Source organism: Escherichia sp. AM3 (genome assembly GCF_032029835.1).
GTDB classification, from domain to species: domain Bacteria; phylum Pseudomonadota; class Gammaproteobacteria; order Enterobacterales; family Enterobacteriaceae; genus Escherichia; species Escherichia coli.
Genome location: NZ_JAVUPQ010000010.1, coordinates 1 through 95789, shown reverse-complemented (window position 1 = coordinate 95789; position 95789 = coordinate 1). Strand labels below are relative to the sequence as shown.

85 protein-coding genes are annotated in these 95789 nt (G+C 52.4%); 58 read left to right on the top strand and 27 right to left on the bottom strand.

Annotation, left to right across the window (positions count from 1 at the left end):
* Positions 1-392 precede the first annotated feature (392 nt).
* Positions 393-1691 carry an alpha-ketoglutarate permease gene (gene kgtP, locus RTW80_RS06995; protein ID WP_000841103.1) on the top strand — a complete coding sequence of 433 codons (1299 nt, stop codon included), beginning with the start codon at positions 393-395 and terminating at the stop codon, positions 1689-1691.
* On the opposite strand, the gene RTW80_RS06990 is transcribed toward kgtP, so the two are convergent.
* The 5 genes from RTW80_RS06990 to trxC all read right to left on the bottom strand — a co-directional run bounded on the left by RTW80_RS06990 (position 1688) and on the right by trxC (position 7404).
* The gene (locus RTW80_RS06990; RefSeq protein WP_001295360.1) at positions 1688-2011 is read right to left on the bottom strand and encodes a YfiM family lipoprotein; all 324 of its coding nucleotides are present in this window, start codon (positions 2009-2011) and stop codon (positions 1688-1690) included. The two genes, kgtP and RTW80_RS06990, sit on opposite strands and share 4 nt — an antisense overlap.
* A gap of 45 nt (positions 2012-2056) precedes the next feature.
* The gene (gene pssA / locus RTW80_RS06985; RefSeq protein WP_000949265.1) at positions 2057-3412 is read right to left on the bottom strand and encodes a CDP-diacylglycerol--serine O-phosphatidyltransferase; all 1356 of its coding nucleotides are present in this window, start codon (positions 3410-3412) and stop codon (positions 2057-2059) included.
* 113 nt (positions 3413-3525) lie between these two features.
* Positions 3526-6186, bottom strand: coding sequence for a peptidyl-lysine N-acetyltransferase PatZ (gene patZ, locus RTW80_RS06975; RefSeq protein ID WP_000083005.1), 2661 nt, complete (start codon positions 6184-6186; stop codon positions 3526-3528).
* 31 nt (positions 6187-6217) lie between these two features.
* Positions 6218-6916 (bottom strand): tRNA-uridine aminocarboxypropyltransferase, encoded by a 699-nt coding sequence (gene tapT, locus RTW80_RS06970; RefSeq protein ID WP_001300438.1) that lies wholly within the window; start codon positions 6914-6916, stop codon positions 6218-6220.
* Between the two features lie 68 nt (positions 6917-6984).
* A complete protein-coding gene (trxC, locus tag RTW80_RS06965) occupies positions 6985-7404 on the bottom strand; it encodes a thioredoxin TrxC (protein ID WP_001098726.1) in 420 nt (139 codons plus the stop codon).
* A gap of 206 nt (positions 7405-7610) precedes the next feature.
* Here trxC and RTW80_RS06960 point away from each other — a divergent pair, with 206 nt between their 5' ends.
* The gene (locus tag RTW80_RS06960) at positions 7611-8648 is read left to right on the top strand and encodes a tRNA/rRNA methyltransferase (protein ID WP_000997403.1); all 1038 of its coding nucleotides are present in this window, start codon (positions 7611-7613) and stop codon (positions 8646-8648) included.
* A 47-nt stretch (positions 8649-8695) separates the two neighbouring features.
* Here the strand turns inward: RTW80_RS06960 and ung are convergent, their stop codons facing one another.
* The gene (ung, locus tag RTW80_RS06955; RefSeq protein ID WP_001262716.1) at positions 8696-9385 is read right to left on the bottom strand and encodes a uracil-DNA glycosylase; all 690 of its coding nucleotides are present in this window, start codon (positions 9383-9385) and stop codon (positions 8696-8698) included.
* A 304-nt stretch (positions 9386-9689) separates the two neighbouring features.
* On the opposite strand from ung, the gene grcA reads away from it, so the two are divergent.
* A complete protein-coding gene (gene grcA, locus RTW80_RS06950; protein ID WP_000627807.1) occupies positions 9690-10073 on the top strand; it encodes an autonomous glycyl radical cofactor GrcA in 384 nt (127 codons plus the stop codon).
* A gap of 55 nt (positions 10074-10128) precedes the next feature.
* Here the strand turns inward: grcA and eamB are convergent, their stop codons facing one another.
* The gene (gene eamB / locus RTW80_RS06945; RefSeq protein WP_000189207.1) at positions 10129-10716 is read right to left on the bottom strand and encodes a cysteine/O-acetylserine transporter; all 588 of its coding nucleotides are present in this window, start codon (positions 10714-10716) and stop codon (positions 10129-10131) included.
* Positions 10717-10818: 102 nt separating this feature from the next.
* Here eamB and RTW80_RS06940 point away from each other — a divergent pair, with 102 nt between their 5' ends.
* On the top strand, positions 10819-11700 hold the full coding sequence (locus RTW80_RS06940) for a LysR family transcriptional regulator (RefSeq protein ID WP_001300638.1): 882 nt from the start codon (positions 10819-10821) through the stop codon (positions 11698-11700).
* Between the two features lie 208 nt (positions 11701-11908).
* Here the strand turns inward: RTW80_RS06940 and srmB are convergent, their stop codons facing one another.
* Positions 11909-13243 carry an ATP-dependent RNA helicase SrmB gene (gene srmB, locus RTW80_RS06935; protein ID WP_000219193.1) on the bottom strand — a complete coding sequence of 445 codons (1335 nt, stop codon included), beginning with the start codon at positions 13241-13243 and terminating at the stop codon, positions 11909-11911.
* 131 nt (positions 13244-13374) lie between these two features.
* On the opposite strand from srmB, the gene trmN reads away from it, so the two are divergent.
* On the top strand, positions 13375-14112 hold the full coding sequence (trmN, locus tag RTW80_RS06930; RefSeq protein WP_001295363.1) for a tRNA(1)(Val) (adenine(37)-N(6))-methyltransferase TrmN: 738 nt from the start codon (positions 13375-13377) through the stop codon (positions 14110-14112).
* Here trmN and nadB read toward each other — a convergent pair.
* Positions 14097-15719, bottom strand: coding sequence for an L-aspartate oxidase (nadB, locus tag RTW80_RS06925; RefSeq protein ID WP_001094488.1), 1623 nt, complete (start codon positions 15717-15719; stop codon positions 14097-14099). The two genes, trmN and nadB, sit on opposite strands and share 16 nt — an antisense overlap.
* Before the next feature lie 255 nt (positions 15720-15974).
* Between nadB and rseD the strand changes: the two genes are divergently transcribed.
* The 13 genes from rseD to shoB all read left to right on the top strand — a co-directional run bounded on the left by rseD (position 15975) and on the right by shoB (position 26022).
* Positions 15975-16130 (top strand): rpoE leader peptide RseD, encoded by a 156-nt coding sequence (rseD, locus tag RTW80_RS06920; protein WP_001325470.1) that lies wholly within the window; start codon positions 15975-15977, stop codon positions 16128-16130.
* Entirely contained in the window at positions 16127-16702 is a 576-nt protein-coding gene (gene rpoE / locus RTW80_RS06915) for an RNA polymerase sigma factor RpoE (protein ID WP_001295364.1), read from the top strand. Before rseD ends, rpoE begins: the two co-directional genes overlap by 4 nt.
* Positions 16703-16734: 32 nt before the next feature.
* Positions 16735-17385: an anti-sigma-E factor RseA gene (gene rseA / locus RTW80_RS06910; protein WP_001168456.1), complete on the top strand. Its 651-nt coding sequence runs from the start codon at positions 16735-16737 to the stop codon at positions 17383-17385.
* Complete coding sequence (gene rseB, locus RTW80_RS06905; RefSeq protein ID WP_000812053.1) at positions 17385-18341, top strand: sigma-E factor regulatory protein RseB; 957 nt, start codon at positions 17385-17387, stop codon at positions 18339-18341. Before rseA ends, rseB begins: the two co-directional genes overlap by 1 nt.
* On the top strand, positions 18338-18817 hold the full coding sequence (gene rseC / locus RTW80_RS06900) for a SoxR-reducing system protein RseC (protein ID WP_000589068.1): 480 nt from the start codon (positions 18338-18340) through the stop codon (positions 18815-18817). The genes rseB and rseC overlap by 4 nt, the downstream gene beginning before the upstream one ends.
* 197 nt (positions 18818-19014) lie before the next feature.
* Positions 19015-20814: a translation elongation factor 4 gene (gene lepA / locus RTW80_RS06895; protein ID WP_000790168.1), complete on the top strand. Its 1800-nt coding sequence runs from the start codon at positions 19015-19017 to the stop codon at positions 20812-20814.
* Positions 20815-20829: 15 nt separating this feature from the next.
* Complete coding sequence (gene lepB / locus RTW80_RS06890) at positions 20830-21804, top strand: signal peptidase I (protein ID WP_000002541.1); 975 nt, start codon at positions 20830-20832, stop codon at positions 21802-21804.
* A gap of 271 nt (positions 21805-22075) precedes the next feature.
* Positions 22076-22756, top strand: a complete 681-nt coding sequence (gene rnc / locus RTW80_RS06885; protein ID WP_001068343.1) for a ribonuclease III — start codon at positions 22076-22078, stop codon at positions 22754-22756.
* On the top strand, positions 22753-23658 hold the full coding sequence (gene era / locus RTW80_RS06880) for a GTPase Era (RefSeq protein WP_000020749.1): 906 nt from the start codon (positions 22753-22755) through the stop codon (positions 23656-23658). Before rnc ends, era begins: the two co-directional genes overlap by 4 nt.
* An 11-nt stretch (positions 23659-23669) precedes the next feature.
* The gene (gene recO, locus RTW80_RS06875) at positions 23670-24398 is read left to right on the top strand and encodes a DNA repair protein RecO (RefSeq protein WP_000399393.1); all 729 of its coding nucleotides are present in this window, start codon (positions 23670-23672) and stop codon (positions 24396-24398) included.
* An 11-nt stretch (positions 24399-24409) separates the two neighbouring features.
* Positions 24410-25141 (top strand): pyridoxine 5'-phosphate synthase, encoded by a 732-nt coding sequence (gene pdxJ, locus RTW80_RS06870; RefSeq protein ID WP_001297412.1) that lies wholly within the window; start codon positions 24410-24412, stop codon positions 25139-25141.
* Entirely contained in the window at positions 25141-25521 is a 381-nt protein-coding gene (gene acpS, locus RTW80_RS06865) for a holo-ACP synthase (protein WP_000986037.1), read from the top strand. The genes pdxJ and acpS overlap by 1 nt, the downstream gene beginning before the upstream one ends.
* A 420-nt stretch (positions 25522-25941) precedes the next feature.
* Positions 25942-26022 carry a type I toxin-antitoxin system toxin ShoB gene (shoB, locus tag RTW80_RS06860; protein WP_000128773.1) on the top strand — a complete coding sequence of 27 codons (81 nt, stop codon included), beginning with the start codon at positions 25942-25944 and terminating at the stop codon, positions 26020-26022.
* 194 nt (positions 26023-26216) lie between these two features.
* Here the strand turns inward: shoB and yfhL are convergent, their stop codons facing one another.
* Positions 26217-26477, bottom strand: a complete 261-nt coding sequence (gene yfhL / locus RTW80_RS06855; protein ID WP_001196285.1) for a 4Fe-4S dicluster ferredoxin YfhL — start codon at positions 26475-26477, stop codon at positions 26217-26219.
* 55 nt (positions 26478-26532) lie between these two features.
* The gene (locus RTW80_RS06850; protein WP_001013779.1) at positions 26533-27381 is read right to left on the bottom strand and encodes a MurR/RpiR family transcriptional regulator; all 849 of its coding nucleotides are present in this window, start codon (positions 27379-27381) and stop codon (positions 26533-26535) included.
* Positions 27382-27589: 208 nt separating this feature from the next.
* Between RTW80_RS06850 and yfhb the strand changes: the two genes are divergently transcribed.
* Positions 27590-28225: a phosphatidylglycerophosphatase C gene (gene yfhb / locus RTW80_RS06845; RefSeq protein WP_000190655.1), complete on the top strand. Its 636-nt coding sequence runs from the start codon at positions 27590-27592 to the stop codon at positions 28223-28225.
* A 57-nt stretch (positions 28226-28282) separates the two neighbouring features.
* Complete coding sequence (tadA, locus tag RTW80_RS06840; RefSeq protein ID WP_001297409.1) at positions 28283-28786, top strand: tRNA adenosine(34) deaminase TadA; 504 nt, start codon at positions 28283-28285, stop codon at positions 28784-28786.
* Here tadA and mltF read toward each other — a convergent pair.
* On the bottom strand, positions 28783-30339 hold the full coding sequence (gene mltF, locus RTW80_RS06835; RefSeq protein ID WP_000734212.1) for a membrane-bound lytic murein transglycosylase MltF: 1557 nt from the start codon (positions 30337-30339) through the stop codon (positions 28783-28785). The genes tadA and mltF overlap by 4 nt on opposite strands.
* Before the next feature lie 258 nt (positions 30340-30597).
* Here mltF and purL point away from each other — a divergent pair, with 258 nt between their 5' ends.
* The 5 genes from purL (at position 30598) to glnB (ending at position 39071) form a co-directional block, all read left to right on the top strand.
* Positions 30598-34485: a phosphoribosylformylglycinamidine synthase gene (gene purL / locus RTW80_RS06830; RefSeq protein WP_032247415.1), complete on the top strand. Its 3888-nt coding sequence runs from the start codon at positions 30598-30600 to the stop codon at positions 34483-34485.
* Positions 34486-35042: 557 nt separating this feature from the next.
* A complete protein-coding gene (gene qseE / locus RTW80_RS06825; RefSeq protein ID WP_012135947.1) occupies positions 35043-36470 on the top strand; it encodes a two component system sensor histidine kinase QseE/GlrK in 1428 nt (475 codons plus the stop codon).
* A 164-nt stretch (positions 36471-36634) separates the two neighbouring features.
* Positions 36635-37348, top strand: a complete 714-nt coding sequence (gene qseG, locus RTW80_RS06820) for a two-component system QseEF-associated lipoprotein QseG (RefSeq protein ID WP_001215860.1) — start codon at positions 36635-36637, stop codon at positions 37346-37348.
* Positions 37338-38672, top strand: a complete 1335-nt coding sequence (gene glrR / locus RTW80_RS06815; RefSeq protein ID WP_001298983.1) for a two-component system response regulator GlrR — start codon at positions 37338-37340, stop codon at positions 38670-38672. The genes qseG and glrR overlap by 11 nt, the downstream gene beginning before the upstream one ends.
* A 60-nt stretch (positions 38673-38732) precedes the next feature.
* Positions 38733-39071 carry a nitrogen regulatory protein P-II gene (glnB, locus tag RTW80_RS06810; protein WP_000717694.1) on the top strand — a complete coding sequence of 113 codons (339 nt, stop codon included), beginning with the start codon at positions 38733-38735 and terminating at the stop codon, positions 39069-39071.
* A gap of 44 nt (positions 39072-39115) precedes the next feature.
* On the opposite strand, the gene hmpA is transcribed toward glnB, so the two are convergent.
* A complete protein-coding gene (hmpA, locus tag RTW80_RS06805) occupies positions 39116-40306 on the bottom strand; it encodes an NO-inducible flavohemoprotein (RefSeq protein WP_000883122.1) in 1191 nt (396 codons plus the stop codon).
* Between the two features lie 327 nt (positions 40307-40633).
* Between hmpA and glyA the strand changes: the two genes are divergently transcribed.
* Positions 40634-41887: a serine hydroxymethyltransferase gene (gene glyA, locus RTW80_RS06800; RefSeq protein ID WP_000919159.1), complete on the top strand. Its 1254-nt coding sequence runs from the start codon at positions 40634-40636 to the stop codon at positions 41885-41887.
* 197 nt (positions 41888-42084) lie between these two features.
* Here glyA and RTW80_RS06795 read toward each other — a convergent pair whose 3' ends face one another.
* The gene (locus RTW80_RS06795; RefSeq protein ID WP_001200790.1) at positions 42085-43278 is read right to left on the bottom strand and encodes an ROK family protein; all 1194 of its coding nucleotides are present in this window, start codon (positions 43276-43278) and stop codon (positions 42085-42087) included.
* Between the two features lie 117 nt (positions 43279-43395).
* On the opposite strand from RTW80_RS06795, the gene RTW80_RS06790 reads away from it, so the two are divergent.
* From RTW80_RS06790 to RTW80_RS06765, 6 genes are all read left to right on the top strand, one after another.
* On the top strand, positions 43396-46677 hold the full coding sequence (locus tag RTW80_RS06790; protein WP_032247413.1) for a DUF5107 domain-containing protein: 3282 nt from the start codon (positions 43396-43398) through the stop codon (positions 46675-46677).
* Positions 46678-46773: 96 nt separating this feature from the next.
* Positions 46774-47757, top strand: a complete 984-nt coding sequence (locus tag RTW80_RS06785) for a substrate-binding domain-containing protein (protein WP_001124889.1) — start codon at positions 46774-46776, stop codon at positions 47755-47757.
* A 22-nt stretch (positions 47758-47779) separates the two neighbouring features.
* Positions 47780-49291, top strand: coding sequence for a sugar ABC transporter ATP-binding protein (locus RTW80_RS06780; protein WP_000493471.1), 1512 nt, complete (start codon positions 47780-47782; stop codon positions 49289-49291).
* Between the two features lie 24 nt (positions 49292-49315).
* Positions 49316-50314 (top strand): ABC transporter permease, encoded by a 999-nt coding sequence (locus RTW80_RS06775; protein ID WP_032247412.1) that lies wholly within the window; start codon positions 49316-49318, stop codon positions 50312-50314.
* A 32-nt stretch (positions 50315-50346) separates the two neighbouring features.
* Positions 50347-51441, top strand: a complete 1095-nt coding sequence (locus RTW80_RS06770; protein ID WP_000700809.1) for a zinc-dependent alcohol dehydrogenase family protein — start codon at positions 50347-50349, stop codon at positions 51439-51441.
* Between the two features lie 11 nt (positions 51442-51452).
* Entirely contained in the window at positions 51453-52325 is an 873-nt protein-coding gene (locus RTW80_RS06765) for an aldose 1-epimerase (RefSeq protein WP_000158547.1), read from the top strand.
* Positions 52326-52372: 47 nt separating this feature from the next.
* Here RTW80_RS06765 and RTW80_RS06760 read toward each other — a convergent pair whose 3' ends face one another.
* The 6 genes from RTW80_RS06760 to hcaE all read right to left on the bottom strand — a co-directional run bounded on the left by RTW80_RS06760 (position 52373) and on the right by hcaE (position 57109).
* Positions 52373-52795, bottom strand: a complete 423-nt coding sequence (locus tag RTW80_RS06760) for a DoxX family protein (RefSeq protein ID WP_032180107.1) — start codon at positions 52793-52795, stop codon at positions 52373-52375.
* Positions 52796-52891: 96 nt separating this feature from the next.
* Entirely contained in the window at positions 52892-54094 is a 1203-nt protein-coding gene (hcaD, locus tag RTW80_RS06755; RefSeq protein WP_000660788.1) for a phenylpropionate dioxygenase ferredoxin reductase subunit, read from the bottom strand.
* A 9-nt stretch (positions 54095-54103) separates the two neighbouring features.
* Positions 54104-54916 carry a 3-phenylpropionate-dihydrodiol/cinnamic acid-dihydrodiol dehydrogenase gene (hcaB, locus tag RTW80_RS06750; RefSeq protein WP_001281377.1) on the bottom strand — a complete coding sequence of 271 codons (813 nt, stop codon included), beginning with the start codon at positions 54914-54916 and terminating at the stop codon, positions 54104-54106.
* Complete coding sequence (locus RTW80_RS06745; protein ID WP_001080102.1) at positions 54913-55233, bottom strand: bifunctional 3-phenylpropionate/cinnamic acid dioxygenase ferredoxin subunit; 321 nt, start codon at positions 55231-55233, stop codon at positions 54913-54915. Before RTW80_RS06745 ends, hcaB begins: the two co-directional genes overlap by 4 nt.
* Complete coding sequence (gene hcaF / locus RTW80_RS06740) at positions 55233-55751, bottom strand: 3-phenylpropionate/cinnamic acid dioxygenase subunit beta (RefSeq protein ID WP_001276076.1); 519 nt, start codon at positions 55749-55751, stop codon at positions 55233-55235. The genes RTW80_RS06745 and hcaF overlap by 1 nt, the downstream gene beginning before the upstream one ends.
* Positions 55748-57109, bottom strand: coding sequence for a 3-phenylpropionate/cinnamic acid dioxygenase subunit alpha (hcaE, locus tag RTW80_RS06735; RefSeq protein WP_000211172.1), 1362 nt, complete (start codon positions 57107-57109; stop codon positions 55748-55750). The genes hcaF and hcaE overlap by 4 nt, the downstream gene beginning before the upstream one ends.
* Positions 57110-57244: 135 nt before the next feature.
* Between hcaE and hcaR the strand changes: the two genes are divergently transcribed.
* Both hcaR and RTW80_RS06725 read left to right on the top strand, forming a co-directional pair.
* Positions 57245-58135: a DNA-binding transcriptional regulator HcaR gene (gene hcaR / locus RTW80_RS06730; RefSeq protein WP_000423257.1), complete on the top strand. Its 891-nt coding sequence runs from the start codon at positions 57245-57247 to the stop codon at positions 58133-58135.
* A 159-nt stretch (positions 58136-58294) separates the two neighbouring features.
* The gene (locus RTW80_RS06725; RefSeq protein WP_000244174.1) at positions 58295-59434 is read left to right on the top strand and encodes a 3-phenylpropionate MFS transporter; all 1140 of its coding nucleotides are present in this window, start codon (positions 58295-58297) and stop codon (positions 59432-59434) included.
* On the opposite strand, the gene csiE is transcribed toward RTW80_RS06725, so the two are convergent.
* The 3 genes from csiE to suhB all read right to left on the bottom strand — a co-directional run bounded on the left by csiE (position 59426) and on the right by suhB (position 62699).
* Complete coding sequence (gene csiE / locus RTW80_RS06720; protein ID WP_000982997.1) at positions 59426-60706, bottom strand: stationary phase inducible protein CsiE; 1281 nt, start codon at positions 60704-60706, stop codon at positions 59426-59428. The genes RTW80_RS06725 and csiE overlap by 9 nt on opposite strands.
* A 190-nt stretch (positions 60707-60896) precedes the next feature.
* The gene (locus RTW80_RS06715; protein ID WP_063119294.1) at positions 60897-61751 is read right to left on the bottom strand and encodes an alpha/beta hydrolase; all 855 of its coding nucleotides are present in this window, start codon (positions 61749-61751) and stop codon (positions 60897-60899) included.
* Positions 61752-61895: 144 nt separating this feature from the next.
* Entirely contained in the window at positions 61896-62699 is an 804-nt protein-coding gene (gene suhB / locus RTW80_RS06710) for an inositol-1-monophosphatase (protein WP_000553451.1), read from the bottom strand.
* A 118-nt stretch (positions 62700-62817) separates the two neighbouring features.
* Between suhB and trmJ the strand changes: the two genes are divergently transcribed.
* From trmJ to sseB, 11 genes are all read left to right on the top strand, one after another.
* Positions 62818-63558, top strand: a complete 741-nt coding sequence (gene trmJ, locus RTW80_RS06705; protein WP_000940019.1) for a tRNA (cytosine(32)/uridine(32)-2'-O)-methyltransferase TrmJ — start codon at positions 62818-62820, stop codon at positions 63556-63558.
* A gap of 360 nt (positions 63559-63918) precedes the next feature.
* The gene (iscR, locus tag RTW80_RS06700; RefSeq protein WP_001241356.1) at positions 63919-64407 is read left to right on the top strand and encodes a Fe-S cluster assembly transcriptional regulator IscR; all 489 of its coding nucleotides are present in this window, start codon (positions 63919-63921) and stop codon (positions 64405-64407) included.
* A 240-nt stretch (positions 64408-64647) separates the two neighbouring features.
* The gene (iscS, locus tag RTW80_RS06695; protein ID WP_001295373.1) at positions 64648-65862 is read left to right on the top strand and encodes a cysteine desulfurase; all 1215 of its coding nucleotides are present in this window, start codon (positions 64648-64650) and stop codon (positions 65860-65862) included.
* Between the two features lie 27 nt (positions 65863-65889).
* Entirely contained in the window at positions 65890-66276 is a 387-nt protein-coding gene (gene iscU, locus RTW80_RS06690; RefSeq protein ID WP_000331707.1) for a Fe-S cluster assembly scaffold IscU, read from the top strand.
* A 16-nt stretch (positions 66277-66292) separates the two neighbouring features.
* Entirely contained in the window at positions 66293-66616 is a 324-nt protein-coding gene (gene iscA / locus RTW80_RS06685) for an iron-sulfur cluster assembly protein IscA (protein WP_000028953.1), read from the top strand.
* Between the two features lie 95 nt (positions 66617-66711).
* Positions 66712-67227, top strand: a complete 516-nt coding sequence (gene hscB, locus RTW80_RS06680) for a co-chaperone HscB (RefSeq protein WP_000384413.1) — start codon at positions 66712-66714, stop codon at positions 67225-67227.
* Between the two features lie 16 nt (positions 67228-67243).
* Positions 67244-69094, top strand: coding sequence for a Fe-S protein assembly chaperone HscA (gene hscA, locus RTW80_RS06675; protein WP_001196613.1), 1851 nt, complete (start codon positions 67244-67246; stop codon positions 69092-69094).
* A gap of 1 nt (position 69095) precedes the next feature.
* Complete coding sequence (gene fdx, locus RTW80_RS06670) at positions 69096-69431, top strand: ISC system 2Fe-2S type ferredoxin (protein WP_001124469.1); 336 nt, start codon at positions 69096-69098, stop codon at positions 69429-69431.
* Between the two features lie 11 nt (positions 69432-69442).
* Complete coding sequence (iscX, locus tag RTW80_RS06665) at positions 69443-69643, top strand: Fe-S cluster assembly protein IscX (protein ID WP_000523616.1); 201 nt, start codon at positions 69443-69445, stop codon at positions 69641-69643.
* A 57-nt stretch (positions 69644-69700) separates the two neighbouring features.
* Positions 69701-70984 carry an aminopeptidase PepB gene (pepB, locus tag RTW80_RS06660; protein ID WP_032247411.1) on the top strand — a complete coding sequence of 428 codons (1284 nt, stop codon included), beginning with the start codon at positions 69701-69703 and terminating at the stop codon, positions 70982-70984.
* A gap of 141 nt (positions 70985-71125) precedes the next feature.
* Entirely contained in the window at positions 71126-71902 is a 777-nt protein-coding gene (gene sseB, locus RTW80_RS06655; RefSeq protein ID WP_001295479.1) for an enhanced serine sensitivity protein SseB, read from the top strand.
* 30 nt (positions 71903-71932) lie between these two features.
* Here sseB and timP read toward each other — a convergent pair whose 3' ends face one another.
* Both timP and sseA read right to left on the bottom strand, forming a co-directional pair.
* Positions 71933-72058, bottom strand: a complete 126-nt coding sequence (timP, locus tag RTW80_RS06650; RefSeq protein WP_001380605.1) for a small toxic inner membrane protein TimP — start codon at positions 72056-72058, stop codon at positions 71933-71935.
* Positions 72059-72719: 661 nt separating this feature from the next.
* Positions 72720-73565, bottom strand: a complete 846-nt coding sequence (gene sseA / locus RTW80_RS06645; protein ID WP_000108626.1) for a 3-mercaptopyruvate sulfurtransferase — start codon at positions 73563-73565, stop codon at positions 72720-72722.
* A 206-nt stretch (positions 73566-73771) separates the two neighbouring features.
* On the opposite strand from sseA, the gene yfhM reads away from it, so the two are divergent.
* The 11 genes from yfhM (at position 73772) to RTW80_RS06590 (ending at position 90459) form a co-directional block, all read left to right on the top strand.
* A complete protein-coding gene (gene yfhM, locus RTW80_RS06640; RefSeq protein WP_032247410.1) occupies positions 73772-78733 on the top strand; it encodes an alpha2-macroglobulin in 4962 nt (1653 codons plus the stop codon).
* Positions 78734-81046, top strand: coding sequence for a peptidoglycan glycosyltransferase PbpC (gene pbpC / locus RTW80_RS06635; protein WP_001137675.1), 2313 nt, complete (start codon positions 78734-78736; stop codon positions 81044-81046). It abuts the gene before it with no gap.
* A gap of 148 nt (positions 81047-81194) precedes the next feature.
* The gene (gene ndk / locus RTW80_RS06630; RefSeq protein WP_000963837.1) at positions 81195-81626 is read left to right on the top strand and encodes a nucleoside-diphosphate kinase; all 432 of its coding nucleotides are present in this window, start codon (positions 81195-81197) and stop codon (positions 81624-81626) included.
* A 149-nt stretch (positions 81627-81775) separates the two neighbouring features.
* Positions 81776-82930, top strand: coding sequence for a bifunctional tRNA (adenosine(37)-C2)-methyltransferase TrmG/ribosomal RNA large subunit methyltransferase RlmN (locus tag RTW80_RS06625; protein WP_000003317.1), 1155 nt, complete (start codon positions 81776-81778; stop codon positions 82928-82930).
* A gap of 284 nt (positions 82931-83214) precedes the next feature.
* Positions 83215-84228, top strand: a complete 1014-nt coding sequence (gene rodZ, locus RTW80_RS06620) for a cytoskeleton protein RodZ (RefSeq protein WP_001090844.1) — start codon at positions 83215-83217, stop codon at positions 84226-84228.
* Between the two features lie 26 nt (positions 84229-84254).
* Positions 84255-85373 (top strand): flavodoxin-dependent (E)-4-hydroxy-3-methylbut-2-enyl-diphosphate synthase, encoded by a 1119-nt coding sequence (ispG, locus tag RTW80_RS06615; protein ID WP_000551818.1) that lies wholly within the window; start codon positions 84255-84257, stop codon positions 85371-85373.
* 110 nt (positions 85374-85483) lie between these two features.
* Positions 85484-86758 (top strand): histidine--tRNA ligase, encoded by a 1275-nt coding sequence (gene hisS, locus RTW80_RS06610; protein ID WP_001107167.1) that lies wholly within the window; start codon positions 85484-85486, stop codon positions 86756-86758.
* A gap of 17 nt (positions 86759-86775) precedes the next feature.
* Positions 86776-87396, top strand: a complete 621-nt coding sequence (gene yfgM / locus RTW80_RS06605; RefSeq protein WP_000409205.1) for an ancillary SecYEG translocon subunit YfgM — start codon at positions 86776-86778, stop codon at positions 87394-87396.
* Between the two features lie 10 nt (positions 87397-87406).
* Positions 87407-88585: an outer membrane protein assembly factor BamB gene (gene bamB / locus RTW80_RS06600; RefSeq protein ID WP_001177048.1), complete on the top strand. Its 1179-nt coding sequence runs from the start codon at positions 87407-87409 to the stop codon at positions 88583-88585.
* A gap of 117 nt (positions 88586-88702) precedes the next feature.
* A complete protein-coding gene (gene der / locus RTW80_RS06595; RefSeq protein ID WP_000249410.1) occupies positions 88703-90175 on the top strand; it encodes a ribosome biogenesis GTPase Der in 1473 nt (490 codons plus the stop codon).
* Between the two features lie 68 nt (positions 90176-90243).
* A complete protein-coding gene (locus RTW80_RS06590) occupies positions 90244-90459 on the top strand; it encodes a zinc ribbon domain-containing protein (RefSeq protein WP_001300368.1) in 216 nt (71 codons plus the stop codon).
* On the opposite strand, the gene xseA is transcribed toward RTW80_RS06590, so the two are convergent.
* A complete protein-coding gene (gene xseA, locus RTW80_RS06585) occupies positions 90456-91826 on the bottom strand; it encodes an exodeoxyribonuclease VII large subunit (RefSeq protein WP_000937920.1) in 1371 nt (456 codons plus the stop codon). The genes RTW80_RS06590 and xseA overlap by 4 nt on opposite strands.
* Positions 91827-91987: 161 nt before the next feature.
* Between xseA and guaB the strand changes: the two genes are divergently transcribed.
* Together guaB and guaA are read left to right on the top strand one after the other, a co-directional pair.
* Positions 91988-93454: an IMP dehydrogenase gene (gene guaB / locus RTW80_RS06580; protein WP_001299507.1), complete on the top strand. Its 1467-nt coding sequence runs from the start codon at positions 91988-91990 to the stop codon at positions 93452-93454.
* 68 nt (positions 93455-93522) lie between these two features.
* The gene (guaA, locus tag RTW80_RS06575; protein WP_000138282.1) at positions 93523-95100 is read left to right on the top strand and encodes a glutamine-hydrolyzing GMP synthase; all 1578 of its coding nucleotides are present in this window, start codon (positions 93523-93525) and stop codon (positions 95098-95100) included.
* A 92-nt stretch (positions 95101-95192) separates the two neighbouring features.
* On the opposite strand, the gene RTW80_RS06570 is transcribed toward guaA, so the two are convergent.
* Entirely contained in the window at positions 95193-95720 is a 528-nt protein-coding gene (locus RTW80_RS06570; protein ID WP_032247407.1) for a DUF5384 family protein, read from the bottom strand.
* Positions 95721-95789 lie beyond the last annotated feature (69 nt).

Genomic DNA, 95789 nt, shown 5'->3' with positions numbered 1-95789 from the left:
CAGAAGTGAAACGCCGTAGCGCCGATGGTAGTGTGGGGTCTCCCCATGCGAGAGTAGGGAACTGCCAGGCATCAAATCAAGCGAAAGGCCATCCGTCAGGATGGCCTTTTTGCGTTGGTGAAAAAAATGCCTGATGCGACGCTGCGCGTCTTATACTCCCACATATGCCAGATTCAGCAACGGATGCGGTTTCCCCAACTTGCCTACTTCCATACGTGTCCTCCTTACCAGAAATTTATCCTTAAGCTCCTCAATAACCATTTTCCTGCTAACTAAATGCATGGTTAAGGTTGCATAATGATACGCAACAAATGTATAACATTTTCTTTACCAAAAGAAATAAACAAAAGCGACCAACAAAAGCATCGGATTACGGCAGGAGACATAATGGCATGGCTGAAAGTACTGTAACGGCAGACAGCAAACTGACAAGTAGTGATACTCGTCGCCGCATTTGGGCGATTGTGGGGGCCTCTTCAGGTAATCTGGTCGAGTGGTTCGATTTCTATGTCTACTCGTTCTGTTCACTCTACTTCGCCCACATTTTCTTCCCTTCCGGGAACACGACGACTCAACTACTACAAACAGCAGGTGTTTTTGCTGCGGGATTCCTGATGCGCCCAATAGGCGGTTGGCTATTTGGCCGCATAGCCGATAAACATGGTCGCAAAAAATCGATGCTGTTATCGGTGTGTATGATGTGTTTCGGATCGCTGGTTATCGCCTGCCTCCCAGGTTATGAAACTATAGGTACGTGGGCTCCGGCATTATTGCTTCTCGCTCGTTTATTTCAGGGATTATCCGTTGGCGGAGAATATGGCACCAGCGCCACCTATATGAGTGAAGTTGCCGTTGAAGGGCGCAAAGGTTTTTACGCATCATTTCAGTATGTGACGTTGATCGGCGGACAACTGCTAGCCCTACTGGTTGTCGTGGTTTTACAACACACCATGGAAGACGCTGCACTCAGAGAGTGGGGATGGCGTATTCCTTTCGCGTTAGGAGCTGTGTTAGCTGTTGTGGCGTTGTGGTTACGTCGTCAGTTAGATGAAACTTCGCAACAAGAAACGCGCGCTTTAAAAGAAGCTGGATCTCTGAAAGGATTATGGCGCAATCGCCGTGCATTCATCATGGTTCTCGGTTTTACCGCTGCGGGCTCCCTTTGTTTCTATACCTTCACTACTTATATGCAGAAGTATCTGGTAAATACTGCGGGAATGCATGCCAACGTGGCGAGTGGCATTATGACTGCCGCATTGTTTGTATTCATGCTTATTCAACCACTCATTGGCGCGCTGTCGGATAAGATTGGTCGCCGTACCTCAATGTTATGTTTCGGTTCGCTGGCAGCCATTTTTACCGTTCCTATTCTCTCAGCATTGCAAAACGTTTCCTCGCCTTATGCCGCTTTTGGTCTGGTGATGTGTGCCCTGCTGATAGTGAGTTTTTATACATCAATCAGTGGAATACTGAAGGCTGAGATGTTCCCGGCACAGGTTCGCGCATTAGGCGTTGGTCTGTCATATGCGGTCGCTAATGCTATATTTGGTGGTTCGGCGGAGTACGTAGCGTTGTCGCTGAAATCAATAGGAATGGAAACAGCCTTCTTCTGGTATGTGACCTTGATGGCCGTGGTGGCGTTTCTGGTTTCTTTGATGCTACATCGCAAAGGGAAGGGGATGCGTCTTTAGTGACGGGTCAGTTGCCAGACGGTATAGCCGGTGCTTGCACCGGCGACATCCCAGGCCAAATCCTTCCAGCTCCAGCCGCTCCCTTCGGGGCGGCTATCCCAAAGCTCTTTTGACGCCCCCAAACTGACAGAGAACATCAATCCAAACATGGCACTGTGATCCCGGCTCATCCCCTGATGCTGTGAATATTCATTTCCGGCGGCGGAAAGCATCGCCGAGGCGATAAAGTGTTGAGCTTTATCCTGCCCGCTCCAGCTATCGTTAGCCATATGGCTGCATCCAGAAAGTAACAATAGCGAACAGACAAAAAGAATACGCAAAACGTGGCCTCCAAAAAACAAACCCCGTACAGGACGGGGTTGTGATTACAGGATTCGGCTAATTAATCGGTCGATGCGGATACGGCGCAAACGGCGGATGAGTTTACGAACCTTCACCGGATAATCGGCAATACTTTGCAGATCGCGATAGTGCTTAACGATGGTGGTATGCTCGCGGATCAGCTCCAGTTCTTTCTCTCGCTGCGGCGCAAGCTCCAGTTGTGGATCGTGGATCAAAATGGCGTTTTCCAGATCCAGACGCCAGGCGCGCGGGTTCAGGTTATTACCGGTGATCAACATCCACTTATCATCAACCCACATCCCTTTCAGGTGATAGGTGTTGTCGTCATCTTTCCATAACCGAACCACTAACTGGTCAGTATTGACGTAATACTGCAAACGGCTCAGGAAACGACGCAGATTGATCTCATAGAGATAAGGCAATGCGCCAATTATCTTGAAAGGTTCATCTTCCGGAATGTAGAAGTCGTTCGCGGTTTTATCACCAACAATAATTTCGACCTTTTTCCCTTCGCGCAGCAACTGGATAATATTGCGCACAAGGATTGCTGGCAGGTTGAAGTATGGCGTACAGATGGTTAGTTTCTGCTCGGCACAAGGCATAAGATGGAAAATGGTCTTGTTCAACAGACTCGATTTCCCCAGCCCCACTAGCGGCGTTACGGAAAGCTGATCGTTGTCGGCATCGCCCTGGAAATGATAAGCGGCATCACGCAGCTCCTGGCGGAACAGACGAATATCGTTCTTGATTTCCGGGCTTTTTGGCCGATTAACATCATCCAGACGATTAACGCCGCGGCCATTCATAATATTCTGTGTAACCCATTCAAACATAATGTCTGACATCTTACGGTTACGGATAAGATGATAACGGTCGTAGCGATATTTATCGTGCTGATGCAGGTAAACATCGTTCAGGCTGGCACCGCTATAAAGTACGCTATCGTCGATGATAAAGCCTTTAAAGTGCAGAACACCAAGGGCTTCACGGGTATTGATTGGAACGCCATAAACCGGAACATCTACGCCCGGATTTTCCTGCGCCATGCGGCAGTACCAGTCAGCGTTAGTGTTAGATGCCGCAGCGCCAATGCGTCCACGTTGTGCACGATGCCAGTCGACCAGCACCCGCACATCCAGTTCCGGACGCTGCCTTTTAGCTTCATACAACGCGTTCAGAATGCCTTTGCCACCGTCATCCTGTTCGAGATACAGGGCGACAATGCAAATGCGCTGCTTCGCGCTGGCTATTTTTTCCAGCAGCGTCTCCCGGAAGTCGGCGGGAGCGTAAAAGAAATCGACATCATCAACTGATTGAGAAATCTTGGGTAGTTGGGCAAGGTGTTGTTGATGTTTATTACGCTTAAATTTTGACAACATCACAGTGCATTTCTTCTCTGTTCATTGAAGGGTCCTCTGTGCAATGCAGACGACATAAGCGGGCAATAATAACACCAGTCCCGATTAAGTGGTCAACATTTCCAGTACCTTACTCATGATTCCTCGCGCTGGGCAAGATTTAGCGTAAGCCCAACGATCCCCTCTTCGAGCTGGATATCAACGTTAAACCCGAGCTTGCGGGCTAGCGCCACCATGCCACGATTGTTTGGCATCGTAATACCATTCAGACGTTGTAGTCCGTGATCTCGCGTATAGGTAATCAACTTTTCCATTAAGCGTCGACCTAAGCCTAACCCTTTGAGATCCGAGCGAACCAGTACAGCAAATTCGGCATCGATGTTATCAGGATCGGAAATCGCACGCGTGACGCCGAGGATCTCTTCCGTTTGATCAATACGTCGTACCGCTACAAACGCCATTTCCCGATCGTAGTCGATCTGTGTCATGTTGGCTAAATCTTCATGGGTAAATTCGTTGATCTCGCTAAAGTAGCGGTAATAAAGATCTTCTTTGGTGACTCGCGAAATGAATTGCTGAAGTTGTGGCTCATCTTCTGGCAAAATCGGGCGGAACAAGCAGCGTTCACCGTTTTTCAATTCTACCCATTCTTCCAGCTGATGCGGATAAGGGCGCACTGCCAGCCGACTCTCGTTATCGCCTTCAAACGGCGAGATATCCAGCGTGACATCCAGCGCGGTAAATTCACTGCCAGAAGCCAGCAAAGGATGAATATCCAGACGCTGAATTTCCGGGCAATCGACAATCAAGTTGGAAACCTGCACCAGAAGCTGGCTCAAGCCTGCAACATCCAATGGGCGTAGCGCACTGCGCGCACGAATCTTTTTACTTTTGATCCCCTGAATAACCAGATAGCGGGCCAGGTTCATGTTCAGCGGCGGCAGTGCGACGACGGCTTGATCTTCAGGACGCCACTCCACACCGCCTTCACCCAGCATGATCAACGGCCCGAAAACCGGATCGTGCTCAACCACAACCCGCAACTCCTGAGCGCCAGCACGGTTAGCCATACTTTGCACCAACAGGCCGTGGACCCGCGCCTGTGGCCAGGCCATTTTTACGCGATCGAAAATAGCGTTCGCCGCTTGCTGGACTTCATTGGCTGTACGCAGGTAAAGCATGACGCCCTGAACTTCCGATTTATGTGGAATATCCGGCGAACGCAATTTCAGCGCCACCGGATAACCAATCTGTTCGGCAATATGCACCGCTTCGGTGCTATCGCTGGCAATCCAGGTAGGGAGCGTGTTCATGCCATACGCTTGCAGGATGGGCTGAACTTCATGGGTATCGAGCGACGTAGCCCCTTCGGCAATCGCCTGTTGCAACAGAAGATGCGCTTCTGCGGTATTGGAAGTCAGATTGCTGGGCAACGCCGGCGTTTCGCGTAGTTGCTTCTGATTACGCCGGTACTCCACCATATGCATAAAAGCAGTGATGGTTCCTTCCGGGGTACGGTAGGTCGGCAGCCCGGCTTCGCTGAATAAACGTCGTGCCTCTTGCGAGGAGTGCTCGCCGCACCAGTTCGTCAGCAAAGAGACATATTTGCTGCGGGGATGATGCTTTACCGCTTCAATTAATACTTGCGCGCTTTCTGTTGCGGGAGCAGCGGCGCTGGGCGAATGAATAACCATCAGCGCGTCAAAATCCTGGCTGTGGAGCAGAATATCCAGCGTTTTAATATAGTGCTCACTGCTGGCGTCATCGCGTAGATCGAGCGGGTTAGATATTGCCACATGTTCTGGCAGTGCATCGCGCAGTTTCTGGCAGGTTTCTTCGCTTAGCGTTGCCAGCTTGCCATTGCGTGACCATAAGGCATCCAGCGCCAGCGCGGCAGGCGCAGCACCGTTGCTGATAATCATCAGCCGGTCGCCACGTAGCGGGCGCATATGGCTAAGGGTTTCCACCGCCGAAAACAGCTCGTGGGTGTCCTGTACCCGCAACAAACCGGCACGCTGAATAGCCGCATCCCATGCCGGGTCCATTCCTGCCGTCGTGTTGAGCAGTCGCTGTGCCGCCGGGCTACGTCCGCTTTTAATCACCAGAATCGGTTTATTACGCGAGGCACTACGGGCCGCCGAAACAAAGCGTCGCGCGTCGCTTAACTGTTCGAGATAGAGCAGGATGGCGCTGGTTTTACTGTCGCGTGCCAGATAGTCAAGCAATTCATCAACGTCGATATCCAGGCTGTCGCCGAGCGCAATAAAGTAGGAAAAGCCCATCTTACGCTGTTGCGCCCAGTCGAGGATGGTGTTGGAGACGGCAGCCGATTGCGAAATAAACGCCAGCTTGCCGCGTTTAATCGGCACAGGCGAAAAGCTGGCATTCAGACCTTGCCAGGGAGCCAGTAAACCCAGACTGTTTGGTCCAAGCAGGCGCATGTTATGGCGCAGGGCGCAGGCGCGGAGATCTTCGTGTTGCGATGCCGGGGCGGAAAGAATAATGCAGGTTTTACAGCCTTTCTCGCCGAGCTCTTCCAGAAGAGCAAGATTACGGCTGGCATTGGTACATAAAACCGCAAGGTCGGGTGTAAAGGGCAAGCTGGCAATATCCGGCCAGGCCAACACACCCAACACCGCTTTCCAGGCTGGCGTCACCGGGAGTACCGGTCCGTTAAAGCCTCCCGCCAGCAGGTTACGCATCATCAGGTAACCTGCGCGATTGGGTTTCATCGACGCGCCAATTACCGCTATCGATTTTGGTCGCAGTAGTGCTTCCAGTCCTCGCTGACTCATACCGGTCTCCCGCAGAAGTGACCGAATGATTTTAAACGCTTTCTAACTGTTCTGCTGTGATGCTACCCAGATGTTGCGTTTTTCCTGCCAGATAGCGTGTTTTAAAGCGGGTAAAATGCTCGCCTAACCCTGCCGCCGCCCCGGTATCGCCGGCCATATCTAACAGTGCGATGGCTACCTCGGCAGTACAATATTGGCCTTCAGCCTGGGCTTCACGCAGGCGATAGGCAGAAAGCCGGGAAAGATCGACGGAAATGACGGGAAGATTATCCAGATACGGACTTTTACGAAACATCTTGCGAGCTTCCGGCCAGGTACCATCGAGCATGATAAACAGCGGTGGCTTACCGGCAGGTGGTGTGAAGATCACTTCCCGTTGCTCATCAGCATACGAAGCGGGAAAGACCACCATTGGCTGATAGTCCGGGTTTTGCACCAACTCCAGCAAATCCTGCGAGGGTTCGGTACGCGACCATTGAAACGCAACGGTATCAGGCAAAATATCAGCAATGAGACGCCCGGTATTACTGGGCTTCATTGGCTCGGTGTCGAACATCAGCAAACAGAAGCGACTTTTTGCTTGTGCTGGGGTAATTGTCGAACAGAGACATAATTTCTCTGGCAAAAGACAGCGTTGGCAGCGACGAACGCGATTACCGCGGGCAAGAAAAGGACGTGTTGCGCGCGCAATACGCTCGGCGCGTAACTGGAGAACAGCGTTTTCGGTCATAAGAGAGCGTCGAAAAAACGCCATTGTCGCAGAGGAGAAAACGGGGCACAAGATGCGCCCCGGTAAGATTAAAGAGATTCGTTCAGCCAGCTATCGAACGGCGCTTTCGGTACTGCGCCATTAAGCATGTCGACAACCTGACCGTTTTTGAAAATCATGATCGTCGGTATACTACGAATTCCAAAGCGACTGCTCAATTCACGTTCAGCTTCGGTATTCACTTTCACAAAGCGCACTTTACCGCTACGCTCTTGCGCGACATCTTCAAAAATTGGTGCGAAATTACGGCAGGGGCCGCACCACGGTGCCCAGAAGTCGATCACCACAGGTAGATCATCCTTCAGCAATTTGTCGAGTGTTTCACCGGTCGCATTAATCACCTCTCCGTCAAACAAGTCGTGACCGCAGCGTCCGCATTTTGCCGCATCTTCGATCCGATCGTCGGGAATGCGATTGATGGCCTGACAATGGGTACAAACGGTATTCATAACTAACCTCGGGATGAGTAAGGAGACTTATCGGCAACGACGCCGGTATGTTTCTAATATGTTACATATTATCGGGGACATTGTTCCAGACAACAATCTGTTTTATTCAATAGGTATGATAGTCGCAGGCTTTGGTACGAAATCATGGCGAACCGCGCGGACTTCGGGTAATCTGCGCGCTTCGCGCAGCGCTGGTGGAGAAAAGCATGAACGATGAAATGAAAGGTAAAAGCGGCAAGGTCAAAGTGATGTATGTCCGCAGTGATGATGATTCTGATAAACGTACCCACAACCCGCGTACCGGGAAAGGGGGCGGGCGTCCAGGAAAATCTCGTGCTGACGGTGGCCGTCGCCCCGCCCGCGATGACAAACAGAGTCAGCCCCGTGACCGCAAGTGGGAAGATTCGCCGTGGCGCACGGTTTCCCGCGCGCCGGGTGATGAGACGCCGGAAAAGGCCGATCACGGTGGCATCAGTGGTAAAAGTTTTATTGATCCGGAAGTGTTGCGTCGTCAGCGTGCGGAAGAAACCCGCGTCTACGGCGAAAATGCATGTCAGGCACTTTTCCAGAGCCGTCCGGAAGCGATTGTTCGCGCCTGGTTTATCCAGAGTGTAACGCCGCGTTTTAAAGAAGCTTTGCGCTGGATGGCAGCAAACCGCAAAGCGTACCATGTGGTGGATGAAGCGGAATTGACAAAAGCGTCAGGCACGGAACATCACGGCGGCGTTTGCTTCTTGATCAAAAAGCGTAACGGTACAACCGTGCAGCAGTGGGTAAGCCAGGCAGGCGCGCAGGATTGCGTTCTGGCACTGGAAAACGAATCTAACCCGCATAACCTGGGTGGCATGATGCGCAGCTGCGCGCACTTCGGCGTGAAAGGTGTCGTGGTGCAGGATGCGGCACTGCTGGAGTCGGGGGCGGCTATCCGTACCGCAGAAGGCGGCGCAGAGCACGTTCAGCCGATTACTGGCGACAACATTGTTAACGTGCTGGATGATTTCCGTCAGGCAGGTTACACCGTAGTGACCACTTCCAGCGAGCAGGGTAAACCGCTGTTCAAAACTAGTCTGCCAGCGAAAATGGTACTGGTGCTGGGTCAGGAATATGAAGGGTTACCGGATGCCGCACGCGATCCGAACGATCTGCGCGTGAAGATTGACGGTACGGGCAACGTTGCCGGGCTGAATATCTCTGTCGCAACCGGCGTTTTGCTTGGTGAATGGTGGCGTCAGAATAAAGCCTGATAAATCAGCCGGGTGGCAACTCTGCCATCCGGCATTTCCCCGCAAATTTACTCACTCTCTGCCGGTAATACTGGCATCCAGTCAATCGGCGTCTCGCCACGTTGTTCCAGCCACTGATTTGCCAGCACAAAATGGTTGCAGCCAAAGAATCCACGATGCGCCGAAAGCGGCGACGGATGCGGTGCTTTCAGTACATGATGGCGTTGCTTATCTATAATCGCCCCTTTCTTTTGCGCATGTGATCCCCACAACAAAAACACCACGCCTTCGCGGTGCTGGTTAATCAGGCTGATGACTTTATCAGTAAACGTCTCCCAACCGAGGCTGGCGTGGGAATGCGCCTGACCTGCGCGAACCGTCAACACAGTATTGAGCAGCAGAACGCCCTGACGCGCCCAGCTTTCGAGATAGCCATGATTAGGGCGGGTGAAGCCCGGAATAGTATTTTCCAGCTCTTTATACATATTCAATAATGACGGAGGAATGGCAATGCCGGGACGAACGGAAAATGCCAGACCATGCGCCTGTCCCGGTCCGTGATAAGGATCCTGGCCGAGAATCACCACTTTAACGTCACCCAACTCGGTAAAGCGGAACGCGTTAAAGACATCTTTTTGTGGTGGATAGATAGTGACGCCGGACTGCCGCTCGCTGGCGACGGTCTGAAGGGTATTAAGAAAATAAGGTTGTTGCTTCTCTTCAGCCAGCACGTCATGCCAGGTTAATTCGTTAGCCATCTCGCTCTCCTGCGAATCTTCAATCCGCCTAGCTTAACTGCTTCTTTCTACAGAACAAAATCATGCTCATTTTTTAGACTTAAACGAGTGCAAAAAAATGTAAATTGGTAAAATTTCACACCCGCATAAGTTGATGTAAAACAATAAAATCCATTTACGACCACAATCGATGTGTGGTTTTTATTGATTTAAATCAAAGAATCAAGGGTGGTTGAGGAGTATATATACACTCAAGCAACAATGGTTTTACCAATTGGCCGCGACAGGCTGAACAAATCAAATAATTTTGCCGGGGAGGCATCACATGATTACAGGTATCCAGATTACTAAAGCCGCTAACGACGATCTGCTGAACTCTTTCTGGCTGCTGGACAGCGAAAAAGGCGAAGCACGTTGCATCGTTGCAAAAGCAGGTTATGCAGAAGATGAAGTGGTTGCAGTAAGCAAACTGGGTGACATTGAATACCGTGAAGTTCCAGTAGAAGTGAAACCAGAAGTTCGCGTTGAAGGTGGTCAACACCTGAACGTTAACGTTCTGCGTCGTGAAACTCTGGAAGATGCAGTTAAGCATCCGGAAAAATATCCGCAGCTGACCATCCGTGTATCCGGTTATGCAGTTCGCTTTAACTCTCTGACTCCGGAACAGCAGCGCGACGTTATCGCTCGTACCTTTACTGAAAGCCTGTAAGGCTTAAGTAGCAAGTTACTAAGCGGAAGAGGGCGACCTCTTCCGCTTTTTTTCGTTAATAGAAAATGCGTACCGCGCAATAGACCAGCAACAGGGCAAGCACGATATTTAACTGGCGACCATACTGGCGAAACAATCGCTGAAACAGATGCCCCGCCAGCGCCCAGCACACATTGCCAAACGTCCCAATCATCGCCAGCAAAACGCTGACGCCAACTACCCAGCTTAACGCCTGTGTTTGCGGCAGAACAAACGTCGACAGTGCCGTAACACCGTACAAAATGATTTTGACGTTCACAAACTGCAAAGCAAAGCTGGCCCAAAAGCTGATTGGTTTTGCCTGAAGTCCGTCTTCCTTTGTTGGGCTGGTGGCGATTTTCCACGCCAGCCAGACAATATATGCCGCCCCCGCCCAACTCAAAAGGTGTACCGCTGCCGGGTCAATCACTGCCAGTGAAAATGAAATGCCCGCACACAGTAACATCACAATCAAAAATCCCAGACTCATCCCTGCCAGCACGCGGGTACTTTGACGAAATCCATGCGACGTAGCAGAGCTAAGGGCGAGAATATTGTTCGGTCCTGGCGTCATAGCGGTAATCAGGGTGTAAGTCCAAAAAGCACTTAAAAGGGTCGGTGTCACTTGTTATCTCCTCTGTTTTGGTAGACAGTACCCGACACGGAACATTTAAAAAAATGAATGTTTTTATATTCTAGATTCGATATTTTCGATAGGTTTGGGGTTATGGATCTGCGCCGTTTTATTACGCTTAAAACCGTGGTGGAAGAGGGTTCCTTTTTGCGAGCTTCGCAAAAATTGTGCTGTACACAATCGACGGTGACTTTTCATATTCAGCAGCTTGAGCAGGAGTTTTCAGTCCAGTTATTTGAGAAAATTGGCCGACGGATGTGCCTTACCCGCGAAGGAAAAAAGTTGCTGCCGCACATTTATGAACTTACCCGAGTGATGGATACGCTTCGTGAGGCTGCCAAAAAGGAGTCAGATCCGGACGGGGAACTACGCGTTGTTTCGGGCGAAACGTTGCTCTCTTACCGAATGCCGCAGGTGTTGCAGCGTTTTCGGCAACGCGCCCCAAAAGTGCGTTTATCGTTGCAGTCGCTGAACTGTTACGTGATCCGTGATGCGCTACTGAATGATGAGGCCGATGTTGGCGTCTTTTATCGTGTAGGGAATGATGATGCTCTGAATCGACGAGAGTTGGGTGAACAATCACTGGTGCTGGTGGCTTCACCGCAAATTGCAGATGTCGATTTTACTGAGCCGGGAAGACATAACGCCTGTAGCTTTATTATCAACGAACCGCAATGTGTCTTCCGGCAGATATTTGAGAGCACGCTGCGTCAGCGGCGGATCACGGTGGAAAACACCATTGAGCTTATAAGTATCGAAAGCATCAAGCGTTGTGTCGCGGCGAATATCGGGGTCAGCTACCTACCGCGCTTTGCGGTGGCAAAAGAGTTGGAGTGCGGAGAATTAATTGAATTGCCTTTTGGCGAACAGTCGCAGACCATTACGGCCATGTGCGCACATCATGCTGGAAAAGCGGTTAGCCCGGCGATGCACACTTTTATTCAGTGTGTTGAAGAGAGTTTTGTGGCTGGATAAAAATAATGTCGGGATTAAACCCGGCATTTAACTTGTCGACAAAGTGCGCTTTATTCATGCCGGATGCGGCGTGAACGCCTTATCCGGCCTACAAGATCGTGCAAATTCAATATATTGCATGAGCCACGTAGGCCTGATAAGCGTAGCGCATCAGGCAGTTTTGCGTTTGCCAGCACTTTTAATACCAGGCTTAAACCTGGCATTGAGATTACTCTTCTGTCGTTTGCGGTGGCACGCCCGTTCCGCTTGGTTTACGGCGCTTACCAATATTTTTGGTGTCGCGATGGCGTTTTTTCACCCGCGGCTTCTCTTTCTCTTTAGCTTTTTTCTTCTCAGCACGTTTAGCCAGTACTTTCTTCGATGGCTTGCCGGTCTGCTTTTCGCTTGGCGCACGCGTTTTCGGGCGTAACTCATCAATAACGCGAGCTTTAATTGGCTCTTCAATATAGCGGCCTACTTTACCCAGCAGCAGATGGTCATGGGCTTCCACCAGCGAAATTGCGGTGCCTTTACGACCGGCGCGCGCGGTACGTCCGATACGGTGCAAATAAGTATCGCCACTGCGCGGCATATCGAAGTTAAAGACGTGGCTGACGTCAGGAATGTCGATACCGCGCGCGGCAACATCGGTTGCGACCAGTACGTTTACGCGACCTTCGGTCAAACGCTTGATCGCTTCGTTACGCTTGCCCTGTACCATCTCACCTTCGAGATAGCAGTTGTTGATGCCCGCTTCGCGCAGCCAGTTTGCCAGCTCATGCACACGCTCACGCTTACGCACAAACACAATTGAGCGGGTCGCTTCCGGCTGTTTTAACAGATGCACCAGCAACGCGGTTTTATGCTCAAGATCATCGGCGCGGTAATACCACTGATGAATTTTTTTGCGCTCACGGGTGGAGGGATTGGCAGAAACTTCCACCGGATCTTCCAGCAGACGCTCGGCAAAGTCCTGAATCGCATCGCCTTCCAGCGTTGCCGAAAAGAGCAGGGTCTGTTTACGCCAGCGCGTTTCGCCAGCAATATGTTCGATATCCTGAGCGAAGCCCATATCCAGCATACGGTCTGCTTCGTCGAGGATCAGCGTTTCAACCGCGCGGCAATCGAAGTTCTCTTCTTTTATGTATTGCAGCAGACGTCCGGTCGTGGCGACCACGATGTCCTGATTTTCGCTGAACACTTCCGCGTGGTTCATATAGGCTACGCCGCCGGTGATGGTGGCGATATCCAGATGCGTATGTTTCGCCAGTTCGCGGGCATGATCGGCCACCTGCATCGCCAGCTCGCGAGTTGGGGTGAGGATCAAAATACGCGGCGGACCGGATTTCTTACGCGGGAAATCGAGCAGGTGCTGCAACGCTGGCAGCAGATACGCCGCCGTTTTACCGGTGCCTGTCGGCGCAGAACCGAGTACATCACGGCCATCGAGCGCAGGCGGAATGGCGGCAGCCTGAATGGCGGTCGGGCGAGTGAAACCTTTATCCTGGAGGGCTTCCAGCAGGCTTTCGTCGAGTTCAAGTTCGGAAAAAGTCGTTACAGTCATGTTCTACCTCTGTGTGGGGCGCTGATTATAGACGTTACGGCTGCAATCTTCATCTGTTTGTATGGATATCGCTTCTCGGGTATTGTTCTCACCCGGTGCTATCGCCGTTTTTCCTGCAAGGTTTTATTTTCATGTCACAGTCTACATCCGTGCTTCGTCGTAATGGATTTACTTTTAAACAGTTTTTTGTTGCTCACGATCGCTGTGCGATGAAAGTGGGAACGGATGGTATTTTATTGGGCGCATGGGCACCGGTGGCTGGGGTAAAACGTTGCCTTGATATCGGCGCGGGTAGCGGGTTGCTGGCATTAATGCTGGCGCAGCGAACCGATGACAGCGTGATGATTGATGCAGTTGAACTGGAAAGTGAAGCTGCCGCGCAGGCGCAGGAAAATATCAACCAGTCCCCGTGGGCAGAGCGGATTAACGTCCATACGGCGGATATTCAGCAGTGGATCACACAGCAGACAGTACGCTTCGATTTAATCATCAGTAACCCACCTTACTATCAGCAGGGAGTAGAGTGCTCGACACCTCAACGGGAACAGGCTCGCTATACCACTACGCTTGATCACCCATCGTTGCTGACCTGTGCGGCGGAGTGCATTACCGAAGAGGGATTTTTCTGCGTAGTGCTGCCAGAGCAGATTGGTAATGGTTTTACGGAGCTGGCATTAAGCATGGGCTGGCATTTACGTTTGCGGACGGATGTGGCGGAAAACGAAGCGCGACTGCCGCATCGGGTGCTGCTGGCATTCTCCCCGCAGGCGGGAGAATGCTTTAGCGATCGCTTAGTCATTCGTGGGCCAGACCAGAACTATTCCGAAGCGTATACGGCGCTGACCCAGGCTTTTTATCTGTTTATGTAATGATTGCCGGGGGAAAGGATCGACGGACCGGAATGCGTGAGCAGTTCCGGGTAATCCAGCGTAAAATGCAGGCCACGACTCTCCTTGCGCATCATCGCACAGCGAACAATCAACTCGGCAACCTGTACCAGATTACGCAGCTCCAGCAAATTATTTGAGACGCGGAAATGGGCGTAATATTCGTCTATTTCTTGTTGGAGCATGGTTATCCGCCGCAGGGCGCGTTCCAGGCGCTTCGTTGTGCGCACAATGCCAACGTAATCCCACATAAACAGACGTAGCTCGTGCCAGTTATGCTGAATTACTACCCGTTCGTCAGGGTTCTCAACGCGGCTTTCATCCCACGGCGGTAACGTACTGATGTCGTGGGCATAAGGCATACGTCTGGTGATATCTTCCGCCGCCGACCAGCCATAGACCAGACACTCCAGCAATGAATTCGAGGCCATGCGGTTAGCGCCGTGTAAGCCGGTATAACTCACCTCGCCAATGGCATACAAGCCCTCGACGTCCGTACGCCCATGATCATCAACCATTACACCACCGCAGGTATAGTGTGCAGCAGGCACAATCGGTACCGGTTCTTGTGTGAGATCAATCCCCAGCCCGAGCAATTTTTCATAAATCATCGGGAAATGCTGGCGAATAAAATCAGCGGGCTTATGGCTGATATCAAGGAACATACAATCCGCGCCGAGGCGTTTCATTTCATGGTCAATGGCGCGGGCGACAATATCGCGCGGGGCCAGTTCGCCGCGCACATCAAAATCGGGCATAAAACGCGTGCCATCCGGGCGCTTGAGATAAGCGCCTTCGCCGCGCAGTGCTTCTGTTAACAGGAAATTGCGTGCCTGTGGGTGATATAGCGCGGTAGGGTGGAACTGATTAAATTCGAGATTGGCAACCCGGCAGCCTGCGCGCCACGCCATAGCAATGCCATCGCCAGAAGAAATATCCGGATTGGTGGTGTACTGATAAACCTTCGACGCACCGCCAGTTGCCAGCACCACCGCTTTTGCGTGGCAGGTTTCCACCGTTTCTTTATTACGGTTCCATACCCACGCGCCAACAACCCGTCGCGTGCCCGGCAGGCCAATTTTGTCAGAAATAATCAGATCAACCGCGTTGCTGCGCTCCAGCACGCGAATATTCGGATGGTTCAGCGCCTTGCTCACCAGCGTGGTTTCTACTTCTCTACCAGTTGCGTCGGCGGCATGAAGAATACGACGGTGACTATGTCCACCTTCACGGGTCAGATGGTAGCTTTCTTCGCCATTCGGCTGAATGTGGGTATCAAATAACACCCCCTGGTCGATTAGCCATTGCACACAGGATCGTGCATTGCTGGCGACAAATTCAACTGCATGGCGATCGCAAATACCAGCCCCGGCAATCAATGTGTCTTCCACATGCGAGTCAATGCTGTCAGTTTCATCAAACACGGCGGCAATACCGCCCTGGGCATAAAATGTTGAACCTTCCGTTACCGGGCCTTTACTTAGAACGATGACCTGATGCTGGTCAGCCAGGCGTAGCGCCAGTGAAAGCCCGGCTGCGCCGCTACCGATAATCAACACGTCACATGAATGTTCAGGGAGAGTATTCATTTTCTTTGTTTAATTTACTAAACACGGTTTGGTCAGCATAGCATCATGTTGTGCGAATAAACACCTGCTATTTTAATATTTGTTACAGTGGCTAAACACGCTGATGCAGGGCGGCGAGAAAAAGAGAAGTTACTGGCTGGTGGAGGATTAGGTGGTGAAATAAAAAGGCCGTTGGGTTACTCTTCAGGCAGTTAAATGGGCATTTCTACACAGATAATGCGATGTTCAGATTCTGTAGACTTATAATGATAGATAATGATCCGTCTACAGCATGACAAACAAAAACAGATGCGTTACGGAACTTTACAAAAACGAGACACTCTAATCCTTTGCTTGCTCAAATTGCAGCTAATGGAGTGGCGTTTCGATAGCGCGTGGAAATTTGGTTTGGGGAGACTTTACCTCGGATGAGCGAGCAGTTAACGGACCAGGTCCTGGTTGAACGGGTCCAGAAGGGAGATCAGAAAGCCTTTAACTTACTGGTAGTGCGCTATCAGCATAAAGTGGCGAGTCTGGTTTCCCGCTATGTGCCGTCGGGTGATGTTCCCGATGTGGTACAAGAAGCTTTTATTAAAGCCTATCGTGCGCTGGATTCGTTCCGGGGAGATAGCGCTTTTTATACATGGCTGTATCGGATTGCTGTAAATACAGCGAAAAATTACCTGGTTGCTCAGGGGCGTCGTCCACCTTCCAGTGATGTGGATGCCATTGAAGCTGAAAACTTCGAAAGTGGCGGCGCGTTGAAAGAAATTTCGAACCCTGAGAACTTAATGTTGTCAGAAGAACTGAGACAGATAGTTTTCCGAACTATTGAGTCCCTCCCGGAAGATTTACGCATGGCAATAACCTTGCGGGAGCTGGATGGCCTGAGCTATGAAGAGATAGCCGCTATCATGGATTGTCCGGTAGGTACGGTGCGTTCACGTATCTTCCGAGCGAGGGAAGCTATTGATAACAAAGTTCAACCGCTTATCAGGCGTTGACGATAGCGGGATACTGGATAAGGGTATTAGGCATGCAGAAAGAACAACTTTCCGCTTTAATGGATGGCGAAACGCTGGATAGTGAGCTGCTTAACGAACTGGCTCATAACCCAGAAATGCAGAAAACCTGGGAAAGCTATCACTTAATCCGTGACTCAATGCGGGGTGATACTCCCGAGGTGCTCCATTTCGATATCTCTTCACGCGTGATGGCCGCCATTGAAGAAGAGCCAGTACGTCAACCGGCGACATTGATCCCGGAAGCCCAGCCTGCGCCGCATCAATGGCAGAAAATGCCATTCTGGCAGAAAGTACGTCCGTGGGCGGCACAGCTTACCCAAATGGGCGTAGCCGCATGCGTATCGCTTGCAGTTATCGTTGGCGTCCAGCACTATAATGGACAATCTGAAACGTCCCAGCAGCACGAAACGCCGGTATTTAATACACTGCCGATGATGGGTAAAGCCAGCCCGGTAAGCCTGGGAGTACCTTCTGAAGCGACCGCAAACAATGGTCAACAGCAGCAGGTACAGGAGCAGCGTCGTCGCATTAATGCAATGTTGCAGGATTACGAACTGCAACGCCGACTCCACTCTGAACAGCTTCAGTTTGAGCAGGCGCAAACCCAGCAAGCCGCTGTACAGGTGCCAGGAATTCAAACTTTAGGAACGCAATCGCAGTAATGAAGCAACTTTGGTTTGCCATGTCATTAGTGACAGGTAGCCTGTTATTCTCTGCTAACGCCTCGGCCACTCCCGCGTCCGGGGCGTTATTACAGCAGATGAACCTGGCCAGTCAGTCACTGAATTACGAGCTGTCATTCATCAGCATCAATAAACAGGGTGTTGAGTCTCTGCGTTATCGACATGCACGCCTCGATAACCGTCCTCTTGCACAATTGTTGCAAATGGATGGCCCGCGCCGGGAAGTGGTACAGCGCGGCAATGAAATCAGCTATTTTGAACCGGGACTTGAACCGTTCACGCTTAATGGCGATTACATTGTTGATTCTCTGCCATCGCTTATCTATACCGATTTCAAACGCCTTTCTCCTTACTACGACTTTATCTCCGTCGGGCGCACGCGTATTGCTGATCGTCTTTGCGAAGTCATTCGCGTGGTTGCCCGAGATGGTACACGCTACAGCTACATCGTGTGGATGGACACCGAATCGAAATTACCGATGCGGGTTGATCTCCTTGATCGCGATGGTGAAACGCTGGAACAATTTCGCGTGATTGCTTTTAACGTCAATCAGGATATCAGCAGCAGTATGCAGACGCTGGCGAAGGCAAATTTGCCGCCGTTGCTTTCTGTTCCTGTAGGTGAAAAAGCTAAATTCAGCTGGACGCCAACCTGGTTGCCACAGGGTTTTAGCGAAGTTTCCAGTAGTCGACGTCCGCTACCGACGATGGACAACATGCCTATCGAATCACGTCTCTATTCCGACGGATTATTCAGCTTCTCGGTAAACGTTAACCGCGCTACGCCATCGAGCACCGATCAGATGTTGCGCACCGGACGCAGAACCGTCAGTACAAGCGTACGTGATAACGCCGAAATCACCATTGTCGGTGAACTGCCGCCGCAAACGGCGAAACGCATTGCCGAGAATATTAAGTTCGGGGCAGCGCAATGATCAAAGAGTGGGCTACCGTCGTCTCCTGGCAAAACGGGCAGGCGCTGGTCAGTTGTGATGTTAAAGCTTCATGCAGCAGCTGCGCTTCACGCGCCGGTTGCGGTAGCCGCGTGTTAAATAAACTTGGCCCGCAAACCACGCATACCATTGTCGTACCCTGTGATGAGCCGTTAGTGCCGGGGCAAAAAGTGGAATTGGGGATCGCCGAAGGCAGCCTGCTTAGCTCCGCATTACTGGTTTATATGTCGCCGCTGGTGGGATTATTCCTTATCGCTTCGCTATTTCAGCTACTCTTTGCTTCTGACGTCGCAGCATTATGTGGTGCGATCCTCGGTGGTATTGGCGGGTTCCTGATTGCGCGCGGCTACTCGCGTAAGTTTGCTGCCCGGGCAGAATGGCAACCGATCATCTTAAGCGTGGCATTGCCGCCTGGCCTTGTGCGATTTGAAACATCTTCGGAAGACGCGAGCCAGTGATTTCACTGGCTTTGTTGCATTTTGCATAACAAATGCGAGGACGTTTCCAGATACCACAATCCATACGGTATGAACATTTCCTCGCCTCAATGTTGTAGTGTAGAATGCGGCGTTTCTATTAATACAGACGTTAAGCTCAGAACAGCGACTTCTAAAAGCCTGGTTAACCGGGCATTAAGGCACAATAATCATACTTTATGAAGAATATACGTAACTTTTCGATCATAGCTCACATTGACCACGGTAAATCGACGCTGTCTGACCGTATTATCCAGATCTGCGGTGGCCTGTCTGACCGTGAAATGGAGGCGCAGGTTCTCGATTCCATGGATCTTGAGCGTGAGCGTGGCATTACCATCAAAGCGCAAAGCGTGACGCTGGACTACAAAGCGTCTGACGGCGAAACCTATCAGCTTAACTTTATCGACACCCCGGGCCACGTAGACTTCTCCTATGAAGTTTCCCGTTCGCTGGCTGCCTGTGAAGGTGCATTGCTGGTGGTCGACGCCGGGCAGGGCGTAGAAGCGCAAACCCTGGCAAACTGCTACACCGCCATGGAAATGGATCTCGAAGTTGTGCCGGTACTGAACAAGATTGACCTGCCGGCAGCCGATCCTGAACGCGTGGCGGAAGAAATTGAAGATATCGTCGGCATCGACGCCACCGACGCGGTGCGCTGTTCAGCGAAAACCGGCGTTGGTGTGCAGGACGTTCTCGAACGTCTGGTGCGCGACATTCCGCCGCCGGAAGGCGATCCGGAAGGCCCGTTGCAGGCACTAATTATCGACTCATGGTTCGACAACTACCTGGGCGTTGTTTCACTTATCCGTATTAAAAACGGCACCCTGCGTAAGGGCGACAAAGTGAAAGTCATGAGTACCGGGCAGACCTATAACGCCGACCGTCTGGGCATCTTCACGCCGAAACAGGTTGACCGCACTGAACTGAAATGTGGCGAAGTAGGCTGGCTCGTATGTGCGATTAAAGATATCCACGGCGCTCCAGTCGGCGATACCTTAACGCTGGCGCGTAATCCGGCAGAAAAGGCGCTGCCTGGCTTTAAGAAAGTCAAACCGCAGGTATACGCCGGTCTGTTCCCGGTAAGTTCCGACGACTATGAAGCCTTCCGTGACGCGCTGGGTAAACTCAGCCTGAACGATGCCTCACTGTTCTATGAGCCGGAAAGCTCCAGCGCGCTGGGCTTTGGTTTCCGCTGCGGCTTCCTCGGCCTGCTGCACATGGAGATCATCCAGGAACGTCTGGAACGTGAATACGATCTGGATCTGATCACCACTGCGCCGACCGTAGTGTATGAAGTTGAAACCACGTCAAGAGAAGTTATCTACGTCGACAGCCCATCCAAGCTGCCTGCGGTAAATAACATCTACGAACTGCGCGAGCCGATTGCAGAGTGTCACATGCTGCTGCCGCAGGCATATCTCGGCAACGTTATTACGTTGTGCGTAGAAAAACGCGGCGTGCAGACCAATATGGTTTACCACGGTAATCAGGTGGCGCTGACGTACGAGATCCCGATGGCGGAAGTGGTGCTCGACTTCTTCGATCGCCTGAAATCTACCTCGCGTGGTTATGCGTCTCTGGATTACAACTTCAAGCGCTTCCAGGCGTCCGACATGGTACGTGTAGACGTATTAATCAACGGTGAACGTGTTGATGCGCTGGCGTTGATCACCCACCGTGATAATTCGCAAAACCGCGGTCGCGAGTTGGTGGAGAAGATGAAAGATCTGATCCCACGCCAGCAGTTTGATATCGCCATTCAGGCAGCGATTGGTACGCACATCATTGCGCGATCCACCGTGAAACAGCTGCGTAAAAACGTACTGGCTAAATGTTATGGCGGCGATATCAGCCGTAAGAAAAAGCTGCTGCAGAAGCAGAAAGAAGGTAAGAAACGCATGAAGCAGATCGGTAACGTCGAGCTGCCGCAGGAAGCGTTCCTCGCCATTCTGCACGTCGGCAAAGACAACAAATAACCCTTAGGAGTTGGCATGGCGAATATGTTTGCCCTGATTCTGGTGATTGCCACACTGGTGACGGGCATTTTATGGTGCGTGGATAAATTCTTTTTCGCACCTAAACGGCGGGAACGTCAGGCAGCGGCGCAGGCGGCTGCCGGGGACTCACTGGATAAAGCAACGTTGAAAAAGGTTGCGCCGAAGCCTGGCTGGCTGGAAACCGGTGCTTCTGTTTTTCCGGTACTGGCTATCGTATTGATTGTGCGTTCGTTTATTTATGAACCGTTCCAGATCCCGTCAGGTTCGATGATGCCGACTCTGTTAATTGGTGATTTTATTCTGGTAGAGAAGTTTGCTTATGGCATTAAAGATCCTATCTACCAGAAAACGCTGATCGAAACCGGTCATCCGAAACGCGGCGATATCGTGGTCTTTAAATATCCGGAAGATCCAAAGCTTGATTACATCAAGCGCGCGGTGGGTTTACCGGGCGATAAAGTCACTTACGATCCGGTCTCAAAAGAGCTGACGATTCAACCGGGATGCAGTTCCGGCCAGGCGTGTGAAAACGCGCTGCCGGTCACCTACTCAAACGTGGAACCGAGCGATTTCGTTCAGACCTTCTCACGCCGTAATGGTGGGGAAGCGACCAGCGGATTCTTTGAAGTGCCGAAAAACGAAACCAAAGAAAATGGAATTCGTCTTTCCGAGCGTAAAGAGACACTGGGTGATGTGACGCACCGCATTCTGACAGTGCCGATTGCGCAGGATCAGGTGGGGATGTATTACCAGCAGCCAGGGCAACAACTGGCAACCTGGATTGTTCCTCCGGGACAATACTTCATGATGGGCGACAACCGCGACAACAGCGCGGACAGCCGTTACTGGGGCTTTGTGCCGGAAGCGAATCTGGTCGGTCGGGCAACGGCTATCTGGATGAGCTTCGATAAGCAAGAAGGCGAATGGCCGACTGGTCTGCGCTTAAGTCGCATTGGCGGCATCCATTAATAGCCATCTTCGTTCACGTTGTCGCCGTTATGGCGACAACGTGAATTATTTATGAGATAAATCTCCCGTGGCTAACGACATCCCCCGTCGTTGTGTATAGAATATTCCCCCGAAGTTTAAGGTTGGCACCTCCAGGTTGCCACGGCACACGAAACAGCGTTGGTCCCCATATACCGGTAAACTGAAACTGCAGCGAAGCAGTTAGCAGAACCATGTATATCAGGTCTGTTTCGTGTGCTGAATTGTTGACGCATTTATTTATTGGTATCGCATGAACCCCATCGTAATTAATCGGCTTCAACGGAAGCTGGGCTACACTTTTAATCATCAGGAACTGTTGCAGCAGGCATTAACTCATCGTAGTGCCAGCAGTAAACATAACGAGCGTTTAGAATTTTTAGGCGACTCTATTCTGAGCTACGTTATCGCCAATGCGCTTTATCACCGTTTCCCTCGTGTGGATGAAGGCGATATGAGCCGGATGCGCGCCACGCTGGTCCGTGGCAATACGCTGGCGGAACTGGCGCGCGAATTTGAGTTAGGCGAGTGCTTACGTTTAGGGCCAGGTGAACTTAAAAGCGGTGGATTTCGTCGTGAGTCAATTCTCGCCGACACCGTCGAAGCATTAATTGGTGGCGTATTCCTCGACAGTGATATTCAAACCGTCGAGAAATTAATCCTCAACTGGTATCAAACTCGTTTGGACGAAATTAGCCCAGGCGATAAACAAAAAGATCCGAAAACGCGCTTGCAAGAATATTTGCAGGGTCGCCATCTGCCGCTGCCGACTTATCTGGTAGTCCAGGTACGTGGCGAAGCGCACGATCAGGAATTTACTATCCACTGCCAGGTCAGCGGCCTGAGTGAACCGGTGGTTGGCACAGGTTCAAGCCGTCGTAAGGCTGAGCAGGCTGCCGCCGAACAGGCGTTGAAAAAACTGGAGCTGGAATGAGCATCGATAAAAGTTACTGCGGATTTATTGCCATCGTCGGACGTCCGAACGTTGGCAAATCCACATTGTTGAACAAACTGCTGGGGCAGAAAATCTCCATCACTTCCCGCAAGGCGCAGACAACTCGTCACCGCATTGTGGGGATCCATACTGAAGGCGCGTATCAGGCGATCTACGTCGATACACCGGGCCTGCATATGGAAGAAAAACGCGCCATTAACCGCCTGATGAACAAAGCGGCGAGCAGCTCTATTGGCGATGTTGAGCTGGTGATTTTTGTCGTTGAAGGCACCCGCTGGACGCCGGACGACGAAATGGTGCTCAACAAACTGCGCGAAGGCAAAGCGCCGGTAATCCTCGCGGTGAACAAAGTGGACAACGTGCAGGAGAAAGCCGATCTGCTGCCGCACCTGCAGTTCCTGGCAAGCCAGATGAACTTCCTCGATATCGTGCCAATCTCTGCCGAAACCGGGCTGAATGTTGACACTATTGCGGCAATCGTGCGTAAGCATCTACCTGAAGCGACTCATCACTTCCCGGAAGATTACATCACCGATCGCTCACAGCGTTTTATGGCGTCTGAAATCATCCGCGAAAAACTGATGCGTTTCCTCGGCGCTGAACTGCCGTACTCCGTGACCGTGGAGATCGAACGTTTCGTCTCTAACGAACGCGGTGGTTATGACATCAACGGTTTGATTCTCGTTGAGCGTGAAGGGCAGAAGAAGATGGTCATTGGCAACAAAGGGGCCAAGATCAAAACCATCGGGATTGAAGCGCGTAAAGACATGCAGGAAATGTTCGAAGCGCCTGTTCACCTTGAACTGTGGGTAAAAGTGAAATCCGGTTGGGCCGACGACGAACGCGCACTGCGCAGTCTCGGTTACGTTGACGATCTTTAAGAGTAACTCCGATGGAAGGCTGGCAGCGCGCATTTGTCCTGCATAGTCGCCCGTGGAGCGAAACCAGCCTGATGCTGGACGTCTTCACGGAGGAATCGGGTCGCGTGCGTCTGGTTGCCAAAGGCGCACGCTCTAAACGCTCTACCCTGAAAGGTGCATTACAGCCTTTCACCCCTCTCTTGCTACGTTTCGGCGGGCGTGGCGAAGTCAAAACGTTGCGCAGTGCTGAAGCTGTCTCATTGGCGCTGCCATTAAGCGGTATCACGCTTTACAGCGGTCTGTACATCAACGAACTTCTCTCCCGCGTACTGGAATACGAGACGCGCTTCTCTGAACTCTTTTTCGATTACTTGCACTGCATTCAATCTCTTGCAGGTGCCACTGGTACGCCAGAACCCGCGCTGCGCCGCTTTGAACTGGCACTGCTCGGGCATCTGGGCTATGGCGTCAATTTTACCCATTGCGCAGGTAGCGGCGAGCCGGTAGATGACACCATGACGTATCGTTATCGCGAAGAAAAAGGGTTTATCGCAAGCGTCGTTATCGACAATAAAACGTTCACCGGAAGGCAGTTAAAAGCGTTAAACGCGCGGGAATTTCCTGACGCAGACACACTACGCGCCGCGAAACGCTTTACCCGCATGGCGCTTAAGCCGTATCTTGGCGGTAAACCATTAAAGAGCAGGGAACTGTTCCGGCAGTTTATGCCTAAGCGAACGGTGAAAACACATTATGAATGATGAGGGTTGTCATGGCTGAATTACTTTTAGGCGTCAACATTGACCATATTGCAACGCTGCGTAACGCACGCGGTACTGCTTACCCGGATCCGGTGCAGGCGGCGTTTATTGCCGAGCAGGCGGGAGCGGACGGCATTACCGTGCATTTACGTGAAGATCGCCGTCACATTACTGACCGCGACGTGCGCATCCTGCGTCAGACGCTGGATACCCGCATGAATCTGGAGATGGCGGTGACCGAAGAGATGCTGGCGATCGCCGTTGAGACGAAGCCACATTTTTGCTGCCTGGTACCGGAAAAGCGTCAGGAAGTAACAACCGAAGGCGGCCTGGATGTCGCAGGGCAGCGTGACAAAATGCGCGATGCCTGCAAACGTCTGGCAGATGCCGGGATTCAGGTTTCTCTGTTTATTGACGCCGATGAAGAGCAGATCAAAGCTGCGGCAGAGGTTGGCGCACCGTTTATCGAGATCCACACCGGTTGCTATGCTGATGCCAAAACTGACGCCGAACAGGCGCAAGAGCTGGCGCGTATCGCCAAAGCCGCGACCTTTGCCGCTAGTCTCGGTTTGAAAGTTAACGCCGGACACGGTCTGACCTATCACAACGTAAAAGCCATTGCCGCCATCCCTGAGATGCACGAACTGAATATCGGTCATGCCATTATTGGTCGTGCAGTGATGACCGGACTGAAAGATGCGGTGGCAGAAATGAAGCGCCTGATGCTGGAAGCGCGTGGCTAATGGCAATATTAGGTTTAGGCACGGATATCGTAGAGATCGCTCGCATAGAAGCAGTGATCGCCCGATCCGGTGAGCGCCTGGCACGCCGCGTATTAAGCGATAACGAATGGGAAATTTGGAAAACGCACCACCAGCCGGTGCGTTTTCTGGCGAAACGCTTTGCCGTAAAAGAAGCCGCAGCAAAAGCGTTTGGCACCGGGATCCGCAATGGTCTGGCGTTTAATCAGTTTGAAGTATTTAACGATGAGCTTGGTAAGCCACGGCTGCGACTGTGGGGCGAGGCATTAAAACTGGCGGAAAAGCTGGGCGTTGCAAATATGCATGTGACGCTGGCCGATGAGCGCCACTATGCTTGCGCCACGGTAATTATTGAAAGTTAAAAATAATACCGTTCTCTTTAAAAAGTAAAACCCCCGAACTGGTAAGGAACGGGGGTTTTACTTTGTAACTTTAATTTAGTGCAGCACGCACCCTCAACAACAGCGATTATGGATCAGGGTAGTTATCTTTTACAAGCAACTTGCAATCTTTATCATAAAAACTCGAGCCTTTACGAAGAAAGCGATATTGATGGCAAGATTAACGTGACCGCCAATTCGTAAGTACATTAAAATTGGTTTCGTTATTGGCGATTTTGCTGTGCTTTACACCATGCCACAGAATTCCCCCATTGAAACGAGTGGTGTCGTCAAAGCTCTGGTGTGGAGTGCAGCATGCACCCTCAATAACTCGCACGTTCAGTTTTGGGGAGATGTAAGGGCTAATCTGAACGGCTGCATTCCTTGTTTAAGGAAAAACGAATGACTGATTGCCGATACCTTATTAAACGGGCCATCAAAATCATCATTGCTGTTTTACAGCTGATCCTTCTGTTCTTATAACACAAGGAAACGTACTTAAGGTGCGTCCGGTGAACCAGTCGGACGCACCTTTAATAACTATAAATAAGTGTCTGGGCAGATACTATATAAATTAACTTAGTGAATGTTTGTGCTAATAATCATCAATTAAATAAATATAATAGCGTTAAGGTTTCCCTATAAAATAATTAATACTCTACTTCAGGAGCAGAATATTAAATTTTATCCGCGTGGTGCATCAGCACAAATTTATCCCACAACTGTTCTTCTGTCTCGACATGTTGCGGATCTTTCACAATAGTATTGGGGATCGGGCACACCTTCTGGCAGGTTGGTGTCTCGTAGTGCCCTACGCATTCGGTACACTTATCGCTGTTAATCTCGTAGATATGATCTCCCATTGAAATCGCCTCATTCGGGCATTCGGGTTCACACATATCACAATTGATGCATTTTTTAGTGATTAACAACGCCATAAGGAAACTCTCAAAACAACACAAACCGGGCGGGCATTATACGCGCATTCTTTACTCAGACCAGTTTTTTCACCAGCGCTTCACTATGACGAATACGTTCTGGTGCCAGTTCCAGATCCTGCTGAATCAGCGCAATGAACAGCAAATCCGTTAACATTCCCTGAGCGTGACAAGCAGAGATTGAAGCACTGTTTGTCGCTTGTTCTTCGGCAATGGTATACAGGCAATGAGAAGCACGCTGTTGCAGGGCATTCGGAGTAAAGCCGGTAATCGCCAGCACTTTTCCGCCCACTCGCAGCATCTCATCTGCCGCCAGGTTTAACTCGCGTCGTACACCGGTGTAGGAAATGGCTAATAACAGATCGTCAGGGGACGACGCCTGTACTGTTGCGAGTAGCGCATGCATATCGCGCACTGCGGCAGCATTGAAGCCAATCTTCATCAGCTTCCAGGCAAAGTTTTGCGCCACCAGACCCGAAGCGCCAATACCGGTCAGAATTATCCGCCGCGCAGAGCGCAACATTGTTACGCATTCATGCAGTTTCTCTTCACTATTAACGTTTAGCGTTGCGTACATAGCGGCAGTATTTTCTTTAATCAGTTTTTCGCCGACCAGCCGTAACGGATCATCACCGCGGATTTGGTTATGAATGGGCACGGAGGGTGATTCCGGCTGGCTTGCCAGCGCTTCACTCAACGCCAACTTAAGCGCCGGAAAACCTTTATAGCCGAGTTTTTGCGCGAACTTCACGACGCTGGACTGACTGACTCCGGCTTCGTTGGCCAGTTGCTGAGAGCTTAAATGGCGCGCCGTATCAGGTTGTAGCAGCAGATAATCCGCCAGTTTTTTATCACTCTGGGCAAGCCCCTGGTAACGCTGACGGATACGAAGTAAGCCGTTCATATCTTTCCTCGCGATGAAATAGTGGCGACAACAGGCAATATGAGACACACGCGAGTGAATTTTATATTCCATTGCCGCTAATTGCCATGAATTAAAAATTCCAGTTAGCCATGATGCGGTTGATTGTTGCCGGAAAAGTGATGATCTATCTGTTAGGCTATGTAGTAGCGAAAATTAATCAGGATGTTTCAGTCCAGAGGAGTATGGTTTGGCAACTCACGAGCGTCGTGTGGTGTTTTTTGACTTAGATGGAACATTGCATCAGCAGGATATGTTCGGCAGTTTTCTGCGCTATTTACTACGTCGCCAACCGCTGAATGCGTTACTTGTCCTGCCGTTGTTACCGATTATAGCCATTGCGTTATTGATAAAAGGTCGTGCGGCACGCTGGCCGATGAGTCTGCTTCTGTGGGGGTGCACTTTTGGTCACAGCGAAGCACGTTTACAGACGTTGCAGGCCGATTTCGTGCGCTGGTTTCGCGACAATGTTACCGCCTTTCCGCTGGTTCAGGAGCGATTAACCACCTACCTGTTAAGTTCCGATGCTGATATCTGGTTGATTACCGGCTCTCCGCAGCCGCTGGTTGAAGCGGTTTATTTCGATACGCCCTGGCTGCCGCGGGTTAATCTTATCGCCAGCCAAATTCAGCGTGGCTATGGTGGTTGGGTATTGACGATGCGTTGTCTGGGACATGAAAAGGTCGCACAACTTGAGCGCAAAATCGGCACTCCGCTGCGGCTGTACAGTGGCTATAGCGACAGTAATCAGGACAATCCGCTGCTTTATTTCTGTCAGCATCGTTGGCGAGTAACCCCGCGCGGTGAACTCCAGCAACTGGAATAGAGTAAAGCATAGCGTCCGTGTATAATGCGCCGCGCTTTTATAACCGGAGTTTTCTTTTTGTCTGAAGTCGAATTTAGCCACGAATACTGGATGCGTCACGCGCTGACGCTGGCGAAACGTGCCTGGGATGAGCGGGAAGTGCCGGTCGGCGCGGTATTAGTGCATAACAATCGGGTAATCGGCGAAGGCTGGAACCGCCCGATTGGTCGCCATGATCCCACCGCACATGCAGAAATCATGGCCCTGCGGCAGGGTGGTCTGGTGATGCAAAATTATCGTCTGATCGACGCCACGTTGTATGTCACGCTTGAACCATGTGTAATGTGTGCCGGAGCGATGATCCACAGTCGCATTGGTCGCGTGGTCTTTGGTGCGCGTGACGCGAAAACTGGCGCTGCGGGATCTTTAATGGATGTGCTGCATCATCCGGGTATGAATCACCGAGTGGAAATTACGGAAGGAATACTGGCGGATGAGTGCGCGGCGTTGCTCAGTGACTTCTTTCGCATGCGCCGCCAGGAAATTAAAGCGCAGAAAAAAGCGCAATCCTCGACGGATTAATTTTGTTTCTCTTCACTCCCTTTCCTGGAAAACAGCAGAGAGGGAGAATGGGTCAAATAGTTTGATGACGACTGGGAAAGAAACGAGAGAAAAGGAAATTTCTCTTTGCCCAACTCCGTAGGCGATACCGCCGGATAATCCTGCGCCAGTTGCATCGCCGCTTCTGTAGCCTGCTTCTCTTTCTCTTGCAGATAACCCACCAGGCTAATCTGATACTTACGAATATTTTCGACATAAGCGTAGGCTTCATGCCCACGAGCGTAGCCGTAAGTCAGCTTGCTGTAATAGGGTTTCTGGCTAAGTAAAGGCAGACGCTGTTTTACGTCAGCCCAACTGTCAGGATTCCCTTTGGTTTTTGCCGTCAGGGCGCGGGCATCCAGCATATGCGCATAGCCCATATTGTACGCAGCGAGGGCAAACCAGATCCGTTCGTTCTCCGGCACACTTTCCGGCACTTTACTCATCATATCCTGCAAATAACGCACGCCACCGCTAATGCTCTGTTCGGCATCGGTACGATCCGTAATGCCGAGGCTTTGCGCGGTATTTTTGGTTAACATCATCATGCCGCGCACACCCGTCGGTGAAGTGGCCTGTGCATCCCAGTGCGATTCCTGATAAGCAATAGCGGCCAGCAAACGCCAGTCAATTTCTTCGGCGTATTTCTCAAACAGGGGCTTTAACTGCGGCAGTACCGCATCGACGGCGCGTAAAAATGTGCGCGTATCGACGTAATCAAAATCATCGCCATGCCCCAGGTATTTCTCTTCAATGCGTGCCAGCGTACCGTCTTCATTCATTTCGTTGAAGAAGTCGAGCAGGGCGGCGGAAAGGGTATTATCGCCATCTAACGGGCTAAACCAAGTCACCGGTTGTTCATCGGTGATATCGAGCGCTACGGCGAGCTCCGGGTGAACGCGCTGAAACAGGCTGATGGCGACAGAATCAGCAATGGTGTAATCGAGTTTTCCTTCGATGACATCTTCCATTAATTCCGCAGAGCCTTTTTTGTCGTCTACCTTCCAGCTTAATTCCGGGAATTTTGTTTCTTTCAGGGTCTGGAGATCGTTAACCACCACATGACCCGGTGCAACGGTGAGTTGCTCCGCCGTCAGGTTGCCCAGCGTACGTGGGCGATACTGACCCACTTTATAAACCAGTTGTTGTGACACGGAATAATAGGTAGGGCCAGGCTGATAATTTTTTACCCGCTCACTGTTATAGACCAGTCCTGCCGCCAGCAGGTCGGCGTTACCATTATCGAGGTCGTCAAACAGCTGGCTGATATTCTGCCGCACGGTCACTTTCAGTTTTACGCCGAGGTAATCGGCAAACTGTTTCGCCAGTTCGTAATCCAGGCCAAAAGGTTTCCCGTTGATTTCGTTATAAGTCAGGGGAGTATGAATGGTGCTCACACGCAACTCTCCCCGCGCTTGAATGGCGGCGATACGGTTGTCGGCTTTACCAAACCAGGGAATGGATGGCCAGAGAGCGACCGCGAGCAGCAGTGCCAGAATGCCGATGAACAGATAATTAATCTTTAATTTTTTCAATTAGTTAATTCTCTGTGTCGTGCGCGTCCCAGCTTGAAAAAACGTAATAATAGTGAAAGGTTTACTCATAAATGAGCGGCATTTTGCGTAAACCTGCGCCAGATGGCAACTTATTACAGCCATTGGCGGCACGCGTTGCTAATTCACGATGGTGATTTTATTTCCACGCAAACGGTTTCGTCAGCGCATCAGATTCTTTATAATGACGCCCGTTTCCCCCCCCTTGGGTACACCGAAAGCTTAGAAGACGAGAGACTTATGATGGAAATTCTGCGTGGTTCGCCTGCATTGTCGGCATTCCGAATCAACAAACTGCTGGCACGTTTTCAGGCTGCCAGGCTCCCGGTTCACACTATTTACGCCGAGTATGTCCATTTTGCTGACCTCAATGCGCCGTTAAACGATGATGAGCACGCACAACTTGAACGCCTGCTGAAATATGGCCCGGCACTCGCCAGCCACGCCCCGCAAGGCAAACTCCTGCTGGTGACCCCGCGTCCTGGCACCATCTCTCCCTGGTCTTCGAAAGCGACCGATATTGCCCATAACTGCGGGCTGCAACAGGTTAACCGCCTTGAGCGCGGCGTTGCTTACTATATAGAAGCCGGTACGCTGACCAATGAACAATGGCAGCAGGTTACCGCTGAACTGCACGACCGCATGATGGAAACGGTCTTTTTTGCTTTAGATGATGCAGAGCAGCTGTTTGCACACCATCAACCGACTCCGGTCACCAGCGTTGATTTGCTGGGGCAGGGCCGTCAGGCGCTAATCGACGCTAACCTGCGTCTTGGCCTGGCTCTGGCGGAAGATGAAATTGACTATTTGCAGGATGCTTTCACAAAGCTTGGTCGTAACCCGAACGACATCGAACTGTATATGTTTGCCCAGGCGAACTCCGAGCACTGCCGCCACAAAATTTTTAACGCCGACTGGGTTATCGATGGTGAACAGCAGCCGAAATCGCTGTTTAAGATGATCAAAAACACCTTCGAAACCACGCCGGATCACGTTCTCTCTGCTTATAAAGATAACGCCGCCGTAATGGAAGGTTCTGAAGTGGGCCGCTACTTTGCTGACCACGAAACGGGCCGCTACGATTTCCATCAGGAACCGGCGCATATTCTGATGAAAGTCGAAACTCACAACCACCCGACGGCGATTTCTCCGTGGCCGGGCGCGGCGACCGGTTCCGGCGGTGAAATCCGCGATGAAGGTGCCACCGGGCGCGGCGCAAAGCCGAAAGCGGGTCTGGTTGGTTTCTCCGTTTCCAACCTGCGAATTCCTGGCTTCGAACAGCCGTGGGAAGAAGATTTCGGTAAGCCTGAGCGCATTGTCACCGCGCTGGACATCATGACCGAAGGCCCGCTGGGCGGCGCGGCGTTTAACAACGAATTTGGTCGTCCGGCACTGAACGGCTACTTCCGTACTTATGAAGAAAAAGTGAACAGCCACAACGGCGAAGAGCTGCGCGGTTATCACAAACCGATCATGCTGGCGGGCGGGATCGGCAACATTCGCGCCGATCACGTACAAAAAGGCGAGATCAACGTCGGTGCGAAGCTGGTCGTTCTCGGCGGCCCGGCAATGAACATCGGTCTTGGCGGTGGTGCAGCGTCTTCTATGGCGTCTGGTCAGTCTGATGCCGACCTCGACTTTGCTTCCGTACAGCGCGACAACCCGGAGATGGAGCGTCGCTGCCAGGAAGTGATCGACCGTTGCTGGCAGCTTGGTGATGCCAACCCAATCCTGTTTATCCACGACGTTGGCGCTGGCGGTCTTTCTAACGCCATGCCGGAACTGGTGAGCGACGGCGGGCGCGGCGGTAAATTTGAACTGCGCGAGATTCTAAGCGACGAACCGGGCATGAGCCCGCTGGAAATCTGGTGTAACGAATCCCAGGAACGCTACGTGCTGGCGGTTGCTGCCGATCAATTACCGCTGTTTGACGAACTGTGTAAGCGTGAGCGCGCACCCTACGCGGTGATTGGTGAAGCGACCGAAGAACTGCATCTTTCTCTGCACGATCGTCATTTTGATAATCAGCCGATCGATCTGCCGCTGGACGTCCTGCTTGGTAAAACGCCGAAGATGACCCGCGATGTACAAACGCTGAAAGCGAAGGGCGATGCGCTGGTCCGTGAAGGGATCACCATTGCAGACGCGGTGAAACGCGTACTGCATCTGCCGACCGTGGCGGAGAAAACTTTCCTGGTGACCATCGGTGACCGCAGCGTAACTGGCATGGTAGCGCGCGATCAGATGGTGGGTCCGTGGCAGGTGCCGGTCGCTAACTGCGCGGTCACTACCGCCAGCCTCGACAGCTACTACGGTGAAGCGATGGCGATTGGCGAGCGTGCGCCGGTTGCGCTGCTGGATTTCGCCGCCTCTGCCCGTCTGGCGGTCGGTGAAGCGTTAACCAATATTGCCGCAACACAGATTGGCGATATCAAACGCATTAAACTTTCCGCCAACTGGATGGCGGCGGCAGGCCACCCTGGTGAAGATGCGGGCCTGTATGAAGCCGTTAAAGCCGTGGGCGAAGAGCTTTGTCCGGCGCTGGGCCTGACGATCCCGGTGGGTAAAGACTCTATGTCGATGAAAACCCGCTGGCAGGAAGGTAACGAAGAGCGCGAAATGACGTCGCCGCTGTCGCTGGTGATTTCTGCATTTGCCCGCGTGGAAGATGTACGTCACACCATCACGCCGCAGCTTTCTACCGAAGATAACGCACTGCTGCTGATTGATTTGGGCAAAGGCAATAACGCGCTGGGCGCAACGGCGCTGGCGCAGGTTTATCGTCAGCTTGGCGATAAACCGGCAGATGTACGCGATGTCGCGCAACTGAAAGGCTTCTATGACGCGATTCAGGCGCTGGTTGCACAGCGTAAGCTGCTGGCGTATCACGACCGCTCTGATGGCGGCCTGCTGGTAACGCTGGCGGAAATGGCCTTTGCTGGTCATTGTGGCATTGACGCAGATATCGCCTCTCTGGGTGACGATCGCCTGGCGGCGTTGTTTAACGAAGAACTGGGGGCGGTGATTCAGGTTCGTGCCGCTGACCGTGAAGCGGTCGAGTCCGTACTGGCACAGCATGGCCTTGCTGATTGCGTCCATTATGTTGGGCAGGCGGTTTCCGGTGACCGTTTTGTGATTACCGCCAACGGGCAGACTGTATTCAGCGAAAGCCGCACCACGTTGCGTGTCTGGTGGGCAGAAACTACCTGGCAGATGCAGCGCCTGCGTGACAACCCGGAGTGTGCTGACCAGGAGCACCAGGCGAAATCAAACGACGCCGATCCGGGCCTGAATGTGAAACTGTCGTTCGATATCAACGAAGATGTGGCAGCACCGTATATTGCCACTGGCGCACGTCCGAAAGTTGCCGTACTGCGTGAGCAGGGCGTGAACTCGCATGTTGAAATGGCGGCAGCCTTCCACCGTGCAGGCTTCGATGCAATCGATGTGCATATGAGCGACCTGCTGGCTGGACGCACGGGCCTGGAGGATTTTCACGCCCTGGTCGCGTGCGGAGGTTTCTCCTACGGTGACGTGCTGGGTGCCGGTGAAGGTTGGGCGAAGTCTATCCTGTTCAATGACCGTGTACGCGATGAGTTTGCAACCTTCTTCCATCGTCCGCAAACGCTGGCGCTGGGGGTATGTAACGGTTGCCAGATGATGTCTAATCTGCGTGAACTGATCCCAGGTAGTGAGTTGTGGCCACGTTTTGTGCGCAATACCTCCGATCGCTTTGAAGCGCGTTTCAGCCTGGTTGAAGTGACCCAAAGCCCGTCGCTGCTGTTGCAGGGGATGGTGGGCTCGCAAATGCCGATTGCTGTCTCTCATGGTGAAGGGCGCGTGGAAGTGCGTGATGCGGCGCATCTGGCGGCACTGGAAAGCAAAGGGCTGGTGGCACTGCGCTATGTCGATAACTTCGGCAAAGTCACTGAAACCTACCCGGCTAACCCGAACGGTTCACCGAACGGTATTACGGCAGTCACGACTGAAAGTGGTCGAGTCACCATTATGATGCCGCACCCGGAACGTGTTTTCCGTACTGTCAGCAACTCCTGGCATCCGGAAAACTGGGGCGAGGATGGCCCATGGATGCGTATTTTCCGCAATGCGCGTAAGCAGTTGGGGTAAGTCGTCAGCCCATTGGTTTTGCAGCCCGGATGCGGCATTAAGCACCAACCACTATCATAAGCTCCCAACTCCGGGAGCTTTTTTGTGTCTGTAAATCACGACAATGGGTGGTTTGCCGTGTCGCTTTCTGGCGACACTTAACTCATTGATTTTAATATTATCTAATAAGTTTATCTTAAGTTGTCTCTTTTTAGCGACACAGTGGCTGATTTACATTCAAACAGCGGAGAAGACATAAACCCCTCAAAGCAACGTATAATCAGTATGTTACCAAACTATTTTCTTTATTGGCACAGTTACTGCATAATAGTAACCAGTGGCTCATTCACCGACTTATGTCAGCCCCTTCGGGACGTGCTACATAAAATACGAATGACGCACAACAAGGTGCCTGCCGTCCAACTTCTGATATCAGCGTAGCTATATCAACCATCGGGCGAAACGTCGAGTTAGGCACCGCCTTATTCCATAACAAAGCCGGGTAATTCCCGGCTTTGTTGTATCTGAACTTCCCCTCGGTTAGCATCAGGCTATTCGCGTCTGACGAGAGTAACACCTTGAAACGCTGGCCCGTTTTTCCCCGCTCATTACGACAACTGGTAATGCTGGCATTTTTGCTGATTCTGCTGCCCCTGTTGGTGCTGGCATGGCAAGCCTGGCAAAGCCTGAATGCGCTTAGCGATCAGGCGGCGCTGGTTAACCGCACTACGCTTATTGATGCCCGGCGCAGTGAAGCGATGACCAACGCGGCGCTGGAGATGGAGCGTAGTTACCGTCAGTATTGCGTGCTGGACGACCCAACCCTGGCGAAGGTTTATCAAAGCCAGCGCAAGCGTTACAGCGAAATGCTCGATGCCCACGCAGGCGTGCTGCCGGACGATAAACTCTACCAGGCATTACGTCAGGATTTGCACAATCTGGCTCAACTTCAGTGTAACAACAGCGGTCCCGATGCTGCCGCCGCCGCACGTCTTGAAGCCTTTGCCAGTGCCAATACCGAAATGGTACAGGCCACGCGCACAGTGGTGTTCTCTCGTGGGCAGCAGCTTCAGCGTGAAATCGCCGAACGTGGGCAATATTTTGGTTGGCAATCGCTGGTGCTATTTCTGGTGAGTCTGGTAATGGTACTGCTTTTCACGCGGATGATTATCGGGCCGGTGAAAAATATTGAACGGATGATCAATCGGTTGGGGGAAGGGCGTTCTCTGGGCAATAGCGTTTCGTTCAGTGGACCGAGCGAGTTACGCTCGGTTGGGCAACGTATTCTTTGGTTAAGTGAGCGCCTGTCATGGCTGGAATCCCAACGCCATCAATTTTTAAGACATTTATCTCATGAATTAAAAACGCCACTGGCGAGTATGCGCGAGGGCACTGAATTACTGGCTGACCAGGTTGTCGGGCCGCTTACGCCAGAGCAAAAAGAGGTGGTGAGCATTCTTGATAGCAGCAGCCGCAATTTGCAAAAACTGATCGAACAACTGCTTGATTACAACCGTAAACAGGCGGACAGTGCGGTGGAACTAGATAATGTTGAGTTAGCACCGCTGGTGGAGACAGTAGTTTCTGCTCATAGCCTGCCCGCACGGGCTAAAATGATGCATACCGACGTCGATCTCAAAGCAACAGCTTGCCTGGCGGAGCCAATGCTGCTGATGAGCGTACTGGATAATCTTTACTCCAATGCGGTGCACTACGGGGCTGAATCCGGTAACATTTGCCTCCGCAGCAGTTTACATGGTGCGCGGGTTTATATTGATGTCATCAATACAGGCACACCCATTCCGCAAGAGGAACGCGCCATGATCTTCGAACCCTTTTTTCAAGGAAGCCACCAGCGAAAAGGGGCGGTGAAGGGCAGCGGTCTGGGATTAAGCATTGCCAGGGATTGTATTCGCCGTATGCAAGGGGAACTGTATCTGGTCGACGAGAGCGGGCAAGACGTTTGTTTCCGCATTGAATTGCCGTCGTCGAAAAACACGAAATAATGCTAACAGCCTATCCCATCAGGCTATTTTATTTGTCAGTTCGGCCCCGGGCAGTGCTCGAAATCCTCACGTACGACATGTACGCTCCGGTTTCTCCGCGCTGTCCATGTCCAAACTGTCTGCAACAATTACGCCCACTGGGATAGGCTTTAAGTCTGGTGAATATGCGACACATTTTTCAACGATTATTGCCCCGACGGCTGTGGCTGGCAGGGCTGCCATGTCTGGCATTGCTGGGTTGCGTGCAGAATCACAATAAGCCAGCCATTGATACGCCAGCAGAAGAAAAAATTCCGGTTTATCAACTGGCTGACTATCTTTCTACTGAATGTAGCGACATCTGGGCGCTGCAAGGTAAATCAACCGAAACCAATCCGCTTTACTGGCTGCGGGCGATGGATTGTGCTGATCGTTTAATGCCTGCGCAGTCGCGTCAGCAAGCTCGCCAATATGACGACGGCAGCTGGCAAAATACCTTTAAGCAAGGGATTTTGCTCGCCGACGCCAAAATTACGCCGTATGAGCGCCGCCAGCTGGTCGCGCGTATTGAAGCGTTAAGTACCGAGATCCCGGCACAGGTTCGCCCACTGTATCAACTCTGGCGCGACGGTCAGGCGCTGCAACTGCAACTGGCGGAAGAGCGCCAACGCTACAGTAAACTCCAGCAGTCCAGTGACAGCGAGCTGGATACTTTGCGCCAGCAACATCACGTTCTACAACAGCAGCTGGAACTCACCACCCGCAAGCTGGAAAACCTGACCGATATTGAACGCCAGCTCTCGACCCGCAAACCGGCTGGAAATTTCTCGCCGGATACGCCGCACGAGGGTGAAAAGCCCGCGCCATCCACCCATGAGGTCACTCCTGATGAGCCATAAACCTGCGCATTTATTATTGGTCGATGACGATCCGGGATTGCTGAAACTGCTTGGCCTGCGCCTGACCAGCGAAGGCTACAGTGTGGTCACGGCGGAAAGTGGCGCTGAAGGATTACGGGTACTGAATCGCGAAAAAGTAGATTTAGTCATCAGCGACCTGCGGATGGATGAAATGGACGGTATGCAGCTGTTTGCTGAAATCCAGAAAGTGCAGCCGGGAATGCCGGTAATTATTCTTACCGCGCATGGTTCTATTCCCGATGCCGTTGCTGCAACACAGCAGGGCGTTTTTAGTTTCCTCACCAAGCCTGTCGACAAAGACGCGCTATATCAGGCAATTGACGATGCGCTGGAGCAATCCGCGCCAGCCACCGATGAACGCTGGCGCGAGGCAATTGTCACCCGCAGCCCGCTGATGCTGCGTTTGCTGGAACAGGCGCGGCTGGTGGCGCAATCAGACGTCAGCGTTTTGATTAACGGTCAGAGCGGCACCGGGAAAGAGATTTTCGCCCAGGCTATCCACAACGCCAGCCCGCGCAACAGCAAACCATTTATTGCTATTAACTGTGGCGCATTGCCCGAGCAATTGCTGGAGTCGGAGCTGTTTGGTCATGCGCGTGGCGCGTTTACTGGCGCTGTCAGCAATCGCGAAGGTTTATTCCAGGCGGCGGAAGGCGGTACGCTATTTCTCGATGAGATTGGCGATATGCCCGCACCGTTGCAGGTCAAACTGCTGCGCGTGTTGCAGGAGCGTAAAGTGCGCCCGCTGGGCAGTAACCGCGATATTGATATCGACGTGCGGATTATTTCCGCCACTCACCGCGACCTGCCAAAAGCGATGGCGCGCGGGGAATTCCGCGAAGATCTCTATTACCGCCTCAACGTTGTCAGCCTGAAAATTCCGGCACTGGCGGAGCGCACAGAAGACATTCCGCTACTGGCAAATCACCTGTTGCGCCAGGCGGCAGAGCGACATAAACCGTTTGTCCGCGCGTTCTCTACCGATGCGATGAAACGCCTGATGACCGCGAGCTGGCCGGGTAATGTGCGCCAGTTGGTCAACGTGATTGAACAGTGTGTGGCGCTGACCTCATCTCCGGTGATTAGTGATGCGCTGGTGGAGCAGGCGCTGGAGGGTGAAAACACGGCGCTGCCAACCTTTGTTGAGGCACGTAATCAGTTTGAACTCAACTATTTGCGTAAGCTGCTGCAAATCACCAAAGGCAACGTCACCCACGCGGCGAGAATGGCGGGGCGCAACCGGACAGAATTTTATAAACTGCTTTCCCGACACGAGCTGGATGCAAACGATTTCAAGGAATGAATTGGCGTTATGTGTTACGTTTAGCAGATCAAAAGACAGGCGACCTTTTCAAGGAATAGCATGAAAAAGATTGATGCGATTATAAAACCCTTCAAGCTGGACGATGTCCGCGAAGCACTGGCCGAAGTCGGTATTACCGGCATGACGGTGACCGAAGTGAAAGGCTTTGGTCGCCAGAAAGGCCATACCGAGCTGTACCGCGGCGCGGAGTATATGGTGGATTTTCTGCCGAAAGTGAAAATTGAGATTGTCGTACCGGACGACATTGTCGATACCTGTGTCGATACCATTATTCGCACGGCGCAAACCGGCAAAATCGGTGACGGTAAAATCTTCGTCTTTGACGTGGCACGGGTCATTCGCATCCGTACCGGTGAAGAGGACGACGCGGCAATTTAAACCGCGTCAAGGGTTGCCGGATGTTTCCATCCGGCAACATCAAATTACAGCACCTTATGCGGGCCAAAGCATTCGTAATGAATGTTTTCCTGCTTCACGCCCAGATCCACTAACTGTTTCGCGGTAAACTGCATGAAGCCAACCGGGCCGCAGAGATAGAACTGCATTGTCGGATCGCTGAACGCACCTTCCAGTTTGCTCAAATCCATCAGACCTTCGCTATCAAACTGACCTTTAGCGCGATCGGCTTCGCTCGGCTGACGATACCAGGTGTGCGCGGTAAAGCGCGGCAGTGACTGCCCCAGTTCCTTAACTTCATCGGCAAAGGCGTGAACATCGCCATTTTCTGCCGCATGGAACCAGTTCACTTGTGCTGTGTGGCCTGCTTTTGCCAGCGTGTCGAGCATTGCCAGCATTGGCGTTTGACCAACACCGGCAGAGATTAACGTCACTGGTGTGTCATCTGCGACAGCCATAAAGAAATCACCTGCCGGAGCGACCAGTTTCACGACATCGCCAACATTGGCGTGATTGTGCAACCAGTTGGATACCTGCCCACCCTCTTCGCGTTTCACCGCAATACGATAGCCTTTGCCATCCGGTTTGCGAGTCAAAGAGTACTGACGAATTTCCTGATGTGGGAAACCTTCCGGCTTCAGCCAGACGCCGAGATATTGCCCCGGACGGTATTCTGCCACTGCGCCACCGTCGACCGGCTCCAGTTCGAAGCTGGTGATAAGCGCGCTGCGCGGTGTTTTAGCCACAATGCGGAAATCGCGAGTACCTTCCCAACCACCGGCTTTGCTGGCGTTTTCGTTATAGATTTCCGCCTCGCGATTGATAAATACATTAGCCAGTACGCCATAGGCTTTACCCCACGCGTCCAGCACTTCCTGGCCCGGGCTGAACATTTCGTCCAGCGTCGCCAACAGGTGTTCGCCGACGATGTTGTACTGTTCCGGTTTGATCTGGAAACTGGTGTGCTTCTGCGCGATTTTTTCTACCGCTGGCAGCAGCGCAGGCAGGTTTTCAATATTACTGGCGTAGGCGGCAATAGCGTTAAACAGGGCTTCACGTTGATCGCCATTACGCTGGTTACTCATGTTAAAAATTTCTTTGAGTTCTGGGTTATGAGTAAACATACGGTCGTAGAAATGGGCGGTTAACTTTGGCCCTGTTTCCACCAGTAAAGGGATGGTGGCTTTTACTGTAGCGATGGTTTGAGCGTCAAGCATATGGTCTTCCTTTTTTTGCATCTTAATTGATGTATCTCAAATGCATCTTATAAAAAATAGCCCTGCAATGTAAATGGTTCTTTGGTGTTTTTCAGAAAGAATGTGATGAAGTGAAAAATTTGCATCACAAACCTGAAAAGAAATCCGTTTCCGGTTGCAAGCTCTTTATTCGCCAAAGCCTTGCGTAGCCTGAAGGTAATCGTTTGCGTAAATTCCTTTGTCAAGACCTGTTATCGCACAATGATTCGGTTATACTGTTCGCCGTTGTCCAACAGGACCGCCTATAAAGGCCAAAAATTTTATTGTTAGCTGAGTCAGGAGATGCGGATGTTAAAGCGTGAAATGAACATTGCCGATTATGATGCCGAACTGTGGCAGGCTATGGAGCAGGAAAAAGTACGTCAGGAAGAGCACATCGAACTGATCGCCTCCGAAAACTACACCAGCCCGCGCGTAATGCAGGCGCAGGGTTCTCAGCTGACCAACAAATATGCTGAAGGTTATCCGGGCAAACGCTACTACGGCGGTTGCGAGTATGTTGATATCGTTGAACAACTGGCGATCGATCGTGCGAAAGAACTGTTCGGCGCTGACTACGCTAACGTTCAGCCGCACTCCGGCTCCCAGGCTAACTTTGCGGTCTACACCGCGCTGCTGGAACCAGGTGATACCGTTCTGGGTATGAACCTGGCGCATGGCGGTCACCTGACTCACGGTTCTCCGGTTAACTTCTCCGGTAAACTGTACAACATCGTTCCTTACGGTATCGATGCTACCGGTCATATCGACTACGCCGATCTGGAAAAACAAGCCAAAGAACACAAGCCGAAAATGATTATCGGTGGTTTCTCTGCATATTCCGGCGTGGTGGACTGGGCGAAAATGCGTGAAATCGCTGACAGCATCGGTGCTTACCTGTTCGTTGATATGGCGCACGTTGCGGGCCTGGTTGCTGCTGGCGTCTACCCGAACCCGGTTCCTCATGCTCACGTTGTTACTACCACCACTCACAAAACCCTGGCGGGTCCGCGCGGCGGCCTGATCCTGGCGAAAGGTGGTAGCGAAGAGCTGTACAAAAAACTGAACTCTGCCGTTTTCCCTGGTGGTCAGGGCGGTCCGTTGATGCACGTAATCGCCGGTAAAGCGGTTGCTCTGAAAGAAGCGATGGAGCCTGAGTTCAAAACTTACCAGCAGCAGGTCGCTAAAAACGCTAAAGCGATGGTAGAAGTGTTCCTGGAACGCGGCTACAAAGTGGTTTCCGGCGGCACTGATAACCACCTGTTCCTGGTTGATCTGGTTGATAAAAACCTGACCGGTAAAGAAGCAGACGCCGCTCTGGGCCGTGCTAACATCACCGTCAACAAAAACAGCGTACCGAACGATCCGAAGAGCCCGTTTGTGACCTCCGGTATTCGTGTAGGTACTCCGGCGATTACCCGTCGCGGCTTTAAAGAAGCCGAAGCGAAAGAACTGGCTGGCTGGATGTGTGACGTGCTGGACAGCATCAATGATGAAGCCGTTATCGAGCGCATCAAAGGTAAAGTTCTCGACATCTGCGCACGTTACCCGGTTTACGCATAAGCGAAACGGTGATTTGCTGACAATGTGCTCGTTGTTCATGTTGGATGCGGCATGAACACCTTCTCAGGCCTACAAAATCTTGCAAATTCAATATATTGCAATCTCCGTGTAGGCCTGATAAGCGTAGCGCATCAGGCGATTTTTCGTTTATGATCATCAAGGCTTCCTTCGGGAAGCCTTTCTACGTTATCGCGCCATCAAATCTGTCGTAACTGCGCCTCAACATACAAATAGCCAATTCCCAGCACCTGTTGTGCGCGGCTTAATTGCCCGAAGCCAATTTGCGTCGCTTTCACGCTCGGTCCTTCGTCGCGGTCGAACGGGTTAAATCCTGTCTGGCGAATAATAGTATTAAGCCAGTTCTCACCAAAGGCACAACTGCGACCGTACAACCAAATCTGATTAATATTGAGGATGTTGAGGAAGTTATACAGACTCAAACCAATGGCATTGGCACTGCGGTCAACCCAGCTGGTGACCCACGGTTCTCCACTTTGCCAGGCAGCGATTAACTGCGCTGTAGTCAGTTTTTCAGGATCAAGTTGAGTACTAACCGGTTGTGATTTTAGCCATACCCGCGCCTGTTTTTTTAATGCGCTTAACGAGGCGACGGTTTCCAGGCAGCCGTAACGTCCACAGTCGCAGACGACGCCATCCGGATTAACGATGGTGTGACCAATCTGTCCGCTACCATACAAACTGCCGCGATAAATTTGCTCGTTAATCACGAACGACGAGCCAATGCCGTAATCAACGTTGATCACGCAGAAATCCCGTTCCTGCGAATTATTTTGCCATTTCTCCGCGAGCGCCAGCATCACGCAGTCATTATCGACCATCACCCGAATGCCGAGCTTCTCTTCCAGCAGATACTTTACCTCAACCGGCGTTGTCCACGGCGCTTGCGGCATGGTTTGCGACACGCCGGTCACCGGATCAACCTGACCGTGGATTGCCAGCGCCAGGTTGATGGTACGGTCCGGCCACAATTTACGGTGGCGATGCCAGCATTTTTCGATTTCGGACAGCAGCGCCTGCGGCGTCGGTGCATCAATCTGTAAATACTCAAACTCGCCTTTCGGACTTAAACAAGCATTAGCAACCTGACACTCAATACTGGTGGGCGTCACGTTCAGGCACAGCGTCCAGTCACCTTCCGGCGCAATCAGCCATGTACCGCTACTATGCCCGCGCGTCTGACTTTCATCGTCGATATTCACCACCCGTTTTTCGCTTTCCAGTTCCTGCAAAATATTACTGACCGCCGGAATCGAAATTTGCGCCAGCCGGGCCAGCGTTGATTTATTGGCGCGCTTTTGCCGGTACAGCAGTTCCAGAATCACGCATTTGTTATTGTGGCGAATCTGTTGATTGTTAATGCAGGCTCTCATCTTCACTAAACCTTGTTTAGTTAATTGCGTGATTATTCCGCGAAAACATTGCCAGATTGTTCAATACACTGCCACAAATCTTTTAATTCAGTATGTCTTGTTAATATTGAGGGCACCATGACTCCAGTAAAAGTGTGGCAAGAGCGCGTTGAGATCCCGACCTATGAAACCGGGCCGCAGGATATACATCCCATGTTCCTGGAAAATCGCGTTTATCAGGGATCGTCCGGCGCGGTTTATCCCTATGGCGTGACCGATACGCTGAGCGAGCAGAAAACCCTGAAATCCTGGCAGGCGGTGTGGCTGGAAAACGACTACATCAAAGTGATGATCCTGCCGGAACTGGGCGGTCGTGTGCATCGCGCATGGGATAAAGTGAAACAACGCGATTTTGTTTATCACAATGAAGTCATTAAACCTGCGCTGGTGGGGCTGCTGGGACCGTGGATCTCCGGTGGGATTGAGTTTAACTGGCCGCAACACCATCGCCCGACCACCTTTATGCCCGTTGATTTCACCCTCGAAGCCCATGAAGACGGCGCACAGACGGTGTGGGTCGGCGAAACGGAGCCGATGCATGGTTTACAGGTGATGACAGGTTTCACCCTGCGCCCTGACCGGGCGGCGCTGGAAATCGCCAGCCGCGTCTATAACGGCAACGCCACGCCGCGTCATTTCTTGTGGTGGGCCAACCCGGCAGTGAAAGGGGGGGAAGGGCATCAGAGCGTTTTCCCGCCGGATGTAACGGCGGTGTTTGATCACGGCAAACGGGCCGTCTCCGCTTTCCCCATCGCCACCGGCACTTACTACAAAGTGGACTACTCCGCTGGAGTGGACATTTCTCGCTATAAAAATGTGCCCGTTCCAACCTCATATATGGCTGAAAAATCACAGTACGATTTTGTTGGCGCGTGGTGTCACGATGAAGATGGCGGTTTGCTGCACGTTGCCAACCACCATATTGCGCCAGGTAAAAAACAGTGGAGTTGGGGACACAGTGAATTTGGCCAGGCGTGGGACAAGAGCCTGACCGACAATAACGGCCCGTATATCGAACTGATGACCGGTATTTTTGCCGATAACCAGCCTGATTTTACCTGGCTTGATGCTTACGAAGAGAAGCGTTTCGAGCAGTATTTCCTGCCTTATCATTCTCTGGGCATGGTGCAAAATGCCTCCCGCGATGCGGTGATAAAACTCCAGCGTAGTGAGCGGGGGATTGAGTGGGGGCTGTATGCCATCTCTCCGTTGAACGGATACCGCCTGGCGATCCGCGAAATCGGCAAATGCAACGCGTTACTTGATGATGCCGTGGCACTGATGCCTGCGACCGCCATCCAGGGCGTGTTGCACGGTATCAATCCTGAAAGGCTGACCATTGAGCTCTCCGATGCCGACGGCAATATTGTACTGAGTTATCAGGAACATCAGCCGCAAGAGTTGCCGTTGCCGGACGTCGCCAAAGCGCCACTGGCAGCACAAGACATTACCAGTACAGATGAAGCCTGGTTTATCGGTCAGCATCTGGAGCAATATCATCACGCCAGCCGTTCACCGTTCGATTACTACCTGCGCGGCGTGGCGCTGGATCCGCTGGATTACCGCTGTAACCTGGCGCTGGCGATGCTGGAATATAACCGTGCCGATTTCCCGCAAGCGGTGGCGTATGCCACTCAGGCTCTGAAACGCGCACATGCGCTGAACAAAAATCCGCAGTGCGGACAGGCGAGTTTGATTCGCGCCAGTGCTTACGAACGTCAGGGACAATATCAACAAGCCGAAGAGGATTTCTGGCGGGCGGTCTGGAGCGGCAACAGCAAAGCCGGTGGCTATTATGGCTTGGCACGACTGGCTGCGCGTAATGGTAACTTCGACGCGGGTCTGGATTTTTGCCAACAAAGTCTTCGCGCCTGCCCAACCAATCAGGAAGTGCTTTGCCTGCATAACCTGATGCTGGTGTTAAGTGGTCGTCAGGACAACGCGCGTTTGCAGCGCGAGAAACTGCTGCGCGATTATCCGCTGAACGCCACTCTGTGGTGGCTGAACTGGTTCGATGGTCGTAGCGAATCAGCCCTCGCGCAGTGGCGCGGTCTGTGTCAGGGACGCGACGTTAACGCTCTGATGACCGCCGGGCAACTGATTAACTGGGGAATGCCCACCCTGGCGGCAGAGATGCTGAACGCACTGGACTGCCAGCGCACGCTGCCGCTTTACCTGCAAGCCAGCTTGCTGCCGAAAGCCGAACGTGGCGAACTGGTCGCAAAAGCCATTGATGTCTTCCCGCAGTTTGTCCGTTTCCCGAATACGCTGGAAGAAGTGGCGGCGCTGGAGAGTATTGAAGAGTGCTGGTTTGCTCGCCATTTACTGGCTTGCTTCTACTACAACAAACGTAGCTACAACAAAGCCATTGCCTTTTGGCAACGTTGCGTAGAGATGTCGCCGGAGTTTGACGACGGCTGGCGCGGGTTAGCGATCCATGCGTGGAATAAGCAACACGATTATGAGCTGGCCGCGCGTTATCTTGATAATGCTTATCAGCTTGCGCCGCAGGATGCACGTCTGCTTTTCGAACGGGATTTGCTTGATAAGTTAAGTGGAGCCACACCGGAGAAACGACTGGCGCGTCTGGAAAATAATCAGGAAATTGCGCTGAAACGCGACGACATGACCGCAGAACTGCTCAATTTGTGGCATCTCACGGGTCAGGCAGACAAAGCGGCGGACATTCTCGCCACGCGTAAATTCCACCCGTGGGAAGGCGGGGAAGGGAAGGTCACCAGTCAGTTTATCCTCAACCAGTTATTACGCGCCTGGCAGCATCTTGATGCCAGAGAGCCGCAGCAGGCCAGCGAACTGCTTCATGCCGCGCTGCATTATCCGGAGAATTTAAGCGAAGGCCGTTTACCGGGGCAAACTGATAACGACATCTGGTTCTGGCAGGCGATATGCGCCAACGCGCAGGGCGATGAAACTGAAGCGATGCGTTGTTTACGTCTGGCGGCGACCGGCGATCGCACCATTAACATCCACAGTTATTACAACGATCAGCCGGTTGATTATCTCTTCTGGCAAGGAATGGCGCTGCGACTGCTGGGTGAACAGCAAACCGCACAGCAACTGTTTAGTGAAATGAAACAGTGGGCGCAAGAGATGGCGAAAACCAGTATTGAGGCGGATTTCTTTGCTGTTTCACAACCTGACCTGTTGTTGCTGTATGGCGATTTACAACAGCAGCATAAAGAAAAATGCCTGATGGTGGCGATGCTGGCGTCCGCGGGACTCGGGGAGGTTGCGCAATATGAATCTGCTCGCGCTGAATTGACGGCGATTAATCCGGCCTGGCCGAAAGCGGCATTATTCACCACCGTGATGCCTTTTATTTTTAACTACGTTCACTAAACCCTATTAACTGTAATATTTGAGCGGCATGCGCTGCCGCTCATCACAAAATAATTAGAATAAGCCGTTGTTAATAAAAACCCTACAGGAGGCACTATGCCTAAAAAAATGAGAACAACCCGTAATCTATTATTAATGGCTACGCTATTAGGTAGCGCACTATTTGCCAGGGCTGCGGATAAAGAAATGACCATTGGTGCAATATACCTTGATACCCAGGGATATTACGCTGGAGTGCGTCAGGGCGTTCAGGATGCGGCAAAAGATTCTTCAGTACAGGTACAGTTAATTGAAACTAACGCCCAGGGTGATATTTCGAAAGAAAGTACCTTTGTTGATACCCTCGTGGCGCGTAATGTCGATGCCATTATTTTATCGGCAGTGTCTGAAAATGGCAGTAGCCGTACCGTTCGTCGCGCCAGTGAAGCGGGTATTCCGGTGATTTGCTACAACACCTGTATTAATCAAAAGGGTGTCGATAAATATGTCTCGGCGTATCTGGTCGGCGATCCACTGGAATTTGGTAAAAAACTGGGTAACGCTGCCGCCGATTATTTTATTGCCAATAAAATTGACCAGCCGAAAATTGCCGTCATCAATTGCGAAGCCTTTGAAGTTTGTGTGCAACGACGTAAAGGGTTTGAAGAAGTATTAAAAGCCCGCGTTCCCGGCGCGCAAATTGTCGCTAATCAGGAAGGGACTGTTTTAGATAAAGCGATTTCCGTTGGTGAAAAACTGATTATCTCCACGCCGGATCTCAACGCCATTATGGGGGAATCGGGCGGTGCGACACTCGGCGCGGTAAAAGCGGTACGTAATCAAAATCAGGCCGGAAAAATTGCTGTTTTCGGTTCGGATATGACAACCGAAATTGCTCAGGAGCTGGAAAACAATCAGGTGCTGAAAGCGGTAGTGGATATTTCCGGTAAGAAAATGGGCAATGCTGTTTTCGCGCAAACATTGAAGGTTATCAATAAACAAGCCGACGGTGAAAAAGTGATTCAGGTGCCTATCGATCTCTATACCAAAACGGAAGACGGTAAACAGTGGCTGGCAACGCACGTTGATGGTCTGCCCTAATCGCTGATTCGCAGAGGTCCCTATGTTCACGGCAACAGAGGCAGTCCCGGTAGCAAAAGTGGTGGCAGGAAATAAGCGTTATCCCGGCGTCGTTGCGTTGGATAACGTTAACTTCACGCTCAATAAAGGCGAAGTTCGTGCGCTGTTAGGCAAAAACGGCGCGGGCAAATCGACCCTCATTCGAATGCTTACCGGTAGCGAACGTCCGGATAGCGGTGATATCTGGATTGGCGAGACGCGACTGGAAGGCGACGAAGCTACGCTGACTCGCCGTGCCGCTGAACTGGGGGTACGCGCGGTTTATCAGGAGTTAAGTCTGGTGGAAGGGCTGACGGTGGCGGAAAACCTCTGCCTCGGTCAGTGGCCCCGCCGCAACGGCATGATTGATTACCTGCAAATGGCGCAGGATGCCCAACGTTGCTTACAGGCGTTGGGCGTTGACGTTAGTCCTGAACAACTTGTTTCAACACTAAGCCCGGCGCAAAAGCAGCTGGTGGAAATTGCGCGGGTGATGAAGGGCGAGCCGCGCGTGGTCATTCTTGATGAACCTACCAGTTCGCTTGCCAGTGCGGAAGTTGAACTGGTGATCAGCGCGGTGAAAAAGATGTCGGCACTGGGCGTGGCGGTAATTTATGTCAGCCACCGGATGGAAGAAATTCGCCGCATTGCCTCCTGTGCCACCGTTATGCGCGATGGTCAGGTGGCGGGCGATGTGATGCTCGAAAACACCTCCACGCATCATATTGTGTCGCTGATGCTCGGGCGCGATCACGTTGATATTGCGCCGGTTGCCCCTCAGGAAATTGTGGATCAGGCCGTACTGGAAGTCCGTGCGTTACGCCATAAGCCCAAGCTGGAGGATATCAGTTTTACGCTACGTCGTGGCGAAGTGCTCGGCATTGCTGGTCTGCTGGGGGCAGGGCGCAGTGAATTGCTGAAGGCGATTGTTGGGCTGGAGGAGTATGAACAGGGCGAAATTGTTATCAACGGCGAGAAAATCACGCGCCCCGATTACGGCGACATGCTGAAACGCGGCATTGGCTATACGCCAGAAAACCGCAAAGAAGCGGGGATCATTCCCTGGTTGGGCGTTGACGAAAATACAGTGCTGACCAATCGGCAAAAAATCAGCGCCAACGGAGTGCTGCAATGGTCCACCATCCGCCGCCTGACCGAAGAAGTGATGCAGCGGATGACGGTCAAGGCCGCCAGTAGCGAAACGCCCATCGGCACGCTTTCTGGCGGCAATCAGCAAAAAGTAGTGATCGGTCGTTGGGTCTATGCCGCCAGCCAGATTTTGTTGCTCGACGAGCCAACGCGCGGCGTCGATATCGAAGCCAAACAGCAGATTTACCGTATTGTCCGTGAGCTGGCTGCCGAAGGAAAAAGCGTGGTGTTTATCTCCAGTGAAGTGGAGGAGTTGCCGCTGGTGTGTGACCGCATCCTGTTATTACAGCACGGCACGTTCTCGCAGGAGTTTCACTCGCCGGTCAATGTGGATGAGCTGATGTCCGCCATTCTGTCTGTGCACTGATGAATTTTACCGAGGAACCTGAAGATGTCTGCTTCGTCATTACCATTGCCGCAGGGCAAGAGCGTCTCGCTCAAACAATTTGTCAGTCGCCATATTAATGAGATCGGTTTGCTGGTGGTGATTGCCATTCTTTATCTGGTCTTCTCCCTGAACGCGCCTGGCTTTATCTCATTGAATAACCAGATGAACGTGCTGCGCGATGCCGCCACCATTGGGATTGCCGCCTGGGCGATGACGCTGATTATTATCTCCGGTGAGATTGATGTCAGCGTTGGGCCGATGGTGGCTTTTGTCTCGGTGTGCCTGGCATTTTTGCTGCAATTTGAAGTTCCGTTGGCGATTGCTTGTCTGCTGGTGTTGCTGTTAGGCGCGCTGATGGGAACGCTCGCCGGGGTGCTGCGCGGCGTGTTTAACGTACCAAGTTTCGTTGCCACAATGGGGCTGTGGAGCGCCCTGCGCGGAATGGGGCTGTTTATGACGAACGCACTGCCAGTGCCGATTGACGAAAACGAGGTGCTGGACTGGCTGGGCGGACAATTTCTCGGTGTGCCGGTATCCGCGCTGATCATGATTGTGTTGTTTGCGCTGTTTGTGTTCATCAGCCGCAAAACCGCCTTCGGGCGCTCGGTTTTTGCCGTTGGCGGTAATGCTACGGCGGCGCAGTTGTGCGGCATCAACGTTCGTCGGGTGCGCATTCTTATCTTTACCCTTTCGGGATTATTAGCGGCGGTGACCGGCATTTTGTTGGCGGCGCGCCTCGGTTCTGGTAACGCAGGTGCCGCAAACGGTCTGGAGTTTGACGTCATCGCCGCGGTCGTGGTCGGCGGTACGGCACTTTCCGGCGGTCGCGGTTCCCTGTTCGGTACATTGCTTGGTGTGCTGGTGATTACGCTAATCGGTAACGGTCTGGTGCTGCTCGGTATTAACTCCTTTTTCCAGCAGGTGGTACGCGGCGTCATCATCGTGGTGGCGGTGCTGGCGAATATCTTGCTGACCCAGCGAAGCAGTAAAGCGAAACGCTAAACCTTAACGCCCCTGGCGCGGGTGCGGCAGGGATGAAAATTAATCGTATTGTTAATGAGGGATTTATGAAAACGATGCTGGCAGCTTATTTACCAGGAAATTCGACCGTCGATCTACGGGAAGTTGCGGTGCCGACACCAGGGATTAACCAGGTACTGATCAAAATGAAATCTTCCGGAATTTGCGGAAGCGATGTCCACTATATCTACCACCAGCACCGCGCTACGGCAGCGGCACCCGACAAACCGTTATACCAAGGATTTATCAACGGTCATGAACCGTGCGGGCAGATTGTGGCGATGGGGCAAGGCTGCCGCCATTTTAAAGAGGGCGACCGCGTGCTGGTGTATCACATTTCTGGCTGTGGTTTTTGCCCGAACTGCCGCCGCGGCTTTCCTATCTCTTGTACTGGCAAAGGAAAAGCGGCTTACGGCTGGCAGCGTGACGGCGGTCATGCCGAATATCTGCTGGCGGAAGAAAAAGATCTGATCCTCCTGCCGGATGCGCTGAGCTACGAAGATGGTGCGTTTATCAGTTGCGGCGTTGGCACGGCCTATGAAGGGATTTTGCGCGGCGAAGTTTCCGGCAGCGATAACGTGCTGGTGGTCGGTCTGGGGCCGGTCGGCATGATGGCGATGATGCTGGCGAAAGGTCGCGGTGCAAAACGGATCATCGGCGTTGATATGCTGCCGGAACGTCTGGCGATGGCAAAACAGTTAGGGGTGATGGATCACGGCTATTTAGCAACCACCGAAGGTCTGCCGCAGATTATCGCCGAACTCACCCACGGTGGCGCGGATGTTGCGCTCGATTGTTCCGGTAATGCCGCAGGTCGCTTGCTGGCACTGCAATCCACCGCTGACTGGGGACGGGTGGTTTACATTGGTGAAACCGGAAAAGTGGAATTCGAGGTCAGCGCCGATCTGATGCACCATCAACGGCGGATTATCGGCTCCTGGGTGACCAGTCTGTTCCATATGGAAAAATGCGCCCATGATCTGACGGACTGGAAGCTGTGGCCGCGTAACGCCATTACCCATCGCTTCTCGCTGGAACAGGCAGGTGATGCCTATGCGCTGATGGCGAGCGGCAAATGCGGGAAAGTTGTGATTAACTTCCCGGATTAAGGAGTTAGCGGATGACCATCTATACCTTATCCCACGGGTCGCTAAAGCTGGACGTTTCTGACCAGGGCGGCGTAATCGAAGGCTTCTGGCGCGATACGACGCCGCTCTTACGTCCTGGTAAAAAAAGCGGTGTGGCAACCGATGCCTCATGTTTTCCGCTGGTGCCATTTGCAAACCGGGTGAGCGGCAATCGTTTTGTCTGGCAGGGGCGTGAGTATCAACTGCAACCGAATGTTGAGTGGGATGCGCACTATCTACACGGCGATGGCTGGCTGGGCGAGTGGCAATGTGTCTCGCACAGCGATGATAGTTTGTGTCTGGTGTATGAACATCGCAGCGGTGTCTATCACTATCGGGTAAGTCAGGCGTTTCATTTAACGGCGGATACGCTGACGGTGACGCTCTCTGTCACCAATCAAGGGGCAGAGACGCTGCCATTTGGTACCGGCTGGCATCCTTATTTTCCGTTGTCGCCGCAAACGCGGATTCAGGCACAGGCGAGCGGTTACTGGCTGGAGCGGGAGCAGTGGCTGGCGGGTGAGTTTTGCGAGCAGCTACCGCAGGAACTGGATTTTAACCAGCCCGCGCCGTTGCCGCGCCAGTGGGTGAACAATGGTTTTGCCGGATGGAATGGTCAGGCCCGCATCGAGCAGCCGCAGGAAGGTTATGCCATCATCATGGAAACGACGCCACCTGCACCGTGTTATTTCATCTTTGTTTCCGACCCTGCGTTTGATAAAGGATATGCGTTTGATTTCTTCTGTCTGGAACCGATGAGCCATGCGCCGGATGATCATCATCGCCCGGAAGGGGGTGATCTCATTGCGCTAGCACCAGGGGAATCAACAACTTCAGAGATGTCGTTGCGGGTAGAGTGGCTGTAATTTATTAAATGCCGGATAAGGCGTTCACGCCGCATCCGGCATCTTTCCTAACGCCGATCGAGAGAAATTGCCCCCGGCCCGGTAATTGCCAATAGCAAGAACGCGCCAGCGATACTGACATTCTTCCAGAAATTAATCATATTTGGCCCAACCGCATCGCCGGTCATATCCCAGTAATGGTGACCAATCACCGCCGTACCCAGCGTGTAGAAAATAAACAGCACCGCCAGCGGACGGGTGAAAAAGTCAAGCACGATTAATATCGCGGCGGGCACTTCCATAACTACCGCAATAATCGCTGCCAGCATCGGCATTGGCGCGCCCAACGAGGCCATATATTGGACCGTACCGTCAAAGCCCATCATTTTGGGAAAACCAAAAATAATGAAAATTAAGACCACGGCGATACGGGCAATTAATAACAAAACGGGGCGGGCAGCTCCAAAATCAAAATAACGTAGTGTGTTCATAACCAATCCCTTTGCAAGATAATGTGATTTAAACGTAATACACACTCTTGCACCTCGCCACGCCCCAGGCATTGAGATATTCGCTAATTATCCTGGTTACAGTGATTTAAGCGCGATGTTCTCATCTATCAGCAGTTTCGCATCAAACGTTTTGCCGCTCTGGATCCATTTGCGAATTGGGCGAATCTCACGCCCCTGATTCAGCGTGACCGCACCGATAAGCACGCCGTTTTGCAGATTAAACCAAATCGCCTTCTGAGTTTCCGGGTTGCCACGACAAAGCCAGTCATCGCCACGCATATCGCCAATAAACTGTAAGTTATCACTGTACTGATCGCTCCAGAACCACGGCGGCGGCAGTAGCGGTAGCGGTAGCCCTAACATTGCGGCAGCGGCAATTTGCGCCTGGTTATTGGCGTTTTCCCAGCTTTCGCAGCGGTGTAGTGCACCATTATCAAGACGAGTGATTGCCACATCGCCACCGGCAAAGATCGCGGGATCGCAGGTGCGGCAAGCCTCATCAATGACAATGCCATTGGCAGTATCAAGGTTGGCCTCGCGAGCCAGTTGCTCGTTGGCGCTGATACCAATACCGTAAATCACCACATCAGCCTGAAGCGTTTCCCCACTTTGCAGCGTCAGTTCTACTTTTTCACCATCGACCACATGTTCAATGGCATTATTGAGCAGAATGCGCACACCAGCCTGCTGGTGGCGCTGTAAAAGATAGCGTTGCACGGGCGGTGGTGCATTACGGCCCATGACGGTTGCCGCCAGTTCAATCACTGTCACCTTACATCTGCGCTGCGTGGCGCTGGCAGCCAGTTCCAGACCAATAGTTCCGGCACCGATAATCACGACTGACCGTTCGGGCTGCAGAACTTCTCGCAGTCTGGCGGCATCACCGGCATGGCGTAGGGTAAAGCAGCGTTCTCCCAGTGCATCAAGCAACGGCAGCGGTCGAGCTGCCGCGCCGGTTGCTATAAAAAGCTGATCCCAGTGCCAGCTTTCGCCGTTGGTTAACACTAACTCTCGTGTGTCGCGACCCAGCGTTTTGATGGTTACACCGGAATGCAGATGAACATTGTTTTCCTGCCACCAGTTAGCGGGTAACACCTGCTGTAACTGCGGGGAATCTTCCAGCAACATGGATTTCGAGAGTGGAGGTCGTTCATAAGGAAGATGTCGCTCATCGGAAAACAGATGCAGCTCACCGGTGAACCCTTGCTGGCGTAGCGAGGCCGCAGCCATTGCCGCCGCTTGCCCGCCACCGACAATAATGATCGTTTTTTCTTTCATCGTGCTTCCTTAAAGATCCAGCCCAGCCGCTACGTGGCGAATGCCGCGAATCGCTAAACCCGCATCAGCGTTGATCATCACACCGCTTAATGCGCGATTATTGCGCCGCGATGCCAACATCACATACGGCCCCGTAAAATCCGCCGGTTGCGGGAAAAATTGCAGCGGTAAAATGGCGGCAATTTTCTCCGGCGTCAGAGACTGCATTATCGAGGTTTCACTTTGCCCGAGCGCCTGTGGGCCGCGCAGGTCGCTGGCCATACCACACGGGCCGACGCCATTCACCCGCACTTTCGGTGCCAGTTCATAAGCCAGTTGGCGAATAAGTCCGGTTGCGGCATGTTTACTGGCGGTGTACAGCGGGCCACCGCCGCCAGGATACCAGGCGGCATTTGACAGTGTGAAAATCATGCTGCCTTCACTGGCGATTAACGCCGGAGCGCAGGCTTTTGCGCCCAGCAGGTAACCGAGTACGTTGACGTTAAACAGCTCGTGGAAGCCGGTTTCGAGCGTCTCTGCGGGAGTATTAACCAGTGAGGCATTGTGATCCCAGATGCCTGCATTGCCGATAAAACAATCCAGCTTGCCGGAACGAGTCAGGATCTGATCGACCGCGCGTTGATAATCGGCATAACAGGTCACGTTACCTTCCACCGCCAGAATATGTTCGCCAAATCGCTGACGCAGACTGGCGACTTTTGCCGCCGACAGTTCCAGCGTGGCAACCTGCGCGCCTTCTTCGATAAATCGCTCGACCAGCGCCAGCCCTAATCCCGATCCGCCGCCGGTAATAAAAATGGACTCGTTATGCAGATCGCTCATGGCTGCGCCTCCGGTAAGTCGATGAAAATGTCACCACCTTCAACGTGTACTGGATAAGTGGTGAGCGGATCGGTGGCGGGCAGGCATAACGCTTTCCCCGTTTTCAGGCAAAAACTGGCGGCGTGTAGCGGGCACTCCACCGTGGCGTCATCTTCCAGATACCCTTCTGACATTGACGCATTACCATGGCTGCAACGATCGTTAATGGCATAAAACTCGCCGCCAACGTTGAACAGGGCGATGACGGGCGAGGTATCGATCCGGAGAGCCTCACCCTCCGGCACATCCGCAACGGGACACGCATAAATTCGATTCATCAGAACAGTACACTCAGGTTATGGGAAGTGATTACCGCTTGATCCAGGACGATATCCCGTTCCAGCAAGCGCCAGTTGTCATCTTCCAGACGGCGAACTTTGTCGAAACGCGTTCCAACATAGAATGTTTCATCGCGCTCTTTTTGTGCCCGATAAAGTAGATAATTCACCCTCACGGCAAATACATTTGGGATGTCGGTTTCGCTTACCTGGCAGTTGCTGATTAAGTGACGAGTGCGTGACGGCGGCTCTTCTGCCCAGGCCATGCCCGTTTCCAGACGGGCGATTCGCCGCTCCAGCTGGTCTTTGGTGTCATTAAAAATCCAGGTCGTCGGTGGCTGAACGCCTTTGCGGCGGTCGCGCGTTTGCGCGTTAACCGTGGTGCGCATGGTGTAACGAATCTCTTCGTCGAGCTGTGCCAGCCAGTCACGAAATTTCCAGTCATCCAGCAGACTGGCTTCGTGAAAGAGAAACTGGCTAATGCGGTGATGTAACTCCAGTGAAACTTGCGCACTCATTTCATCACCTCCTGCTGGTAAGCGGCGGTTTTATCGAGCACTTCTTGCCAGCTTTCGCTACTCAGGAGATCGGCCCAACGTTGGTACATTCCGCGAGCGGCAGTTTCTGAGAAAATATAGTTAGTAATGCCAGGAATGCCGTCGTCGCGACGCTTTTCCTGACCAAGCCCCATTTCCAGACACAGTTTGCTGTTGCGGGCGCGGTGGCCTTTAAGCAATTTCTGGATTTCACACCAGTTCTCCGAGTCATCCTGCTCGAGAAAACCAGCAGGACCAAAAGCACGAGTGGCGCTGTTTTCAAAAGCGGCTTTAACTTCATCGGAGGCGGCTTTGTCAGTAATACAGAACGCCCACACTTCAACTTGATCAGGGCCGCGCGGATGCCAGACGCGGAGCGTGGCAGTGCCGTTGAGCCATGAAAGCGTGGGGAAAATATTGTTATGACCCGCCAGGCGCAGGGCGCGAACTTCACCTAAACGTTGTTCTGCTTCGGCATAGGTTTCGCGGTAATAGCTTGAAACTGCGCCATCGACCCAGACATTAGCATCCGGTTTTTCAGTAAAGAAGAAACCGCTACCGTGACCGTCCTGACCAAATTGCAGCGCATCTTTGGCGGTTTCCCACACCGGGCGGGCGGTTTGTCCATCACCGAGGCGCTTATCGCTGCCATCATCTTTCGCCCCTAATACCTGAACGGCAGAAGCATGGCTGAACAGAGCATGATACTGGTCACTGGCGAACTGCTCTGCCGGGAATTTCCAGTTGCAGTTGATCACCCACTTTTGTACGCCGCCGACAATTTCGGTGCCGCCTTCGCGACGATCCAGCATGCCATCCAGATACCAGGCAATGTCACCCAGGTAATCACGCAGGCCCGGTGCGCTGGTATCCCAGTTGCCAAAAATCAGCCCTTTATAACTCTCCACACAAGGAACTTCGTTTAGCCCCCAGTGGGATTTACACAACCCTTGTGGATAGGCGCGAGGTTCCAGCGGTACATCGATCAACTCGCCGTTAATGCCATAAGACCAGCCGTGATACGGGCAGGTAAAGGCGCGAGTGTTGCCGCAATCTGCATAACTCACACGCATGGCCCGGTGGCGGCATTGGTTGAGAAACGCCTTGATGCTGCCGTCTTTCTGACGCACTACGACAACCGCATCTTCTCCCATGTAGGTGTTAAAGAAATCACCGGGTTTTGGGATCTGGCTTTCGTGGGCGAGAAATAGCCAGCAACGACCGAAAATACGCTCAAGCTCCAGTTGGTAAATGTCCGGGTCGGTATAAATACGCGGAGTGACCCGACCGTTTTGGGTGTCAATCAGTTGGTAAATGTTCAAATCTGAGGGTGTGGTCATATTTTTTAATCCTGAAAGATAAGATGTATTGACCTTCTATTTTTGTGCCATAAGGATGTTGCTGGTTGGTTGCTAATATGTGAAATAGTTAATTTCTACCAGCTGAGACGTTTTTTCGATAACAAGGGGAAGGTGATGGAACTACGGCATTTACGCTATTTCGTCGCAGTGGCGCAGGCACTGAACTTTACCCGTGCGGCGGAAAAACTGCATACCTCACAGCCTTCGTTAAGCAGCCAGATCCGCGATCTTGAAAACTGTGTCGGTGTTCCGTTACTGGTGAGGGATAAGCGCAAAGTCGCGTTGACGGCGGCGGGAGAATGTTTTCTCCAGGACGCGCTGGCAATCCTCGAACAAGCGGAAAATGCCAAATTACGGGCGCGGAAAATTGTTCAGGAAGACAGACAATTAACCATTGGCTTTGTGCCATCGGCGGAAGTGAATTTATTGCCAAAAGTATTACCGATGTTTCGTCTCAGACAGCCAGACACCTTGATTGAGCTGGTGAGTTTAATCACCACGCAACAGGAGGAAAAAATTCGCCGTGGTGAACTCGACGTCGGCTTAATGCGCCATCCTGTTTATAGCCCGGAGATTGATTATCTGGAGCTTTTTGACGAACCATTAGTGGTGGTGTTACCGGTTGATCACCCTTTAGCACATGAAAAAGAGATCACCGCCGCGCAACTGGATGGCGTGAATTTCGTCAGTACCGATCCGGCGTATTCCGGTTCGCTTGCGCCGATCGTTAAAGCGTGGTTTGCGCAAGAAAACAGCCAGCCAAATATCGTCCAGGTGGCAACGAATATTCTGGTGACCATGAATCTGGTGGGCATGGGGCTGGGCGTCACTTTGATACCCGGTTATATGAATAATTTTAATACCGGGCAGGTTGTTTTTCGTCCCATTGCCGGAAATGTGCCTTCCATTGCTTTACTGATGGCGTGGAAGAAAGGGGAGATGAAGCCGGCATTACGCGATTTCATCGCCATTGTGCAGGAACGTTTGGCAAGCGTAACGGCATAATTACGCATTATTTTTGCAACATGCGTCGCGGATCTCAGTTTTTTAGTGCTTGTGAACTGGCGTTACAGACATCGGGAAGCAGGCTCGAATATTCTTATTTTTCAACTTGCACCAACATTCGATTAACCCCAGACTAACGCCTCCTGACGGGAGGGACTCATGGTTTTGCAATCCACGCGCTGGTTGGCGCTCGGCTATTTCACATACTTTTTTAGTTACGGCATTTTTCTACCTTTCTGGAGCGTCTGGCTTAAAGGGATTGGTTTAACGCCAGAAACCATCGGCCTGTTATTGGGGGCAGGTCTGGTTGCCCGTTTTCTCGGGAGTTTGCTCATCGCGCCCCGCGTCAGCGATCCTTCCCGCCTGATTTTCGCCTTGCGCGTGCTGGCACTGCTGACACTTCTCTTTGCTGTCGCCTTCTGGGCGGGGGCGCACGTAGCGTGGCTGATGCTGGTGATGATTGGCTTTAACCTCTTTTTCTCACCGCTGGTACCGTTGACCGATGCACTGGCGAATACGTGGCAAAAGCAGTTCCCGCTTGATTACGGCAAAGTGCGACTGTGGGGCTCGGTGGCGTTTGTCATTGGCTCGGCGCTGACGGGCAAACTGGTCACTATGTTTGATTATCGGGTGATCCTCGCGCTGTTGACGTTGGGCGTGGCATCCATGCTGCTCGGCTTTCTCATCCGTCCGACGATTCAGCCACAAGGGGCAAGCCGCCAGCAGGAGAGCACCGGTTGGTCAGCGTGGTTGGCGCTGGTTCGCCAGAACTGGCGCTTTCTGGCCTGCGTTTGTTTATTGCAGGGGGCACATGCGGCCTATTACGGTTTTAGCGCCATTTACTGGCAGGCAGCTGGCTACTCGGCCTCGGCGGTGGGGTATTTGTGGTCGCTGGGCGTGGTGGCGGAAGTCATTATCTTTGCGCTGAGTAATAAACTTTTCCGCCGTTGTAGTGCACGCGATATGCTGTTGATCTCGGCGATTTGCGGCGTAGTGCGCTGGGGCATTATGGGAGCAACTACGGCGTTGCCGTGGTTGATAGTGGTGCAAATTCTGCATTGCGGCACCTTCACGGTCTGCCACCTGGCCGCCATGCGTTATATTGCTGCTCGCCAGGGTAGCGAAGTCATCCGTTTACAGGCGGTTTACTCTGCCGTCGCGATGGGCGGCAGTATCGCTATCATGACCGTTTTCGCCGGTTTCCTGTATCAATATCTGGGCCACGGCGTGTTCTGGGTAATGGCGCTGGTGGCGCTGCCGGCAATGTTTTTGCGCCCGAAAGTTGTTCCCTCATGCTGATTCGAGCATTTTGCGGATCTGCTCCTGTTGATGTGTTGTCAGCGTCAGGTCCGTATAGATCAGCGGTGGTGAAAAGAGCGGTAATGGCATGGTATAAGGCGCAATAATCAGTGCCGCGCCACGCGGAGCGCCTGTCTGCAAAAATGCCTTTACCGACATATGCTTAATGTTGAGCGGCAGTAACGTTAGTTCGCGTAACTGCTGCTCAATCTGCGCTTCTCGCTCGCTATCATTCCCGGTCAGTAGAATAATCTGTTTTTCATGCAGATCGTTTTCCTGCATTAGCCAGGCACCGAAAATCACCGCGACCAGACCACTTTCCTCATCAGAAAGATGGACGCCGTATTCACTTTCAAATCCGGCCAGCGCCGCGCGGGTGGTGCGCACCAGGCGTGGGTACAGTCTGGCGAACTCTTCCGGCAGGGTATTATCAATACCGATGGCAAACAAACTGCGATTTAACGCCTGGGCGAGGTGGGTATAAAGCTGATCACATAACCCCTGTTCATCATAAAAACGAACATTTCCCAGCTCACGAAAATGGTTTACCAGACGTTTGATAGACTGACGCAATTGTCTGTCTCGCTGATGCGCATCCCGCAGTGGATCGGGAACCCGCAACATGGAAAAAAGTAGTGCCATAAACAGTGGCTCATCAGGCGGTACAGGCTGGAGCGCCCGACGCTGCCAGTGGCGTCCAATTTCCTGCGCTACCTGAAATTCAAGGCAGGATTCCGCCCAGCGACGTTGGAGCGGATTAAACTGAGGCGTCATTCCAGCGTGGTGCTGCAGCAAACAATATTGCAGATACAGACACAGGAAATGAATATCGCGCGATTCAAAGCGTTTTTGCAGCCGTCGGGAGCAGAGATTCACTAACGCTTGTAGATTGGTATCGTCGTAAAAGTTACGCGCAATTCCGCGCCGCTTCAATTCACTCTTCAGGGCGGGGGTGAATTGGCTGGTAATAAATGACGGACACAGACGGAAACCACGTCGTAGCCAGTGAAATAAACACAAACGTTGGTTAAGCACTGTACCTTCAACCCGGTAGCTACCGTCATAACCAGTCGTCAGTGTGAGTTGATGATAGCGCAGGATCTCCCGTCCTGTTTCGCTGATATCAAGACTGGCAATATCATCATCCACACCATTAAGCTCGCTGAAGGTTGCCATGGTGGCGGTCAACCCCGGCTGAAAGAGCGTCAGCAAGATCTGGCAGCGGCGCTGGGGAGCCGAAAGGACAGATGGTGGAGCAAGCGTAGGCATCATCTGTAGATCTCCCATAAGCATAATTGATAAGAATAGCTAAAGTTTGCTCAGGGAAATGACGAAGGGAATGCTAATCATCAGAAATGTTGGCAAGCGTCACAGAATTTTTCTCATCTTAAACTGTTCTGACCAGTGGATTAGCATGTCTTAAGGTGGTTTTGTGAATGATTATCGTGCTAGCGATCATGGGTTAGTTCTGCGGATTCAACGCGCTAAGGATAAAGTCCACCATCTGTTCGCGATAAACATCGCCGTGACGATCGGAAAAAGCATCAATGTGTTCGCCATCCGGGATTAGGATCAACCGTTTTGGCTCTTTTGCCAGGCTATACAACTTTTCGCTGTGCTGCCATGGGATAACGTGATCGGCTTTACCGTGAATGAGTAAAAGCGGGATCGGGCTGACGCTGGCGATGTAATTTTCGCCGCTGTAACTCTCATCAAGTAAGTAGCCACTGCCGGGGATCATCTGGTTGGCGATGGTTGCATAAGAGGCAAATGTGGAGTCGAGGATCACCGGACGTATGCCTTCACGATCACCCTGACCAATAACAGCAAGAATATTCGCCCCGCCAATACTCTGCCCGAACAGCACCAGCCGTTGTGGGTTTACATCACTGCGATGGCGCACCACATTGATGGCGCTTTGCGTATCGTCCAGCAATCCGGCCTGGGACGGCGTGCCTTTTGATTTACCAAACCCGCGATAATCAAACATAAAAACGTTGAAATTACGCTCGGGTAACCAACTGACCAGCGGCCAGTGGGCGGACATATTTCCGGCATTGCCGTGAGCATGAATGATGGTTGCGATGGCGTTGTCAGCAGGGCCCGTCGAAGAAGGGATAAACCAGCCTTGCAGACGAGTACCGTCCTTAGCCGTAAATTCGACGGATTCCGCCGACCAGGGGTCGGGACCGTAAATTTTATCGTCAGGATAATAGAAGAAGTTGATGGCAACGCGCGGCACTAAATAAACGCAGAAGGCAACAACAAAGAGAATAAACAGAATTTTGGGAACGCGTTTGTTCACTGGCAGTGCCATAACCTTTCCTTGCGACTTCTTTATCATCCATTAATCGGGGAAAGATGGTGGGAGAGTGACGAAAGAAAGTAAAGCGGTGAGGAAGTATTTCGGAATAGCGCCTGAAAGGCGAGGGCGGGTGAGTGATATCACCCGCCTGAGTCATTAACGCTTCAGAGCGTCGCTTAACTCGTCACGCATGTTCGCCAGCATGGCTTTAACAACACGCGGGTTACCAGCAACGATGTTACCGGTCAGCATATAGTTATGACCACCGGTGAAGTCGCTGACGATGCCGCCCGCTTCACGAACCAGCAGCTCGCCTGCAGCGAAGTCCCACGGGCGCAGACCGATTTCAAAGAAACCGTCAACACGACCCGCAGCGACGTAAGCCAGATCCAGCGCCGCAGAACCGGTACGACGGAAGTCTGCACATTCGTTGAACAGTTTGCCGACGATGTTGATGTAGGTAGTGGCGTACTGTTTTGCTTTGAACGGGAAGCCGGTCGCCAGAATAGTACCGTCGAGATCGCGAGCGGTGCTGCCGCGCAGACGGTAGCCGTTCAGCTGTGCGCCCTGACCGCGAGTGGCGGTGAACAGTTCGTTACGCATAGGATCGTATACCACAGCAACTTCGGTGCGGCCTTTGATACGAACGGCGATAGATACCGCGAAGTGCGGCAGACGTTTGATAAAGTTGGTAGTGCCATCCAGTGGATCGATAACCCATTGAACATCCTGATCAGTACCTTCAAGTTCACCGCTTTCTTCGGTGATGATGGTGTGCTGTGGGTAAGATTTACGAATCGTGTCGATAATCACCGCTTCGGCAGCTTTATCTACGTTGGTCACGAAATCGTTACTGCCTTTCTGGCTCGCTTCTACAGCGTCCGGGGTTTCATAGTTTTTGGCAATTAAATTACCCGCCTTGCGCGCTGCGCGCACGGCGATGTTCAGCATCGGATGCATCGGTCTCTCTCACTGGATGTTAAAGAACGGGAAAACGGCGCAGAGTATAGCAGCGAGATCGGCATCTGTCTTCGTTTTATGATAAGATGCGTGAATAATCTTTAGATGAAGAAAGACAATGCTGCAAAATATTCGAATTGTGCTGGTGGAGACGTCACACACCGGCAATATGGGTTCTGTTGCCCGTGCCATGAAAACAATGGGATTAACCAATCTGTGGCTGGTTAATCCACTGGTGAAACCCGACTCCCAGGCGATTGCCCTGGCAGCAGGGGCCAGCGATGTGATTGGTAATGCTCACATCGTCGATACGCTCGACGAAGCGTTAGCCGGTTGTAGCCTGGTGGTGGGCACCAGCGCACGCTCCCGCACGCTGCCGTGGCCGATGCTCGACCCGCGCGAATGCGGTCTGAAAAGCGTCGCTGAAGCGGCAAATACCCCGGTGGCGCTGGTGTTTGGTCGTGAGCGCGTCGGCTTGACCAATGAAGAGTTGCAGAAATGCCATTATCATGTCGCGATTGCGGCTAACCCGGAATACAGCTCGCTGAACCTGGCGATGGCGGTTCAGGTTATTGCCTATGAAGTGCGCATGGCCTGGCTGGCAACTCAGGAAAATGGCGAGCAGGTCGAGCATGAAGAGACGCCGTATCCGCTGGTCGATGATCTGGAGCGTTTTTATGGTCATCTGGAACAAACGCTGCTGGCAACCGGTTTTATCCGTGAAAACCATCCGGGGCAGGTGATGAATAAATTGCGCCGTCTGTTTACCCGTGCGCGCCCGGAAAGCCAGGAATTGAATATCCTGCGCGGGATTCTGGCTTCTATTGAGCAGCAGAATAAAGGTAACAAGGCCGAATAACAGTGGTTGCCTGATGCGACGCTTAACGCGTCTTATCAGGCCTACAATGTACAGAACCGTAGGTCGGATAAGGCGTTCACGCCGCATCCGACAGCCGTTGCCTGATGCGACGCGTAATGCGTCTTATCAGGCCTACAGTGTACAGAACCCCAGGGCGGATATGGCGTTCACGCCGCATCCGACAACAGGTACAAACGCCACGATAAAAAAATGGCACTGAAGGTTAAATACCCGACTAAATCAGTCAAGTAAATAGTTGACCAATTTACTCGGGAATGTCAGACTTGACCCTGCTATGCAATACCCCCACTTTTACAATAAAAAACCCCGGGCAGGGGCGAGTTTGAGGTGAAGTAAGACATGAGACTGACATCTAAAGGGCGCTATGCCGTGACCGCAATGCTTGACGTTGCGCTCAACTCTGAAGCGGGCCCGGTACCGTTGGCTGATATTTCCGAACGTCAGGGAATTTCCCTTTCTTATCTGGAACAACTGTTTTCCCGTCTGCGTAAAAATGGTCTGGTTTCCAGCGTACGTGGACCAGGCGGTGGTTATCTGTTAGGCAAAGATGCCAGCAGCATCGCCGTTGGCGAAGTAATTAGCGCCGTTGACGAATCTGTAGATGCCACCCGTTGTCAGGGTAAAGGCGGCTGCCAGGGCGGCGATAAATGCCTGACCCACGCGCTGTGGCGTGATTTGAGCGACCGTCTCACCGGTTTTCTCAACAACATTACTTTAGGCGAACTGGTTAATAACCAGGAAGTGCTGGATGTGTCTGGTCGTCAGCATACTCACGACGCGCCACGCACCCGCATACAAGACGCGATCGACGTTAAGTTACGCGCTTAATTTAACCGTCCTGTTTCGTGTTGCATCTGCGTTGACTGCACATACTCACTCCGGTCACTTACTTATGTAAGCTCCCGGAGATTCGTAAGTTTGTCAACTTGCTGAAACCCGAAACAGTTAGGTTAAAGATAACAAGATATTAGAATCAGGCCGGGGCGTATCGCGCTCCGTAAACACGGTCGTACATCCAGCCGGTAGCCTGATTCCTTGCATTGAGTGATGTACGGAGTTTATAGAGCAATGAAATTACCGATTTATCTCGACTACTCCGCAACCACGCCGGTGGACCCGCGTGTTGCCGAGAAAATGATGCAGTTTATGACGATGGACGGAACCTTTGGTAACCCGGCCTCCCGTTCTCACCGTTTCGGCTGGCAGGCTGAAGAAGCGGTAGATATCGCCCGTAATCAGATTGCCGATCTGGTCGGCGCTGATCCGCGTGAAATCGTCTTTACCTCTGGTGCAACCGAATCTGACAACCTGGCGATCAAAGGTGCAGCCAACTTTTATCAGAAAAAAGGCAAGCACATCATCACCAGCAAAACTGAACACAAAGCGGTACTGGATACCTGCCGTCAGCTGGAGCGCGAAGGTTTTGAAGTCACCTACCTGGCACCGCAGCGTAACGGCATTATCGACCTGAAAGAACTTGAAGCAGCGATGCGTGACGACACCATCCTCGTTTCTATCATGCACGTGAATAACGAAATCGGCGTGGTACAGGATATCGCGGCTATCGGCGAAATGTGCCGTGCTCGTGGCATTATCTATCACGTTGATGCAACCCAGAGCGTGGGCAAACTGCCTATCGATCTGAGCCAGTTGAAAGTTGACCTGATGTCTTTCTCCGGTCACAAAATCTATGGCCCGAAAGGTATTGGTGCGCTGTATGTGCGTCGTAAACCGCGCGTACGCATCGAAGCGCAAATGCACGGCGGCGGTCACGAACGCGGTATGCGTTCCGGCACTCTGCCTGTTCACCAGATCGTCGGAATGGGCGAAGCCTATCGCATCGCAAAAGAAGAGATGGCGACCGAGATGGAACGTCTGCGCGGACTGCGTAACCGTCTGTGGAACGGCATCAAAGATATCGAAGAAGTTTACCTGAACGGTGACCTGGAACACGGTGCGCCGAACATTCTCAACGTCAGCTTCAATTACGTTGAAGGTGAGTCGCTGATTATGGCGCTGAAAGACCTCGCGGTTTCTTCCGGTTCCGCCTGTACGTCAGCAAGCCTCGAACCGTCCTACGTGCTGCGCGCGCTGGGGCTGAACGACGAGCTGGCACATAGCTCTATCCGTTTCTCTTTAGGTCGTTTTACTACTGAAGAAGAGATCGACTACACCATCGAGTTAGTTCGTAAATCCATCGGTCGTCTGCGTGACCTTTCTCCGCTGTGGGAAATGTACAAGCAGGGCGTGGATCTGAACAGCATCGAATGGGCTCATCATTAATCGGTATCGGAATCAGGAGAATTTATAATGGCTTACAGCGAAAAAGTTATCGACCATTACGAGAATCCGCGTAACGTGGGTTCCTTTGACAACAACGACGAGAACGTCGGCAGCGGCATGGTGGGTGCACCGGCCTGTGGCGACGTGATGAAGTTGCAGATTAAAGTCAACGATGAAGGTATCATTGAAGACGCGCGTTTTAAAACTTACGGCTGCGGTTCCGCTATCGCTTCCAGCTCCCTGGTCACCGAATGGGTGAAAGGGAAGTCTCTCGACGAAGCGCAGGCGATCAAAAACACCGATATTGCTGAAGAACTTGAACTGCCGCCGGTGAAAATTCACTGTTCTATTCTGGCAGAAGACGCGATCAAAGCCGCCATTGCGGACTATAAAAGCAAACGTGAAGCAAAATAAGAGTTGAGGTTTGGTTATGTCGATTACACTGAGCGACAGTGCAGCAGCGCGAGTAAATACCTTTCTGGCTAACCGCGGTAAAGGGTTTGGCCTGCGTCTGGGCGTGAGAACCTCCGGGTGTTCAGGTATGGCTTATGTACTGGAATTTGTTGACGAACCGACGCCGGAAGACATCGTGTTTGAAGACAAAGGCGTGAAAGTCGTGGTCGATGGCAAGAGCCTGCAATTTCTGGACGGTACGCAGCTGGACTTCGTAAAAGAAGGCCTGAACGAAGGGTTTAAATTCACCAACCCGAACGTCAAAGATGAGTGTGGTTGCGGCGAAAGCTTCCACGTTTGATGCGCATACCGATAACCCCACCGTGGTCGCCTGCGCGTGGGGTTTGTTTTACCTGATTCGCCGTTATCGCGGCGGATCGCAGCCCTGAGAATGTTATGGATTACTTCACCCTCTTTGGCTTGCCTGCCCGCTATCAACTCGATACCCAGGCGCTGAGCCTGCGTTTTCAGGATCTACAACGTCAGTATCATCCTGATAAATTCGCCAGCGGAAGCCAGGCGGAACAACTCGCCGCCGTACAGCAATCTGCAACCATTAACCAGGCCTGGCAAACGCTGCGTCATCCGTTAATGCGCGCGGAATATTTGCTTTCTTTGCACGGCTTTGATCTCGCCAGCGAGCAGCATACTGTGCGCGACACCGCGTTCCTGATGGAACAGTTGGAGCTGCGCGAAGAGCTGGACGAGATCGAACAGGCGAAAGATGAAGCGCGGCTGGAAAGCTTTATCAAACGTGTGAAAAAGATGTTTGATACCCGCCATCAGTTGATGGTTGAACAGTTAGACAACGAGACGTGGGACGCAGCGGCGGATACCGTGCGTAAGCTGCGTTTTCTCGATAAACTGCGAAGCAGTGCCGAACAACTCGAAGAAAAACTGCTCGATTTTTAATTTCTGGAAGCTAAACATGGCCTTATTACAAATTAGTGAACCTGGTTTGAGTGCTGCGCCGCATCAGCGTCGTCTGGCGGCCGGTATTGACCTGGGCACAACCAACTCGCTGGTGGCGACAGTGCGCAGCGGTCAGGCCGAAACGTTAGCCGATCATGAAGGCCGTCACCTGCTGCCATCTGTTGTTCACTATCAACAGCAAGGGCATTCGGTGGGTTATGACGCGCGTACTAATGCAGCGCTCGATACCGCCAACACAATTAGTTCTGTTAAACGCCTGATGGGACGCTCGCTGGCTGATATCCAGCAACGCTATCCGCATCTGCCTTATCAATTCCAGGCCAGCGAAAACGGCCTGCCGATGATTGAAACGGCGGCGGGGCTGCTGAACCCGGTGCGCGTTTCTGCGGACATCCTCAAAGCACTGGCGGCGCGGGCAACTGAAGCCCTGGCAGGCGAGCTGGATGGTGTAGTTATCACCGTTCCGGCGTACTTTGACGATGCCCAGCGTCAGGGCACCAAAGACGCGGCGCGTCTGGCGGGCCTTCACGTCCTGCGCTTACTTAACGAACCGACCGCTGCGGCTATCGCCTACGGGCTGGATTCCGGTCAGGAAGGCGTGATCGCCGTTTATGACCTCGGTGGCGGGACGTTTGATATTTCCATTCTGCGCTTAAGTCGCGGCGTGTTTGAAGTGCTGGCAACCGGCGGTGATTCCGCGCTCGGCGGCGATGATTTCGACCATCTGCTGGCGGATTACATTCGCGAGCAGGCGGGCATTCCTGATCGTAGCGATAACCGCGTTCAGCGTGAACTGCTGGATGCCGCCATTGCAGCCAAAATCGCGCTGAGCGATGCGGACTCCGTGACCGTTAACGTTGCGGGCTGGCAGGGCGAAATCAGCCGTGAACAATTCAATGAACTGATCGCGCCACTGGTAAAACGAACCTTACTGGCTTGTCGTCGCGCGCTGAAAGACGCGGGTGTAGAAGCTGATGAAGTGCTGGAAGTGGTGATGGTGGGCGGTTCTACTCGCGTGCCGCTGGTGCGTGAACGGGTAGGCGAATTTTTCGGTCGTCCACCGCTGACTTCCATCGATCCGGATAAAGTCGTCGCTATTGGCGCGGCGATTCAGGCGGATATTCTGGTGGGTAACAAGCCAGACAGCGAAATGCTGTTGCTTGATGTGATCCCACTGTCGCTGGGCCTCGAAACGATGGGCGGCCTGGTGGAGAAAGTGATTCCGCGTAATACCACTATTCCGGTGGCCCGCGCTCAGGATTTCACCACCTTTAAAGATGGTCAGACGGCGATGTCTATCCATGTAATGCAGGGTGAGCGCGAACTGGTGCAGGACTGCCGCTCACTGGCGCGTTTTGCGCTGCGTGGTATTCCGGCGCTACCGGCTGGCGGTGCGCATATTCGCGTGACGTTCCAGGTCGATGCCGACGGTCTTTTGAGCGTGACGGCGATGGAGAAATCCACCGGCGTTGAGGCGTCTATTCAGGTCAAACCGTCTTACGGTCTGACCGATAGCGAAATCGCTTCGATGATCAAAGACTCAATGAGCTATGCCGAGCAGGACGTAAAAGCCCGAATGCTGGCAGAACAAAAAGTAGAAGCGGCGCGTGTGCTGGAAAGTCTGCACGGCGCGCTGGCTGCTGATGCCGCGCTGTTAAGCGCCGCAGAACGTCAGGTCATTGACGATGCTGCCGCTCACCTGAGTGAAGTGGCGCAGGGCGATGATGTTGACGCCATCGAACAAGCGATTAAAAACGTAGACAAACAAACCCAGGATTTCGCCGCTCGCCGCATGGACCAGTCGGTTCGTCGTGCGCTGAAAGGCCATTCCGTGGACGAGGTTTAATATGCCAAAGATTGTTATTTTGCCTCATCAGGATCTCTGCCCTGATGGCGCTGTTCTGGAAGCTAATAGCGGTGAAACCATTCTCGACGCAGCTCTGCGTAACGGTATCGAGATTGAACACGCCTGTGAAAAATCCTGTGCTTGCACCACCTGCCACTGCATCGTTCGTGAAGGTTTTGACTCACTGCCGGAAAGCTCAGAGCAGGAAGACGACATGCTGGACAAAGCCTGGGGACTGGAGCCGGAAAGCCGTTTAAGCTGCCAGGCGCGCGTTACCGACGAAGATTTAGTAGTCGAAATCCCGCGTTACACTATCAACCATGCGCGTGAGCATTAACAGAGGTTAGTATGGGACTTAAGTGGACCGATAGCCGCGAAATTGGCGAAGCACTGTACGATGCGTATCCCGATCTTGATCCGAAAACGGTTCGATTCACCGATATGCATCAGTGGATTTGCGATCTGGAAGATTTCGACGACGACCCGCAGGCATCCAACGAGAAAATCCTCGAAGCGATTTTGTTAGTCTGGCTGGACGAGGCCGAATGAATAAACGGGCTGCCTGGGGTAGCCCGTTTTGCTGTTAAACGAATAAGGATAACTAAAATGACAGAAGCGATGAAAATTACCCTCTCTACCCAACCTGCCGACGCGCGCTGGGGAGAAAAAGCAACTTACAGCATTAATAATGATGGCATTACCCTGCATTTGAACGGGGCAGACGATCTGGGGCTGATCCAGCGTGCGGCCCGCAAGATTGACGGTCTGGGCATCAAGCATGTTCAGTTAAGCGGTGAAGGTTGGGATGCGGATCGCTGCTGGGCATTCTGGCAAGGTTACAAAGCCCCGAAAGGCACGCGTAAAGTGGAGTGGCCGGATCTGGACGATGCCCAGCGCCAGGAACTGGATAACCGCCTGATGATCATCGACTGGGTGCGTGACACCATCAACGCACCGGCAGAAGAATTGGGACCATCGCAACTGGCACAGCGTGCTGTTGATCTGATCAGCAACGTCGCGGGCGATCGTGTGACTTATCGGATCACCAAAGGCGAAGATCTGCGTGAGCAAGGTTATATGGGGCTGCACACCGTCGGACGCGGTTCAGAACGTTCTCCGGTATTGCTGGCGCTGGATTACAACCCAACTGGCGATAAAGAAGCGCCAGTGTACGCGTGCCTGGTAGGTAAAGGTATCACTTTTGACTCCGGCGGCTACAGCATCAAACAGACTGCGTTTATGGACTCGATGAAGTCGGACATGGGCGGCGCGGCAACGGTTACCGGGGCGCTGGCATTTGCCATTACGCGCGGACTGAACAAGCGCGTGAAGCTGTTCCTCTGCTGTGCGGATAACCTGATTAGCGGCAATGCGTTCAAGCTGGGCGATATCATCACCTATCGCAACGGTAAAAAAGTTGAAGTGATGAACACTGATGCCGAAGGGCGTCTGGTGCTTGCCGATGGTCTGATTGATGCCAGTGCGCAGAAACCGGAAATGATCATTGATGCGGCGACCCTCACCGGGGCGGCGAAAACTGCGCTGGGTAATGATTATCACGCGCTGTTCAGTTTTGACGATGCGCTGGCCGGTCGCTTGCTGGCGAGTGCCGCGCAGGAGAACGAACCGTTCTGGCGTCTGCCGCTGGCGGAGTTCCACCGCAGCCAGCTGCCGTCTAACTTTGCCGAACTGAACAATACCGGAAGCGCGGCGTATCCGGCAGGCGCGAGCACGGCGGCGGGCTTCCTGTCGCACTTTGTTGAGAACTATCAGCAAGGCTGGCTGCATATCGACTGCTCGGCGACTTACCGTAAAGCGCCGGTTGAACAGTGGTTTGCGGGCGCTACGGGACTTGGTGTGCGCACGATAGCTAATCTGTTAACGGCGTAAACTAATATGCCGGATGCGGCGTAAACGCCTTATCCGGCCTACAAATTCTGCAAATTCAACAAATTGCGAATCCCTTGTAGGCCTGATAAGCGTAGCGCATCAGGCATTTGCGCCCCGAACGTTGAATGAATTGTGGTTCTTATGTCCGAAACAAAAAACGAACTTGAAGACCTGCTGGAAAAAGCAGCAACTGAACCGGCGCACCGCCCGGCCTTTTTCCGTACTCTACTGGAATCCACCGTCTGGGTGCCTGGTACGGCGGCGCAGGGCGAGGCTGTGGTTGAAGATAGCGCGCTTGATTTACAGCACTGGGAAAAAGAAGACGGCACCAGCGTCATTCCTTTTTTCACCTCGTTAGAAGCACTTCAACAGGCGGTTGAAGACGAACAGGCATTTGTCGTAATGCCCGTTCGCACGCTGTTTGAGATGACACTTGGCGAAACGCTCTTCCTTAATGCCAAACTGCCAACCGGTAAAGAATTTATGCCGCGTGAAATCAGTTTGTTGATTGGTGAAGAGGGAAATCCGCTGAGCAGCCAGGAAATCCTGGAAGGCGGTGAATCGCTGATATTATCGGAAGTCGCAGAGCCGCCAGCACAAATGATTGATTCACTCACCACCTTATTTAAAACCATTAAGCCGGTGAAGCGTGCTTTTATTTGTTCAATTAAAGAGAACGAAGAGGCACAGCCTAATTTACTTATTGGCATTGAAGCCGATGGTGATATCGAAGAAATTATTCAGGCGACGGGAAGTGTAGCGACCGATACATTACCTGGCGATGAACCAATCGATATTTGTCAGGTGAAAAAAGGGGAAAAAGGAATTAGCCACTTTATTACCGAACATATTGCGCCATTCTATGAACGTCGCTGGGGTGGTTTTTTGCGTGACTTTAAACAGAATCGGATAATCTAAAATATGCCGCCCAAAGGGCGGCATTCGGGCTTACTTGCTGCTCTGAAGGTTGTTAACCACCAGTAAATTGTCGCCGGAGAGACTCCGGTTATTATTTACCTCGGTTAACAGCGCACCAGAAACAATAAGTACGATACAAAAGCACCGTATCTTCATTGTGCGGTCCATGCGAAGACCGCATCACGACAGCACCACTGGCGATATTGCCGCGATAGCAAGCGCTGTGAAACACCTGCATTTACGGCCACGGAACATCCTTTCCTAAAGCCAGCGCCCGTTTGCGAGACGGCGGAAAGGGCCGCAGTGGATAATACACTAACAGAACAATAATAACTCTCTTTTGCTTGACAAAAAGAGAGTTACTGGCGAGTATTGTCTCCGCTGAGACGCGCTTGCATTACTACGGTAATACAACCTGCTGGAAAGGCCGCGAACCGGACCAGCAACAAAAAACCGCCTGATTTTGGCGGTTTTTTGTTTTTTAAAGGAAAGTGAATTTACATGTTTAAGTAATATCTTTTACCGGTTAGAATTTTTAATTTTGAGCAGGATTTGTTTATATTTGTCTGAATTCGGACTAATAAGCCAGGTTATTTTATTACCGAACACGGCGGAAAGGGCCGGTGTCGATAATACGCTAAATAAACAATAATTACTCTCTTTTGCTTGACAAAAAGAGAGTTACTGGTGAGTATTGTTTTGCTGTGAAGCACCTGCGTTGCTCATGTAACACAAGTCAACCTGCTGGAAAGGCCGCGAACCAGACTAGCAATAAAAAACCGCCAAATTCGGCGGTTTTTTATTGCCTGTAAAATACTTATTTCACTGGCTCAACCGGTAAATCTGCCCGCGCGCCCCATTCACTCCATGCGCCGTCGTACAGTTTCACGTTTGGCACATCCAGCGTCGCGAGTGCTAACAAAACCACGGCTGCCGTTACACCAGAGCCGCAGCTGACGATAATTGGTTTGTCGTAGCTGACGCCGCGACCAAAAAATATCGCATCCAGTTCATCGGTCGTTTTTAGTTCGCCTTCGCGCACCAGTTCCGTCCACGGAACATTCAGTGCTCCGGGAATATGTCCGCGACGTAAACCTGGGCGAGGTTCATCAACTTCTGCGTTAAAACGTGCAGCCGGGCGGGCATCAATAATTTGCGCCGTATTTTCATGGCTTGCCAATAATACATCGGTTACTTTCACCACGGCTTCAGGATTAAACGCGGCGTTAAACTCTCCTTCCGGCAGCTCTACTGCACCTTCTTCTAACAGCAGATCATCGCGCTGCCAGCCTGCAAGTCCACCCCCCAGAATCGACACTTTCTCTACACCAAAGGTGCGCAGCATCCACCATGCTCGTGGGGCTGAGAAAAGATTACCTTCGTCATAGACAATCAGGTGCTTATCCTGGTTAACGCCTAATTCACGCATCGCCACGGCGAACGTTTCCGGGCGCGGCAGCATGTGCGGAAGCGGGGAAGTGTGATCAGAAAGCGCTTCGATATCAAAAAACACTGCGCCGGGAATATGTCCATTCAGATACTCCTGAGCAACGTTACGATCCTCCTGTCCAGGCGACGCCATGCGGGCATCGATAATCTGAATTTCCGGGTCATCAATATGTTCGGCGAGCCAGTCGGCTCCTACAAACCATGTCGTGGACATAGGCATCTCCATTTTTGCCGGGGTTAGGCTAAATTGTCGGATGTTTAGTGAAAAGCGACAAGCAAAAGAGGCTGATTTGGCTGTCTGAGCCACAATTCTCACTAAAATTCGGATTGTATGGGCGTGATACTGAATTACATAACGTAAATTCTCACGCATAATAATTATTCGACGTTGCTAACGGGCCATTGTGGCAGGGATGAAAAATGAAAAAGTTACGCGTAGCCGCCTGCATGCTAATGCTGGCGCTGGCAGGGTGCGACAACAACGATAACGCGCCAACAGCGGTGAAAAAAGATGCGCCTTCTGAAGTTACTAAAGCGGCCTCTTCAGAAAACGCGAGTTCAGCAAAACTCTCCGCGCCAGAGCGACAAAAACTGGCACAACAGAGTGCCGGTAAGGCGCTGACATTGCTGGATCTCTCTGAAGTCCAACTTGATGGTGCAGCCACGCTGGTGCTGACGTTCTCCATCCCTCTCGACCCGGATCAGGATTTCTCACGCGTTATTCATGTCGTCGATAAAAAAAGCGGCAAAGTGGATGGTGCCTGGGAGCTGTCAGATAATCTTAAAGAGCTGCGTTTACGCCACCTCGAACCGAAACGTGATTTGATCGTTACTATTGGCAAGGAGGTCAAAGCACTCAACAACGCAACCTTCAGTAAAGATTACGAAAAAACTATAACTACCCGCGACATCCAACCCAGCGTCGGTTTTGCCAGCCGTGGTTCGCTGCTGCCTGGTAAAGTCGTTGAAGGGCTGCCGGTAATGGCGCTCAACGTTAATAATGTCGATGTTAACTTCTTTCGCGTTAAGCCAGAATCTCTGCCAGCATTCATTAGCCAATGGGAATACCGCAATTCGCTGGCGAACTGGCAGTCAGACAAACTGCTGCAGATGGCGGATCTGGTCTACACCGGACGGTTTGATCTCAATCCTGCGCGTAACACCCGTGAAAAATTATTGCTGCCGCTGGGCGATATCAAACCGCTTCAGCAGGCGGGCGTGTATCTGGCTGTGATGAATCAGGCTGGACGTTACGATTACAGTAATCCCGCGACGCTGTTTACGTTAAGTGATATCGGCGTTTCAGCTCACCGTTATCACAATCGTCTGGATATCTTTACCCAAAGTCTGGAAAACGGCGCGGCCCAGCAAGGAATTGAAGTCTCTTTATTAAATGAGAAAGGGCAGACTCTGACTCAGGCAACCAGTGACGCTCAGGGGCATGTGCAGCTGGAAAATGATAAAAACGCGGCATTACTGTTGGCGCGTAAAGACGGTCAGACAACGCTACTCGATTTAAAACTTCCGGCGCTGGACTTAGCAGAATTTAACATTGCTGGCGCGCCAGGCTATAGCAAACAGTTTTTCATGTTTGGCCCGCGCGATCTTTATCGCCCGGGTGAAACGGTAATCCTCAATGGTTTGCTGCGTGATGCAGACGGTAAAGCGTTGCCCGATCAACCCATCAAGTTAGACGTGATTAAACCCGACGGGCAGGTTCTCAGGAGCGTCGTTAGTCAGCCGGAGAATGGCCTCTACCACTTAACCTGGCCACTCGATAGCAATGCGGCAACCGGTATGTGGCATATTCGCGCTAACACGGGCGATAACCAGTATCGGATGTGGGATTTCCACGTCGAAGATTTTATGCCAGAGCGTATGGCGCTGAATCTGACCGGTGAGAAAACCCCGCTTACGCCGAATGATGAAGTGAAATTCTCCGTGGTGGGATACTACCTGTACGGTGCGCCTGCTAATGGTAATACTTTGCAAGGGCAACTTTTCCTGCGCCCACTGCGTGAGGCTGTGTCAGCCTTACCTGGTTTTGAATTCGGCGATATAGCTGCCGAAAACCTTTCCCGCACGCTGGATGAAGTTCAGTTGACGCTGGATGATAAAGGGCGCGGCGAAGTTTCTACAGAAAGCCAGTGGAAGGAAACGCATTCCCCATTACAGGTTATTTTCCAGGGTAGTTTGCTGGAATCGGGCGGTCGCCCGGTGACGCGCCGCGCTGAGCAGGCTATCTGGCCTGCCGATGCATTGCCGGGGATCCGTCCGCAGTTCGCCTCGAAATCGGTTTACGATTATCGTACTGACAGCACGGTGAAACAGCCCATTGTTGATGAAGGCAGTAACGCCGCTTTTGACATCGTTTATAGCGATGCGCAAGGCGTGAAAAAAGCCGTGTCGGGCTTGCAGGTGCGCCTGATTCGCGAACGCCGCGATTACTACTGGAACTGGTCAGAAGATGAAGGCTGGCAGTCACAGTTTGATCAAAAAGATCTGATCGAAAATGAACAAACTCTGGATCTGAAAGCGGACGAAACCGGCAAGGTCAGTTTTCCGGTAGAGTGGGGTGCTTATCGTCTGGAAGTCAAAGCGCCGAATGAAGCGGTCAGTAGTGTTCGTTTCTGGGCTGGCTATAGCTGGCAGGACAACAGCGACGGGAGCGGTGCCGTGCGACCCGACCGTGTCACGCTGAAACTGGATAAAGCCAGTTATCGCCCTGGCGATACCATTAAGTTGCATATTGCCGCGCCAACGGCGGGTAAAGGTTATGCGATGGTCGAGTCCAGTGAAGGGCCGCTGTGGTGGCAAGAGATTGATGTTCCGGCTCAAGGGCTGGATCTGACGATTCCGGTCGATAAAACCTGGAATCGTCATGATCTTTATTTGAGTACGCTGGTGGTGCGTCCTGGCGATAAATCTCGCTCCGCGACGCCAAAACGCGCGGTTGGTGTGTTGCATCTGCCGCTTGGTGATGAAAACCGTCGCCTCGATCTGGCGCTGGAAACACCAGCAAAAATGCGTCCCAATCAACCATTAACCGTGAAAATTAAAGCCAGCACTAAAAATGGCGAGAAGCCTAAACAGGTGAATGTGCTGGTGTCTGCCGTTGATAGTGGTGTGCTGAATATTACTGACTACGTCACGCCAGATCCGTGGCAGGCGTTCTTTGGTCAGAAACGCTATGGCGCAGACATTTACGATATTTACGGTCAGGTTATTGAAGGTCAGGGGCGTCTGGCAGCTCTGCGTTTCGGTGGCGATGGTGATGAGCTGAAACGTGGTGGTAAACCGCCGGTCAATCACGTCAATATTGTCGCGCAGCAGGCGCTGCCGGTAACGCTCAACGAACAGGGCGAAGGCTCGGTTACACTGCCGATTGGCGATTTTAACGGTGAATTGCGCGTCATGGCGCAAGCCTGGACGGCAGATGACTTCGGTAGCAACGAAAGTAAAGTGATAGTTGCCGCACCGGTGATTGCTGAACTGAACATGCCGCGCTTTATGGCGAGTGGCGATACCTCGCGTCTGACGCTGGATATCACTAATCTTACCGATAAACCGCAAAAACTGAACGTTGCCCTGACCGCCAGTGGTTTGCTTGAACTGGTCAGCGATTCACCCGCAGCCGTTGAATTAGCGCCAGGTGTGCGTACTACGCTGTTTATCCCGGTGCGAGCATTGCCGGGTTATGGCGATGGAGAAATTCAGGCCACCATTAGCGGGTTAGCGTTACCGGGTGAAACCGTTGCCGATCAGCATAAGCAGTGGAAAATCGGCGTCCGTCCGGCGTTCCCGGCACAAACGGTTAATTACGGTACGGCGTTACAGCCTGGTGAGACATGGGCGATTCCGGCGGATGGATTGCAAAACTTCTCGCCTGTTACGCTGGAAGGGCAATTGTTGTTGAGCGGCAAACCACCGCTGAACATCGCACGTTATATCAAAGAGTTAAAAGCGTATCCGTACGGCTGTCTTGAGCAAACCGCCAGCGGCCTGTTTCCGTCACTTTATACCAACGCAGCCCAACTGCAGGCGTTGGGCATCAAAGGCGACAGTGATGAGAAACGCCGTGCATCGGTCGATATCGGCATTTCCCGTTTGCTGCAAATACAACGTGATAACGGCGGCTTTGCGCTGTGGGATAAAAACGGTGACGAAGAGTACTGGCTGACGGCTTACGTGATGGATTTCCTGGTCCGCGCAGGCGAACAGGGTTACAGCGTGCCGACAGACGCCATTAACCGGGGTAATGAGCGTCTGCTGCGCTATTTACAAGATCCGGGCATGATGTCGATCCCGTACGCGGATAATCTCAAAGCCAGTAAATTCGCCGTACAGTCTTACGCTGCGCTGGTGTTGGCCCGTCAGCAAAAGGCTCCGCTGGGTGCGCTGCGTGAAATCTGGGAGCATCGTGCAGATGCCGCTTCTGGTTTACCGCTGCTGCAACTTGGCGTTGCGCTGAAAACCATGGGTGATGCGACGCGTGGTGAAGAAGCGATTGCGCTGGCGCTGAAAACGCCGCGTAATAGTGATGAGCGGATATGGCTGGGTGATTACGGTAGTTCACTGCGCGACAACGCGTTAATGCTCTCCTTGCTGGAAGAAAATAAACTGCTACCCGATGAGCAGTACACTTTGCTGAACACACTTTCGCAGCAGGCGTTTGGTGAACGCTGGCTATCGACGCAGGAAAGTAACGCGTTGTTCCTGGCTGCCCGTACGATTCAGGATTTACCCGGTAAATGGCAGGCGCAAACCTCTTTCTCAGCTGAGCAGCTGACAGGCGAGAAAGCGCAAAACAGCAATCTGAATAGCGATCAACTTGTCACCTTGCAGGTGAGCAACAGTGGCGATCAGCCGTTATGGTTGCGTATGGATGCCAGCGGTTATCCGCAATCCGCACCTTTACCGGCGAACAATGTGCTGCAAATCGAGCGTCATATTCTTGGTACTGATGGTAAGAGCAAATCGCTGGACTCGTTACGTAGCGGCGATCTGGTGCTGGTGTGGTTGCAGGTAAAAGCCAGTAACAGCGTGCCGGATGCGTTAGTCGTGGATCTGCTGCCTGCGGGTCTGGAACTGGAAAACCAGAATCTGGCGAACGGTAGCGCCAGCCTGGAGCAAAGTGGTGGCGAAGTGCAGAACTTACTGAACCAGATGCAGCAGGCGAGCATTAAGCACATTGAGTTCCGTGACGATCGCTTTGTGGCGGCGGTTGCCGTTGATGAATACCAACCGGTAACGCTGGTGTATCTGGCGCGGGCGGTGACGCCGGGAACGTATCAGGTACCGCAACCGATGGTGGAATCAATGTATGTTCCCCAATGGCGGGCGACCGGCGCGGCTGAAGATCTGCTGATTGTCAGACCGTAAATGCCTCGCTTGTTAACCAAACGCGGCTGCTGGATAACGTTGGCAGCCGCGCCCTTTCTCCTTTTTCTTGCAGCGTGGGGAGCAGATAAACTCTGGCCTCTACCGCTGCATGAAGTCAATCCCGCACGAGTGGTCGTGGCGCAGGATGGTACGCCGCTCTGGCGCTTCGCCGATGCTGACGGCATCTGGCGTTATCCGGTAACAATCGAAGATGTTTCTCCACGTTACCTTGAAGCGCTGATCAATTATGAAGATCGCTGGTTCTGGAAGCATCCGGGGGTGAATCCATTCTCGGTGGCGCGCGCAGCATGGCAAGATCTCACTTCGGGACGGGTTATTTCCGGTGGCAGCACGCTCACTATGCAGGTTGCTCGTCTGCTTGATCCTCACCCCAAAACATTTGGCGGCAAAATTCGCCAGCTCTGGCGCGCGTTGCAACTGGAATGGCATCTGTCTAAGCGTGAAATTCTGACCTTGTATCTTAACCGCGCTCCGTTTGGCGGTACGTTGCAGGGGATCGGTGCGGCAAGTTGGGCTTATCTCGGAAAATCGCCTGCGAATTTAAGCTATTCCGAGGCGGCAATGCTGGCGGTTTTGCCGCAAGCGCCCAGCCGTCTTCGCCCGGATCGTTGGCCGGAGCGTGCCGAAGCCGCGCGTAATAAAGTGCTCGAACGGATGGCCGTGCAAGGTGTGTGGTCCCGTGAGCAGGTAAAAGAGTCAAGGGAAGAACCCATCTGGCTGGCCCCCCGACAAATGCCGCAACTGGCACCGCTGTTTTCGCGCATGATGCTCGGTAAAAGCAAAAGCGACAAAATCACTACTACGTTGGATGCCGGTCTTCAACGACGTCTGGAAGAACTGGCGCAAAACTGGAAAGGGCGGTTGCCACCGCGCAGCTCACTGGCGATGATCGTGGTTGATCATACCGATATGCGTGTTCGCGGCTGGGTGGGATCGGTTGATCTCAACGATGATTCACGCTTTGGTCATGTTGATATGGTCAATTCGATCCGATCGCCAGGATCAGTGCTCAAACCGTTTGTTTATGGTCTGGCGCTGGATGAAGGCTTGATCCACCCGGCATCACTGCTGCAAGACGTCCCCCGGCGCACCGGTGATTATCGACCAGGTAACTTTGATAGCGGTTTTCATGGCCCGATCAGCATGAGCGAGGCGCTGGTGCGCTCGCTGAACTTACCTGCTGTGCAGGTGCTGGAAGCCTATGGACCGAAACGGTTTGCGGCAAAGTTACGCAATGTTGGATTGCCGTTATATTTGCCCAACGGTGCTGCGCCGAATCTTTCACTCATTCTCGGCGGCGCTGGTGCAAAACTGGAAGATATGGCGGCAGCGTATACCGCGTTTGCTCGCCACGGCAAGGCAGGCAAATTGCGCTTACAGCCTGACGATCCGCTGCTTGAACGGCCTTTAATGTCGTCGGGGGCGGCGTGGATCATTCGCCGGATTATGGCTGATGAAGCGCAACCCTTGCCGGATAGTGCCTTGCCGCGCGTCGCCCCACTGGCATGGAAAACGGGCACCAGCTATGGCTATCGTGACGCCTGGGCGATTGGGGTTAACGCTCGCTATGTCATTGGGATCTGGACTGGCAGACCGGACGGCACGCCCGTTGTTGGTCAGTTTGGCTTTGCCAGTGCCGTACCATTGTTGAATCAGGTCAATAATATCTTACTGTCGCGCAGTGCGAATCTGCCGGAAGACCCGCGCCCGAACTCAGTCACTCGTGGCGTTATCTGCTGGCCGGGCGGACAGTCTTTGCCGGAAGGTGACGGTAACTGTCGCCGCCGCCTGGCAACCTGGCTGCTGGACGGGAGTCAGCCGCCAACTCTATTACTGCCGGAGCAGGAAGGCATTAATGGCATTCGTTTCCCCATCTGGCTGGATGAAAATGGCAAACGTGTTGCCGCTGATTGCCCGCAAGCGCGACAAGAAATGATAAATGTCTGGCCGCTACCGCTGGAACCCTGGCTGCCCGCATCAGAACGTCGCGCTGTGCGCTTACCACCGGCCTCGACAAGTTGCCCGCCATACGGTCACGATGCCCAGCTCCCGCTGCAGCTGACAGGCGTTCGCGATGGCGCGATTATTAAACGTTTACCGGGCGCAGCGGAAGCGACTTTGCCGTTGCAATCAAGTGGAGGGGCAGGTGAACGCTGGTGGTTTCTGAATGGCGAACCGTTAACTGAACGCGGGCGCAACGTGACCCTGCATTTGACGGATAAAGGTGATTATCAATTGCTGGTGATGGATGACGTGGGGCAAATCGCGACAGTGAAATTTGTCATGCAATAGTCTGTTTTGTCCCTGATTGTTGCTAAAACTCATTTTATTTTAAAAAAATGTTACCTTCATCAATAGTCAACGGCCCTGTTGCTCATTATAATCCGCGCCATCTCGTACGCTGGTACAGACAACAACAGAACAATTTACAGAGGTAAAAATGGCTATTGAACGTACTTTTTCCATCATCAAACCGAACGCGGTAGCAAAAAACGTCATTGGTAATATCTTTGCGCGCTTTGAAGCTGCAGGGTTCAAAATTGTTGGCACCAAAATGCTGCACCTGACCGTTGAACAGGCACGTGGCTTTTATGCTGAACACGATGGAAAACCGTTCTTTGATGGTCTGGTTGAATTCATGACCTCTGGCCCGATCGTGGTTTCCGTGCTGGAAGGTGAAAACGCCGTTCAGCGTCACCGCGATCTGCTGGGCGCGACCAATCCGGCAAACGCACTGGCTGGTACTCTGCGCGCTGATTACGCTGACAGCCTGACCGAAAACGGTACCCACGGTTCTGATTCCGTCGAATCTGCCGCTCGCGAAATCGCTTATTTCTTTGGCGAAGGCGAAGTGTGCCCGCGCACCCGTTAATAATTTCGTAAATGCCGCGTGCAAACGTGGCATCCGTGCGCCAGAATTTGTACAATGCAGCGCCCCCGGACGAGCAGCCGCTCACCGGGGCGTTTCTTTTTTCAACCCTCCAGGGGCCATAACGTGTAATAACGAGGCCGGAATAGCATATGTCTGAACAATTAGTCACACCTGAAAACGTCACCACGAAAGATGGAAAAATCAACCTGCTGGATCTCAACCGTCAGCAGATGCGGGAGTTTTTTAAAGATTTAGGTGAAAAACCCTTCCGCGCCGATCAGGTGATGAAGTGGATGTATCACTATTGCTGCGACAACTTTGATGAGATGACCGACATCAACAAAGTGTTGCGCGGCAAACTGAAAGAGGTGGCGGAAATCCGCGCACCGGAAGTGGTTGAAGAACAGCGTTCATCCGACGGCACCATTAAATGGGCGATCGCCGTTGGCGATCAGCGCGTCGAAACGGTGTATATCCCGGAAGACGACCGTGCCACGCTCTGCGTCTCTTCGCAGGTGGGGTGTGCGCTGGAGTGTAAATTCTGTTCCACCGCCCAGCAGGGCTTTAACCGCAACCTGCGGGTATCGGAAATTATTGGCCAGGTGTGGCGTGCGGCGAAAATCGTCGGCGCAGCAAAAGTCACCGGTCAGCGCCCAATCACTAACGTAGTGATGATGGGCATGGGCGAGCCGCTGCTCAACCTGAACAACGTCGTTCCGGCGATGGAAATCATGCTTGATGATTTCGGTTTTGGCCTGTCTAAACGTCGCGTCACGCTTTCTACTTCCGGTGTAGTTCCGGCGCTGGATAAACTGGGCGATATGATCGACGTTGCACTGGCAATTTCCCTGCACGCGCCGAACGACGAAATTCGTGACGAAATTGTGCCGATCAACAAAAAGTACAATATCGAAACGTTCCTTGCTGCGGTGCGCCGTTATCTGGAGAAATCCAACGCCAATCAAGGCCGAGTCACTATTGAATACGTGATGCTTGACCACGTTAACGACGGCACTGAACACGCTCACCAACTGGCGGAACTGCTGAAAGATACGCCGTGTAAGATCAACCTGATCCCGTGGAACCCGTTCCCGGGTGCGCCGTATGGACGCAGCTCGAACAGCCGTATCGACCGTTTCTCAAAAGTGCTGATGAGCTACGGTTTCACCACTATTGTGCGTAAAACGCGTGGTGATGATATCGATGCTGCCTGTGGTCAGTTGGCGGGCGATGTTATCGACCGTACGAAACGTACCCTGCGTAAACGGATGCAGGGTGAAGCCATCGACATTAAAGCGGTCTGATAGCCATTACGCCACGGTTACTTTATGTACCGTGGCGTAATGTTTTATGAATGAAGTATTAAGTTGCAATTGTCTGGTCAATATTAACGGTGCGTTTTTGCTGACTTTAAGGCAGTATGTAACGATGCAACAGTAAGTTAGCCTTAGTGAATGTGGGCTTTGTCACGAGCACACAGACGGTCTTATACTGTATGATAACGGTTAACTTAACGGATGTTTCGCGGTGTGGGTGAGCATGATGGTTCACCGGCATCTCAATTCTCATTTAAACGTACCTGCAGCGAATGAATACTGAAGCCACGCACGACCAAAATGAAGCACTTACTACCGGCGCTCGCCTGCGTAATGCTCGCGAACAACTAGGACTTAGTCAGCAGGCCGTTGCCGAGCGACTTTGCCTGAAGGTTTCCACGGTACGCGACATTGAAGAAGATAAGGCACCCGCCGATCTTGCTTCAACATTCCTGCGCGGATATATCCGCTCTTATGCGCGTCTGGTACATATTCCAGAAGAAGAACTGCTGCCAGGGCTGGAAAAGCAGGCTCCACTACGGGCTGCAAAAGTTGCGCCAATGCAGAGTTTTTCCCTCGGTAAACGCCGCAAAAAACGTGATGGCTGGCTGATGACCTTCACCTGGCTGGTGTTGTTTGTGGTTATCGGCCTGAGCGGTGCCTGGTGGTGGCAAGACCACAAAGCTCAGCAGGAAGAGATCACCACTATGGCCGATCAATCTTCGGCGGAACTGAGCAGTAATAGCGAGCAGGGGCAGAGTGTTCCGTTAAATACGTCGACAACTACAGACCCGGCTACAACGTCCACGCCGCCAGCGTCTGTGGATACTACCGCAACCAACACGCAAACACCTGCCGTAACTGCGCCAGCACCAGCTGTTGATCCGCAACAGAATGCGGTTGTTTCGCCTTCGCAGGCAAATGTTGATACCGCCGCGACCCCGGCACCAACGGCAGCAACAACGCCAGATGGTGCTGCGCCGTTGCCAACCGATCAGGCTGGCGTGACCACGCCGGTGGCTGATCCGAATGCGCTGGTGATGAACTTTACTGCCGATTGCTGGCTGGAGGTCACTGATGCTACCGGTAAAAAATTGTTTAGCGGTATGCAGCGTAAAGACGGTAATTTGAACTTAACCGGCCAGGCACCGTACAAACTGAAAATTGGTGCGCCAGCCGCAGTACAGATCCAGTATCAAGGGAAACCTGTCGATCTGAGTCGTTTTATCAGAACTAACCAGGTTGCGCGTCTGACCCTCAATGCCGAACAATCACCGGCGCAGTAACAGACGGGTAACGCGGGAGATTTTTCATGCATAACCAGGCTCCAATTCAACGTAGAAAATCAACACGTATTTACGTTGGGAATGTGCCGATTGGCGATGGTGCTCCCATCGCCGTACAGTCCATGACCAATACGCGTACGACAGATGTCGAAGCAACGGTCAATCAAATCAAGGCGCTGGAACGCGTTGGCGCTGATATCGTCCGTGTCTCCGTACCGACGATGGACGCGGCAGAAGCGTTCAAACTCATCAAACAGCGGGTTAACGTGCCGCTGGTGGCTGACATCCACTTCGACTATCGCATTGCGCTGAAAGTAGCGGAATACGGCGTCGATTGTCTGCGTATTAACCCTGGCAATATCGGTAATGAAGAGCGTATTCGCATGGTAGTTGACTGTGCGCGCGATAAAAACATTCCGATCCGCATTGGCGTTAACGCCGGATCGCTGGAAAAAGATCTGCAAGAAAAGTATGGCGAACCGACGCCGCAGGCGTTGCTGGAATCCGCCATGCGCCATGTTGATCATCTCGATCGCCTGAACTTCGATCAGTTCAAAGTCAGCGTGAAAGCGTCTGACGTCTTCCTCGCTGTTGAGTCTTATCGTTTGCTGGCAAAACAAATCGATCAGCCGCTGCATCTGGGGATCACCGAAGCGGGTGGCGCGCGCAGCGGGGCAGTAAAATCCGCCATTGGTTTAGGTCTGCTGCTGTCTGAAGGCATCGGCGACACGCTGCGCGTATCACTGGCGGCCGATCCGGTCGAAGAGATCAAAGTCGGTTTCGATATTTTGAAATCGCTGCGTATCCGTTCGCGAGGTATCAACTTCATCGCCTGTCCGACCTGTTCGCGTCAGGAGTTTGATGTTATCGGTACGGTTAACGCGCTGGAGCAACGCTTGGAAGATATCATCACTCCGATGGACGTTTCGATTATCGGCTGCGTGGTGAATGGCCCAGGTGAGGCGCTGGTTTCTACACTCGGCGTCACCGGCGGCAACAAGAAAAGCGGCCTCTATGAAGATGGCGTGCGCAAAGACCGTCTGGACAACAACGATATGATCGACCAGCTGGAAGCACGCATTCGTGCGAAAGCCAGTCAGCTGGACGAAGCGCGTCGAATTGACGTTCAGCAGGTCGAAAAATAATAACGTGATGGGAAGCGCCTCGCTTCCCGTGTATGATTGAACCCGCATGGCTCCCCAAACATTGAGGGAAGCGTTGAGGGTTCATTTTTATATTCAGAAAGAGAATAAACGTGGCAAAAAACATTCAAGCCATTCGCGGCATGAACGATTACCTGCCTGGCGAAACGGCCATCTGGCAGCGCATTGAAGGCACACTGAAAAACGTGCTCGGCAGCTACGGTTACAGTGAAATCCGCTTGCCGATTGTAGAGCAGACCCCGCTATTCAAACGTGCGATTGGTGAAGTCACCGACGTGGTTGAAAAAGAGATGTACACCTTTGAGGATCGCAATGGCGACAGCCTGACTCTGCGCCCTGAAGGGACGGCGGGCTGTGTACGCGCCGGCATCGAGCATGGTCTTCTGTACAATCAGGAACAGCGTCTGTGGTATATCGGGCCGATGTTCCGTCACGAGCGTCCGCAGAAAGGGCGTTATCGTCAGTTCCATCAGTTGGGCTGCGAAGTTTTCGGTCTGCAAGGTCCGGATATCGACGCTGAACTGATTATGCTCACCGCCCGCTGGTGGCGCGCGCTGGGTATTTCCGAACACGTAACTCTTGAGCTGAATTCTATCGGTTCGCTGGAAGCACGCGCCAATTACCGCGATGCGCTGGTGGCATTCCTTGAGCAGCATAAAGAAAAGCTGGACGAAGACTGCAAACGCCGCATGTACACTAACCCGCTGCGCGTGCTGGATTCAAAAAATCCGGAAGTGCAGGCGCTTCTCAACGACGCTCCGGCATTAGGTGATTATCTGGACGAGGAATCTCGTGAGCACTTTGCTGGTCTGTGCAAACTGCTTGAGAGCGCGGGGATCGCTTACACCGTAAACCAGCGTCTGGTGCGTGGTCTGGATTACTACAACCGTACCGTTTTCGAGTGGGTGACTAACAGTCTCGGCTCCCAGGGCACCGTGTGTGCAGGCGGTCGTTATGACGGTCTTGTGGAACAACTGGGCGGTCGTGCAACACCGGCTGTCGGTTTTGCGATGGGCCTCGAACGTCTTGTATTGTTAGTACAGGCCGTTAATCCGGAATTTAAAGCCGATCCTGTTGTCGATATATACCTGGTGGCTTCAGGTGCTGATACACAATCTGCGGCTATGGCATTAGCTGAGCGTCTGCGTGATGAATTACCGGGCGTGAAATTGATGACCAACCACGGCGGCGGCAACTTTAAGAAACAGTTTGCCCGTGCTGATAAATGGGGTGCCCGCGTTGCTGTGGTGCTGGGTGAGTCTGAAGTGGCTAACGGCACAGCAGTAGTGAAGGATTTGCGCTCTGGTGAGCAAACGGCAGTTGCGCAGGATAGCGTAGCCGCGCATTTGCGCACGTTACTGGGTTAAGGAAGGAGAAGGACAGCGTGGAAATTTACGAGAACGAAAACGACCAGGTAGAAGCGGTTAAACGCTTTTTTGCTGAAAATGGCAAAGCACTGGCTGTTGGGGTGATTTTGGGCGTTGGCGCACTGATTGGCTGGCGCTACTGGAACAGCCATCAGGTTGATTCTGCACGCTCCGCTTCTCTTGCCTATCAAAATGCGGTTACCGCAGTGAGCGAAGGCAAACCGGATAGCATCCCGGCGGCGGAAAAATTTGCTGCTGAAAATAAAAATACTTATGGTGCGCTGGCTTCTTTGGAACTTGCGCAGCAATTTGTTGACAAAAATGAACTAGAGAAAGCTGCCGCCCAGTTACAACAGGGGCTGGCAGACACGAGCGATGAAAATCTCAAAGCCGTGATAAATCTGCGTCTTGCTCGCGTTCAGGTACAGCTCAAGCAGGCTGATGCCGCGCTGAAAACCCTTGATACCATCAAAGGTGAAGGGTGGGCTGCCATTGTTGCCGACCTGCGTGGTGAAGCATTGCTGAGCAAAGGTGATAAGCAAGGTGCGCGTAGTGCATGGGAAGCAGGCGTGAAAAGCGATGTTACTCCGGCACTGAGCGAAATGATGCAGATGAAAATTAATAATTTGTCCATCTGAGAGGGACCCGATGCAATTGCGTAAATTACTGCTGCCAGGACTGCTTTCCGTTACCCTTTTAAGCGGCTGTTCGCTGTTTAACAGCGAAGAAGATGTGGTAAAGATGTCCCCATTGCCAACCGTTGAAAACCAGTTTACGCCGACCACGGCGTGGAGCACTTCCGTTGGTAGCGGCATTGGCAACTTCTATTCCAATCTTCATCCGGCACTGGCGGACAACGTTGTCTATGCAGCGGACCGCGCTGGTTTAGTAAAAGCGCTGAATGCGGATGATGGCAAAGAAATCTGGTCTGTCAGCCTGGCCGAGAAAGATGGCTGGTTCTCTAAAGAGCCTGCATTACTTTCTGGCGGTGTGACCGTGTCTGGTGGGCATGTCTACATTGGCAGCGAAAAGGCGCAGGTTTACGCGCTGAATACCAGCGATGGTACTGTGGCATGGCAAACTAAAGTCGCGGGTGAAGCACTTTCTCGCCCGGTGGTCAGCGACGGTCTGGTGTTAATCCACACCAGTAACGGTCAGTTACAAGCGCTGAACGAAGCTGACGGCGCTGTCAAATGGACAGTTAACCTCGATATGCCTTCGCTCTCTTTGCGTGGCGAGTCTGCGCCGGCAACGGCTTTTGGTGCGGCCGTCGTGGGTGGCGATAATGGTCGCGTCAGCGCAGTGCTGATGGAACAGGGCCAGATGATTTGGCAGCAGCGTATTTCCCAGGCGACCGGTTCTACCGAAATTGACCGTCTGAGCGATGTTGACACGACTCCCGTCGTTGTTAACGGCGTTGTTTTCGCGCTGGCCTATAATGGTAACCTGACGGCGCTTGATCTGCGCAGTGGTCAGATTATGTGGAAACGCGAACTGGGTTCGGTGAATGATTTCATCGTCGACGGCAATCGCATCTATCTGGTCGATCAAAATGACCGGGTGATGGCGTTGACCATTGATGGCGGCGTTACGCTGTGGACACAAAGCGATCTGTTGCATCGCCTGCTGACTTCTCCGGTGCTGTATAATGGCAACCTGGTGGTAGGTGACAGCGAAGGTTATCTGCACTGGATTAACGTCGAAGATGGTCGTTTCGTTGCCCAGCAAAAAGTTGATAGTTCCGGTTTCCAGACTGAACCGGTTGCCGCTGACGGCAAACTGCTGATCCAGGCAAAAGACGGAACCGTGTACTCTATTACACGTTAATCGTCTCTGTCGTTCACTTTGAAAACGGCTCCTGGACAGGGGCCGTTTTCCTGTTTTTAACAACGACGCGAATATAGCGTGCGTTGTCTGATGATTTATAAAAATGAGGCTTTAAACATGGTACCTGTGGTCGCGCTTGTCGGGCGCCCTAACGTAGGAAAATCCACGTTATTTAACCGTCTAACTCGCACCCGAGATGCGCTGGTTGCGGATTTCCCGGGTCTGACTCGTGACCGTAAGTACGGTCGTGCGGAAATTGAAGGCCGTGAGTTTATCTGTATTGATACCGGCGGGATTGATGGCACAGAAGACGGTGTAGAAACCCGCATGGCGGAACAGTCGCTGCTGGCGATTGAAGAAGCGGACGTCGTACTGTTTATGGTGGATGCGCGCGCGGGCCTGATGCCGGCAGATGAAGCGATTGCCAAACATCTGCGCTCCCGTGAAAAACCGACCTTCCTGGTGGCAAACAAAACTGACGGTCTGGATCCCGATCAGGCCGTGGTTGATTTCTACTCGCTTGGTTTAGGTGAAATCTACCCGATCGCCGCGTCTCACGGTCGTGGCGTATTAAGTCTGCTGGAGCATGTGCTGCTGCCGTGGATGGAAGATCTCGCACCGCAAGAGGAAGTCGACGAAGACGCTGAATACTGGGCGCAATTTGAAGCGGAAGAGAACGGCGAAGAAGAAGAGGAAGACGACTTCGACCCGCAAAGTCTGCCGATCAAACTGGCGATTGTGGGTCGTCCGAACGTAGGTAAGTCTACACTCACTAACCGTATTCTTGGTGAAGAGCGCGTTGTTGTTTATGACATGCCTGGTACGACGCGTGACAGTATCTACATTCCAATGGAACGCGATGGACGTGAGTATGTGCTCATTGACACCGCTGGCGTACGTAAACGCGGTAAAATCACCGATGCTGTAGAGAAATTCTCCGTAATCAAAACGTTGCAGGCCATTGAAGATGCCAACGTGGTGATGTTAGTGATTGATGCGCGCGAAGGTATTTCCGATCAGGATCTCTCGCTGCTGGGCTTTATTCTCAATAGTGGGCGCTCACTTGTCATTGTGGTGAATAAGTGGGATGGCCTGAGTCAGGAAGTGAAAGAGCAGGTGAAAGAAACGCTGGACTTCCGTCTGGGCTTTATCGATTTTGCTCGTGTGCACTTTATCTCTGCCTTGCACGGCAGTGGTGTTGGTAACTTGTTTGAATCAGTACGTGAAGCGTATGACAGCTCCACCCGTCGTGTGGGGACCTCTATGCTGACGCGCATCATGACGATGGCTGTTGAAGATCACCAACCGCCGCTTGTACGCGGTCGTCGTGTGAAGCTGAAATATGCCCACGCCGGTGGTTATAACCCGCCGATTGTGGTGATTCACGGTAATCAGGTGAAAGACCTGCCTGATTCCTACAAGCGTTACTTGATGAACTACTTCCGCAAATCGCTGGACGTAATGGGATCGCCGATTCGTATTCAGTTCAAAGAAGGGGAAAACCCGTATGCGAACAAGCGTAACACCCTGACGCCAACCCAGATGCGTAAACGTAAGCGTCTGATGAAGCACATCAAGAAAAATAAATAATTATCCGTAAGTATTTTATCTGCCATTCCCTCTATGAATGTAGAGGGGTGGCTACCGGAGGAATTCATATGGAACTGCATTGTCCACAATGTCAGCATGTGCTTGATCAGGATAACGGCCATGCGCATTGCCCATCCTGCGGGGAAGTTATTGAAATGAAAGCTCTTTGTCCAGACTGCCATCAACCGTTGCAGGTGTTAAAAGCCTGCGGTGCAGTAGATTACTTCTGTCAGCACGGGCATGGCTTGATATCGAAAAAACGCGTTGAATTCGTGCTGGCTTAATGAACCTTTTTACGCGATTTTTTTACCGGCTGGATGTTTTTTACTTCACTTTCTATCCAGCCGTCTTCCAGACGTGTGGTTAGCATTTCACCCGCTTTAACTTGCTTCACTTTTTTCAGTACATTGCCGTCAGTAGCAGTAGTAACGCTGTATCCACGCGCCAGCGTTGACAGTGGGCTTACGGCTTCGAGGTGCGTTACTGCATTACCGAAACGTTCACGCGTGGCGCTAAGCTGTGCGCGCAGGATTTCTGCTAAACGATATTCCAGTTGCTGAATGCGCGTTTGCGCGCGATGAATCTTCGGCTGTGGATTTTGCTGATTCAGCCGCTGTGTTAATCGCTGCTGCTGTTGCCCGGCACGCTTAAGCTGATTTTCCAGCGCAAAGCTCATCCGTTTTTTCAGGCGTTCAAGCATGGTTTGCTGGCGTGCCAGCCGGAGCTGCGGATGCTGCTGCTGCAAGCGATGATGAATCTGCGTAAAGCGACGCGTACGGTTGGCGAGATAATAATCCATCGCCATCTCCAGCCGTTGACGGGCCGATTGCACCTGGCGCAGTAACTCTTGCTGATTACGGCTTACTACTTCAGCGGCGGCAGACGGCGTTGGCGCACGCAGATCGGCAACAAAATCGGCAATGGTCACATCCGTCTCATGCCCGACGGCGCTGACGACCGGAATGCGGCTGGCAAAAATAGCCCGCGCTACGCGTTCGTCGTTAAAACTCCATAAATCTTCCAGCGAACCGCCGCCGCGCCCAACGATCAACACGTCGCACTCATTGCGCTGATTCGCCAGTTCAATGGCGCGAACAATTTGCCCCGGCGCGTCATCGCCCTGAACGGCGGTGGGGTAGATGATCACCGGTAGAGAAGGATCGCGACGTTTTAACACATGCAAAATATCATGTAGCGCAGCACCGGTTTTTGAGGTGATCACACCAACGCAATGCGCAGGGGAGGGAAGTGGTTTTTTGTATTGCTGATCGAACAAACCTTCAGCCTGCAACTTCGCTTTGAGCTGTTCGTACTTCTGTTGCAGCAGCCCTTCACCGGCCGGCTGCATACTCTCAACGATTATCTGGTAGTCGCCGCGCGGCTCGTAGAGCGTAATATTGGCGCGAACTAAAACTTGTTGCCCATGCTGTGGGCGGAAGGTCACCCGGCGGTTGCTGTTGCGGAACATCGCGCAGCGTACCTGGGCGGTGTCGTCTTTGAGTGTAAAGTACCAGTGACCGGAAGCCGGTTGTGTGAAATTAGAGATTTCGCCGCTGATCCAAACCTGTCCCATCTCATGCTCAAGCAGCAGACGAACCGTTTGATTCAGGCGACTAACGGTAAAAATTGCAGGGGATTGAGAAGGTAACATGTGAGTGAGATCAAATTCTAAATCAGCAGGTTATTCAGTCGATAGTAACCCGCCCTCCGGGGATAGCAAGCATTTTTTGCAAAAAGGGGTAGATGCAATCGGTTACGCTCTGTATAATGCCGCGGCAATATTTATTAACCACTCTGGTCGAGATATTGCCCATGCTACGTATCGCTAAAGAAGCTCTGACGTTTGACGACGTTCTCCTCGTTCCTGCTCATTCTACCGTTCTGCCGAATACTGCTGACCTCAGCACCCAGCTGACGAAAACTATTCGTCTGAATATCCCTATGCTTTCCGCAGCAATGGATACCGTAACGGAAGCGCGCCTGGCTATTGCTCTGGCTCAGGAAGGCGGTATCGGCTTTATCCACAAAAACATGTCCATTGAACGCCAGGCAGAAGAAGTTCGCCGTGTGAAAAAACACGAATCTGGTGTGGTGACTGATCCGCAGACTGTTCTGCCAACCACGACGCTGCGCGAAGTGAAAGAACTGACCGAGCGTAACGGTTTTGCGGGCTATCCGGTCGTTACCGAAGAAAACGAACTGGTGGGTATTATCACCGGTCGTGACGTGCGTTTTGTTACCGACCTGAACCAGCCGGTTAGCGTTTACATGACGCCGAAAGAGCGTCTGGTCACCGTGCGTGAAGGTGAAGCCCGTGAAGTGGTGCTGGCAAAAATGCACGAAAAACGCGTTGAAAAAGCGCTGGTGGTTGATGACGAATTCCACCTGATCGGCATGATCACCGTGAAAGATTTCCAGAAAGCGGAACGTAAACCGAACGCCTGTAAAGACGAGCAAGGCCGTCTGCGTGTTGGTGCTGCAGTTGGCGCAGGTGCGGGTAACGAAGAGCGTGTTGACGCGCTGGTTGCCGCTGGCGTTGACGTTCTGCTGATCGACTCCTCCCACGGTCACTCAGAAGGCGTTTTGCAGCGTATCCGTGAAACCCGTGCTAAATATCCGGATCTGCAAATCATCGGCGGCAACGTGGCAACAGCTGCAGGTGCACGCGCTTTGGCAGAAGCTGGTTGCAGCGCGGTTAAAGTCGGTATCGGCCCTGGTTCTATCTGTACTACTCGTATCGTTACTGGCGTAGGTGTTCCGCAGATCACTGCCGTTGCTGACGCAGTTGAAGCGCTGGAAGGCACAGGTATTCCGGTTATCGCAGATGGTGGTATTCGCTTCTCCGGCGACATCGCCAAAGCTATCGCCGCTGGCGCAAGCGCGGTAATGGTGGGTTCCATGCTGGCGGGTACTGAAGAATCTCCGGGTGAAATCGAACTCTACCAGGGCCGTTCTTACAAATCTTACCGTGGTATGGGTTCCCTGGGCGCGATGTCCAAAGGTTCCTCTGACCGTTATTTCCAGAGCGATAACGCTGCCGACAAACTGGTGCCGGAAGGTATCGAAGGTCGCGTAGCTTATAAAGGTCGCCTGAAAGAGATCATTCACCAGCAGATGGGTGGCCTGCGCTCCTGTATGGGCCTGACCGGCTGTGGTACTATCGACGAACTGCGTACTAAAGCGGAGTTTGTACGTATCAGCGGTGCGGGCATTCAGGAAAGCCACGTTCACGACGTGACCATTACTAAAGAGTCCCCGAACTACCGTCTGGGCTCCTGATTCTCTTCGCCCGACTTCATGTCGGGCGATTTATATTATCTGTTTCACTTGCCTCGGAATAAGCGTCAATGACGGAAAACATTCATAAGCATCGCATCCTCATTCTGGACTTCGGTTCCCAGTATACTCAACTGGTTGCGCGCCGCGTGCGTGAGCTGGGCGTTTACTGCGAACTGTGGGCGTGGGATGTGACAGAAGCACAAATTCGTGACTTCAATCCAAGCGGCATTATTCTTTCCGGCGGCCCGGAAAGTACTACTGAAGAAAACAGTCCGCGTGCGCCGCAGTATGTCTTTGAAGCAGGCGTACCGGTATTCGGCGTTTGCTATGGTATGCAGACCATGGCGATGCAGTTGGGCGGTCACGTTGAAGCCTCTAACGAACGTGAATTTGGCTACGCGCAGGTTGAAGTCGTAAACGACAGCGCACTGGTTCGCGGTATCGAAGATGCGCTGACCGCAGACGGTAAACCGCTGCTCGATGTCTGGATGAGCCACGGCGATAAAGTTACCGCTATCCCGTCCGACTTCGTCACCGTAGCCAGCACCGAAAGCTGCCCGTTTGCCATTATGGCTAACGAAGAAAAACGCTTCTATGGCGTACAGTTCCACCCGGAAGTGACTCACACCCGCCAGGGTATGCGCATGCTGGAGCGTTTTGTGCGTGATATCTGCCAGTGTGAAGCCCTGTGGACGCCAGCGAAAATTATCGACGATGCTGTAGCCCGCATCCGTGAGCAGGTAGGCGACGATAAAGTCATCCTCGGCCTCTCTGGTGGCGTGGATTCCTCCGTAACCGCAATGCTACTGCACCGCGCTATCGGTAAAAACCTGACTTGCGTATTCGTCGACAACGGCCTGCTGCGTCTCAACGAAGCAGAGCAGGTTCTGGATATGTTTGGCGATCACTTTGGTCTGAACATTGTTCACGTTCCGGCAGAAGATCGCTTCCTGTCAGCGCTGGCTGGCGAAAACGATCCGGAAGCAAAACGTAAAATCATCGGTCGCGTTTTCGTTGAAGTATTCGATGAAGAAGCGCTGAAACTGGAAGACGTGAAGTGGCTGGCGCAGGGCACCATCTACCCTGACGTTATCGAATCTGCGGCGTCTGCAACCGGTAAAGCACACGTCATCAAATCTCACCACAACGTGGGCGGCCTGCCGAAAGAGATGAAGATGGGCCTGGTTGAACCGCTGAAAGAGCTGTTCAAAGACGAAGTGCGTAAGATTGGTCTGGAGCTGGGCCTGCCGTACGACATGTTGTACCGTCACCCATTCCCGGGACCAGGCCTTGGCGTTCGTGTGCTGGGTGAAGTGAAGAAAGAGTACTGTGACCTGCTGCGCCGTGCTGACGCCATCTTCATTGAAGAACTGCGTAAAGCGGACCTGTACGACAAAGTCAGCCAGGCGTTCACTGTGTTCCTGCCGGTACGTTCCGTTGGTGTAATGGGCGATGGTCGTAAGTATGACTGGGTTGTCTCTCTGCGTGCTGTCGAAACCATCGACTTTATGACCGCACACTGGGCGCATCTGCCGTACGATTTCCTCGGTCGCGTTTCCAACCGCATTATCAATGAAGTGAACGGTATTTCCCGCGTGGTGTATGACATCAGCGGCAAGCCGCCAGCTACCATTGAGTGGGAATGATTTGACCCTGCACTATGAATGAACAAAACCCTCTGTTACTACAGAGGGTTTTTTATCTTCAAGAATTATAGGATTGAAGTTACTAACATCGATTAATTAAACCAGCTGTCCGATTTGTTCTCTTCTGCTTTGCCCACGCTTTTCATCAGATCGCGACCGCCTTCAGTCATATTTCTGTTGGCGTCAGCTTCAGATTGCACCACATCGGTTTGCGCAGCTTTGTGCTTCAGTTCCTGATCGATAAATTCGTTTTCTCGCTTAACGCGGGCTTCTTCTTTCGCCAGCGCCAGTTTTTGTTTCTGAATCTCTAAGCTGCGTAGCTCATCTTCATAACTTTGATCGCGTTTTTTGTCCGCAGAGGCTTCGGCGTCCAGTTTATCCTGACGAGCTTTCTTATTTGCCGCTGCCGTTGCCGCTCTTTTGTTAGCGGCGGCCTGGGCATTTGCGCGACGTTGCTTCTCTTGCTGGATTTCCCTGTTGCGCTCCGCGACCCATTCGTCATGCTGCCTTTGCTCTTCATTTTTACCTTGCTGTTCCGCTTCTGCGACAGCAGAGAGTTGATCCTGCAATGATGAGGCGATAGCCGGATAGCTTAAGGAGGCTAAGATGGCGCAGGTGATGCTGCCAACTTACTGATTTAGTGTATGATGGTGTTTTTGAGGTGCTCCAGTGGCTTCTGTTTCTATCAG

Bases quoted from the DNA above. Each gene is read 5' to 3' on its own strand.
- kgtP (WP_000841103.1), top strand. From the start codon at position 393: ATGGCTGAAAGTACTGTAACGGCAGACAGCAAACTGACAAGTAGTGAT.
- pssA (WP_000949265.1), bottom strand. From the start codon at position 3,412: ATGTTGTCAAAATTTAAGCGTAATAAACATCAACAACACCTTGCCCAA.
- patZ (WP_000083005.1), bottom strand. From the start codon at position 6,186: ATGAGTCAGCGAGGACTGGAAGCACTACTGCGACCAAAATCGATAGCG.
- tapT (WP_001300438.1), bottom strand. From the start codon at position 6,916: ATGACCGAAAACGCTGTTCTCCAGTTACGCGCCGAGCGTATTGCGCGC.
- trxC (WP_001098726.1), bottom strand. From the start codon at position 7,404: ATGAATACCGTTTGTACCCATTGTCAGGCCATCAATCGCATTCCCGAC.
- RTW80_RS06960 (WP_000997403.1), top strand. From the start codon at position 7,611: ATGAACGATGAAATGAAAGGTAAAAGCGGCAAGGTCAAAGTGATGTAT.
- ung (WP_001262716.1), bottom strand. From the start codon at position 9,385: ATGGCTAACGAATTAACCTGGCATGACGTGCTGGCTGAAGAGAAGCAA.
- grcA (WP_000627807.1), top strand. From the start codon at position 9,690: ATGATTACAGGTATCCAGATTACTAAAGCCGCTAACGACGATCTGCTG.
- RTW80_RS06940 (WP_001300638.1), top strand. From the start codon at position 10,819: ATGGATCTGCGCCGTTTTATTACGCTTAAAACCGTGGTGGAAGAGGGT.
- srmB (WP_000219193.1), bottom strand. From the start codon at position 13,243: ATGACTGTAACGACTTTTTCCGAACTTGAACTCGACGAAAGCCTGCTG.
- trmN (WP_001295363.1), top strand. From the start codon at position 13,375: ATGTCACAGTCTACATCCGTGCTTCGTCGTAATGGATTTACTTTTAAA.
- nadB (WP_001094488.1), bottom strand. From the start codon at position 15,719: ATGAATACTCTCCCTGAACATTCATGTGACGTGTTGATTATCGGTAGC.
- rseD (WP_001325470.1), top strand. From the start codon at position 15,975: ATGATCCGTCTACAGCATGACAAACAAAAACAGATGCGTTACGGAACT.
- rpoE (WP_001295364.1), top strand. From the start codon at position 16,127: ATGAGCGAGCAGTTAACGGACCAGGTCCTGGTTGAACGGGTCCAGAAG.
- rseA (WP_001168456.1), top strand. From the start codon at position 16,735: ATGCAGAAAGAACAACTTTCCGCTTTAATGGATGGCGAAACGCTGGAT.
- rseB (WP_000812053.1), top strand. From the start codon at position 17,385: ATGAAGCAACTTTGGTTTGCCATGTCATTAGTGACAGGTAGCCTGTTA.
- rseC (WP_000589068.1), top strand. From the start codon at position 18,338: ATGATCAAAGAGTGGGCTACCGTCGTCTCCTGGCAAAACGGGCAGGCG.
- lepA (WP_000790168.1), top strand. From the start codon at position 19,015: ATGAAGAATATACGTAACTTTTCGATCATAGCTCACATTGACCACGGT.
- lepB (WP_000002541.1), top strand. From the start codon at position 20,830: ATGGCGAATATGTTTGCCCTGATTCTGGTGATTGCCACACTGGTGACG.
- rnc (WP_001068343.1), top strand. From the start codon at position 22,076: ATGAACCCCATCGTAATTAATCGGCTTCAACGGAAGCTGGGCTACACT.
- era (WP_000020749.1), top strand. From the start codon at position 22,753: ATGAGCATCGATAAAAGTTACTGCGGATTTATTGCCATCGTCGGACGT.
- recO (WP_000399393.1), top strand. From the start codon at position 23,670: ATGGAAGGCTGGCAGCGCGCATTTGTCCTGCATAGTCGCCCGTGGAGC.
- pdxJ (WP_001297412.1), top strand. From the start codon at position 24,410: ATGGCTGAATTACTTTTAGGCGTCAACATTGACCATATTGCAACGCTG.
- acpS (WP_000986037.1), top strand. From the start codon at position 25,141: ATGGCAATATTAGGTTTAGGCACGGATATCGTAGAGATCGCTCGCATA.
- shoB (WP_000128773.1), top strand. From the start codon at position 25,942: ATGACTGATTGCCGATACCTTATTAAACGGGCCATCAAAATCATCATT.
- yfhL (WP_001196285.1), bottom strand. From the start codon at position 26,477: ATGGCGTTGTTAATCACTAAAAAATGCATCAATTGTGATATGTGTGAA.
- RTW80_RS06850 (WP_001013779.1), bottom strand. From the start codon at position 27,381: ATGAACGGCTTACTTCGTATCCGTCAGCGTTACCAGGGGCTTGCCCAG.
- purL (WP_032247415.1), top strand. From the start codon at position 30,598: ATGATGGAAATTCTGCGTGGTTCGCCTGCATTGTCGGCATTCCGAATC.
- qseG (WP_001215860.1), top strand. From the start codon at position 36,635: ATGCGACACATTTTTCAACGATTATTGCCCCGACGGCTGTGGCTGGCA.
- glrR (WP_001298983.1), top strand. From the start codon at position 37,338: ATGAGCCATAAACCTGCGCATTTATTATTGGTCGATGACGATCCGGGA.
- glnB (WP_000717694.1), top strand. From the start codon at position 38,733: ATGAAAAAGATTGATGCGATTATAAAACCCTTCAAGCTGGACGATGTC.
- hmpA (WP_000883122.1), bottom strand. From the start codon at position 40,306: ATGCTTGACGCTCAAACCATCGCTACAGTAAAAGCCACCATCCCTTTA.
- glyA (WP_000919159.1), top strand. From the start codon at position 40,634: ATGTTAAAGCGTGAAATGAACATTGCCGATTATGATGCCGAACTGTGG.
- RTW80_RS06795 (WP_001200790.1), bottom strand. From the start codon at position 43,278: ATGAGAGCCTGCATTAACAATCAACAGATTCGCCACAATAACAAATGC.
- RTW80_RS06790 (WP_032247413.1), top strand. From the start codon at position 43,396: ATGACTCCAGTAAAAGTGTGGCAAGAGCGCGTTGAGATCCCGACCTAT.
- RTW80_RS06785 (WP_001124889.1), top strand. From the start codon at position 46,774: ATGCCTAAAAAAATGAGAACAACCCGTAATCTATTATTAATGGCTACG.
- RTW80_RS06780 (WP_000493471.1), top strand. From the start codon at position 47,780: ATGTTCACGGCAACAGAGGCAGTCCCGGTAGCAAAAGTGGTGGCAGGA.
- RTW80_RS06775 (WP_032247412.1), top strand. From the start codon at position 49,316: ATGTCTGCTTCGTCATTACCATTGCCGCAGGGCAAGAGCGTCTCGCTC.
- RTW80_RS06770 (WP_000700809.1), top strand. From the start codon at position 50,347: ATGAAAATTAATCGTATTGTTAATGAGGGATTTATGAAAACGATGCTG.
- RTW80_RS06765 (WP_000158547.1), top strand. From the start codon at position 51,453: ATGACCATCTATACCTTATCCCACGGGTCGCTAAAGCTGGACGTTTCT.
- RTW80_RS06760 (WP_032180107.1), bottom strand. From the start codon at position 52,795: ATGAACACACTACGTTATTTTGATTTTGGAGCTGCCCGCCCCGTTTTG.
- hcaD (WP_000660788.1), bottom strand. From the start codon at position 54,094: ATGAAAGAAAAAACGATCATTATTGTCGGTGGCGGGCAAGCGGCGGCA.
- hcaB (WP_001281377.1), bottom strand. From the start codon at position 54,916: ATGAGCGATCTGCATAACGAGTCCATTTTTATTACCGGCGGCGGATCG.
- RTW80_RS06745 (WP_001080102.1), bottom strand. From the start codon at position 55,233: ATGAATCGAATTTATGCGTGTCCCGTTGCGGATGTGCCGGAGGGTGAG.
- hcaF (WP_001276076.1), bottom strand. From the start codon at position 55,751: ATGAGTGCGCAAGTTTCACTGGAGTTACATCACCGCATTAGCCAGTTT.
- hcaE (WP_000211172.1), bottom strand. From the start codon at position 57,109: ATGACCACACCCTCAGATTTGAACATTTACCAACTGATTGACACCCAA.
- hcaR (WP_000423257.1), top strand. From the start codon at position 57,245: ATGGAACTACGGCATTTACGCTATTTCGTCGCAGTGGCGCAGGCACTG.
- RTW80_RS06725 (WP_000244174.1), top strand. From the start codon at position 58,295: ATGGTTTTGCAATCCACGCGCTGGTTGGCGCTCGGCTATTTCACATAC.
- csiE (WP_000982997.1), bottom strand. From the start codon at position 60,706: ATGATGCCTACGCTTGCTCCACCATCTGTCCTTTCGGCTCCCCAGCGC.
- RTW80_RS06715 (WP_063119294.1), bottom strand. From the start codon at position 61,751: ATGGCACTGCCAGTGAACAAACGCGTTCCCAAAATTCTGTTTATTCTC.
- suhB (WP_000553451.1), bottom strand. From the start codon at position 62,699: ATGCATCCGATGCTGAACATCGCCGTGCGCGCAGCGCGCAAGGCGGGT.
- trmJ (WP_000940019.1), top strand. From the start codon at position 62,818: ATGCTGCAAAATATTCGAATTGTGCTGGTGGAGACGTCACACACCGGC.
- iscR (WP_001241356.1), top strand. From the start codon at position 63,919: ATGAGACTGACATCTAAAGGGCGCTATGCCGTGACCGCAATGCTTGAC.
- iscS (WP_001295373.1), top strand. From the start codon at position 64,648: ATGAAATTACCGATTTATCTCGACTACTCCGCAACCACGCCGGTGGAC.
- iscU (WP_000331707.1), top strand. From the start codon at position 65,890: ATGGCTTACAGCGAAAAAGTTATCGACCATTACGAGAATCCGCGTAAC.
- iscA (WP_000028953.1), top strand. From the start codon at position 66,293: ATGTCGATTACACTGAGCGACAGTGCAGCAGCGCGAGTAAATACCTTT.
- hscB (WP_000384413.1), top strand. From the start codon at position 66,712: ATGGATTACTTCACCCTCTTTGGCTTGCCTGCCCGCTATCAACTCGAT.
- hscA (WP_001196613.1), top strand. From the start codon at position 67,244: ATGGCCTTATTACAAATTAGTGAACCTGGTTTGAGTGCTGCGCCGCAT.
- fdx (WP_001124469.1), top strand. From the start codon at position 69,096: ATGCCAAAGATTGTTATTTTGCCTCATCAGGATCTCTGCCCTGATGGC.
- iscX (WP_000523616.1), top strand. From the start codon at position 69,443: ATGGGACTTAAGTGGACCGATAGCCGCGAAATTGGCGAAGCACTGTAC.
- pepB (WP_032247411.1), top strand. From the start codon at position 69,701: ATGACAGAAGCGATGAAAATTACCCTCTCTACCCAACCTGCCGACGCG.
- sseB (WP_001295479.1), top strand. From the start codon at position 71,126: ATGTCCGAAACAAAAAACGAACTTGAAGACCTGCTGGAAAAAGCAGCA.
- timP (WP_001380605.1), bottom strand. From the start codon at position 72,058: ATGAAGATACGGTGCTTTTGTATCGTACTTATTGTTTCTGGTGCGCTG.
- sseA (WP_000108626.1), bottom strand. From the start codon at position 73,565: ATGTCCACGACATGGTTTGTAGGAGCCGACTGGCTCGCCGAACATATT.
- yfhM (WP_032247410.1), top strand. From the start codon at position 73,772: ATGAAAAAGTTACGCGTAGCCGCCTGCATGCTAATGCTGGCGCTGGCA.
- pbpC (WP_001137675.1), top strand. From the start codon at position 78,734: ATGCCTCGCTTGTTAACCAAACGCGGCTGCTGGATAACGTTGGCAGCC.
- ndk (WP_000963837.1), top strand. From the start codon at position 81,195: ATGGCTATTGAACGTACTTTTTCCATCATCAAACCGAACGCGGTAGCA.
- RTW80_RS06625 (WP_000003317.1), top strand. From the start codon at position 81,776: ATGTCTGAACAATTAGTCACACCTGAAAACGTCACCACGAAAGATGGA.
- rodZ (WP_001090844.1), top strand. From the start codon at position 83,215: ATGAATACTGAAGCCACGCACGACCAAAATGAAGCACTTACTACCGGC.
- ispG (WP_000551818.1), top strand. From the start codon at position 84,255: ATGCATAACCAGGCTCCAATTCAACGTAGAAAATCAACACGTATTTAC.
- bamB (WP_001177048.1), top strand. From the start codon at position 87,407: ATGCAATTGCGTAAATTACTGCTGCCAGGACTGCTTTCCGTTACCCTT.
- der (WP_000249410.1), top strand. From the start codon at position 88,703: ATGGTACCTGTGGTCGCGCTTGTCGGGCGCCCTAACGTAGGAAAATCC.
- RTW80_RS06590 (WP_001300368.1), top strand. From the start codon at position 90,244: ATGGAACTGCATTGTCCACAATGTCAGCATGTGCTTGATCAGGATAAC.
- xseA (WP_000937920.1), bottom strand. From the start codon at position 91,826: ATGTTACCTTCTCAATCCCCTGCAATTTTTACCGTTAGTCGCCTGAAT.
- guaB (WP_001299507.1), top strand. From the start codon at position 91,988: ATGCTACGTATCGCTAAAGAAGCTCTGACGTTTGACGACGTTCTCCTC.
- guaA (WP_000138282.1), top strand. From the start codon at position 93,523: ATGACGGAAAACATTCATAAGCATCGCATCCTCATTCTGGACTTCGGT.